This window comes from Microbacterium hydrothermale (genome assembly GCF_004854025.1).
In the GTDB taxonomy this organism is placed as follows: Bacteria; Actinomycetota; Actinomycetes; order Actinomycetales; family Microbacteriaceae; genus Microbacterium; species Microbacterium hydrothermale.
On sequence record NZ_STGM01000004.1, the window covers coordinates 227,128 to 340,283 of the forward strand.

Consider the following 113,156-nt stretch of genomic DNA (forward strand, 5'->3'; position numbering starts at 1 on the left):
CCCCGCGAGCGCTCGCGCGTGCTGCACCGCATCGCCGACCTCGTCGAGTCGCGCGACGAGCGTCTCGCAGAGCTGGAATCCTTCGACTCGGGGCTGCCGATCACGCAGGCGCTGGGCCAGGCCCGCCGGGCGGCCGAGAACTTCCGCTTCTTCGCCGACCTGATCGTCGCCCAGACCGACGACGCCTTCAAGGTTCCCGGTCGCCAGCTCAACTACGTCAACCGCAAGCCGATCGGGGTCGCCGGCCTCATCACGCCGTGGAACACCCCGTTCATGCTCGAGTCGTGGAAGCTGGGCCCCGCGCTCGCGACCGGGAACACCGTCGTGCTCAAGCCCGCGGAGTTCACACCGCTGTCGGCATCCCTGTGGGCCGGCATCTTCGAGGAGGCGGGACTGCCCGAGGGCGTGTTCAACCTCGTCAACGGCCTCGGCGAAGACGCGGGCGACGCGCTCGTGAAGCACCCCGACGTGCCGCTCATCTCGTTCACCGGCGAGAGCAGCACCGGGTCGCTGATCTTCGCGAACGCCGCGCCGTTCCTGAAGGGGCTGTCGATGGAGCTGGGCGGGAAGAGCCCCGCGATCGTCTTCGCCGACGCGGATCTGGATGCCGCGATCGACGCGACGATCTTCGGGGTGTTCTCGCTCAACGGCGAACGCTGCACCGCGGGCAGCCGCATCCTCGTCGAGCGCTCCGTGTACGACGACTTCGTCGCCCGCTACGCCGCCCAGGCCGACCGCGTGAAGGTCGGCTTCCCCGACGACCCCGCGACCGAGGTCGGCGCGCTCGTGCACCCCGAGCACTACGCGAAGGTGATGTCGTACGTCGAGCTCGGCAAGACCGAAGGGCGTCTGGTCGCCGGCGGCGGCCGGCCCGAGGAGTTCCCCGAGGGCAACTTCGTGCAGCCCACGGTGTTCGCCGACGTCGCCCCCGACGCGCGCATCTTCCAGGAGGAGATCTTCGGACCCGTCGTCGCCATCACGCCCTTCGACACCGACGAAGAGGCGCTCGCCCTGGCGAACAACACGAAGTACGGCCTCGCCGCCTACGTCTGGACGAACGACCTGAAGCGCGCGCACCTCTTCGCGCAGAACGTCGAGGCGGGGATGGTGTGGCTGAACTCCAACAACGTCCGCGACCTGCGGACCCCGTTCGGCGGAGTGAAGGCCTCGGGCCTCGGTCACGAGGGCGGCTACCGCTCGATCGACTTCTACACCGACCAACAGGCCGTGCACATCACGCTCGGCCCCGCCCACAACCCCACGTTCGGCAAGGCGTCGGCGCACTGATCCGCGCGGCGCGGCGGCCGCGTCGGCGCCCCGCCCCGGCCCCGCCTCGGCCCCGCCGCCCCGCGAGATCACACGTTCGGCTCAAGCGCACACGTCCCCCGCCCCGCAGAACGCGTGCTGTCGAGACGATCGTGTGATCTCGCACCGCCCCTCCCCCACCGACTCCCCACGCAAGGACGCGAAATGGCAAAGCACACCGAAGAACAGAAGACCTCCTCCGGGTTCTGGGTCACCCAGGAGGCCCCGATCGTCTCCGACGACCCCATCCCCACCCCCACCTCGCCGGCCCCCGACGTCCTCCGCTGCGCCTACATGGAGCTCGTGGTCACCGACCTCGCGGCATCCCGGATCTTCTACGTCGACGTGCTGGGACTGCACGTGACCGAAGAGGACGACGAGGCGATCTACCTCCGTTCGACCGAGGAGTTCATCCACCACAACCTCGTGCTGCGCAAGGGCCCTGTGGCCGCGGTCGCGGCGTTCTCGTACCGCGTGCGCTCGTCGGACGACCTCGACAGGGCCGTCGCGTTCTACGAGGAGCTCGGCTGCGACGTGCGTCGCGCCCCGAACGGCTTCACGAAGGGCATCGGCGACTCCGTCCGCGTGGTCGACCCCCTCGGCTTCCCGTACGAGTTCTTCTTCGACACCGAGCACCAGGAGCGCCTGTCGTGGCGCTACGACCTGCAGATCCCCGGCGAACTGGTGCGCCTGGACCACTTCAACCAGATCACCCCCGACGTGCCGCGCGCGGTGAACTTCATGCAGTCGCTCGGCTTCCGCGTGACCGAGGACATCCAGGACGAAGAGGGCACCGTCTACGCCGCGTGGATGCGCCGCAAGCCCACCGTGCACGACACCGCCATGACCGGCGGCGATGGCCCCCGCATGCACCACGTGTGCTTCGCGACGCATGAGAAGCACAACATCCTCGCCATCTGCGACAAGCTCGGCGCCCTCCGCCGATCGGATGCCATCGAGCGGGGCCCCGGACGCCACGGCGTCTCGAACGCGTTCTACCTGTACCTCCGCGACCCCGACGGCCACCGCGTCGAGATCTACACGCAGGACTACTACACCGGCGACCCCGACAACCCCGTCATCACGTGGGACGTGCACGACAACCAGCGCCGTGACTGGTGGGGCAACCCCGTCGTCCCCTCCTGGTACACCGAGGGCTCGCTCGTGCTGGATCTCGATGGCATCCCGCAGCCGGTCCGCGCCCGCGAGGACTCCAGCGAGATGGCGGTGACGATCGGTGCCGACGGCTTCAGCTACACGCGCGCCCCCGAGGACGCGGCATCCGGTCCCGGCGAGTTCAAGCTAGGCAACCAGCTCTAGACCGCCAGGCGGCACAACTCCTGCAGATGGGGCGGATTGCACCGGTTCCGGCGCCCTCGCATCGCCTGTGCAGGAGTTGTGCAGGCCACCCGACGCACGCGCGATCGCGCACCGGAGCGGCGGCTGGCCGCCCGGGAGCGCACAACTCCTGCATTCCGCGCTCTCTCACCGATCAAACGGCCCTACCGCCGCCTTTTGCAGGAGTTATGCTCCGCCCACGAGAGGAACCCATGCTCACCGACGCACAGATCGACGCCATCGCGGCCGAGCTCGCCGAGGCCGACCGCACCCACGCGGTCATCCCGCGCATCACGGCCAGATTCCCGGATGCCGCGGTCGAGGACTCCTACGCGATCCAGGGCCGCTGGCGCGACACGCAGATCGCCGCGGGTCGTACGCTCGTCGGCCGCAAGATCGGACTGACCTCCAAGGCCATGCAGCAGGCGACGGGGATCACCGAGCCCGACTACGGCGTGATGTTCGACGACACCGTCTACCGCTCGGGCGACGAGATCCCGGTCGCCCTGTTCTCGAACGTGCGGATCGAGGTCGAGCTCGCGTTCGTGCTCAAGACCCCGCTCGAGGGCCCCGACTGCACGCTCGACGACGCCCTCGCCGCGATCGACTACGCCGTGCCGGCGCTCGAGGTGCTGAACTCGCACATCGAGCTGGAGGGCCGCACGATCGTCGACACCATCAGCGACAACGCCGCGTACGGCGCGATGGTGCTCGGCGAGGTGCGCAAGCGCCCCGACGAGATCGACCTGCGGTGGGTGCCCGGCGTGCTGAGCCGCAACGGCGAGATCGAGGAGACCGGCGTCGCCGCCGGCGTCCTCGGACATCCCGCCACCGGTGTCGCGTGGCTTGCCAACAAGTTCCACCAGCACGGCGCGCGCCTGGAGGCGGGCGAGATCATCCTGGCAGGATCGTTCACGCGCCCGATGTGGGTGTCGCAGGGCGACGAGGTGCTCTGCGACTACGGACCGATGGGAACGATCACGTGCCGCTTCGTCTGACCCCCACCTTCCGCGACGCCCTCGCCGCATCCGATCGCGCACTGGCCGGCATGTGGGTCTGCTCGGGCAACGCCACGATCACCGAGATCGCCGCGGGGTCGGGCTTGGACTGGCTGCTGCTCGACATGGAGCACTCCGCGACGTCGCTGGAATCCGTGCTCGCGCAGCTGCAGGTCGCCGCCGCCTACCCCGTCACCCCGGTCGTGCGTGTGCCGTGGAACGACCCCGTGACGGTCAAGCGCGTGCTCGACGTCGGTGCCCAGAACCTCATCGTGCCGATGATCTCGTCGGCGGACGAGGCCCGCGCCGCGGTCGCCGCCACGCGCTACCCGCCCGCGGGCGTTCGCGGAGTGGGCAGCGCCCTCGCGCGCAGCGCGCGCTGGAACCGCGTCGACGACTACCTCGCCGACGCGTCCGCGCACGTGTCGCTCACGGTGCAGATCGAGACGACCGCCGGAGTCGCCGCCGCCGCCGAGATCGCGGCCGTCGAGGGGGTGGATGCCGTTTTCGTCGGCCCCTCCGATCTGTCGGCCTCCATGGGCCTGCTGGGCCGACAGGCGCACCCCGACGTCGTCGCCGCGGTGCACCGGGTGTTCTCCGCCGCGAAGGATGCCGGCACCCCGGTCGGCGTGAACGCCTTCGATCCCGCGGTGGCCGAGGCCTACCTCGACGCCGGGGCGGACTTCGTCGCGGTGGGGGCCGACGTGGCGCTGCTCGCCCGGGCCTCGGAGGCGTTGGCAGCGCGGTTCGTCACCGGTCGCGCGAGCGACCGGGACAGCTACTGAGCGCGAGGAGGCGCGGGCCGAACGGCTGAGACTCCGCCCGCCCCGCCGGGGGTACGCGAAGGGGGCCGGACGCGTGCGTCCGGCCCCCTTCGTCACGAGTCAGTCCTCGTCGTCGTCCTCATCGTCCTCATCGTCGCCGACGATCTCGATGTCTTCGACCTCGAGCTCCGGCGTGAGCTGCACGTGCACGAGCGCGTCGGGGAACGACGTCTGGCCCGCGAAGACCACGATGATCGCGTCGGCGAAGACGCCCACGCCGATCGCCTCGAGGTCGGTGCGCAGGTCGACCTCGGCGTCGAGCTCGTCGTCGTCGAGGGCGTCTTCGATGTCGCTCGCGACCTCTTCGACGATGGCGCGCCAGCGCTCCTCGCTGACCGAGAGGATGTCCTTCAGACCCGCCATGATCGCGTCGAGGTCGGGCTCGTCCTCTTCGTCGATCTCGGGGTCGAGGTCCACCTCGACCTCGACACCGGCGGCGTCCAGGTGACCCGACCCGATGACGCTGTCTTCGTCGATCTGGGCGTCGTCGAGAAGGCCGCTTTCGGTGACGCGGCGGAGGAGGTCGTTCAGCACGGACTCAGTCATGTACAAACTCTGACACGTCCGGAGGGCTCGCGCCTCCCCCATTGCGCGCGACGCTCCGTGTGTTCAGCCGACGGCAGACCGTGGTTCACCGAGCGGCGGTGGCGGGAGAGCGGAACGGATGCCGCTCGCACGGTCGTCATCGGAGGGCGCGGCCACGGCGGAGGGCCCACGCTCGCCGCGACGGCCCAACCTCGATCGCGCTCCCGAGGCAGGGCCCGCCGCGCCGATTCCCGCCGCGGACCCGCCCTCGGGGCGACCGTGTCAGGCCGACGCGCGCTCCGCCGCCTCGACGACGTTCGTCATCAGCAGGGCGACGGTCATCGGTCCGACCCCGCCGGGGTTCGGCGAGACGAACCCGGCGACCTCGGCCACGTCGGGGTGCACGTCTCCGTACACGCGGGACTTCCCGGTCTCGGGGTCGGTCTCCCGGGTCACGCCCACGTCGAGCACCGCGGCGCCCGGCTTGACGTCCTCCGCGCGCACGATGTGCTTGACCCCCGCGGCGGCGACGATCACGTCGGCTTCGCGCAGATGCTTCGCCAGGTCGGCGGTGCCGGTGTGGGTGAGGGTGACGGTGGCGTTGATCTCGCGACGCGTCAGGAGCAGGCCGATCGATCGCCCGATGGTGACGCCGCGCCCGACGACGACGACCTCCTTGCCCTTCAGGTCGTGTCCGTTGCGCAGCAGCAGCTCGATGACCCCGCGCGGCGTGCACGGCAGGGGGGTGTGGATCGGGGCGTTGACGTTGAGCACGAGACGCCCGAGGTTCGTGGGGTGCAGGCCGTCGGCATCCTTCGCCGGATCGATGCGCTCGAGGATCGCATCGGTGTCGATGTGCTTCGGCAGCGGGAGCTGCACGATGTAGCCGTGGCAGGCGGGGTCGGCGTTGAGGCGGTCGATGACGGCCTCGACCTCCTCCTGCGTGGCCTCCGCGGGCAGTTCGACCTGGATCGAGTTCATCCCGATCGCCTCGGACTGCTTGTGCTTCATGCCGACGTACAGCTGAGAGGCGGGGTCCGCTCCCACGAGCACGGTCGCGATGCCCGGCACGACACCGCGCTCGCGCAGCGCCGCGACGCGCTCGGTGAGCTCGGCCTTGATCGCCGCCGAGGCGGCCTTTCCGTCCAGAATCGTCGCCGTCATGGCATCCCTCGTTCTGTGTCTGTGGTTCTCGTGGTGTCGGGCGACAACCGTCCGGGCCGTCGCTGAGGCGGTGAGCGCCGGGGTCACCCGGCCGATGAACGCCGCCCCTGTCCAGACACGCGGCGTGGCAGCGTGTCTCGACAGGATCGGCGTTCATCGCGGCTCGGGACCGCGCGAAGGCGGTGCCGGGCGCCCGACGCGCCAGGGACCGGATGCCGGGGCGGGGCCGCCGCGAAGCGCCCCACCCCGGCCGGGGCTCACTGCTGCAGGTCGGGGTACAGCGGGAAGGCGTCGGCCAGCGTCGCGACGCGCGCGCGCAGGGCCTCGACGTCGGCGCCGGGGATCAGCGCGAGCGCGATGATGTCGGCCACCTCGGTGAACTCCGCGTCGCCGAAGCCGCGGGTCGCGAGCGCCGGGGTGCCGATGCGCAGGCCCGAGGTGACCATCGGCGGACGCGGGTCGTTGGGGACGGCGTTGCGGTTGACCGTGATGTGGATGTCGTGCAGGAGGTCTTCGGCCTGCTTGCCGTCGATCTCGGCCTCGCGGAGGTCCACGAGCACGAGGTGCACGTCGGTGCCGCCCGAGCGCACGGCGATACCGGCGTTCTTGACGTCGTCCTGGGTGAGGCGGTCGGCGAGGATCGCCGCTCCGCGGAGCGTGCGCTCCTGGCGTTCCGTGAACTCGGGCGTCATCGCGAGCTTGAACGCGGTCGCCTTCGCGGCGATCACGTGCATGAGCGGACCGCCCTGCTGGCCCGGGAAGACCGCGGTGTTGATCTTCTTGGCGATGTCGGCGTCGTTGGTGAGAATGAGGCCCGAGCGGGGGCCGCCGATCGTCTTGTGCACCGTGGTCGAGACGACGTGCGCGTGCGGGATGGGCGAGGGGTGCACGCCCGCGGCGACGAGACCGGCGAAGTGCGCCATGTCGACCCACAGAAGCGCGCCGACCTCGTCGGCGATCGCGCGGAAGGCGGCGAAGTCGAGCTGACGGGGGTAGGCCGACCAGCCGGCGATGATGACCTTCGGCTTGTGCTCGACGGCGAGGCGGCGCACCTCGTCCATGTCGATGACGCTGGTCTCGGGGTCGACGCCGTAGGCGACGATGTCGTAGAGACGGCCCGAGAAGTTGATCTTCATGCCGTGCGTGAGGTGACCGCCCTGGTCGAGGGCGAGGCCGAGCAGCGTGTCTCCGGGGCGCGCGATCGCGTGCAGCACGGCGGCGTTGGCCGAGGCGCCGGAGTGCGGCTGGACGTTGGCGAACTCCGCGCCGAACAGCTGCTTCGCGCGCTCGATCGCGAGCGACTCGGCGACGTCGACCTCTTCGCAGCCGCCGTAGTAGCGGCGTCCGGGGTAGCCCTCGGCGTACTTGTTGGTCAGCACCGAGCCCTGCGACTGCAGCACCGAGACGGGCACGAAGTTCTCCGACGCGATCATCTCGAGGAACCCGCGCTGGCGGTTCAGCTCGCGCTCGAGCACCTCGGCGATCTCGGGGTCGACCTCGGAGAGGGGGGCGTTGAAGTACGGATCGGTCATGCGATCTCCTTGACGATGGTTCCGGATGCCGCGGACTCGGCGAGCCCGCGAAGATACCGCATCGACCCAGGCGTGCGGTCGAATACCGTCAAGCGGTCGCTCCCCGGTGGTTCCCCACCTCAACGCCAGTCGCGACGGTGCCACTTTAGCGGCAAAAGCCGTCGCCGCCGGGCGGCTTCCGGCATCCACTGGTCCTCCCCAGGAACGACGACGGCGCTCGCCTCCGTCGGCCCCGCGCGCCCACTCGACTCGACGGCGAGCGATCCCGGACGCTGGCGCCCGGCACCCGCGTAAAATGCCCTTGTGACCGACTCCCCCCACGTCCGCGCGCAGGCGCCCCTCGCCCCCGGCATGCGTCCGCGGCCGACGGCGGTCGAGATCGGCAGCGTCCTGTGCGGCGTCTTCGCGTTCCTGACCCTCGCCCTGTGGGGCTTCACCGCGTGGTCGTTGCCGTGGAACATCGTCGCCGGCATCGGCGCCCCCGCCCTCGCCATCATCGTCTGGGCTCTGTTCGTCTCGCCCCGCGCCGTGCTCGCGGTGCACCCGTTCGTGCGCGCGATCGTCGAGCTGTTCGTCTACGCCGCCGCCACGGTGGCGTGGTGGAGCATGGGGCAGGCGCTCATCGGCCTGGTCTTCGCGATCGTCGCCGTCACCTTCGGTGCGCTGAACGGCCGTCGGCGCCTGGCGTGACCTCCGACGTCGTCGCGCTGCTCCGGGCCGAGCTCGGCGCGCGCGTCGACACCTCCCCGACCGCGCTCGAGGCCGCGCGGGCGGACAAGTCCGGGCACGCCGCGGACGGCCTCCCGCTCGCGGTCGTGCACGCGGCATCCGTCGCCGACGTCCAGGCGGTCATGCGCATCGCCACCGCCACCCGCACGCCCGTCGTGCCGCGCGGAGCGGGAACGGGCCTCGCGGGAGGGGCGAACACGGGCGGCGGCGAGATCAGCCTGTCCGTGCGTGCCATGGACCGCCTCGTCGAGGTGCGCCCCGACGACCTGCTCGCGGTGGTCGAACCCGGCGTCCTGAACGCCGACCTCAACGCGCAACTCGAACCGCACGGGGTGTGGTGGGCGCCCGACCCCGCGAGCCGCGCCATCTCGACCGTCGGCGGCAACATCGCCACGGGCGCGGGCGGCCTGCTGTGCGCGAAGTACGGCGTCGTGCGCGACGCGGTGCTGGGGGTCGACCTCGTGCTCGCCGACGGACGCCTGCTCCACCTCGGACACCGCAGCGTGAAGGGCGTGACCGGCCTCGACCTCACCTCGCTCGTGATCGGCTCCGAGGGGACGCTCGGCGTCGTCGTCGGCGCCACCCTCAAGCTCCGCCGCCTCATCGAGGGCGAGCGGGTGACCCTCACCGCCCTGTTCGACGGCGTCCGTGCCGCGGCGGTGGCGTGCGCCGCCGTCACCGCCTCCGGGGTGCAGCCCGCGATCATGGAATTGATGGATGCCACGAGCCTGGCCGCCGTGCACCGCCTGCTCTCGATGCCGGCTCCGCCCGCGGGCGCGGCGCAGGTGACCATCCAGACCGACGGGCCCGTCGCGGCCGCCGAGGCGCGGTCGATCGCCGCGGTGCTGGAGGCCGCGGGCGGGCGCGTGTCGGTCGCGGCCGACGCCGCCGAGGGCGAGGAGCTCCTCGCCGTGCGACGGTCCATGCATCCCGCGATGGAGACGCTCGGCACGACGCTGATCGAAGACGTGTCGGTGCCGCGCAGCGCCCTGCCCGACATGTTCGACGAGATCGCCCGCATCGAGCGCACCTTCGGCCTCGTCATCCCGGCGGTCGCCCACGCGGGCGACGGCAACCTGCACCCGAACTTCGTCTTCGAGGGGCCCGAGGTCCCGCCCGTGGTGTGGGAAGCGGCCGAGGAGCTGTTCCGCGCCGCCCTGGCCCTGGGCGGAACGCTCACGGGCGAGCACGGCATCGGGGTGCTCAAGCGCCGCTGGCTGGCCGACGAGCTGGGCGACGACCAGTGGCGGCTGCAGCGCGACATCGCTCGCGTGTTCGACCCGCTCGGCATCCTGAATCCGGGCAAGGTCTTCGCCGACTGAGGCCGCTTCTTCCTCGTCGCGGCCGCGTCGAACCTCGGCGTGATCAGACCGTGATATTGCTCGGGGGTGATGCGCAGCATGCGCCTTTAGCATGGGAAGACTGACTTCCGGGGGGTTTGACTATGACCGACGGCGCACCTGGCACCGACGGCGCGACGTACGCCTGGGCTCCCGCCGAGCCCGCACCGCGCAAGAACCGCTCCGGCCTGTGGATCGGCATTCCCGCCGGCGCCACGGCCGTGGCCCTCATCGCCGCGTCGCTCGTGCTCATCGCCCCCGGCGCCTCGGTCGCCGGGGTGCAGATCGGCGGTCTCACGGCCGGAGCCGCGGCCCAGGCCATCTCGAACCGCCTGGCCGAGACCTCCGTCACGGTCGAGAGCCCCGCGGGCGAGGTCGTCGTCACGGGCGCCGACCTCGGCGCGACGGTCGACGCGGCCGCGCTCGCCGACAAGGCCTTCGCCGACAACCCCATGTGGAAGCCGTCGTCGTGGTTCCCCGAGGGGACCGGCGTGTCGATCTCGGTCGACGAGGCCGAGGCGGCGGCCGCGCTGCGCGACAAGGCCCCGGGGGCGTACCGCGCGCCCGTCGACGCGACGGTGGCGTACGACGCCGGCTCCCAGGCCTACGTGACCACGCCGGCCGAGGCCGGAGAGGGCATCGACGTCGCCACGGTGACCGCGGCGCTGCAGTCGGCCTTCGACTCCGGCACCGCATCGACCACGGTCGAGGCGAGCCTCGTCCCGGTCGAGGCGCCCGTCTCCACCGACGAGGCGGCCGCGGCTGTCGGCACGCTCAACGGCATCCTCGACTCCGCCGGCTTCTACGTCGGCGATGAGCGCACGGTGACCGTCGACCGCGCCACCGCCGCATCGTGGCTCACCGTCACCCCCGACGGCAAGGGCGACTTCGCCATCTCGGCCGACCAGGCCGCGATCCAGAACGCCGTCGCGGGGCTTCCGGCCGCGGTCGACCGCGGCGCGGTCAACGCCGACGTGATCGTCGACACCGGCGGAGAGGTCATCCACACCAACACCGAGGGGCAGACCGGACGCACGCTCGGAGACACCGCCGGAGTCGCCGCGGCCTTCGCGTCGCAGCTGGCCGAGGGCAACGGACGCTACGAACTGGCCGTCACCGAGACGCCGTTCGAGACGACGAAGACCGAGCGTCGCATCGACGTCAACCTCAGCACGCAGACCACGACGCTCTGGCAGAACGGTCAGGTCTACCGCTCCTGGTCGATCTCGTCGGGAGCGGGCGACCACGCCACCCACACGGGCGAGTTCCGCATCGGCTGGAAGACGCAGATGCAGGACATGGGCTGCGTCCCCGGCTATGACTACTGCACGAAGGACGTCCCCTGGGTCGCGTACTTCAACGGCGACGAGGGCTTCCACGGCACGTACTGGCACAACAACTTCGGTACGCCGATGAGCCACGGCTGCATCAACATGACGATCTCCGCCGCGAAGGAGCTCTACGACTGGGCCTACCGCGGCACCGAGGTGTCGGTCCACTACTGAGCCCGGACCCTTCGAGGAGGGGCGGATGCCATCGGCATCCGCCCCTCCTTCCTTTTTCGCTCGGCCCGCGCGTCGTCCGCCGGTCCGCCGCCCGGCACAACTCCTGCAATCCGGCCCCACCCGGCACTCACCGGCCCCGAACACCCCGCATCTGCAGGAGTTGTGCGCGCTGCCCCGCCCCCGGGCCGAATCCCCACCGGCCCCGCGGCGACCTCACGCAGGACATCCACCCCGCAACCGCCGCCGCACCCGCCGCCCGGCACAACTCCTGCAATCCGGCCCCACCCGGCACCCACCGGCCCCGAACACCCCACTTCTGCAGGAGTTGTGCGCGCCGGTCAGGGCCGACCGCGGGGCCGAGCCGAGCACCAACGGGGCGGGGCGACGACGAAAGAGGGGCGGATGCCGCATGGCATCCGCCCCTCTCGGGATCAGGCGATCAACGCAGGGCGTCGACCACGGCGTTCAGCGTCGCGGACGGGCGCATGACCTTCTCGACCAGTTCCGTGTTCGGGCGGTAGTAGCCGCCGATCTCGGCGTGGTGGCCCTGCACGGCGTTGAGCTCGGCGACGATCGTCTGCTCCTCGGCCGCCAGCTTCTCGGCGACAGGGGCGAAGACGGCGGCGAGGTCGGCGTCCGACGTCTGCTGCGCCAGCTCCTGCGCCCAGTAGAGGGCGAGGTAGAAGTGGCTGCCGCGGTTGTCGATCGTGCCGAGCGCGCGTCCCGGCGACTTGTCGTTCTCGAGGAACGTGCCGGTCGCGGCGTCGAGCGTCTGCGCGAGCACGCGGGCGCGGTCGTTGCCCGTGGAGTCGGCGAGGTGCTCGAGCGAGGCCGCGAGCGCGAAGAACTCACCCAGCGAATCCCAACGGAGGTAGTCCTCCTCGACGAGCTGCTGCACGTGCTTGGGCGCGGAGCCGCCGGCGCCGGTCTCGAACAGGCCGCCGCCCGCGAGCAGCGGGACGATCGAGAGCATCTTGGCGCTCGTGCCCACCTCGAGGATCGGGAACAGGTCGGTGAGGTAGTCGCGCAGCACGTTGCCGGTCACCGAGATCGTGTCCTCGCCGCGGCGGATGCGCTCGAGCGAGTACGTCGTGGCCTCGGCCGGAGCGAGGATCTCGATCGTGAGGCCCTCGGTGTCGTGATCGGCGAGGTACTCGTGCACCTTGGCGATGAGGTTGCGGTCGTGCGCGCGGGTCTCGTCGAGCCAGAACACGGCCGGAACACCGGTCGCGCGGGCACGCGTGACGGCGAGCTTCACCCAGTCGCGCACGGCCACGTCCTTGGTCTGCGTCGCGCGCCAGATGTCGCCGGTGTTCACGTCGTGCTCGAGCAGCACGTCGCCGTTCGAGGCGACGACCTGCACGCGGCCCGGGGCCGGGATTTCGAAGGTCTTGTCGTGGCTGCCGTACTCCTCGGCGGCCTGGGCCATGAGGCCGACGTTCGGAACGGAGCCGATCGTGGCCGGGTCGAGCGGGCCGTTCGCGATGACGTCGTCGATCGTGGCCTGGTAGACCCCGGCGTACGAGGAGTCGGGGATGACGGCGAGCGTGTCGCCCTCTCCCCCGTCGGCGCCCCACAGCTTGCCGCCGTTGCGGATGAGCGCGGGCATCGACGCGTCGACGATGACGTCGGACGGCACGTGCAGGTTGGTGATGCCCTTGTCGCTGTTGACGTACGACAGGCGGGGGCCCGAGGCGAGCGCGTCGCGGATCTCTGCGGCGATCGCGTCGCCGCCCTCGACGTTCGACAGACCCGCGAGGATCGATCCGAGGCCGTCGTTGGGGGTCAGTCCCGCGGCGGCGAGGGCGTCGCCGTGACGGTCGAACACGTCGGCGAAGAACGCCTTCACGACGTGGCCGAAGATGATCGGGTCGCTGACCTTCATCATCGTGGCCTTGAGGTGCACCGAGTAGAGCACGTCGTCGGCCTTCGCCTGGGCGAGCGTGTCGGCCAGGAACGCGTCGAGCGCCGCGGCCGAGAGGAACGTGGCATCCACGATCTCGCCCTGGAGGACCTTCAGGCCCTCCTTGAGGGTCTTCACGGTGCCGTCGGCGGCGACGTGCTGGATGGAGAGCACGTCGTCGTCGGCGATGACGACCGACTTCTCGTTCGAGCGGAAATCGTCGTGACCGAGGGTCGCGACGCGGGTCTTCGACCCCTCGCCGAACGCCTTGTTACGGTGGGGGTGCTTCTTCGCGTAGTTCTTCACGGCCAGGGGCGCGCGACGGTCGCTGTTGCCCTCGCGCAGCACCGGGTTCACCGCGGAGCCCTTGATACGGTCGTAGCGGGCGCGCACGTCCTTGTCTTCGACGCTCGACGCCTCGTCGGGGTAGTCGGGGATGTCGTAGCCCTGCGACTGCAGCTCGGCGATCGCGGCCTTGAGCTGCGGGATGGATGCCGAGATGTTGGGCAGCTTGATGATGTTCGCCTCGGGCAGCGTGGCCAGTCCGCCGAGCTCGGCGAGGGCATCGCCCACCTGCTGCTCGGGGGTCAGGCGCTGCGGGAAGGCCGCGAGGATGCGGCCGGCGAGCGAGATGTCGCGGGTCTCGACGTCGACGCCCGCCTGCTTCGTGACGGCCTGCACGATCGGCAGGAACGACGCGGTGGCGAGAGCCGGCGCCTCGTCGGTGTACGTGTAGATGATGGTGGAATCGGGCACGTCAGATCTCTCCGTAGAGGCGGCCAGGGTTGCGATTCAGCCTATCGCACCCGGGCAAAGTCTCTTGATGTCGAGATAGTTGCGGCATCCGTCAGCCCCATCGGCATGTCGGACCGAGGAGCCCTCAGCGCGGCAGACCGTGCTCGCGCGCCGTCCGCGGGTGGCCGATGTTCTCGCGCGGGAGATCGACCGAGCGAGTCCACCCGGGCCCCGCGACAGGGATGCCCCGCGCGAGCAGGCGGTCGATGACCGCGTCGACCGCCTCAGCGATCACCGGCGCCAGCTCATTCCCGGCCAGCATCGACACGGTCACCTCGGCATCCTGCGCCGACGGCGCCGCGTGGATCACCACGATCGCCTTCACCGACAGCGGGCCGAGGCGTTTGGTGATCAGCGTGAGCCCGGTGCCGTTCAGAATCGTGTCGCCGATCAGGTTGCCGCGGCGCAGCACGACGACCCCCTCGGGAGCCTCCGCGGGGTCGAATCCCTCTGCCCGCAGGGCGTCGGAGACGTCCGCGACGGCCTGCGCGGCCACCTCGGGGGCGATGACGAACCGGCACGCCGCACGGATCTTGTGCGACCCGACGAGGGTCTCCCCCCACCGGGGCGGGGTGCGCAGGGCGGCGGTCATCCCGGCCACCCCGTCGCCAGGTCAGCTTCGAGCTGCTCCATGTCGCTCACCCAGGCATCCAGCGCCTGCCGGACGCCGTCCAGGATTCCATTCAGCCGCGCCATCCCCGCCGACCACTCCGCCTGCGCGGACGCGTACGCGGCCTGGGCATCGCCCGACCATCCCCGGGAGAGGACCTGCGCCGCCGATTCGAGGTCGGCGAGGCGCCCCGCGATGGCGGTCTGCGCCGCGGCGATGCGCGCGGCACTGTCGTGCGCGGCGCCGAAGTCCACCATGAGCCCGGTCATCGCGGCATCCCTTCGCTCGGATCGATCAGGTCGGACAGGCGGGCGCGAAGCGCCGCCCCGCGCGCGAGCAGACGCTCCCGTTCCCGCTGCAGTTCCGCGACCGGGTCGGGCTCGCCCTCCTCCTCGGCGATGGCGCGGGCGTCGTCGGCGAAGACGCCGACACCCTCGCGGGCCACCGCGCGGACGTTCTCGGCCTCGACGCTGTCGTCGCTGCCGTCGAACACCGCCGAACGGCTCGTCTCCCCGAGGTCGATGCGACCCTGGAGCACCTGCCAGTCGCGGCCGAGCTCCCCCGCGCGCGCACGGCGGCTGAAGGCTTCGTCGGCGTCGAGTTCCTCGTCGTCGTCGAGCGCGCGCGCCTGCTGAACCAGCGAGTCGATGAACGCGAGACGATCGCGGGTCTGCGCGAAGAGGTCGTCGTCGAGGTTCATGCCGCCGCCCGTCGTCCGGTGTCGACGAGGAGGCGCAGCAGGTCGTCGACGAGCAGAGCCGTCTCCACCAGCTGGGCCTTCGCCTGCACGGCGCCCTCGATGGCGTCGAAGATCGTGTCGATGATCGTGTAGATGATCTTCACCAGCGTGAAGATCTTGGTCGCCAGCAGAGCCCCCTCCGCCGCGGCGACGATCCACCCGGCGACGGGCACCGTCGCCTCCACCGCCATGCGCATGAGCTTCTGCGCGATCTGGTTCAGGATGACGCCGATCGCCAGGGCCGCGCTCTTGGACACCAGCACCAGCGTGCCGACCTTGACCGAGACCACATCGCAGGCCGAGCCGACGCCGTACATGGTCGCGCCGATCGCGGTCACGCCACCGCGGAACGCGAGCCCCGCCTCGCCGTCCCAGAACTCCCCCTGGCGCACCAGGCCCGCCGCATTGTCGGCGACCGCGCGACTGGCCTCACCCAGGTACTGCCAGGCGATCGACACCTCTTCGATCCCGGTCCAGTCGCCGGCGAAGGGCTTCATGATCACGTCTTCGAGGATGCTGAAACCGGCGATCTGCTCGAAGACCCAATCGACGCCGCCGAGGATCGGGCCCGCGCTCCAGCGCATCGACTCGATCTCGCTCTTCGTCGCGTTCGGCGCCACCAGGTAGCTCGAGGCGTCCTGGCGCTCGACGACCCCGGTCGCGCCGTGGCCCCAGTCGTCGACCGCGCCGGATACGTCGTCGAAGATCCCGCGCGCGCCCGACGCGATCGCGCCCGGGGCGTCGATGATCTGCTGGAAGACCCACGGCTCGGGATCGCCGTGACCGGCCGGAGCCCCGCCGGATGCCGCGGGAAGGGTAGGCGCATTCGACCGCGGGTCGACGAACGGCGACGCTCCCCCGCCCAGGGGCGCGAAGATGGCGGTGATCTGATCGTGGAGGGCGCGTTCCTGCGCCGCATAGGCCGCGGCGGCGTCATCGACCTTGTCGGCCGCGGTCGTCATGACCCGCGCGAGACCGTCGGCGATCCGCACGCCCGCGACCGCGATCGCGAGCGACACGGCCGTGAACGGCATGAGGATGATGCCGGTATCGGAGGGGGTCAGGATGCCTCGCTCGTGCACGTACCGCGACATCGCGGGCAGGTGCTGCTCGCCCTGTCGCCGGAGCGTCTGCGAGCACAGGGCCAACTGTCCGTAGTCCACACGCATTCCCTCACCCTATGCAGGGGGTATGCCCGCAGGGCAAGCCCTCGCGCGCACATTCGTCGTTCGCCGCACGCCGTCGGACGGGCCCACGCGCGAGATAGGGGACGCATGCGCCGACATGCGCTCTTTGGGGCGGGACGACGGTGCCGCTAGCCTGGGCGCATGGCTGACCTGCGTCTCGTCGAACTGTCCGCCGCCACGATCGTGGCCGTGAACAACCTCTCGCTCAAGCCCGGACAGGAGCAGTTCCTGGCCCCGGTCAGCTACGGCATCGCCGCAACCGTGATGAACCCGTCGACGTCGTGGCAGCGCGTGGTGCTCGACGGCGACGAGGTCGTCGGCTTCGTCAGCGCCAACTTCGACGGCGAGGCGCCGGAGGAGCACTTCCGCTCCGTGCTGTGGCGCATCAACGTGGACGCCGACGACCAGGGCCGCGGCGTCGGCAGCTTCGCGCTCGCGCAGCTCCTCGACGAGGCGCGCCGCCGCGGCATGGACCACGTCGACGTCATCTACGAACCCGGCGTCGGCGGCCCCGAGGCCTTCTTCCAGCGCGTCGGCTTCGAGCCCGTCGACGAGACGGAGTACGGCGAGGTCATCGCGCGCGTTCGCGTGTGAGGGGAACTCGCGGCCGCGGCATCCATCCTGCGCGGCGTCCTCGACCTGCGAGCTCGCCGACGCACGTCGCGTGACTGACGACGGATGCCACGCCCCGGCCGGGACGTGGCATCCGGTGCGTGCGCGGGTCAGACCAGCGACTCGCGCCACGCCGCGTGCAGTTGCGCGAACTTGCCGGTGCCGGCGATGAGGGCGGCGGGGCTGTCGTCCTCGATGATGCGACCGTGCTCCATCACGAGCACGCGGTCGGCGATCGCGACCGTCGACAGGCGGTGCGCGATGATGATGGCCGTGCGGTCGGCCAGCAGTGTCTGCAGCGCATCTTGGATCAGACGCTCGCTCGGGATGTCGAGCGAGGCCGTGGCCTCGTCGAGGATCAGCACCGCGGGGTCGGCGAGGAACGCCCGGGCGAACGAAATCAGCTGTCGCTGACCCGCCGAGACCCGACCTCCGCGCTTGTTCACGTCGGTGTCGTAACCGTCGGGCAGCTTCGAGATGAAGCCGTCGGCTCCCACCGCGCGGGCGGCGGCGCGGATCTCGTCCATCGTGGCGTCGGGCTTGCCGAGCGCGATGTTGTCGGCGACGGTCCCGCTGAACAGGTACGCCTCCTGCGTGACCATGACGATGGCGCGCCGCAGATCCTTCGGGTGGAGGCGGCGGAGGTCGACGTCGTCGAGGGTGACGGCGCCCTGCGTCGGGTCGTAGAAGCGCGAGATGAGCTTCGCGAGTGTCGTCTTGCCCGCACCCGTCGTCCCGACGAGCGCGATCGTCTGCCCGGCCGGGATGTCGAGCGTGAAGTTCGGCAGGATGACGCGGCCCTCGGTGTATCCGAAGGTGACCTCATCGAAGCGGACGTGCCCGCGGGCGCTCCACAGGTCGACGGGGTCGGTGGGGTCGGGAACCGTCGGCTCCTCCTCGAGCACGCCCGACACCTTCTCGAGGGCGGCCGTGGCGGACTGGTACGAGTTCAAGAAGAACGCGACCTCCTGCAGCGGCGAGAAGAAGTTGCGCACGTACAGCACCGCGGCGGTGAGCACACCGATCTCGAGCGGTCCGGCGATGACCCGACCCCCACCCCACAGCAGCACGACGGCGACCGAGACGGCGGCGACCGCCATGATCCCCGGCTCAAAGGTCCCGAACAGGCGGATGGAGCGCATGTTGACGTCGCGGTAGTCGGCGGCGAGCGTGCCGAACTCGGCGTCGTTGCGGGGCTCCTTGCGGAACGCCTTGACCGCGCGGATGCCGGTCATCGTCTCGACGAACTTGACGATGACTTGGGCGCTGATGACCCGCGACTCGCGGTAGATCACCTGCGAGCGCGTGTAGAACCACCGCATGAGCAGGTACATCGGGATGCCCATGAGCGTGAGGATCAAGCCCGACTGCCAGTCGATGAGGAAGAGCGCACCGAGGGTGAACAGTCCGTAGAGCACGCCCGAGACCAGCTCGTTGAGTCCACCGTCGAGCAGTTCGCGGATCGTGTCGAGGTCGCTCGTCTGGCGCGAGATGATGCGGCCCGACGTGTACGACTCGTGGAACTCCAGGCTGAGCTTCTGCGTGTGCAGGAAGATGCGCTTGCGCAGGTCGAGCATGATCGCCTGCGTCAGCCGCGCCGCGACGACCACGTACCAGCCGATCAGCACGGCACCGCCGATGCCGGCGAGAAGGTACACGCCGACCACGCCGTAGGTCGGGAGCCAGTCGCTGCGTTCGATCACGGCGGGCAGCGCGTTGTCGATGCCGTAGGCGATCAGCGCGGGGCCCGCCACGCGCAGCGCCGTCGAGACCACGAGCACGGCCGCGGCCAGCACGAGCTGCCACCGCAGCGGCGAGACGAGAGAGCCGAGCAGGCGCAGGGAGCGCTGACGGATGGCCTTGCTCTCGGCGCGGGTGTAGTCGGAGCGGTCTTCGCCGCTGGTTCCGGAGACGGTCGCGGTGGTCATCGGGTCGCCTCCTTCTGGGTAAGGGCGTCGTCGGCGGAGATGTCGCCGTCGGGTGCCGGAGCGGATGCAGCTGTCGAGCGCGCCGCGGCATCCTTCGGGTCGCGTTCGGGCATGACGACCGGGATGGCGCCCGTGCGCGCTTCGCGTTCGGCCTCTTCGAGGCTCGAGATGACGTAGCGGTAGTGCTCGCTCTCGCGCAGCAGATCGGAGTGGGTGCCGACGGCGGTGACCCGGCCGTCCTGCAGCAGGGCGACGCGGTCGGCGAGGGTGACCGTCGACGGCCGGTGGGCCACGACGAGCGCCGTGGTCTCGCTGAGCACCTCGCGCAGGGCGTCTTCGACGAGGGCCTCGGTGTCGACGTCGAGCGCCGACAGCGGGTCGTCGAGGACGAGCACGGCCGGGCGGGCCGCCACCGCGCGCGCGAGGGCGAGGCGCTGGCGCTGGCCTCCCGAGAGGCTGAGTCCCTCTTCGCCGATCACGGTGTCGAGTCCGTCGGGCAGGTCGTACACGAACTGCGCCTGGGCGACCTGCAGGGCCTCGCGCAGGATCTCGTCCGCCTCGGGCGAGCCCGGCGTGAGGTCCTCGCGGCCGAGGAGCACGTTGTCGCGCACCGACTGCGAGAACAGGGTCGCGTCTTCGAAGGCCATTCCGACGTGGCGACGCAGTTCGGCGAGCGTCAGCTCGCGCACGTCGACGCCGTCGAGGAGCACTCGTCCGCCCGTGACGTCGTAGAGCCGCCCCGGCAGGGTGGTGAGGGTGGTCTTGCCCGAGCCGGTCAGCCCGACGAGGGCCATCGTCTCGCCGGGGCGGAGCGTGAGGTCGACGCCGTCGAGCAGGTCGGGCTCGGTGTCGGCGGCATCCTGATAGCGGAAGTGGGCGTTGTCGAACGTGAGCTCTCCGCGCGGGTCCGCGATCGAACGAGGGGTCTCGGGGTCGACGATCGTGTTCTGCTCGTCGAACACCTCGAAGATGCGGTCGGTCGCGGTGCGCGCGTCGAGGAGGAACGAGAAGAGGAAGCCGATCGACTCCAGGGGCCAGCGGAGCACCGTGGCCATGGCGAAGAACGCCACGAGCTCGGCGACCTGCAGCTGACCGAGCTGCGTGAGCACGATGCCAGCGCCCAAGCACACCGCGAAGGCGATGTCGGGCAGCAGCACGAGCCAGAACCAGATCCATCCGACCGCGCGCGCTTTGTCGATCTCGGTCTCGCGGAGCGACTCGGCCTGGCGCGTGAACTTCTGCAGCGCGTGCTTCCCGCGGCCGAACGCTTTGAGCACGCGGATGCCGTGCACGCTCTCTTCGACGGATGTGGCGAGGTCGCCCGCCTGATCCTGACTCTGGCGGGTGAGGGCGCCGTAGCGCTTCTCGAAGCGGAAGCCGACGTAGATGACCGGGGCGGAGGTGACCAGGAACAGCGCACCGAGCAGCCAGTGCCACCGGAACAGCAGGACCGCGCCGATGACGATCGTCAGCATGTTGACCACGAGCAGGATGACACCGAAGGCGAGCCAGCGGCGCAGCATGCTGATGTCCTGCATCATGCGCGAGAGCAGCTGACCCGACTGCCAGCGATCGTGGAACGCGACGGGCAGTCGCTGCAGGCGCGAGTAGAACGATTGGCGCAGGTCGTACTCGACCTTGGTGGCCGGCGCGAGCACGAACCAGCGCCGCAGCCACACCATCGCCGCTTCGGCGAGGCCCAGCCCGAGCACGGCGAGGGAGCCCCACACCAGGGCGGTCGGGTCGAGAGAGGCGATGGGGCCGGCGACGATCTGCTCGAGCACAAGGGGGATGGCGAGGGCGAGCAGGCTCGCGATCAGTGCGGTGACGGCGCCCGCGATGAGGCGGGGCAGCACCGGCCGCGCGATCGGCAGGAGCCGCGCGAGGGCGCGCGGTGTGGAGAGGCGTTTCGGAGTCGTTGAGGTGGTCATGATCCTCGTGGGGTCGAAGCGGGCGCCGGGATCGGGCGCGGACAGGGAGGCCGAAGGCGCGACGAGAGTCGTCGATCGGGGCGGAGCGGGAGCGCCGGAGCGCGGACGCGGGGCCCTAGGAGCGTCGGCCGGGGCGCGCGGCGAGGAAGGACGCGGCGGCCGGGGCGACGGGGGCGTCGATCTGGTCCATGGCATCCTCCTTGATCGGTGTGAAGCCATCGCCGGGGGAACGACAGCCCTCCAGACTATCCCTGAGAGAACGCTGAGGGCAAGAGTGTCCTCGCCGCTCAGGCGGCCGCTTCGCGCGTCAGCAGACGGCGCTTGACGTCGGTGCCCCACGCGAATCCGCCCATCGTCCCGTCTCCGCGGAGCACGCGATGGCACGGGACGAAGAGGGCGACCGCGTTGCGGGCGCAGATCGATGCCGCAGCCCGCACCGCGGCGGGAGACCCGAGTGCGGCCGCGAAGCCGCTGTAGGTGAGGGGGGCGCCGGGGGCGATGTCGCGCAGGCCGCGCCACCCGGCGAGCTGCAGGGCCGTGCCCTGCTGCGCGACCTCGACGTCGTCGATCGCCGCGAGGTCGCCGTCGTAGTACGCCCGGACGGCTTCCGCGGCCCAGGTGTCGCCCTCCACCACCCGGTCGGGTCGACGGTCGGGACGCAGCCGGGCGAGGACGGCGTCGGGGTCGGCCGTCCAGCCCGACACGATGACGCGATCGGCGTCGTCGGCGAGGATCGCGAAAGCTCCGTCGGGGGTGTCGACGAACTGGAGGGTGGCCGTGGTCATGCGGGGGTCTCGCTCTCTGTTTCGGTGAGGGAAGCCGGGTGCTCGGCTGACACCTCGACGGTGAGGTCGGACGACACGACGTCGACCCGACCGCGGCCGCGCCCGGATGCGCGACGTGTCGCCGGCACCGTGGAGGCGGCCGCCGTTTCGGCGGGCGCGCGCCACGCCTGGGTCACGGGCGCGGCGTACCAGTAGTGCGCCATCGCATAGCTGCGCCAGGGCGCGAGGCGCGCCGACCATTCGGTGAAGCCGGCGGGGTCGGACGGCAGCCCCAGCGCGGCGGCTCCGGCACGCGCCGCGACGTCACCCGGCAGCAGGACATCGGGATCGCCGAGCACGCGCATGCGGACGTAATCCGCGGTCCACGGTCCGATCCCCCGCCGCGCGAGCAGCCGCTCCCGCTGATCCGCGGCATCGTCACCGAACCCGATTGTCAGGCTGCCGTCGGCCAGCGCCGCGGCCGCCTCGACGATCGCGCGCATGCGCGCGGCCGGTCCGCGCAGCACTTCGAGTCCGCGCTCGGCGATCTCGACGGGACTCGGGAACAGCGTCATCGGTTCGGGGCCGACGCCCACCCGCTCCCCCAGCGTTTCGGCGAGACGGCCCTGCATCGTGCGGGCCGACGCGACGCTGATCTGCTGGCCGATCATTGCGCGCAGCAGCATCTCGTCGGCATCCAGCGCCCCGGGTACGCGCACCCCGGGGATCGCCGCGACGGCGGGCGCGAGTTCGGGGTGGCGCGCGAGCGACTCGTCGATCGCGAGCGGATCGGCGTCGAGGTCGAACAGGCGACGCACGCGCGAGATGAGCGTGCCGAGGTCGGCGAGGGCGCCGAGGCGCGCCCGCAGGCGGAGGCGTCCGTCGTCAGCCTGGCGCACCTCGAACCACGCCGGGCCCCCGGGCAGGCGCACCACGCGGGCGAACGAGGTGTCGCCGCCCACCTCGACCCCGGGGATGGCGTGGGCGCGCATCCAGCCGAACAGCCCCACGGTGTCGATCGGCCCGCGCACCGGCAGCGCGAGGTCGATCTCACCCGCGACCGCCTCGACCCCCGACGCGTGAGGTCGACGGGCTCGCAGCGCGCTCGGCGGCATCCCGAACACCTCGCCGATGGTCTCGGTGAACTGACGGATGCTGGAGAACCCGGCGGAGAACGCCACGTCGGCCGACGACAGGTCGGTGCCGACCAGAAGAGCTCGAGCGGTGTGCGCGCGGTGCGCGCGGGCCAGGGCGAGCGGTCCCGCACCGAGCTCGGCGGCGAGCAGTCGCGTGAGGTGCCGTGAGGAATAGCCCAGGCGTCGTGCCAGTCCCGGAACCCCCTCGCGGTCGACGACTCCGTCGGCGATGAGACGCATCGCGCGGGCGACGGCGTCTCCGCGGACGTCCCACAGGGGCGACCCCGGGGCGGCCTCGGGCAGACACCGCTTGCACGCGCGGTAGCCGGCCTCGTGCGCCGCCGCCGAGGTGGCGTAGAACGTGACGTTCTGCTCTTTCGGCGTGCGCGCGGGGCAGCTCGGCCGGCAGTAGATGCCGGTCGAGCGCACGGCGGTGACGAACTGCCCGTCGAAGCGGCGATCGCGCGACTGGATCACGCGATAGTGCTCGGCGAAGCCCGGTGCGTCGGCGGTGGTGGGGGTCATGGCATCCACCCTGCCACCGACCTCCGACATCGGCTGGCGGAAATCGGACACGGGTGTGCGCCCCGCGGGGACGAGTCGAGGGTGCAGCAAGCCGGTCGCCGACACGGTCGACGATCCGCGCGTTGCGCAGGTGGCCGCCGACCGCCACGCATTCGAGGAGGAGTCGATGCGCGTTATCGAGGAGTCCGGGCAGGACGAGGCGGACGACGCGATGTTCCGGGAGGGGGAGTCCTCGCATCCGGAGGGCGAGGCCGCCCCGGCATCCGGCCGCAGCCCCGCGGAGACCTCCCGCGCCGCGGAGATCATCCGGAGGATGCCGTGGGATCTCTCCCGGCTCGGGCGCGGAGCATGGAGCTCTCCCTCGAGCGCGGGAGTCCGGGGCGTCGACGTCCTGATCCGATCCTCCGCCCCTGTGGGAGGAATCGCTGTCAAGGGATCGAGCTCGGCTCGCAACCCCTCCCCGATGTCGGAGGCCGTCGCTAGCGTGAGGGCATGAGCGAACGCGAATACGACCTCATCGTCATCGGCGCCGGCCCCGTGGGCGAGAACGTCGCCGATCGAGCCGTGCAGGCCGGACTGACCGCGGCGATCGTCGAGTCCGAGCTCGTCGGCGGCGAGTGCTCGTACTGGGCGTGCATGCCGTCGAAGGCCCTGCTCCGCAGCGCCGCCGCCCTGCGCGCGGCGCGCGACGTCGACGGGGCGAAGCAGGCCGTCACCGGCGACCTCGACGTCGCCGCGGTCCTGCGCCGCCGCGACACGATGACGAGCAACTGGGACGACTCGGGCCAGGTGCAATGGCTGGAGGGTGCCGGAATCGACCTCGTCCGCGGACACGGACGACTCACCGGCGAGAAGACCGTGCGCGTCACCGCCGCCGACGGCAGCACCACCGACCTCGTCGCGCGTCACGCCGTCGCGGTCTGCACGGGATCCGCCGCTCTTCTGCCCGACATCCCGGGCCTGGCCGATGTCTCCCCCTGGACGAGCCGCGAGGCCACCGCGGTGGAGCAGATCCCCGCCTCGCTCGCGATCATCGGCGGCGGCGTCGTCGGGGCCGAGATGGCGACCGCCTTCCGCAGCCTCGGCAGCAAGGTCACGATCATCGCCCGCTCGGGCCTGCTCGGCGGCAACGAACCGTTCGCGGGCGAGCTGGTGGCGTCCTCCCTGCGCGAGCGGGGCGCGACCGTGAAGACCGGCGCCGACACGACGGCCGCCCGCCGCGACGACGACGGTCGCGTGGTCCTCGACCTCTCCGACGGCACGACGGTGACCGCCGACGAGGTCCTCGTCGCGGTGGGGCGCACCCCGCGCACGCAGGATCTCGGATTGGAAGCCGTGGGGCTCACCCCCGGCGCGTGGCTCGACGTCGACGACACCCTGCGCGTGCGGGGCTCCGACTGGCTGTACGCCGTGGGCGACGTCAACCGCCGCGCACTGCTGACCCACCAGGGCAAGTACCAGGCGCGCGCCGCCGGCGACGTCATCGCCGCCCGCGCGAAGGGCGACGAGGTGGATGACGCCCCCTGGGGCGCCCACGTCGCCACCGCCGACCACGATGCCGTCCCCCAGGTCACCTTCACCGACCCCGAAGTGGCTTCCGTCGGTCTCACCGCGAAGAAGGCCGACGAGAAGGGCTTGAACGTCAAGGTCCTCGATTACGACCTGGCGAGCATCGCGGGGTCGAGCGAGCAGTCCGACGCCTACGTCGGCAAAGCCCGCGCGATCGTCGACCTCGACCGCGGCGTGCTCGTCGGCGCGACCTTCGTGGGGCCCGATATCGCCGAACTGCTGCACTCCGCGACGATCGCGATCGTCGGCGAGGTGCCCGTGAAGCGCCTGTGGCACGCGGTGCCGTCGTACCCGACGGTCAGCGAGGTGTGGCTGCGCCTGCTCGAGACGCTGGGCCGCGACTCGGCCTGACCCGCGAGGCGGGGGGGTGGCACAGTGCACGAGCCACGCGGTTCGGGGGCCCGACCGCCGACGATGACCGCGCCGAACGATCCGCGGGGGCTCCCCGCAGCCTGGATTCCCGCTTCGCGGGCCTGCCGTCTCGAGCGTCCCCCGCGTAGGGTCGCACCATGCCACGATCCGTCGCCCTGATCCGTGGAGTCGGTGGACCCACGGCCATGACAATGCCCGCGCTGCGCGAGGTCCTGGCATCCGCCGGTCTGGGCGAGGTCGAGACGCTGCAGGCGGCCGGCAACCTCGTTCTCGACCCTGGGCGGCGCAGCTCGGCCGCCGTGGCGAAAGCGGTGCGCGCGGCGGTGCGCGAGGGCTTCGGCTTCGACCTGCCCGTCATCGTGCGCACGCACGCCGAACTCGCCGATGCGCACGCACGGAACCCCTTCGCCGATGCCGCCGAGGGGCGGTGGGTGCAGACGGTCTTCCTCGCCGAGCCCGCCGAGACGACGGTGCTCGAGCTCCCCACCGGTGCGCCGGAGGAAGCGGTGGTCGACGGCCGGGAAGTGTTCGTGCGGTACCCCGACGGCATCGGCGGATCGAAGGTGCAGGCGGGTTACATCGAGAAGCAGCTAGGCGTCGTCGGCACCGCACGCAACGCCAACACCGTCGCGAAGCTCATCGCGATGAGCGCGTGACGGGCGCTGGCGGCGCCGCGGCCGTCCGCGCTCGCCCCGGGCGCCGGACCACCGGCATCCCCCTCCCCCACCCCCACCCCCACCGATAAACGCCATCCGTGTCGAGAAACGCGCAGCCACCGCGTTTCTCGTCACGAACAGCGTTTGTCGGCGGTCAGAGCCCCACCGCTGCACCCCGCGCACCCCGCGCCCCGCACGCCGTACGCGACGACGCCGCCGCAACCGGAGCTGCGACGGCGTCGAAAGAGCGACGGCTCAGTGGAAGAAGTGGCGCTCCCCCGTGAAGAACATCGTCACGCCTGCGGCACGCGCGGCGTCGATGACCTCGGCATCCCGCACCGATCCCCCGGGCTGGATGATCGCCGAGATCCCCGCGTCGATCAGCACCTGCGGGCCGTCGGCGAAGGGGAAGAACGCATCGGATGCCGCGATCGAGCCGTGGGCGCGGTCTCCCGCGCGCTCGACGGCGAGGCGGCACGAGTCGACGCGATTGACCTGGCCCATGCCGATGCCGACGGTGGCCGAGGCCTGCGCGAGCACGATCGCGTTGGACTTCACCGCGCGGCACGACTTCCACGCGAAGATGAGGCTCTCCATGTCGGCCTCGGCGGGGCGCTCGCCCGAGACGAGCTCCCAGTTCTTCGCGACCGACTCGATGTCGTCGGGGAAGCGGTCGGCATCCTGCAGCAGCAGGCCGCCCGACACCAGGCGCACGTCCATGCGCTCCTGCTGCCAGTCGGTGGGAAGCTGCAGCACGCGCAGGTTCTTCTTGAGCTTGAACACCTCGAGCGCTTCGGGCTCGAAGTCGGGCGCGATGATGACCTCGGTGAAGATGTCGCGCAGGTTCTCGGCCATCTTCAGCGTCACCGTGCGGTTGGCGGCGATGACCCCGCCGAACGCCGACACGGGGTCGCACTCGTGGGCGCGCAGGTGCGCCGACGCGATCGGGTCGAGGGCGTTCGGGGCGGCCACGGCGATCCCGCAGGGGTTCGCGTGCTTGATGATCGCCACCGCGGGCTTGACCATGTCGAAGGCCGCGCGAAGAGCCGCGTCGGCGTCGACGTAGTTGTTGTACGACATCTCCTTGCCCTGCAGCTGCGTGGCCTGGGCGATGCCGTGCCCGCCGACGCGCGTGTAGATCGCCGCGCGCTGGTGCGAGTTCTCGCCGTAGCGCAGGGTCGACAGGCGCTCGGCCTGGATCGTCAGGTGCGCGGGCAGGTCGATGTCGTCGCCGAGCGTGCCCTCGGCGAACCACGTCGACACGGCGGTGTCGTACGCGGCGGTGTGCGAGAACGCGCGCGCGGCGAGCTCGCGACGCTGCACGAGGGTGGTGCCGCCGTGCTCCTGCAGCGCGTCGATGATCGCGGGGTACGACTCGGGCGAGACGACGATCGCGACGTTGGCATGGTTCTTCGCCGAGGCGCGCACCATGGCCGGCCCGCCGATGTCGATCTGCTCCACGACGTCGTCGCCCTCGGCACCGGATGCCACGGTCTCGACGAACGGGTAGAGGTTGACCACGACGAGCTCGAAGGGACGGATGCCGAGGTCGTCGAGCTGCGCTTCGTGCGAGGCCAGGCGCAGGTCGGCGAGCAGGCCCGCGTGGACGTTCGGGTGCAGCGTCTTGACGCGCCCGTCGAGCGACTCCGGGAAGCCGGTCACGGCCGAGACGTCGGTGACGTCGTAGCCGGCTTCGCGCAGCAGCGTCGCGGAGCCGCCGGTCGAGACGATTTCGACGCCGGCGGCCGCGAGAGCGGCTCCGAGCTCGAGGAGCCCGGTCTTGTCGCTCACCGAGACCAGGGCGCGGCGGATCGGGACGATGTCGCGGGGACGGTAGTCGGCGGGGTCGTGGCGGGGTCCGGCCATGGCGTTCGGCTCCTGTGTCTCGAGACGGGTTCGGGAACACGACGGGCCGGCGCCCGCCGCGCGGGTCAGACGGTTCGGGATGCCGCGGCGGCGAGGTCGAGCTCGCCCTCCGCGATGCGGCGCACCACGTCGATCAGCAGGCGACGCTCGACGGGCTTGATGCGCTCGTGCAGGGTGTGCTCGTCGTCGCCGGGGAGCACGGGGATGCGCTCCTGGGCGAGGATCGGGCCGGTGTCGACGCCGGAATCGACGACGATCACGCTCGCGCCGGTCTGCGCGACGCCCGCGGCGAGAGCGTCGCGCACGCCGTGCGCACCCGGGAATTCGGGGAGGTACGCGGGGTGCGTGTTGATGATGCGCGGTTCCCACGCGGCGACGAGGTCGGCGGGCAGCAGGCGCATCATCCCGCTGAGCACGACGAGGTCGGGGTTCCACACGGCCAGCTGCGCTCCGAGCTCGGCGCCCCACTCCTCGCGCGTCGCGAACGCGCTGAAGGGAACGAGGAAGGTCGGGATGCCGAAGTGCTCGGCGTGCGCGAAGCCCTCGGCCTCGCGATCAGCACCGACCGCGACCACGCGCGCCGGGAAGTCGGGGGCGGAAGCCGCCTCGAGCAGGGCGCGGAGGTTGGAGCCGGTGCCGGAGATGAGGACGGCGACCGTGAGCACGGAGGTCAGTCTACGCAGGTGCGTCCAGCGCCGCCGAGCCGCCGGGCGCAGCGCCGAGCGTGCGGCCTCTCGTGAGCACCCCGCCGTCGACGGGGGCGGACCCGGGTCGCGACGCGCTCAGGACCGCGGGCCGGAGTCGCGCTCGTCGGTCGCCGCCCAGGCCGCGCGGATGCGCGCCTGGACCTCGTCGTCGTCGAGGATCGCACCGTCCGCGGGCGCCACGGCATCCGTGCCCGCTCGACCGCCCGGGAGGGCGACCTCGTCGGGGCCGCGGTAGGCACTCGGCCACACGTCGTGCGCGATCCCCGTGCCCGGGGCCGACACGCTCGGCGCGGGGCCGGTCGCGTGGTCGTCGCGGTCGAACGGGACGTGCGCGCGCGGCGCGAACGAGAAGGAGGGGAGCTCGTCCCCGTGGTCGGCACGCAGGTCGGTGCGCTCCTCCCGGTCGGCGTCGCCCACGCGGGGACTCAGCAGCAGGATCGCCAGACCGACGAGCACCTCGAGACCGAGCGCGAGGGCGAGCGGACCGGGCTGAGGACCCGTGTCGGCGAGGCGACCGGGGCCGATCGCACCGGTCGAGACGACGGCGGCGAGCGCTCCGACGCCACCGGTGAGCACCGCCACCGACGCCGCCACGACGAGGCGGGGCGCGAGCGGTTCGGGGTCGGCCGTCGACGGCATCCGCGACCGCAGCACCCACCCCGTGAGGGCCCCGACTCCCACCGGCAGCAGGATGAGCAGCAGCAGCCACGACGACGTCGAGTCGGGCACCGCCCCGAGCACCGGGATGCCGGGCAGCGCCCCGACCTGCGTCGCGGCGGGCGTGACGGCGGAGTCGGTCCCGAGCGCGAAGCCCGGGCCGGCGGTGAAGGCGAGGGCCCACAGAACGAGGGTCGGCAGGTACATCAGCTGGCCGAGGGCGATGACGGTCGCACCGATCCCGTCGGCGTTGCTGGCCTGGTAGAGCCCGATCACCTGGGTCGAACGGGCGACGAGACCCGCGACCACGACCACCGCGCCCACGGCCACGAGGCCCAGGGTGGTCAGCGCGAGTCCGCGCAGCACGAGTCCCGGTACGGGCGCCCAGGCCCGCGGCATCCGGTCGATCCACCCCCGTACGGCGTCGACGGGACCGTCGTCGCCGACCCGCCACGCGCCGAGCACGGCGCCGATGAACGACGGCACGAGGAATAGCAGCGAGGGGAGCAGGATCGCGAGCCAGGTCTCGGATGCCACGAGAGCGGCGTTCGAGGTGAGGGCGACGATGCTCGACAGCGCCGCGAACACCAGCGAGCCCGACAGCCAGCCGGTCAGCGCGGCCCCCGCCTCTCCGGCGCGCACGCCCGATCGGGCGGCGAACAGGGCGGTGAAGGCGGCGAACGCCAGCGGCGCGAGCGACAGGGTGAAAGTCGCGAGCGCGGGATCGATGCCGGTCGCGGCGAGGTAGGTGTCGGGGAGGGTCACCGTCACGGGGACGAGGTGCCCGAGGTGCCACACGGCGGCCGAGGCCGGCCAGAGCGCCGCCCAGTCGGGATCGCCCACGCCGAAGACCCACAGCAGCGTGAGGGGCGCGAGGACGACCGCGATGCCGCCCGCGGCGGCCAGGACGGCGTCGAGAGCGGCGAGGAGGGCGACAAGAAGGCGATGCATGGGCGTGAGGAACCCTACCCGCGCGGTCCCAGGCCGCCGCTCAGGCGCGGCGGGCGGGGTCGGATCCACACGACCCCGCCTGCATCCGGCCACCGAGGCTCGAGTCCCGGGAGCGCAAACGCGCTCCGCGTCGGACGCCCCGCGCACGCGGCACCCGTCAGGGCGCGGCGGCATCTCGTGGACGCCCGACGGCAGCGTGCGAGCTCCGCGGGACCGGCTTACTCGACCGGCTCCAGCACGAACAGCTCGATGCGGCGGTCGGTCTTCTTCTGGTACTCGTCGTAGTCGGGCCAGACCTCGGTGGCGTAGCCCCACCACTCCTCGCGCTCGGCACCCTCGGCCTGGTGCGCGTCGTACTCCTTCTTCACGTCGCCGTCCTGCAGCGCGACGCGGGGGTTCTTCACGAGGTTGAAGTACCAGGCCGGGTGATCGGGAGCACCGCCCTTGGATGCCACGACCGCATACTTGCCGTCGTGCTCGACGCGCATGAGCGCGGTCTTGCGCAGGCCGCCCGTTTTGGCGCCGACGGTGGTGAGGACGATGATGGGTACGCCCCGCATGTCGGCGGACTCCTTGCCCCCCGTGGCTTCGTACGTCTCCGCCTGCGTGCGGGCCCATTCACTGGTGCTGGGTAGATACTCTCCTGAGAGTGACATAGCTCACACGATACGTCTGCGTCTCCCCCTCCGGTCCAGACCCTCCCCCTCTTTCCTGGAGCCTTCCATGAGCGCTTCCGCTCCCGAGACCACCGCCGTCCCCGCCCCGAAGAACCGCCTCGACAAGTTCTTCGAGATCACCGCGCGCGGCTCGACCGTCAGCGCCGAGGTGCGCGGTGGCGTCGTCACGTTCGTGACGATGGCGTACATCGTCATCCTGAATCCGATCATCCTGTCGGGTACGCCCGACGTCTCGGGGAACGCCCTCGGGTTCCCGCAGGTCGCCGCGGTCACCGCCCTCACCGCGGGCGTGATGACCATGCTGTTCGGCCTGGTGACCCGGATGCCGTTCGCCTTCGCCGCGGGACTGGGCATCAACTCGTTCCTCGCCGTCGGCATCGTGGGCGAGGTCACCTGGCCCGAGGCGATGGGACTGGTCGTCATCAACGGCCTCATCATCGTGCTGCTGGCCGTCACGGGCCTGCGCCGCATGATCTTCGAGGCGGTGCCCCTCGCGCTCAAGACCGCGATCACCGTCGGCATCGGCCTGTTCATCGCCTTCATCGGCTTCGTCGACAGCGGTCTGGTCACCTCGACCGGGCTCAACTCTCCCCCGGTCGGCCTCGGCGTGGGCGGCTCGATCGCGACCATCCCGACGGCCCTGTTCGTGCTGACCCTCGTCATCACCGCGGTCCTGCTCGTACGCAAGGTGAAGGCCGCGCTGCTCATCGGGCTGCTCTCGGGCACCGTGATCGCCGTCATCGTCGAGGCCGTCATGGGCCTCGGCGCCAAGGCGGACGGCAACCCCGGAGGCTGGGGCCTGAGCGTTCCGACGCTGCCCTCGCAGTGGGTGAGCCTCCCCGACCTCTCGCTCGTGGGCCAGGTCGACCTCGCCGGCTCCTTCGGTCGCATCGGCGCCCTCGCGGCCCTCATGCTCGTCTTCACCCTGGTCTTCACGAACTTCTTCGACGCCATGGGCACGATGACCGGACTCTCGCGCGAAGCGGGCCTCGCCGCCCCCGACGGCACGTTCCCGCGCCTGCGCTCCGCACTGGTGATCGAGGGCATCGGCGCCGTGGCGGGAGGCGCGACCTCGTCGTCGTCGAACACCGTGTTCATCGAGTCGGGCTCCGGCATCGGCGAGGGAGCACGCACGGGCCTCGCGAACGTCGTCACCGGCGGTCTCTTCCTGCTCGCGATGTTCTTCACCCCGCTGACGAGCATCGTTCCCACCGAGATCGCCGCCGCCGCCCTCGTCATCGTCGGCGCGCTGATGATGGCCCAGATCCGCCACGTCGACCTCAGTGACATGTCGGTGCTCATCCCCGTGTTCCTCACGGTGACGGTCATGCCCCTGACGTACTCGATCGCCAACGGCATCGGCGCGGGATTCGTCAGCTGGGTGCTCATCCAGGCACTGTCCGGCCGCGCCCGCCGCGTGAGCCCGCTGCTGTGGATCGTCGCCGCCGGCTTCGTGATCTTCTTCGCGCGCGGCCCCGTGGAGGCGCTGCTCGGCTGAACCCGGAGTGTGGAAGGGGGCCCGGATGCCACGGCATCCGGGCCCCCTTTTCGTCGGTGCCACGGCGGCTGCGCGTGCTCCCCCACCGATCGCGGTTTCGGGCAGCGTCCGCTGAGCCGCGCGAGATCACACGTTCGGCGCGACGTCACACGTTCCGACGACGCACGTGCGTGTGACGTCGCGCCGATCGTGTGATCTCGCGCGTGGTAGCACCCGAGCGGCCACCTGGGAACACGAAAGGGGCCCGGATGCCATGGCATCCGGGCCCCGCGGAGAGTGCTGCTTACAGGCTCTCGATGATCTCGCGCATCAGGGCGGCGGTCTCGGACGGCGTCTTGCCGACCTTCACGCCGGCGGCCTCGAGGGCCTCCTTCTTCGCCTGGGCGGTACCGGCGGAGCCGGAGACGATGGCGCCGGCGTGGCCCATGGTCTTGCCCTCGGGAGCGGTGAAGCCGGCGACGTAACCCACGACGGGCTTGGTGACGTTGGCCTTGATGAAGTCGGCGGCGCGCTCTTCGGCGTCTCCACCGATCTCACCGATCATGACGATGGCCTTGGTCTCGGGGTCGGCCTCGAACGCCGCGAGGGCGTCGATGTGCGTGGTGCCGATGACCGGGTCGCCGCCGATGCCGATGGCGGTCGAGAAGCCGAGGTCGCGCAGCTCGAACATCATCTGGTAGGTCAGGGTGCCCGACTTCGACACGAGGCCGATGGGTCCCTTGCCGGTGATGTTCGCGGGAGTGATGCCCACGAGCGCCTCGCCGGGCGTGATGATGCCGGGGCAGTTCGGCCCGATGATGCGGGTCTTCTCGCCCTTCGACTTCGCGTACGCCCACGCCTCGGCGGTGTCGCCGACGGGCACGCCCTCGGTGATCACGACGAGGAGGGGGATCTCGGCGTCGATGGCCTCGACCATCGCATCCTTCGTGAAAGCCGGGGGCACGAACGCGATCGACACGTCGGCGCCGGTCTCGCGCATGGCCTCTTCGACCGACGCGTAGACGGGGAGCTCGACGTCGTTGCCCGACGCGTCCTTGTGCGAGACGGTGGTGCCGGCCTTGCGGGCGTTCACGCCGCCGACGACCTGGGTACCGGCCTTGAGCATGAGGGCGGTGTGCTTGGTGCCCTCGCCGCCGGTGATGCCCTGGACGATGACCTTGGAGTCCTTGTTGAGGTAGATCGACATTTCTCTCTGTCCCTATCCCTTACGCGTTGGCCAGTTCGGCGGCCTTGTCGGCGCCCTCGTCCATACCGGCGGCGAGGGTGACGAGCGGGTGGTTGGCGGCGGCGAGGATCTCGCGACCCTCCTCGACCTGGTTGCCGTCGAGGCGGACGACCAGCGGCTTGGTCGCGGTGTCGCCGAGGATCTCGAGGGCCTTCACGATGCCCTCGGCCACGGCGACGCACGAGGTGATCCCGCCGAAGACGTTGACGAAGACACTCTTGACCTGCTCGTCGCCGAGGATGACGTCGAGACCGGCGGCCATGACGGTCGCCGAGGCGCCGCCACCGATGTCGAGGAAGTTGGCGGGCTTGACGCCACCGTGCTTCTCACCGGCGTAGGCGACGACGTCGAGGGTCGACATGACCAGACCCGCGCCGTTGCCGATGATGCCGACCTGGCCGTCGAGCTTGACGTAGTTGAGGTCGTGCTGCTTGGCCTTGGCCTCGAGGGGGTCGGCGGCATCCTTGTCTTCGAGCTCTTCGTGCTCGGGGTGGCGGAAGCCGGCGTTCTCGTCGAGCGAGACCTTGCCGTCGAGGGCGATGATGTCGCCGTCCTCGCTCTGAATGAGCGGGTTCACCTCGACGAGCGTGGCGTCCTCGCCCTTGTAGACGTTGAAGAGCTTGACGAAGACGTCGGCCACCTTCGGGGCAAGCTCGTCGTCGAACTTCGCGGCCTTCGCGATCTCGAGGGCTTTCTCGGGGGTGATGCCCTCGAGCGGGTCGACCTCGACGCGGGCGAGCGCCTCGGGACGCTCGACAGCGAGCTCCTCGATCTCCATGCCGCCCTCGACGCTCGAGAGCGACAGGTAGGAGCGGTTGGCGCGGTCGAGGAGCACCGAGAAGTAGAACTCCTTGGCGATGCGGGCGCCGGCGGCGACCATGACGCGCTTGACGACGTGACCCTTGATGTCGAGGCCGAGGATGGCCTGCGCCGCCTCGAACGCCTCGTCGGGGTTCTTCGCGACCTTCACACCGCCGGCCTTGCCGCGGCCTCCGGTCTTGACCTGAGCCTTGACGACGACGACACCGCCGAGCTTCTCAGCGGCCGCCTTCGCCTCCTCAGGGGTGTCGGCGATGATGCCGGCGAGCACCGGCACCTCGTACTTTTCGAACAGATCACGTGCCTGGTACTCGTAGAGATCCACGGACAATCCTTCGCTGGGCGATCGGTGGTGGGAGGAGGCGAAAGTCTCTTGATATCAAGAGATCTGCGCCAATCGTCCACCCTACCGGACGGGGGTGAAACCGCCCGACCCTTGTCCCTTCGATGGGAGGGATGCCAGGCGCTGACGAGTCAGGTGCACGATATGTACCGAGTCGGACGCGCGCCCCGTTCCTTCCATCGACGGTACGAAGCGGACCGCTCACCCGATGAGAGCGGCCGAGATCCGGCGATCAGACGTCGGGCAGCCGACGTCCGGCAGCCGCATGCTCCGACAAGGTGCTCCGACCGAACCATGCGCCCGCGACGCCACCGGCGAGGCGGAGGACACCGAAGGTCCCGCTCATGTCCATGAGCAGGGGGAGGTTGTTCTGAAAGTCGGGCAGCGCGAAAGGAAATCGCGTGCCGGGTTCCGCCTCTGAGACGTGCGACAAAGGCAGGAGGGGAGGCGCTAGCGTCGCGCCGAGCTCTCTTGCGATGGCCTGCGTGATCGCGAGCCACGCCGCGATGCTGTACCGCGATGACGGTTCCCACCACGGTAGACAGCGCCGCGAAAGCACCGGCACTGTGCAGGAAGGTGACGACGAAGCTCGACAACGCCGCAAAGGCCAGGCTCGACAGGGCGACATATCCGAGCGTCTCCCCCGCCTCGCTCACGGTCATCATCGAGTCGCCCTGCGTGAAGAGGTAGACCTGCCCGACGACCAGGATGACCAGGGTCATGGCGAGCGAGATGAGAAAAATCGACAGAAGGTACCCCAGGATGAGCTCGACGCGGCGGATGGGCGACACCAGGCGGTCGCCGAAGCGTCCGCTCGCTCGGTCGTCGACGAAGACCGCCAGGGCGGCCAATGCCGTCGTCAGGGTCGTGATCATGGTGATCCCTGCGAACACCCACGCATTCACGAACCCGCGGATGTCCCCGGTCTCCGCGTTCGGAAAGCGCTCCGTCAGATTGTCGACCTGCAGATTCCCGAGGAAGAGCGCATACAGCGCGATGAGGATCAGCGCGGACAGGAGGGAGAAGAACACCCCGGCCCGGTCGCGGAAGAACAGGCGCAGATTGCGGCCCATGAGGATCGAGACCGTTCTCATGCCGCCCGCCCTCCGGTCACGTTCAGGAAGACGTCGTCCATCGTTCCGTGGCGGAACTCGAAGTCGGTGACCTGGGGTGCCTGAATGAGCTCCCTCGCCTGCTCCACCCGGTCGACGGGCACACGCACGACGTCGCCGCTGGGCTCGCCGACGACGCCCCGTGCGTCGCACTCGGCGAGGAAGGACGAGACGTCGGGCGTACGTACGGTCAGTACGCTGCGGCTGAAGGAAGACCGGAGCTGCGCCGGAGTTCCCTCGGCCACGATCTCACCGCGGGCGATGATGCACACCTGATCGGCCCGCTCGGTCTCCTCCATGTAGTGGGTCGTCAGGAAAACGGTCGTCCAATGGTCAGCGCGGAGCTGGCCGATCGCCGACCAGATCTGCTCGCGCGACTGGGGGTCGAGGCCCGCGGTGGGCTCGTCGAGGAAGATCACGCTCGGACGGTGGAGGATCGCGCGCGCGATGTCGGCTCGGCGCTTCTGACCGCCGGAGAGCACACCGTAACGACGGTCCAGGAAGTCTCCCAGGGCGACCACCTCCGCGAGCTCGCCGATCCTCGCCGAGGCCTCGCGCCGGCGCATCCGGTAGAAGCCGGCTCGGACGGCCAGGTTCTCCCGGACGGTCAGCAGAGGGTCGAGGAGCGGGTTCTGGAAGACGGCGCCGATGACGTCGCGCACGCCGTTCGGGTCGTCCATCACATCGCAGCCGTGCACACGGATCGTTCCCGACGTCGAGTTCAGGATCGTCGTGATGCAGCCGATGGTCGTGCTCTTGCCCGCACCGTTGGCGCCGAGGAACGCGAAGAGCGACCCGCCGGGACCTCGAAGGACAGGTCTCGGACGGCCTCGAACGCACCGAAGGTCTTTCGCAGATGGCGAACCTCGACGCTCATGACCACCATCTCCGCGGTCTGATCGTGGGTCCAACGATCTGCACGCGCGTCCGCCGACCTCGCGCATGTTTATCGCGGAGCGCGGAATGGAAGTGCGTCATGTCCGCATGCTATTGACCGCTCTCACACCGCCCGGGCAGTCGATCTCCCGTACTCGCGCTCCGCACGGTGGCGTCCGAACCAGCTTCACCCGTAGGTTGCGAATGGCGTCTCTTCACGTCACCTGATGCGCGGACTCTCCCCTTCAGATCCACCCCCGCTCCCGCGCATGGATCGTCGCCTGCTGCCGACTCGCGAGCCCCAGCTTGCCGAGCACCGACGACACATGGTTGCGCACCGTCCCCGCCGACAGATGCAGCGCAGACGCGATCTCTGCCACCGTCTGCCCCCGAGCCCCCGCGCGCAGCACGTCGAGCTCCCGGTCGGTCAGGGGGCTGCGCTCGTCGCTGAGCGCGTCGGCGGCGATCTCGGGATCGACGTACCGGCGGCCCGCCGCCACCTCGCGGATCACCGCGGCCACGTCGTCCGCGGGTCGGGACTTGGGCAGGAAGCCGTCGACCCCCGCACCGAGCGCGCGTCGCAGCACGCCGGGTCGCGCGTGCCGCGTGACGATCACGCACCGCGACGGCACGCGGCGGAGGATGCGCGCGGCCGTGTCGACGCCGTCGAGGCCGGGCATCTCGAGGTCGAGCAGGCACACGTCAGGGCGCAGGCGTTCGGCCTCGGCGAGCGCGCTCTCGCCGTCGCGGCACTCGGCGACGACCTCGAGGTCGTCCTCGAGGCGGAGCAGGGCGGCGAGGGCCGTGCGGATCATGTCCTCGTCGTCGGCGATGAGCACGCGGATCATGCGAGGTCCCCCTCGGGCACGCGGACGGTCAGGCGGAAACGGTCGTCGAGGCGGGTGGCATCCATCGTTCCTCCGACCGCTCCCACGCGGTCGGCGATGCCGGACAGCCCCGCCCCGTCGCCCACGGGCGAGGCCGCGCCGCGGGCGTCGTTCTCGACGACGAGCACCCACGCCCCCTCGTGTCGGGCGAGGGAGAGGGATGCTGAGACCCCGCCGCCGTGCTTGAGCACGTTCGTGGTGGACTCGCGCACGACCGGTCCGAGTACGTCGGCCGGGGCGCGGTCGGCGGCGGTGTCGACGAGCAGGTCGACCGTGAGGCCGGCGGCGCGCAGGAGGTCGGCGGCGTTGGCGAGTTCGTCGGGGAGGGGCACTCCGCGGAATCGCGCGGCGAGGTCGCGGGTGCCGCGGCGGGCGTCGTCGACGCTGGCCCGGGCGGCGCGCACCTGTTCGATCGCCGCGTCGGGGTCGCGCGGCATCATCTTCTCGGCCAGCTCGAGCTGCAGCGCGATGACCTGCAGGTGGTGGCCCTGCAGGTCGTGCAGATCGCCGGCGAGACGAAGGCGCTCCTGGGCGGCGGCGAGGCGCCCCTCGGCGCGACGGGCGCGGTCGAGTTCGCGGACGATGTCCCACCACCACAGCGACGTGGCCGTCAACGCGGGGAGCAGGGCCACGAAGAACGGCAGCGAGAAGACCGCGATGTATCCCTCCGGGTTCACACGGGTCGCCTCGACGAACCACACCACGACGATGACCGCGATCGACAGCACCGCGAGTCGCAGGCGCACCCCGCCGTGCCACCGCACGAGGCACAGCGTCTGCGCCGCGAACCCCACGCCGAGCAGCACCGATCCGGCCGAGACCCCCATCGCGACCGCCGCGACGATCCCGAGCACGACGAGCGGCCACCTGCGCCGGCGCCCGGCGTCGTCGGCGTCGTCGAGCGGCTCGCGACGGTAGCGCACAAGGAGGAGGACAGCGGATGCCGTCGACCCGGCGACCCCGAGCAGGTTCACCGCGAGCGCGGCCGGGGTGCCGCCGACGAACACCGCGAGCGTCCAGATGAGGGCCGCGAAGACGTGCAGGAAGAGGATCGACGAGGCGGTGTACCACCACGTCACGCGTACGTCGCGGGCGTAGGCGGCCGGGGGTGTGCTCACCCCGGCCACTGTACGGCCGTGACATTCGTCACGGGTGGGGCTCTCCTCCGGGCCGCGGATCCCGCTCGCGCCGCGCCCCACCCCTGACGGATGTCACCCCGGATCGTGACACCCCGACACTGCCGCGAACGGCGCCAACGGGCTGCGATGGGAGCATGTCCTCCCCCACGATTCCGCGACCGCCGCTCTGGCGTCGCCCGATCGCCGTGATCCGAGAGAACCGTCGCGCCTGGGCGGTCGTCACCGCCGCGACCTACGGTCTGCTCGCGCTCGGGTTCGTCATCGGCCTGCTGTTCCCCGCCCTCCCGGCTGCCCGCGCGGCCGCTCTCGACAGCGACGGGACCGGCGATCTCGTCACCGCGGTCGCCTCCTCCGCACCCCTGTTCGCGCTCGTGATCCTCTCCGTGAACGTGCTGCGCCTGAGCCTGGCGACGATCGTCGTCCCCTCGCTCGTCATCCCCTTCGCCGGTCTCGTCTTCTTCGGGTACTGGCTCGTCGAGACCGGGATCACGCTCGTGCCGTCCACCCCGGTCGCCTGGGTCGCGATGATCCCGCACAGTCTCACCGTGGTGATCGAGTTGCAGGCCTACGCGCTGCTGGCGCTCGGTGCCCTTCTGCTCGGACGCGATTGGCTCCGCCCGGCGCGCGTGGGCGCCCCGACCCGTCGCGCGGGGTATCGCAACGGCGTGCGCAGGCTCGGCCTCCTCGCCCTGCCCGCCCTGGCTCTGCTGGTGGTCGGCGCCCTGTGGGAGGCGTACTCCCTGCGCTACCTCGTCTTCCCGCTCAGCGAGATGCTCCTGTGAACGCGCCCGGTCATTCGCGCCGACCCCGGTCCCTGCGCGCCCGGTGGGCTGAGCGGCGGGCGCGCCGCGGGGACGGGCGTCCCCTCCCGCCCTTCCGGTGGTGGCAGGTGCTGACCCGCTCGCAGCTCTCCCTACGGATTCCGGATGCCGACGGCACCGCGCGCATATACACGGTCGACGTGCGGCACCTCGGCGACACGGAGGACGGCGAGGTGCGCGCCCGGCTGTTCCGCGACGGCGCCCTCTCGTCCGTCTCGCGTCTGCCCGCGCGCTTCGCGGTGCCCGGTGGGCACATCGAGGTCGCGACAGGGACGTTCGGCCTCAAGCGGTGCGACTTCGTCTCCGACACCGGTGAGCGGCGACAGCTCTCGCCGCACCCGCGGTCCGCGGAGGGACGACGCGCCGCTCTCGACCGCGCGCATCCGCGGGCGAGCCGGGCTCTCGGCATCCTGTCTCTGCTCGTCGTCGTGGCCGGGGTGTGCCTCACCGTCCCGCAGCTGATCGAGACACTCTCCCGCATCCCGCCGATCGCCGACACGCTCGGCACCTTCACCGCGCCGCTGCACCTCACGCCCGCCGCGAATGCGGGCGTCACCGTCGTGGTCGCGCTCGCGAGCGTGGAACGCGCACTACGACTGCGATCGTCGTGGCTCGACGACCTGGCCGGTTAGGCCCAGAAGCCGTGGTGCGGCGCGGCCGCGTCGTCTTCGAGGTGCGGACCCGACACCGCGATCACCCGCCCGCCGTGCGCGAACACCTCGCGCGAGGGCAGATCGAGCACGGCGCCGTCGTCCTCTCCGCCCGCGCTGGCGATGAGCCCCGTGCCCGAGAGGGCGTAGACGACGCGGCCGATCCCCGCCCAGAAGATCGCCCCGCAGCACATCGCGCACGGCTCGCACGAGGTGAACAGGGTGGATGCCGCGAAGTCGGCGGCATCCACCTGCTGCCACGCGCGCCGCACGAGGACGGTCTCGGCGTGGGCGGTCACGTCGCGATCGGTCAGCACCGTGTTCTCCGCTTCGATCACCCGGCCGTCGGCGGTGACCAGCAGGGCTCCGAAGGGGTGGTTGCCGTGGGCGCGCGCCGACGCCGACAGCTCGATCGCACGGCGGAGGTGGGCGAGGTCTGCGGTGTCGAGCGTGTCATCCATGGTGTCGATGATCGCGGATGCCGCCACCGACCGGGAAGGTGATCATCGCCCGCGCACGGCGGTGACGGGACGGAGCGCGCCGTCAGCTCGTCGTGCCCGAGTCGTCGGTCGTGCCGTCGGTGCCTCCGCCGGTGGAACCGTCGGTGCTCCCGCTGCCGCCCGGGCCGCCCTCGCCCCTCTGCGGAGGCGTGCCGCCGCCGACGTCGGGGCGGTCGCCGCCCATCTGCGGAGGGGTTCCTCCGCCGACGTCGGGCATCGTGCCCGAGGTCGCCGTGGCGGCGGCCGATGCGTTCCCGATCGCGAAGCCCGCGCCTCCGCCGACGAGCAGGCCGACGACGAGGGCTCCCGCGCCGATCCCGGCGACGAGACGGCGGGTGAAGGGCGGTCGGCGCGTCACCGGCGTGGTCTTCGCGTCGGCGGGTGGGGTGGACGGAACGGGGTCGATGGTGGTCATGCCGCCGAGTGTGGAACGCGCACCCTCACCCCTCCCTGCGCGTTGCCATCCATTCGCTATGACCGCGAGTCGGGCAGGTCGCGCGGACGATCGGGGTCGGGCTCGCCGGTCTGCACCGTGCCGTAGACGGCCGGCAGGTCCGTCGACGACGAGGGCGTCCAGCCGTAGGCCGTCGACTCCGCGGCTCCCGCATCGGCAACGGGACCGAACGCCGACCGCAGGGCGTCGCGGCCGCTCGAGCGACGACGGCGGAGCGCGACGATCAGGCGCACGACGATCCCGACGGCGATCGCCGCCCAGAACACCCACTCGATCCATCCAAACGTCCCCATGCGATGGCCCCCTCGTCGTCGCGCGAGTCCTCGACGATACCGGCCCGCGCGGCGCGGGAGAAGGACCCGTGACATTCGTCACCGGCGCCTCGGCGCATTCTCCCGAGCGGCCGTGACACCGCGGCACTGCCCCCGCGAGCCCGTGGCGAGTGGGATGGGATCACCACGGAACACGCCGCGACCTCACCCCAGGAGCCCGCCCCATGTCGAACCCGATCACCGACCTCGTCCTCGGCTTCCAAGGCCTCGTCGCCGACGTCCCCGACCTCGTGCAGCCCCTGATCGTCGCCCTCGCGGGGGCCGTGCCCTTCATCGAGGGAGAGGGAGCCGCCGCGATCGGCATCATCGGCGGCATCCACCCGGTCGTCGCGGCCCTCGCCGGCGCGCTCGGCAATCTCCTCTGCGTGAGCATCGTCGTGCTCGCGACCTCTCGCGTGCGCACCGCCGTCACGACCCGTCGAGGCGCCCCCGAGAAAGCCCCGACCGCGCGTCGGCAGAAGTTCGAGAAGGCGTACCACCGCTACGGCACACCCGGCGTCAGCCTGCTCGGTCCCCTGCTGCTGCCCACGCAGTTCACCGCCGCCGCGCTGACCTCGACCGGCGTCTCTCCCGCGCGGGTGATCGGTTGGCAGGCGCTCGCCATCGCGCTGTGGACCGCGGGCATCACCGCGATCGCGCTCGGGCTGATCCGGTTCGCGGCCTGAGGGGGACGGCGCGGGATGATGAGGACGTGCCCTCCCTATTCACCCTCGTCACCCGCGTCGATGCCCCTCCCCCCGCGGTGTTCGATCTCGCGCGCGACATCGGGGCGCACGTCGCATCCATGCGCGACAGCCGCGAGAGCGCCGTCGCCGGGATCACGCAGGGGGTGATGGAGCGGGGCGACACGGTCACGTTCCGCGCCCGGCACTTCGGCGTCTGGTTCACCCTCACCGCCCGCATCTCGGAGATGCACGCGCCCACCCGGTTCGTCGACGAGCAGATCAGGGGCCCCTTCCGCTCCTTCCGCCACGAGCACCGTTTCGAGGCGACGCCGGAGGGCGGCACGATGATGACCGACACGATCGAGCTGTCGTCGCCCGTGTTCGGCGTCGTGGCGGAACGCCTGCTCCTGGTGCCGTATCTGCGTCGGATCATCGCGCGCAGGAACGCGCATCTCGCGGCATCCTTCGTCGACGGCGAAGACGACGCGCCGACCTCTCGCACGACGGCCGTGCGACTCCACCCGACGGGTTTGCGCGGTCGAGCGGCCCGGCTCCTCGCGGCGACCGGTCTGCTGATCGCTGTCCCCGTGGTCTCGATCGTTCGCTTTCTCGAGGATCCTTCGCACGTCCACGTCCCCGTCGCCTTCTTGGGCGTTGCCGTTTCTTCGCTCCTCGTCGCGCTCTGGCTGCGTTTCCCCCGGACGGGGTTGTACCTGGATGACGACGGCCTGATCGTCAGGTCGTGGTGGTCGACGAAGAGGTATCCCCGCTCGACGATCCGGCGGTGCCGGTCGGAGCCCTACGGAGGAGTGTTCTTCATCTTCGGCTGGCCCGTGGCTAGCGGAATACTGCAGAGCGGCGAGATCATCCTCGAAGCGGGAGGAGTCGCGCACACGCTGGGCGGGACGGTGACATCTCTCGGTGTGACGGTCAAGCAGGCAGAGGCCATCAACCGGTGGATCGGCCTGAGCGTCGGCGCGGGAACCGGCGAGCGGAGGTCGCGACGACGCCGGAGGGAGTCGGCGGGCGAGCGGAACGCTCGACCGGCACGCAACTGACACGTCACGGGCGCCCGCGCTAGACCTCCTCTCCTCCGGTCCGGGCCTCTCGAGGCCCCCGCGACCCGCCGCCGTCAGCGACTCACCGCGTCGAGCGCCTCCGCGCGCGGGAGGGCGACGTCGCGGGTCACGGTGACGCCTCAGGACTCGAGAGGCCTGGTGATCGTGACCCCGGCACGCGACACCTCTCCGCCGACGCCGGGGTGCTTCGGGGAAAGAGCCCACCCCGCCTCGGTCGTGACGGCAGACGCGTGTACTCCGCCGCCGATGATCGGAACAGTCGCGCAGAGCAGCGCCGCCGAGAGAACGGTTACGGACGTGAGCGCGATGGCTCGGGAACGATTGACCACGAGGTCCTCCTAGCTGTGGCGTCATTCGTGACGCTCTGAACAGCCTCCTTGTGACGCACCCCCGATCGCGACGATCTGCGATGTACTTCACCCGGCGGTTCGCGACGCAAGCGCGCCCCGCGGGGCATCCCATAATCTCGAGGTACCCGGCCCACACGGGACACGAGAGCAGTCAAATGCGCAAAACAGCTGCGAAGCCCCTCCGGCGGGCCACCCGCGAAGAGCTCCGGCCGCCACAGCGCGACACGCGCAACGCCCGACCGCGCCGAAAAGAAAGGACCCCGTGACGATCGAACCCGGCATCTACGAGCACTTCAAAGGGCAGCGGTACGAGGTGTTCGGCCTTGCTCGGCACTCCGAGACCGAAGAGGTCTTCGTGTCCTATCGAAAGCTGTACGACGACTACTCGTACTGGGTGCGTCCGGTGGAGATGTTTACGGGAACGGTCGAGCGCGACGGGTATTCGGGGCCGAGGTTCCGGCGCATCGCGTAGCCCGCGGGCGCAACCTCCGCGATCCGCACAACCTCCGCCGGCATCCACCCCTCGCCACTGACAATGCGCGAATCACTGAGGTTATTCACGGCCAGCCACCGGCGCATCGCGCAACCCGCCGGCACAATCTCCGCGATCCGCACAACCTCAGCCGGCATCCGCCCCTCGCGACCGACCCTGCGCGAATCGCTGAGTTTGTGCACGGCCGACCACAGGCGCAGCGCCCTACCAGCAACCGATCAACCTGCTGCGAGCGCTGTCTCGCGACGGCGCCCCGGCGTACCATCGCCGGTACGCCGGAGTCCCTCCGCGGCATCCGGTCCCTCCGTCACAACGAGCACTCGGGAGAAGCAATGGACACGATGGCCATGATGAAGTCGATGGACATGGGCGAGATGACCATGGACATGGATGCCATGCAGGAATGCATGCAGTCCCTGAACGCGTGCGCGATGGCCGCGGCGATGTGCGCCGGCAGCGACATGATGCACGGCCCCGAGATGGCGACGTGCTGCGCCATGTGTTCGAACATGGTCGAGATGGCTCAGGCGACGATGCACATGATGATGCGGCCCGCCGGGATGAACACGGACGTGATGAGCGCCATGATGACCGCCTGCATGACCATGGGCAAGGCCTGCGCCGCCGAGTGCCGCGCCCACGCCGACATGGACGAGATGTGCCGCTACTGCGCGATGGCCTGCGACGACATGGTCATGAAGTGCGAGGCCATGATGGCCTCGATGAGCGCCTGAGTTCTCCTCTTCGCTGCGGCCGCTGACGTCTCGTCGGCGGCCGCTCGGCTATGCGGCGCGCGCGGTCGTGAGGATCGCGGACGCGCTGAGGAGTTCCGCGACCGGGTGATAGGCCACCGGCTCGCTCACCGCGATGTCGACGGCGGGGCCGACCACGCGCAGCGTCACCGTCGCGCCGGTGAGCAGTGCGACGGTCACCGTCGTGCCGTCGGCGTCGACCACGAGACCGTCCCACCATGCGGAGGGGTTCGAGGCTGCCATGCAGCGCTGGATCGGGTGGACTGTCGACGAGATCGTGCGGGACATGGCTTCACCTGCCTTCGGAGGGGTTGGTGAGATGAAGCTACGGGATGCCGTGGGAGCGGGCGATCGAGAGCGACGCGAACCGTAACACTCGGTGGTCCCCGTCACGTGGGCCGCGGATCACCGCCGTCGAGAGAGAGATCGTCGTAGATCCGCAGAGCGAGCGCCACCTGCAGGGGATCGACTCCCCGTGCTCCCACCGAGGCCTCGAACCGGTCTACGCGCTGGCGCACCGTATTGCGGTGGACGCCGAGCTGCTCCGCCGTGCGCACCGCGTTCTTGTCGGCGGCGTAGTAGGTCGCGACGGTGTCGCGCATCACGCGCGCCTGCTCTCCGGCACCGGCGTAGTCACCCAGAACCTCGCGCACCCACGTCGCCGTCGCCGTCGCATCCTTCGTCAGCAGCTGGACCAGCGCGACCTGGGGGTCGGCGTACGACACCACCGCGAGGTCGCGGTAGCGCGGCGACGACAGCGCCACGAGCCGCGCGATCGCGGCCTGCTCGTGCGTTCGGCGGAAACCCTCGACGTCGTGGCCCGGCTCGCCGAGGGCGATCCGCACGCCGGGCACCGTCGCCACGAGGTCCTCCACCCGCGCCAGCGCTCCGGCGTCGAGCCGAGCCCCGCCGAACCATGCCCAGGCCGTGGATCGATCGACCACGGTGATGAGCGGCGCGGCGGACGAGTGCACCGCCGTGGCCAGTCGGCGCAGCAGGTGGTCGATCTCGTGCTGGCGCGCCGCGTCCTCGGCATCCACGTCGGACCAGGCCATCACCCCGAGGTGCGTCTGTGCGAGCGTGTATCCGGTCTCCGAGACGAACCCGCGGATCGGCAGGGAGTCTCCGCGCAGCACCTTGAGGATGATGCTCGCGTTGAGGGTCGCTCGGGTGGTCCACCAGCGCCGACGTTCCTGCTCGTGCACGCCGGTCACGAGCTGGAGGATCCAGTCGATGTAGCGGTGCACGACGTCGGCGATGTCGCGGACGACGTCGATCTTGACGCGGTCGCTCACACCCAGGCGCTCGGCCTCGTCCATACCGAGCCGCAGGAACATGCTCTGACCCAGGTAGTAGGCGCGCGTCAGGGCCGCCAGGGGCACATCGCGCTGCGCGAGACGCGCCGCGTACTCGACGGCGGCCGTGGTCGGCTGCAGGCTCTCGAGATCGATGCCGTTCGCGAGGATGTGGCAGATCGTCGTGACGTTGCCCTCGATACTCGCCTGCAGCATCTCGACCAGCTGGGGGTCGCCGCCCAGGTCGTCGATGCGGGATGCCAACAGGTCTCGCATCTCGCGGACGATCTCGGGCATGCGCAGGTCGAGCTGCCGCGCGACGAGCGCGAGGAGCTCGGAAACGTCGCCCGTGTGCTCTTCGGCGGAACCGGATGCCGTCGTCACGCGGGCTGCGCCTCCCTGGCCCGTCTCGCGGGCGCAAGGCCCCGCAGCGCGCGCCGGGCGGCGTTCACGCCGCACAGCCCGTGGATTCCCGGCCCCGGCGGCGTCGCAGCGGAACAGAGGTAGAAGCCCGGCACCCCCGTATCGTACGGCTGCGCCGAGATTCGCGGGCCGAGCATGAACTGCAGCGGTGTCTTGGCGCCGGTGAGGATGTCTCCCCCGACGAAGTTCGGGTTCCGCTGGCTCCACTCCGTCGCGGTGATCACCCGGGTCGCCAGGATGCGATCGCGGAATCCCGGGGCGAACCGCTCGATCTGCGAAACCAGAGCGTCGGTGGCGTCCCCGGAGTATCCGGCGGGCACGTGGGCGTACGCGTACAGCGGGTGAATGTCGCCCACCGAGCGCTGCGGGTCGGCGACGTGCTGCTGACCGACGAGCACGAATGGGCGTTCCGGCATCCGCCCCTCGGCGACGGCGCGCTCGGCCGCCGCGATCTCGCGCGCCGAGCCCGCCAGATGCACGGTGCCGGCACGACCGGTCTCTTCCGCGCGCCACGGCACGCCGCCGGCGACCGCGAACTCCACCTTGAAAGCGGCGGGGCCGGGGCGGAAGCGCCGGAACGCCTCGGCCGTGCGACGGGGCATGCTCCCCCCGAGGATCTCGGAGACGGCGTGCGGGTGCACGTCGAGCAGGGCGACGTCGTGCGGGGGCAGGTCACGCCGGGACCGGATGCGCCTCCCGGTCTCGAACGTTACGCCGCGCTCGCGGAGCCGCGCGATCACCGCCGCGGTGAGCGTCCCCGTGCCGCCGGCGACGACGGGCCACCCCACGGCGTGTCCAGCGGTGATGATGCCCGCGCCGATCCCGCCGACGAGCGGCTGGTCGAGGCGTTGGAACGCGTGAGCCGCGACGCCCAGGAACAGAGCACGGGTTCGCTCCTCGGCGAAGGCACGCGCCGTCCACACCGGGGGCAGCGCGGCAGCGGCACCGAACCGCGCGAGAAGCAGGGGGTGACGAGGGATGCCGACGAGGGGGCGGAGGATGTCTTCCGACAGCGCCGCGAACGAGCGCGACGAGGGGCCGAACAGGGTCTGCCACCGCCATCCGTCGGCGCCCAAGCCGGCCGCGGTCTCGACGATCGAGCGACGGAGCAACACCACATCGCCGTCGTCGAGCGGGTGGGCGCAGTCGATCTCGGGGAGCACCCAGGGCGATTCCGGCAGGTCGAGGTCGGCGAAGTACGGCGAGCCGGCCGCCATCGGGTGGACCGCAGCGCAGTGGTCCTGGATGAGCCCGGCGAGGAGGGGCTCGCTGTTGCGCGCCCCTCCCCCGAGTTCGTCCGCCGCCTCGACGACGTGTACGTCCAGGCCCGCGTCCGACAGGGTCGCAGCAGCGGCCAGCCCGTTGGGACCGCTGCCGACGACCACTGCGCGTGTCATTTCGAGACCCGCTCTCCTCGCCTGCGCGAGACCGTGCGGACGCTGTTCGTCACGTCACTCACGGGGCCCGAGGCGTCCGCTCGCCAGGACCGCTCGAGCGGGATGGGGCCGTCCGCGAGCCACGGCTGGGCGGCCACGGCATCCGCGACGCGCCATCTTCCCCGCTCGATGACACCACGGGCCGCATCGATCACCTTGTACTCCTGGAAGTCCGCGTGGATGGCCTGGGACTCCACCCATACCACCACGAACTCCCCGGGCGCGAAGTGGCAGCGGCTCTGCAGGGCGCGGATGAGCGACTCGTCGTGCAGGTGGCCGTCGCCGAAGTTGAAGCCGATCACCGAGTTGCACGCGAATTCGCCCTCGCGGATCGTGCGGGTCTCGATGTCGGGCAGCGCCCGGTAGAGCACCGAGAAGAGTCCGCGGCCCTGGCTGTGCATCGAGCGCCACGCGAGCGTCTGCTGCATCGTGATCTCGGCGATCTCGGGGGCGTAACCCAGCTGAACGAGCTGATCGACCTGGTTCCACGTGGGCCGGATGACGGCATCCAGCTTCTTCTCCGCACCCGGCGTGAAGGTCCACAGCGCCGACGCCCAGTTGCCCGCGTACTGACGCATCGACGGCAGGAACGAGACCTTGTCGGGGCGGAGGTTGCCGAGCGCGGGGAAGAACAGCAGGGCCGCGACGATCCCGGCGAGCAGCCACCCGTTCGAGAAGTCGGTGACCGCGTACCCCGCCTGCGCGGGGAAGCCGAGGAAGAGGAACACCGCGGCGTAGCAGAACAGGGTGTTCCACTCCAGCGGGACGGCGAGCGGGAAGGTCGAGAAGATGAAGAGGTGGAAGCCCACGATGAGGACGACCGCCGCGAGCGTCACCCAGAAGTTCTGCGAGAACAGAAGCACGAGCGGAACGGCGATCTCGACCGTGGTCCCCATCGCGTGCGCCATGAAGTGCGCGAGCTTCGACGGGCGCACGTCCCGAGGGAAGTCGCGGTACAGGGCGCGCTTGAGCCACCGCGGCGGCCAGAACGGGGTGTTGCTGAGCATCGGCGGGATGACGTTGACGAAGTGCCTGCCGAACTTCGAGATGCCCGCGCACACCCACACGGCCACGATGAGCAGCTTCAGCGCGATGATCATGTCGACGAACGACAGCACCGAGAAGAACACCAGGGCCGGCAGATACTGCTCGATGCGCGAGGCGACCGCGATCGTCTTGTCGCGCACGCCCACGATCACCAGCAGCGCGATCGCGACGATCACGGGGGTGGTCTGCACCAACCCGCTCGTGTTCTCGGGAAGCGCCGCGGCGAGGGCAGGGGTCACCGTGCCGGGGAGCACGAGCGCCGTGGCGAGCGCCGCGAGGAACCCGAGGTAGACGACGACGTCGAACACGGTCCGCGTGTCACCGGCCGTTCCCGGCACCCAGGCCCACGGTCGTAGCCGGATCGTGCCCGGTCGCGCCCAGAACTGGATGCCACCGGTCATGGGCTTGAACTTGCCCGCCGTCGGCCCCCACGATCCGGCGAGGCCGATCGCTTCGAGCAGCATGGTCCAGATGATCGCCTTCTGGTAGACGATCGGCTGATTCCACCACTGGTCGACCTGCCAGAACCACCCCACACCGCTGGTGGCGGTGATGACGATGCTCCCGATGAGGAGCCACAGCACGGCGATCTTCACGAGGTAGGTCGCGGCGATCATGCGGGGCGATCCGAAGCCGTACTCCACCCAGTGCAGGGTCAGTGCTTTGATCCGCTCGCGCAGTGGCTGGTGCAGGAATGTGCTCGTGTCGACGGGCGGAAACTCCGCGGTTTTGAATCCCATGATCAACTCCTTCGGTGACGGGATGGGGGAAGCGAAGAGGTCAGGCGGTGGCCGCGGCGAGTGCGCGGCGCATCGCGGGCTTGTCGACCTTGCCGACCGGGTTGCGCGTGAGATCCGTGACGATGCGGATCTCGGCGGGCACCTTGATCTTGGTCAGGCCCTCGGCGCAGTGGGCGCGGAGCTGATCCTCGGTGACGACCTCGCCGGGGTGCAGCACGACATCGGCAATGGGGACCTCGCCGTACACGGGGTCCGGACGACCGATGACCGCGGCCTCGAGCACCGAAGGATGCGTGGCGAGGAAGGCTTCGATCTCCTTGGGGTAGAGGTTCTCGCCGCCGCGGATGATCATGTCCTTGGCCCGATCCACGAGCGTCAGGTAGGCGTCTTCGTCCAGGATGCCGATGTCGCCCGTCCGCAGCCATCCTCCGCGCATCACCTCTGCCGTGGCATCCGGTCGTCCGAGGTATCCGCGCATGACCGTGGGGCTGAGGATCGCGACCTCACCCCGCACGCCCGGGGGCACGAGACGACCCTCGTCATCGAGGATAGCGATCTGCTGCCCGGGGAGCGCGAGGCCGACGGTGCCCGGCTTGCGCTCGCCCCACAGCGGGTTGCACGCCGAGGCGCACGTGGCTTCGGTGAGGCCGTAGCCCTCGAGAATGGGGATGCCGAATCGCTTCTCGCTGAGGGCGAGGAGCTCGGGGCTGGCCGGTGCGGCGCCGCAGATAGCCAGGCGCAGCGAGGGCAGGCGCGGAATCTGTTCCCGCGGGACCTCGGCCAGTCTCGCGAAGATCGCCGGCACCGCCGAGAAGTAGGTGGGTTGATAGCGCTGGACCGCGTCGAGGAACGTGCCCGGGGCGAAACGTTCCAGGATCGACACGCTGCCGCCCGCGCTGATCGGGGCGAGGAAGCTTACGCAGAGCGAGTTGACGTGGAAGAGCGGCAGGACGAGAAGCGCCTGGTCGTCGGGTCCGAGCTCGATGTGGCGGCGGAGGGAGGCGGCCATGGCGTTGAGGTTGGCGTGATCGAGCATGACGCCCTTGGGCTGGCCCGTCGAGCCGCTCGTGTACACGAGCAGGGCCAGCGTGTCGGGGGTGATGGTCGGGTCGTCGACGGGTCGGTCGGGGTTGCGCGCGAGATCGACCGGCGCCAGCGTCTCGACCTCGACCGCGGGAGCGCCCGCGGTCACGAGCAGACGCGCTCCCGAGTCGTCGAGTTGGTAGCGCAGCTCCCGTTCCGTGAATGTGGGGTTCACCGGCGTGACTGCCGCCCCCACGCGCCAAGCGCCCAGCATCGCGGCGAGGAACGCGACCGAGTTCGGCAGCATGATCGCCACCACGTCGCCGCGTCCGATCCCGCGCGCCGCGAATTGCTCAGCGCACGCGGCGGCCCGCCGTTCGAGGCCTCGATAGCTGAGTTCTTCGGTCACGTCGCGCACAGCGGGCCGTGCGGTCCCGGCTGAGGGGCTGCGCCACGGCAGATGCGCGAGGCCGGACGCGGTGCCCCGTGCCGCGGTGCGCGTGTCGAGTTCGTCGAATGGCATCGTCGTTCACCTCCCCGCGTCGACGGCTGCGTCGGACGCGATTCGAGCGTTCTGGTGCGCGTCTTCGCGCTCCCTTCACGCTAGAAAGGTCGGCCGAGCAGCACAGTGGCGCGGGTGGCGAACTTCACACCGCGAGGTGTGCACCGTGCACGGGTTGGGCGGTTCGTGGGCCGGCGGGGGAATCCCGGCCTATCGGCTTCCCGTTGTCGGGAATGGTCGTCGTCGTTGAGCGGAACGAGCACAACCCCGTCGGGACTGTTGCAAAGCGCGTCCGGGGCCATTCCTACCCGCGCTAGCCTCGGGGCATGACAACGCGCGATGCGTCGGGGCGCACCGTCGACGCGGCCCAGGACGCCCTCCACGAAGCTATGCGACGCAGCGACACGGATGCCCTGCAGGACTTGCTCTTCGAGGGTCTGACGTTCGAGCTTCCTGATGGCTCGTTGACCGACCGCGAAGCCGACCTGAACGCCCACTCGACCGGAGCGGTTCGCTTCGAGCAGTTGGTCGAGCTGCATCGATCGACACGAGAGCACGCGGGGAGGGCTCGGGTCGACTCATTGATCGACGCACGGCTGATCGACGACGGTCACCACGTCGAAGGAAAGATGAACTACCTCCGCTATTGGTCGATCATCGATGGGCGGTGGCAGGTCGTCGCCGGCAGCGTCCAACCGGTGCAGTGAGTCGGGTGTTGTTCACACACTCACGAGTGGCCTTCCGGGTTCCCGACGAGCTTCCCTCGGTGGAGACGCCTCCCCAGTTGCGTACGACGAAGGCGGAGGCGTTCACCATCGACGTGCCGTCCGGCGCACGCATCGAGCACGGCACAGGCGGCGACGATCCCCTGCTGACGGCGCGATGGAGCGAGGCGGTCGTCCGCGTCGTCGCGCATCGTGAGATCGGCGTGATGACGGTGCGCGACTATGGCGTGGACATGATGAGTGTCGTTCACGCGAGCGAACCGCACGTGCACATCGACCATGTCGAGTACGGAACGCTGGCGGGGATCGACTGCGCCGTCGTCCGGGGCGAGGCCGACGCGTTCGCGGTCGTCGCGATGTGCGCTGCTTTGGGGGCGAATCGGGTGGTTGTTCTCGGCTCCGTTCCCATCGACGACGACCACCTCGCGGACCAGGTCGATGTCGTGCTGGGCTCGCTCAGAATGGCGTGAGAGAAGCAAGCGCGACGCCTTCGCGCAACGGGTGAGGAATCGTTCTGCTCTCGCCACGTGTTCAGGGCGAGACGCGCACGATCGATACGTTGTATGCAGCGCCTTGCCCGAGGACGCTGTCGTTCACGCTCAACGTTGGGTCCTCATGCGTGTGATTCTTTGCCTCGTCGCCTTCGCCGCGTGCGCTATCGCGCTGATCGCCGGAATCTCCCTCTTCGCGGGCACGGTTCCGGGTGGGGCGTGCGAAGGGGTGGTGTACGACGCGGCGACATGCGAGAGTCTGCGCCTTCGGCAATCGCTCCTCGCCGCGATCTTGATCGGGTCGGCGGTGATTGCCGCGTCTGTCGTCAGCGGCGCTCTGATCGTCTCGGCGGCAACGGTGCGCGGGCGCCCCACCGCCACCGAAGAGCTGCCGGCCGACTGAAGCCTGCTCATCACCTGAGACAGCCGCGTCCGCTCGGAGCGTGTGATTCTTCGATGGCGGCAGCATTCCCTGCGCGGCCCGGTCTACGGTGAAGAGCGTGCACTCGTTACGCCCTCGGACGAACGCAGACCTGCCTGTCGTCGCGAGCTGGGTTCCCGACGCCGAGGCTCTCTACGCCTTCGCCGGCCCGTGGATGACGTGGCCCTTCCTGCCCGACGAGCTCGACGATCAGCAAAGACGACCCGGCGCGACCGCCTGGATACTGGACACCGGTGATGGTGAGCCCGTCGGCCACGTGCAGCTCACCCCGGCCGATGACGCTTTGCGCATCGGCCGACTGATCGTCGATCCGACCGTGCGCGGCCATAGCTCTCGCCACCGACACCCGGGAGGCTGAGTCAGCACACCGAGGCGCACCCTCACGGTGGGCCTCGACGGCAACGCCCCTCTATGCCGATGACAGCGAACGCACCCACCGGGCAGACCGGGCCAGCGTTCCGCGAAGCGTCCTTGGCTCGCCGTAGGTACGCTCTGCGCATGCGCCAGCCCAAGCAACCGCCGGTGACGCGGACGACGGCGCAGCTCGTCATCATCGTCGGCTCGATGATCCTCTTCGTCGGCCTCGTCTTTCTGACGATCTTCCTGGCGCTGGGAGACCCGACCGTCACCAGTGCCCGAGGTGTTCCCCTGTGGTTGTCCACGTCCGTCTTGTTGGTCATCGGGAGCGCAGTGATCACGGTCGGAGTGGTGGTGTATCCGCGAGGTCGTTCGGGCACACCGCCGACGTGATTCGACCGGTCGCGGGAGGCGTACCGCTCTTCACGGCGCCAGGCAGCATCAAGGGATGCCACCTCTCTCGCCCGATCCCCCACTCCCCGACTGCGACGTCTGCACGTCGGTCGCTGAGTACCGGATGAGCTACGGCGAGCGCGAGCTGGTCATCCGTACGGCCGAGGATCGACTCGCCGAGCGGCTGGACGACGGACGCATGCATGTCCTCCGCGCCGACGTCCCCCTCCGCGACATGGTGCCACTGGCCGAATCCGACCTGAAGTACACGATCGTCCTCTTCGCGCACTGCGCCGCGTGCGGGACGACGTGGTTCTACGGGCTGTGCATCCGCGGCCGGCCGGCGTACAAGCCGGTGCAGGCGGGTGCCGAGGAGAGGTGGCCGTGGTCTCCGGTGCCGGAGCGGGAACGGTGGGCGCGATGACGGGCGACCGGATGCCGAGAAGCTGAGGGGATCCTCGCGACAGCCGCGTCCGCTCGAAGCGCGCGGCTCTCCGGTGACGACAGCGGCCCGATCTACGGTGAAGAGGTACGCAACCGCCTGGAGTCGTCGCTGCCCCGGGCCTCGGACGCTCCGATCGCACGAATGGCCTACGTCCTCTGCGCCCGCCGTCGAAAGGTCAGAACATGCCCACCGCCGTCACGCTCATCCGTGCCTCCGCCCTCTCCGACAGCGCGGAGTACGCCTACGCCGCCACCGCTCCCACCGACGCGCGGCTGATCTTCCTCGCCGGTTCCTGCCCGCTGAACCTCGACGGCACGACCGCAGGCGTCGGCGACTATGCAGCCCAGGCGGCGAAGTGCGTCGAGAACATGACGATCGCACTTCGCGAGGCCGGCGCCGGAATCACGGACGTCATCAGCACGCGCGTCCTCTTCGCCTCGACGCGCCAGGCCGACCTGGTGGCGGCGTGGGGGGTCGTTCGAGAGGCATTCGGCGAGCACGACGTGCCGAGCACTCTCCTCGGTGTGACCGTGCTCGGCTACGACGACCAGCTCGTCGAGATCGAGGCGGTTGCGGCGGTCGTCGACCACTGAGACGAGGGAGCGCCGACTCATCAGGACCTCGCACGACGGTTGAGGTCAGAACGTCGAGTCCCTCAGGAAGCGGCGTTATCTCCGGACAGACGTCGCTCTCACCACGAGGGGGATCAGGATGCCGAGCACCGCCGGCACGACAAGCATGACGAGCAGTCCCCACTCCGGGTGAACCCCGATGCGACCGTCGTTGCGGAACCCCTCGAACAGGGGCAACCCGACGAAGGAACCAGGGATGACGACAGTGGCGACTGCCGTGCGGGTTCGGAAACCTGCACGAAGACCGTCAGCGTGACGGCGACGGCGACCACCCAAAGAGCTGAAGCAACCGATAGCGGCCGAAGCACGAGAGGGCGATCCTCGCGGTTGGTCTGAGTCATGGACTGTGTCCTTTCGTGTTGTCCGCACGGACGGCCGCTGAGAGTCGCCCGCCATGCCAGCACCTGCGTGATCGGCATCCGTGGGGTTCACGCTGGGCATGCGAACATGCGCGCGGAGGAGAATTCACCGTGCCTGGCCGGAGAATTCATCCGGCGCTCGTCTCGGTTCTCGCGCGAGTGAGTCTGCGCTCAAAACGAGCGGAACGGCGTCTGGCCGCGGCGAACGGCGGTGCAGGAGCTGGATACCGAGCCCATCGACGACCGTGCCGAACTGCCCGATCTCGTCGAGTCAGCAATCAAACGGCCGCCGCAAAATCTATGATTTTCCTATGCATCTACTCAGTCCTGCCAATGCAGGGCCTCCGAAATCCCCCTCTGCACGGCAAGCTCCGCGAGATCTCTGATGCTTCTGCGGTCTGCGGCACCCTTCGCAGCCTCAACCAGGGCCCCAAGCTCATAGCTGACGTGCCAGTCGATAACGGACGTGACACGGAGACGGTCGAGGGCCGTCCTGATGAGAGCGTTCGCGTTGGCGCGGACGAACGCGCCCGAAAGGTCGCTATAGCGTGTACGAGACATGATTGGGCCCGGATCTGTTGCGGCAAGCTCAATCAACGGCAGCATCTCAATGTCGAGCCCCAGGTCGGCCCACGCCGCCTTCTCCTCCGATGTCTGCAGCGTCGTGGCCGGGTCAAGCCGACTCGCCAGAGCATCCCTCATCCATGAATCCCAAACTTCCGACTTGGCAGTCGAATCAAGGTCCCGGGCAAAGTACGCGACGGAGTGAAGAAGGGCGGGGAGGTTGTTGTCGTCCATCAAGCCTGCGAGAGTCTCGATGAGTTCGGCTCTATTTACACTCTCGGCCGTCGAATGAACCGCGACTCCGGCGAGCATCAACCAGTAGCGGTCCGCAAGCCGCCCCTCATCCGTGGCGACAGCCTTGGATCGCACGGCAATATCCCAAAAGCCAGCGTCAAGGAGATCCGGTGGCGTGCGTGCTTCGTGAAGGAAACTGTACCAAGCGTCTGAAGCGAACGTCGAATGCTCGGGATCAAAAAGTGGGAACACCCTCTCGGCCGCGAATTCTGGATCCGCGGCGAAAAGGAAATGAAGCTTCCCCGTAAAGATGCTACTCGCGGTGGATCCAGCCGCAGTTTCGGGCTCGAGCATCGCGGCAACGGCGTTCGCTTCGTTCTCACGGAGTCCGCGCCAAGCGCCCGGATCGGATTGCCAACGTGCCGATATGCGGTTGAGCCAGTATTGGGCGAGAATGCCGGGCCATGTGTTCAGTCCTCGCACCAGAGGGTCACTCCATGCCCCGATTTCGAACTCCTCGGCGTGCGCCTGCCATATCCTCAGCGCGATGGCGTCCAATGCTCCGAGTGTCCCTGCATTCTGCCCCCCCACCATCCCTGATGCCGCGTGGCTCGCCAACTCACTGATCGGCCGAGCAAGCTCTGGCTTCGGCGTCAGCGCGTCCAGGAGATCGAGAGCATGCACGTTCAGCTCGATCGGTGCCGTAGACCTCGCCCAGCCACTCACCGCCGCAGCAGTGATGTCGCTGTGCTTTTGCAAGGGTGTTAGCGCGCCCAACGCCAAGACCCTGAGCGCCACCTCAGGCTGCGCCTGCGCGGCCTCGGATACAAGGCGGCATGCGTCATCCCAAGTTGGGTCGTCAAAATTGCGTTCACTGAAGTCGCGGTTGATAAGACTCTGAATTGCGACGCTTGCGCTGTGGTCGAGCGTGAGGCCAATGAATGCCTCGACGGTCATCGGCAGTGATCCACGCCACACGCCAGTGGTCATGTAACTATCGAAGTCCGGGTGGTCACGAACTCCCATATCGGGATTATCACGACGGATATCATCGAGAGCCGAGTCGAGCTCTTCCCACGAATCTACGTACCGACCAATCCACTCGAGGCGGTCGAAAATCACTCGAGTTCGATATTCGGCTGTACTACCACCTCCTATTTGATCCTCGGAGGGTCCGGCCAGCAGGGCGTCTAGGAGCCGTCGTCGCCCTTCATCCGTCAGCTCGGCTGCGACGACGGAGAGCAGGCGAAAAATCTCATGTTTGACCTCGTTGGCATATAGCAGCTCACCTGCCACGACTGCACTCTTCGCATCAGCATCGAGATTGCGGTTCTCGGCGACAAGGTGGACTCCTAGTCGTCGAAAAAGAGCGTATGGGCTTTTCAACCAATACCGCGTTAGGTCGACACCCTCTCTAGACACAACCTCGGCCGCATCTCGGATTATGTCGATGATGGCACTCGGGTCATCATTGTGCACATCCTGAGGATGATCTTCGATCGCCGACCTACCGTAAGACCAGGAGTCAAAATTCCCATCGAACTCAAAAGACCTCGACAACTGATAAGCACTCCTCAGTGCTTGCTCAGCGATTTGAAGAACATCCCAGGCCACGGTTTCGACATCGTCGAGAAGCACCTCCCACAATTTCTTCGCGACATCTTTGGCCCTGGGCCACGTTACTTCGATGTGCGTGGAGTGCGACCGTTGAGGCGCGTCTTCGTGCTCTTCGTCCGCGAGGAACGCCCACGGACGCGCTTCCAAGAGGGTTAGCTGCGGCACGAGTGCATGGCGAAGAGCAGGAATAAGATCCGCGCCCGTCTGCGGGTTGAGGTACGGATTGAACCACGAGCGGCCGGACTCGGCATTTGTAGAGAGCGCCGAGCTCAAGATTGCAGTCCACCGCCGCGCCTCGTCCTTGGATTTCGCGTACAGCCGAGGAATTGCTACAGAAATCCTCCAATAGAGATACTCGCTGACTGTGGTGCCCAACCTTGCGAAAGTTCCTGCCGCCAGGGAACACTTGTCCGGGTCGGCGACATATTTGAGCGCGAACCACTCGCCGAGCACGCGCGAGCTCTCATCTTCGCACTCGCCCGGCCGGAATAGATCTTTGAAAACTTCCTGCTGTTCAGCCCATCGCAGCCACTCTGGACCGGACGCAGACTCAACAAATCCGCGCGAGCCAGCCGGCGTCGAAATGATCGCTTCAAGATACGCCAACTCTTCCGGGATTCGAGGCGGCGTACCCGAGGCGAGCTCCTTCGACCGAGCGAAGTGGTCGAGCTGCCCCATCGATTCGAGCTTGGCCCAAGCATCTAACGCACGCGGCAACGCGGCATGACCGTGCGAGGACGGATATTCGATAGGCGTGATCTTCAGGCTCCGCCAACGGTCGCTGTCCGGCTCGTCTGTAAGGACGTAGCGCGCTGTGCTTGGCGGGAGGCCACGCGCCAGGTACGTCATCACGACGTCTTTGTGACTGTACCCGATGAATAGAACGGTCCAGTTGGTGAATAGTTGTTGCGCAAAGCGACGAGCCCAACCCTCGGTTAGGTAAGCCCGCCCGAAGTCCTCGTCAGTAACCACAAGTTCCGATGGCGGCCTAGAAAGCGCGCCATGTAGATACACAATGCCATCGAATTTTTGGCCGAGAGGAAGAGCCGGAGCGACATATTTATCACCGAGAGCCCCTCCCTCGGCCTCCGCGGCGCGTTCCACAAGACCGTCGTAATTCGTCGATACGACCGGTGCGTGCGCAGATGCGGAGAGCCTCGCGATGGCCTGGTGAGTATCGTTTGGCTCCGCAGCAGGATTCGAGATGATGGAGTGGATGAGTTGCTTGACTGACGACCCGTGCGTCTCGGTCAGGACGCCCAGAAATTGGGATGGATCACCGCCCACGTACTGCTCTCCCAGACGTGCCGCCACTTGCTTAGCCAGGTCGTCGAACATCGGCAAGCCAGCGGGTGGCCCTACAGAGACACCTGCCCCGATGAAAAGTGCCAATTTTCTCGCACGCGCAGCCTCTAGGAGCGCGACCGGTAGATCTACATCTGAGGTGATACGCACTTTATGAAGATCTCATATCGGCGATGCGACGGGCCGCAGCCATCTTCCAGACCAAGAAGATTTGATTTCCTACTACCCGAATCGGTCAGGTACGGCTCGTCCAGATCTCGCCCACCGTGTGCTCAGGATCCCAGCTCAGCCTTAATGTAACGCCCACGTAAACTCCCCCTCTCCCCCGCCCCCTCCGCAGGTGAGCACATCGTTACTCCCCCGCCCCTCCCGACGCGGTCCCGGGTAACGCCCCGTTCCTACGCTGGCGGCACGCCCAGCCCATGCGGGGCGCTGCACCTCCCCACATCGCCCAACGGAGGACCCCGTGACCGTCACCGACCCGCGCCCCGAAGCCACCACGGCGCCGCCCGCAACAGCCAGCGCAGAGCTCAGCCACCGCCCCGGCCGCTGGATCGACAACTGGAACCCCGAGAACGCCACCCAGTGGGCCAAAGAAGGCAAGGCCATCGCCTCGCGCAACCTGCGGTGGTCGATCTTCGCCGAGTTCCTCGGGTTCGTCGTCTGGCAACTGTGGTCGGTCGTCGTCGTCTCGCTGCCCGCCGCGGGCTTTCAACTCTCGACGGGTGAGATCTTCTGGCTCATCTCCATGCCGAGCCTCGTGGGCGCGACGCTGCGCATCCCCTACACGTTCATGGTTCCGCGCTTCGGCGGTCGCAACTGGACGATCGTCTCGGCCGGCCTGCTGCTCATCCCGAGCATCGGCCTCGCCATCGCGGTGTCGAACCCCGCGACGCCGTTCGGCCTGCTGCTGCTCATCGCCGCGTTCGCCGGCTTCGGCGGCGGCAACTTCGCCAGCTCGATGTCGAACATCACGTTCTTCTACCCCGCCGCGCACAAGGGATACGCCCTCGGACTCAACGCCGCCGGCGGAAACCTCGGCGCCTCGGTCGCACAGTTCGTCGTCCCGATCGTCATCACCGTCGGCGCCGCGGCGACCCTCAACCTGCCGCTCGCGGGCCTCATCTGGGTGCCGCTGATCCTCGTCGCGATGGTCGGCGCCTACCTGCGCATGGACAACCTCTCCGCCGCGAAGGCCGACATCACGGCATCCCTCGCCGCTCTCAAAGAGCCGCACATGTGGGTGCTTTCGCTGCTCTACATCGGCACCTTCGGCTCGTTCATCGGCTTCGCGGGCGTCTTCCCGAAGCTGCTCGCCGACACGTTCCCCGACTTCAAGGGGATCGCGATCGGCACGGCGACCGTTACCCTCGCCTTCCTGGGCGCGCTCGTCGGCTCGCTCGCCCGCCCCTACGGCGGCAAGCTCGCCGACCGCTTCGGCGGCACCGTCATCACGATCGGCGCCTTCACTGTGATGGGGCTCGGCATCCTGAGTGTGATCCTCACCCTGCCGATGCAGAACTTCGCGATCTTCCTGCTCTGCTTCCTCGTGCTCTTCGCGGCGGCGGGCATCGGCAACGGCTCGACGTACCGCATGATCCCGACGATCTTCGCCCTCAAGGCCAACGGCGGAATCGGCGCGCAGCGCAAGGCCGCCGCAGCCCTCGGCCTCATCTCGGCGATCGGCGCCTACGGCGGCTTCTTCATCCCGCAGCTGCTCGGCTTCTCGAAGACGACGTTCGGCTCGTACACCCCCGCCCTCGGCTGGTTCGCCCTCGCCTACGTCGCGTTCCTCGCCCTCACTGCGGGCGTGTACCTCCGCATGTCGAAGAAGACCGGAACGCGGATCTGACCCCATGAGCTCCGCCGACACCCACTGCCCCTACTGCGCATTGCAGTGCGCCATGACCGTCAGCCACGCGGGCCACCCGACGGTCACCGGCCGCGACTTCCCCACCAACCGGGGAGGACTCTGCGCCAAGGGCTGGACGTCGGCGGAGCTCTTGGCATCCCCCCACAGACTGCGGATGCCACTCATGCGGCGCCCCGACGGCACTCTCGCCGAGACCACCTGGGATGAGGCACTGGATGCCGTCGCCGCGGTGTTCCGCGACACGAAGGCCACCCACGGACCCGACGCGAACGCCATCTTCGGCGGCGGCGGACTGACCAACGAAAAGGCGTACCAGCTCGGCAAGTTCGCCCGCGTCGCGCTCGGCACCTCGCGCATCGACTACAACGGCCGGTTCTGCATGTCGTCGGCGGCGGCGGCATCCAATCGCGCATTTGGAATGGACCGCGGCCTTCCCTTCCCCGTCACCGACCTCGACGACGCGCGGACGATCCTGCTGCTCGGCTCCAACGTCGCCGCGACCATGCCGCCGTTCCTCGCGCACCTCGCCGGGGCGCGCGCGAACGGCGGCCTGATCGTCGTCGACCCGCGCCGCTCCGCCACCGCGCGCCTCACGGAAGACGGGGCCGGCACGCACCTTCAGCCCGCGCCCGGCACCGACCTGCCGCTGCTGCTCGGCCTCACCCACATCGTCATCACCGAAGGCCTCGCCGACCGCGCCTATATAGAGGAACGCACGAGCGGCTTCGACAGCCTGCGGCGCTCGGTCGCGCAGTGGTGGCCCGAGCGCACCTCGTCCACCACCGGCATCCCCGTCGCTCAGCTTCGCGAGACCGCCCGGCGCCTCGCCGCGGGCGGCGCGTACATCCTCACCGGACGCGGCGTCGAACAGCACGTCGACGGCACCGCCACCGCGACCGCCGCGATCAACCTCGCCCTCGTGCTCGGCCTCGTCGGCCGCGAGGACTCGGGCTACGGCACCCTCACCGGCCAGGGCAACGGCCAGGGCGGACGCGAGCACGGCCAGAAAGCCGACCAACTACCCGGATACCGCTCCATCCGCGACCCCGAAGCCCGCCGGCACGTCGCCGGGGTGTGGGGCATCGATCCGGATGACCTTCCGGATGCCGGCATCCCGGCCACCGCCCTGCTCGGCGAACTCGGCGGGCCGGTGAAGACCCTGCTCGTCGCGGGGTCGAACGTCGTCGTCTCGGCCCCTGACGTCGAGGCCGTGCGTTCGCGGCTCGCGGCGCTCGACACCCTCATCGTCTGCGACTTCTTCCTCAGCGAGACCGCGGAGCTCGCCGACATCGTGCTGCCCGTGCTGCAGTGGGCCGAGGAGGAGGGCACGATGACCTCCCTCGAGGGGCGCGTGATCCGCCGTCGCCGGGCGCTGCCTGGACCCGAGGGAGCCCGCAGCGAGCTGTGGATCCTGTCGGAGCTCGCGCAGCGCCTGGGCGCGGCATCCACCTGGTCGACCGACCCGGCCGAGGTGTTCGACGAGCTCGCCCGCGCGTCGGAGGGCGGCGTCGCCGACTACTCCGGCCTCTCGCACGCGCTGCTCGACACGGGCATCGAGGCGTACTGGCCGTACCGTTCGTCGGGCACTCCCCGCCCCTTCACGGAGCGCTTCGCCCACGCCGACGGCCGCGCGCGTCTCGTGCCGGTGGATGCCACTCCCCCGACGCCCACCGACCGCGGCGCCGAGCTGACCCTCGTCACCGGCCGCTATCTGCAGCAGTACCAGTCGGGCACGCAGACCCGGCGGGTGACCGAGCTGAACGGTGCACGCCCCGAGGCGCGGCTCGAGATTCACCCCGCGACGGCGTCGAGGCTCGGCATCCGCGAAGGTGCGCTCGTGGCGGTGTCGAACGAGCGCGGCACCGTGCGGGCGCGGGCGAGCGTGACGACCGACATCCGCCACGACACCGTCTTCCTGCCGTTCCACTACGCGGGAGATGAGTGCGCGAACCGCCTGACCGAGGCGATCGTCGACCCGACATCGGCGATGCCCGAGTTCAAGCGCACGCGGGTGCGGGTGGCTCCGGATGCCACTGTCCCCGTGCCGGCGTTCGAGCACGGGCCCGTGGTGGTGTCGGAGCATCCGGGCGCTCTTCGCACCGAGGAGGGAACACATGTCTGAGCGTGTGGTGCTGGTGGGCTACGGCCCCGTCGGGGCGCGGCTCATCGACGGGCTGCTGCCCGCGGTGCGCGACGGGCGCATCGATCTCACCGTCGTGGGAGCCGAACCCCACGACGTCTACAATCGCGTCCTGCTCGCCGAGTACGCGGTCGGCCGCACCGACCGCGCGGGCCTCGACATGGACGACCGCCGCGCCGCCGAAGAAGCCGGAGTGCGGTTCCACCTCGGCACCACGGTGGTCGGTGTCGACCGTCACCGCCGGGTGGTGCGCCTGCACGATGGCATCCGTCTCGACTACGACCGGCTCGTGCTCGCGACCGGGGCTCGCGCGAACGTCCCGACGCTCGCCGGGATGGAGCGCGCGCGGCGCGACCGCGCATCGGTGTCGACGGCCCCCGCCGAGCTCGACCTCGGCGGGGCGCCGCTCCCCCGCGGAGTCGTGGCGCTCCGCGACCTCGCCGACGCGGAGCACGTGCGTGCGGCCGTCTCAGCCGGGCAGCGGATCGTCGTCCTGGGCGCGGGAGTGCTCGGCATGGAGCTCGCGCTGGCCGCGGCCGAGGCCGGGGCCGAGGTCGTCGTGGCGTATCACTCCGCAGCTCCCATGAACCGCACGCTCGACGAGAACGGCGGGCGCGTGCTCGCCGCCGCAGCCAGCGCCGTCGGGGTCGAGATGGCGCACCACGCCAGGGCCGAGAGCATCCTCCTCCGTTCCGACGACCACGGGCACGCATGGTTCGACGGCCTCGTCTGCGCCGACGGCAAGGTGTTGGCCGGAGACCTGCTCGTGCTGTCGTGCGGGGTCGCGGCGCGGACGGAGGTGGCATCCCTCGCCGGTCTCGCGACCTCGACGGGCATCCTCGTCGACGGCTCCTCGCGGTCGTGGACCGACCCGAACGTCTTCGCCATCGGCGACTGCGCGCACGTCGCCGATCCCGCGGATGCCGACGCCCACGGCCGCGTTCCTGGCGGCCCGAGCGGACTCGTCGGACCGGGTTGGCGGCAGGCCGACCGCCTCGCCGCGCTGCTGTCGTCGGGCGTCTCAGAACAGGCACCGGTCGAACGCCCCGGTGTCGTCATGCTCAAGGCCGAGGGGATCGACGTGGTGGCCGGCGGCGGGGTCGACGCCGACCCCTTCTCCCACGCTCCCGGATGCCACGGCCCCCAGGTCACCCTCTGGGCCGACCCCGCGCGCGGCGCCTACGTGAAGCTCGTCACCGTCGAGGGCGTGCTCACCGGCTTCGTCGCGGTCGGGATGCCGCGCACCGGGGCCGAGCTCACCCTGCTGTTCGAGCGGGGCTCGGAGCTTCCGGCCGATCGCTCGTCGCTCCTGCGGCTCGACGCACCCGACGCCGGCATGGCCGTGGTCGCCGACCCCTTCGTCGCGGACGCCACGGTCTGCTGGTGCAACGGCGTGAGCGCCGGGGCGATTCGCGAGGCGGTCGCCGACGGAGAGCCGACGGTCGCGTGCGTGAAAGCAGCCACACGCGCCGGTACGGGCTGCGGCGGGTGCGTGGGTCGGATCAACGAGCTGCTGGCGCGGGAGGCCGTGCCGGCCTGACGATCCGCTCTGCGGACGGGTACCGGGCAGCATACGGGCACCCCGGGGCGGCGCGCGGACACCGGGCAGGGCATGGACGCCCCGGGCATCACCCGGACGCGGGCGGACAGCGCACGGACGCCGGCGAACAGCGCAGGCACGGCCGGGCCGCGCGCGACCTCGGCGCTCAGGTTCGAACGCCGCCGCGAGCCTCGCGCCACCGCTCCCACACCACGTCGGCCACCCGCGGGTCCGCGCCGATCGGGGCCGAGGTCAGATCGGCATCCGCGCTCTCGATGACGCGCGAGAAGTGCCCGGGCGCGAGCACGTAGCTTGCCGCGACCGTCCGCTGTCCATCGGCCCGGGCCGCCGCCACGGCATCGGGGATGCGAGGATCGGATGCCGCAGCGTACGCCGCGACGACGGGGCCGCGCACCCCGGCATCCGCCATCATCGCCGCCACACCCTCGACGTCGACCACCGCTCCGGGCCGTGTGGAACCGGCGGCCGCGAGGATCACGGTGTCGTCCGGTGCGGCTCCGGCGTCGCGGACGCGGTCGGCGAGGATCTCGGCGAGCAACCGATGCGGGCCGAGCGGCGGCGCCACGGGCAGACCATCCGCCGCCTCTCGCAGATCGACCTCGGTGTGATAGCCGGTCGACAGCAGCAGCGGCACGATCACGACGTCGGACGTGCGCTCCCGCGCCGCCGCGACGACGTCGGTGACGAACGGGCCGTGCACGTCGACGTAGGCCTCGAGCACCTCGACATCGTCGGGCGCCGTGGCGCGCAGGATGTCGAGCAGTTCGCGGATGACGACGCGCCCCTCCTCGAACCGCGTCCCGTGGGCGCACGCGATGAGCACAGCGGTCACGAATCCTCCTCGTCGATCACGTCGAGCCTGTACCCGCGCTTGTAGACCGTGCGGATCAGCTCGGTACCGCCCAGCGCCTCGCGTGTGCGGGCCACCGCGACCTCCACCGCGTGCGCGGACGCGCCGGCGTTCGTCAACACCGCAACCAGGTCGGCACGCGAGACGACCGCCCCGGTCTGGATCGCCAGGGCGCGCAACAGCTCGACCCCCGTCCGGGGCAGCGCCGTGAACGTGCCATCGAGCACGATCCCCGACGAGCGGATGCCGAGGCGGCCGGCCGTCGTCGGAATGAGCGGCGCGTCGGGTCCGCCGTAGTGCGTCACCACGGCGCGGACAAGCGCGCCGAGGCGCCCCCGGTCGGGGATGAGCGGTGCGATGCCCGCCTCGATCAGGGGACCCGCGGTGATGGGGCCGACGGCGGCGACCAGAACCTGCCCGCGTGCGACCCGGGAGACCACTCCCTCGAGCGCGTCGGCGCGTTCAGCGGCGAGGATCCACTCGCGGGCTGCCGGCGCGGAGGTGAAGAGCACGGCGTCGATCTCTCCGCGCGCGACCTGCTGCGTCGACGCGGCGACGACCTCGGGGTCGGGCGGCGGGCCCCACCGGTAGATCGTCAGGCTCGTCACGCGCGCCCCGGCGGCCTCGAAGGCCTCGTCGAGTCCGTCGGCGCCCGAGCCATGATGCTGCACGGCGACGTGCAGGCCGTCGACGCCCTCCGCGACGAGGAAGTCGCGCAGCTCCGCCGACGTCTCGCTCTCGGCCACCCAGTCGGCTTCGAAACCCGCCTGCTGGATCGCCCCGCGCGCTTTCGGACCGCGGGCGACGATGCGCGCCGCGTCGAGCACGGGGGCGATCGCGTCATGGAGTCCCGCTTCGTCGGCCGTCTCCATCCAGGCGCGGAATCCCACTCCCGTGGTGGCCACGACGACGTCGGGCGGGTCGTCCACGAGCGAGCGGGTCTGGGCGATGAGCTCCTCATCGTCGACGTGAGGCACGATCGTCAGCGCGGGGGCCACCCGCACGCGCGCGCCGTGCCGTTCGAGCGCGGCCGACAGCTCTCCCGACCGTCGGTCGACGGGAAGCAGCACGGTGCATCCGAGGAGGACCGTGCTGATCGCGCGAGGCGCTGCCGTCACCCGATGCCCTGGGGGTGCGCCGCCGCGGCGGGCTCCGCGACCGTCGCCGGCAGGAGCAGATCGGGTCGGGCGACGTCGCCGAACACGAGCACCGCCGGATTGGCGAGGCCGTGCGCCGCGGCATCCTGAACCGCCGCGCCGAGTGTCGTACGGATCGTGCGCTGCGCGGGCGTGTGGCCGTTCTCGACGAAGGCGACGGGCCGCGACGCCGGCGCACCGGCGGCGAGTGCCGCGGTCGCGAATCGGGGAAGCGCGCTCACGCCCATCAGCGCGACGACGGTGGCGCGGTCGTCGCGCAGCGCCGCGAGCGTGGCCTCGCCGGGGTGCTCCTGACCGTTCACAACATGAAGGGTACCGGCGACGCCCCGGTGGGTCACCGGGACTCCGGCGGCCGCGGGCACCGCGATCGCGCTGGAGATGCCGGGCACCACTTCGACCGGGATGCCGGCCGCCCGGCACGCGATGACCTCCTCGCCGCCGCGGCCGTAGACGAAGGGATCGCCGCCCTTGAGCCGCACGACGCGCAGGCCGCGGGACGCGCGGTCGACGAGGATCTCGTTGATCTCGTCCTGCGGAACGGGATGGTGCTGCGGGCGCTTGCCCACGTCGACGAGCTCGACGTCGTCGCCGAGTTCGGCGAGCACCTCGGCGGGGCCCAGGCGATCGTGCACGACGACGTCGGCCTCGGCGAGCAGGGCGCGCGCTCGCACCGTCAGGAGGTCGACGGGGCCGGGACCGCCGCCGATGAGCGCCACGCTCCCCACGAGCGGGCGACGTCGGCGGCGGAGCGGGAGGGCGCCTTCGGCGAGGCGCTGGGCGATGGCGTCGCGCACGGCGACGGTACGGCGCGGATCGGCACCGGCGGTCGAGACGACGCCGACCATGACGTCGCCGCTCGTGGTCTCGGCAGCCAGGCGTGCGGTGCCCTTGCCGCCGTGCCCGGCGTTGACGCACCACACGCGGCGGGCCTCGGCCGCCGCGACCACGGACGCATCGACGGATGCCGAGCCCGTGGCCGTGTGGCAGAACCAGGCCTCGTCGAGATCGTGGGGAGCGAAGAGACGTTCGTGCCACTCGATGTCGCCGCTCGCGGCGAGCGCCGCGAGGCCGGCGGTCGAGACCGGCGCGATCAGACGCACCCGGGCTCCGGCTGCGCGCAGTCGCGCGATGCGCCGCTCGGCGACGGAGCCGCCGCCGACGCACACGACGAGCTTGTCGGTGAGGTCGAGTCCTGCGAGGGCGATCATCGGGGGTCCTTTCCTGCGCCGGCGGCGTCATCGGCGGGGGCGAGCTTGACGAACACGACGCCGTCGCTCACCGCGACCGGGTGCACCCGAACACCGAGCGGCTCCTTGCCCTGCGCGTCGAGACACACGCCGGTGCGCAGGTCGAAGACCTGCTTGTACATCGGGGACGCCACGGTCGGCACTCCCCCACGATCCCCGACGATCCCGCGCGACAGGATCGCCGCGCCACTGAACGGGTCGATCTGGTCGGTCGCGAAGAGGCGTCCATCGTACGTGCGGAACAGCGCGATCTGCCGACCGTCGATCAGGGCGGCGGCTCCGCGCTCGACGAGCAGGTCGTCGAGGCGGCAGATGCGGGTCCATCCCTCCGGGACGGCTTCCGCGGTCTCGCGCGCGACGGGAGCGCCACCGGGCGTCGCGGCCGGGGTCTCGGCATCCATCGTCGTCTCCACGATCGTCATGAGCGCACCGCCAGCGTCGTGCCGCCGATGAACACCGCGCCCGACGAGCGTTCCTCCGCGGTGGCGGGGCGGGGCTGGCCGCGCTCGGCGACGTACGCGAGCGTGGGGTCGGCGGCATCCGGGGCGTTGACGAAGCTCTGGAAGCGCTTCAGCTTCTCGGGGTCGGCGAGGGTGGCCGCCCATTCGTCTTCGTAGGCGTCGATGTGGGATGCCATGGCGCGGTCGAGATCGTCGGCGATGCCGAGCGAGTCGTCGAACACGACGGCCTTGAGCGCCTCGAGCCCGCCCTCGTACTCCGCGGCCCAGGGCGCCGTGCGCTGCAACCGGTCGGCGGTGCGGATGTAGAACATCAGGAAGCGGTCGATCGCCCGCAGCAGCCCCTCGTCGTCGAGTCCCTCGGCGAACAGCACCGCGTGGCGCGGGGTGAAGCCGCCGTTGCCGCCGACGTACATGTTCCAGCCGGCCTCGGTCGCGATCACGCCGATGTCTTTGCCGCGGGCCTCGGCGCACTCGCGCGCGCAGCCCGAGACGCCGAACTTGAGCTTGTGCGGCGAGCGGAGCCCCCGGTAGCGCAGCTCGAGCTGCACGGCCATGCCGACCGAGTCCTGCACGCCGTAGCGACACCACGTCTGCCCGACGCATGATTTCACCGTGCGCAGCGACTTGCCATAGGCGTGGCCCGACTCGAACCCGGCATCCACGAGGCGCTTCCAGATCGCGGGGAGCTGTTCGAGGCGGGCGCCGAACATGTCGATGCGCTGACCGCCGGTGATCTTCGTGTAGAGCCCGAAGTCGCGCGCGACCTCGCCGATCACGACGAGCCCCTCGGGCGTGATCTCGCCGCCCGCGATGCGCGGCACGACGCTGTAGGTGCCGTCGCGTTGGATGTTCGCCATCACGTGGTCGTTGGTGTCCTGCATCGTGGCGAGCTCGCCGTCGAGCACGTGCTCCGCGTACAGGCTCGCCAGGATGCTCGCGAGCGCCGGCTTGCAGATGTCGCAGCCGCGGCCGGTGCCGAAGCGCTCGACGATCGACGTGAAGGTGCGAAGACCCGAGATCCGCACGGCGTCGAAGAGCTGCGCGCGCGTGAACGCGAAGTGCTCGCATAGGCCGTTCGAGACGTCCTTCCCGGATGCCGCGAGCTCGGTCGCCACGAGCTTCTTCACGAGCGTGAAGCACGAACCGCACGCCGCTCCCGCCTTCGTGCAGGCCTTGACCGCAGCGGCATCCGCGCAATCGTGCTCGGTGACCGCACCACGGACAGTGCCCGCGGTGACGCCATTGCATGAGCAGACGATGGCGTCGTCGGGGAGGTCGCCCTGCGGAGCCGGGGCGAGGTTGGACGGCATGAGGTACGCCGCCGGGTCGCCGCCGAGCGCGCGGCCGACGAGGGGACGCAGCGACGTGTACGCCGAGGCGTCGCCGACGAGGATGCCGCCGAGCAGCGTCTGCGCGTCGTCGCTCAGCACGAGCTTCTTGTAGACGCCCGATACCGGGTCGGCGTAGGTGACGTCGAGGGCGTTCGGCGTCTCGGCGAAGGCATCGCCGAAGCTGGCGACCTCCACGCCCGACAGCTTGAGCTTGGCGGAGGTGTCGAAGCCGTCGAACACGGCTTCTCCCCCGAGCAGACGGGTCGCGGCGACCTCGGCCATGGCGTAACCGGGCGCGACGAGGCCGACGCACTGCCCCTCGAAGCTCGCGACCTCACCGATCGCGAGGATCGCGGGGTCGGACGTCTCGCAGGAGGAGTCGATGACGACGCCCCCGCGGGCGTCGACGGCGAGGCCCGCGGTGCGGGCGAGCTCGTCGCGGGGGCGGACGCCGACCGTGAAGACGACGATGTCGGCGGCCTCCCACGTGCCGTCGCGCAACTCGAGCCCGCACACGGCCCCCGACCTGTCGGCATCCACCCGGGTCGTCACCGACGAGGTGCGCACGTCGATGCCCCGCGCCTGGATCAGACGCTCCAGCGCCTTGGCGCCGCCGAGGTCGAGCTGCGCCGACATCAGACGCTCGTTCGACTGGAGGACGAATGGGGCGACACCCTCGGCCTGGAGAGCTCCCGCGGCCTCGAGCCCGAGCAGACCGCCACCGACGACCGCACCGCGCAGGGGACGACCGAGCTGCGCGCGCCGCCGCGCGACCCAGGCGCGGATGCCCTCGACATCGTCGAGGGTGCGATACACGAAGCACCCCCGGTGATCGAAGCCGTCCAACGCCAAACGGGCCGCGTACGAGCCCGTCGCCAGCACCAAACGGTCGTAGCGGTGGGTCGCACCGTCGGCGGTCGCGACCTCGCTCCTCTCGCGGTCGATCCTCGTCACCCGAGCCCCGGTGCGCACGCTCGCGCGGTCGTGCTCGAGCACCCGGGGGTCGAGAGCGAGGTCGTCGGCCGTCTTGCCGCCGAAGTACCCCGAGAGGCCGACGCGGTCGTACGGAGCGTAGGTTTCGTCGCCGAGCACCGTGATCGACCAGCGGCCCTCGGTGTCGCGGGCGGTCAGGCTCTCCACGAAGCGGTGCGCCACCATTCCCGCACCGACCACGACCAGGCGACCGGACGACGAGTTCGATGTGAGCATGCCTCGACGGTAAGCAGGTGAGGTTTCGCCGAAGTCGTCGCCCGCGTTACCTCCCGCGAACTTTTGTCTCACGGCGGGGCCGAGGCTGTGTGAGCTTTCCCCGCCGCGCAAGCCTCGGCCACCTGATGGCGGCTTGCCTCCCCGCTGACCGCGCGGCAGCTGTCCCTCCCGGGGCGACGGATCCGGGCCCTCGGGCGGCGTCCACGCCCCATCCCGATCGGCAGTACCCTTCCCCCATGCCTCCGCTCGCCAGCCTGCCCGCGTTCGTCCTGGCATCGCTCGTGCTCATCGTCATCCCGGGGCCCGGGGTCCTCTTCGTCATCGGGCGGTCGATCGCCCTCGGGCGCCGCGCGGGAGTGCTCAGCGTCGTCGGCAACGCGATCGGCAACATCCCGGCGATCCTCGCGACGGCCTTCGGGGTGGGTGCGATCGTCGCCTCATCGATCGTGGCCTTCACGGTGCTGAAGATCGTGGGGGCGATATACCTCGTGTGGCTCGGCATTCAGGCGATCCGCCACCGCCACGCGCACCTGTCGGCGGCGCCGCCCGCCGCGCGGTCGAGGTGGACGCTGCTGCGGCAGGGCTTCGTCGTGGGGGTCACCAACCCGAAGACGATCGCGTTCTTCGTGGCGGTGCTGCCGCAGTTCGTCGACCCGCACGCGGGAGCGGTGTGGTCGCAGCTGCTCGTGCTCGGTCTCATCTTCCAGGTGCTCGCGCTCATCTGCGACAGCACCTGGGCCCTCGCCGCGGGTACCGCGCGCGCCTGGTTCGCGCGGTCCCCGAAGCGGCTGTCCGCGCTGTCGGGAACCGGCGGCGTCATGATGATCGGCCTCGGCGGCGCGCTCGCGCTCACCGGCGCGAAGAGCTGATCGCCGCGGGGGCACGATTCCTGCGATTTCGACCTGAACGGCCCGGTTTCCTTCGCGCGAGTCAGTTCTGCAGGAGTTGTGCACGCTCTCCCCTGGTCACCGGCCGCACGAGCGGCCTTCGGGCCCGAACGCCCGCGCACCCCGCCCCCGCCGCACAACTCCGGCAATTCCGCACCCGAAGGCGCCGGTTCCCCTCGCACCAGCCGATCCCGCAGGAGCTGTGCACCCTCGTCACCGCCCGCGCGAGCGGCACTCGCGCCCAAAACCGCGCACCCCACCCCCGCCGCACAACTCCGGCAATTCCGCACCCGAACGCGCCGGTTCCCCTCGCGCGAGCCAGTTCTGCAGGAGTTGTGCACCGCCCGCCGGCATCACGGCCGCGGGTCGGCGCGCCTCAGCTCCGGGCGGCCACGCCCAGGTCGGCGGATGCCGCGCCCTCCACCCGCGCGCCGTCGGGTGCGTACCGCGAGCCGTCGACGGGGCTGTCCCACGTGCGCTCGGCGTCGTTCCACGTCAGCGGGGCCGGTGCGGTGACGGCGCGCGTGCGGCCGTCGATGGTCGAGACGGCGGCGGTGCGCAGCCCCTGACGGGCGACGAGCCCGGCGCCCTCGGCGGGTCTCTTCGTCGGGGCCGGTGCGGCGCCGGCGAGAGCGGTGGCCGTGACCCGCGCGCGCCGCGCGGCCTCGCCGATCCCGCGACCGAGATCGGCCGGAACGGTAAGCCGCGTGCTGATCGTCCGCATCCACTCCGGACGTTCGCTGCGCGCGACCCCGCGGATCTCCGCGCTCAACCTCATCGCCGCGGCCGGGGCGTTGGTCATGCCCCACCCGGCGTATCCGGTCGCGAATCGCAGACGGCCGAGGCCGCGCGGCATCCCGCCCACGAACGGCACGAGGTTGTGCGACTGGTAATCCTGCCCCGACCAGCGGGCGATCTCAGCGCCGACCGGCAGCGTGCGACGCGCCCAGGCGGCGAGCCCCTCGGCGAGCGCGACCTCCGACGACGCCGACCCGACCGGATGCCGCGCCCCGGTCACGATGAGAGCGGGACGCCCGAACGACGACGGTGCGGCCACGACGCTGCGTCCGTCGACGCCGACCTCGCTCCACATTCCGCCGGGGGCCTCGGCCTCCCCCTCGAGCTCGAAGGCGATCGCCCACGACCGCAGGGCGCGGGTCTTGAGGTCGTACAGGCCGCGGCGCGTGATCGGCGTGCCGGTGGCGAGCACGACCGTGTCGCCGCGAAGCAAGCCGTGATCCGTCTCGATCCGTCCGGACGGCAGCGCCTGCACGTCGGTGACGCGCACCCCGGTGTGCAGGGTGGCCCCCGCGTTGACCGCCGTGCATGCCAGAGCCCAGGCCATCAGCGCGGGGTCGAGGGCCAGTTGATCGTCGAGGGCGAGGGCGCGCACGGGGGTGCGACCGCCGAGGTCGGCGGGGGCGTCTTCGCGCAGCGGCAGGCCCGCCTCGAGCGCCGCGTCGCGCACGGCGTCGAGGGCGGGATCGGCGGCGAGCCCGCGACCGAACGTGAAGGCGGTGCGGCGGTCGGCGGAGTCCCCGGCTCGCTCGGCGAGCCAGTCGAGGCCGGCGCGGTTGGCGTCGACGTACGCCCGCACCAGACTCGCCGGGTGGTGCTTCCGCAGCATCGCGAGCGTCGTGCCCTGGAGGACGGATGCCATGCCGACCGACGCCGCGGTCGCGCCCTCTCCCACGGCGCCCGCGTCGACCACCGCGACGTCGACGCCGGCTTCGGCGAGCATGACCGCGGTGGACAGACCGGTGAGTCCCGCGCCGACGATCACGACGTCGTGTCGCGCTCCTGATTCGAACGGGGTGCCCTGCACGGGCGTCTGGTCGCGGAGCCACACGGGGATCGACATGATCCCCATCCCATCGCGCGGGCCCGGGTCTCGGCATCCGCTTGCCCCCGGCCGCGGTTTCGGTTACCCACCTTCCGGGGTGTGCGCGGGGCTCGATCCGTGACAGCGTGGGGCGATGGACCCGCTCACCTCGCTCGTCTTGCTCGTGACCGTCGCCGCGGTCTTCCTGTACGCCGTCTACGGCCTGGTCCGCAAAGCCGTGCGCGACGAGTTCGCGGCCCGCGACCATGCGTCGCGCCGCGGTGACTCCCCCGCCTAGGCTCGTCCCGTGAGCGACACCCCTGCCCCGCCCAGCCGCACCGCCGTCGTCGCCGCCGCGATCGACCTCTTCGTCGCGCACGGCTACGACCAGACGTCGGTGGAGCAGATCGCCCAGGCGGCGGGAGTGTCGCGCTCGACGTTCTTCCGGCAGTTCGGCGGCAAAGAAGACGTCGTCTTCGCCGATCACGAGGTGCTGCTCGCCGAGACGCGGGCGTACCTGTCGCAGCCGCACGACGATCCGTGGGCCGCGGTGTGCGAGGCGTCGGTGCGGGTGTTCCGGCACTTCGCCGCCGACCCCGAGCTCGCGCGGCGGCGTTACGTCGTCGTGCGCGAGATCCCCGACCTGCGCGATCGCGAGATCGTGACGGTGTTCCGCTACGAACGGCTTTTCGACGAGTACCTGCGCGAGGCGCTCCCGGGACTGGACCCCCTGGATGCCGTCGGCTTCGCCGCCCTGGTGACGGCGGTGCACAACCACGTGCTGCGTCGACTGATGCGCGGCGCCCGCGTGCCGGCATCCGTCCTCCGCCGCGCCCTCGACGACGTGCTGCGCCGGTACGGCGTGCACCCCGACGGCAGCGATGCCGCCGGAGACGACCTGATCGTGGCGGCGTTCCCCCGCCGCATGCCCGCCGCCGAGGTGACGCGGCGCCTGCGCGCGTCGCTCGGCGACTGAGACGTCGAGCGTCCGGCGCGGCCCGAGAGCGGCGTCGTCCCTCTTCCCGAGTGTCCAGAACACCCGGACGTCTCTGGAAGCCCGCCGGGTGTTCTGGACGCTCGAACGGGCTCGGAACAGCCGAGTCGCAGATCGTGCCTCTCCGGGGTGACCGGTCGCACCAACCGCCTCCGTCGCAGACCCACCCCTCGCACCCGAGCGTTCGCCCCGAGTACCGGGACCAGCGTGACACCGAGTCCCAACATGAGCGATACTCGGAACCATGACCATCGACGCCGATGCCCGCACGCTCCCCGGAGAGCGCGTCGCCCACTACGATCTGCTGGGCCGCCGCGACACCGACTACTACGCCGTCTTCGCCGACATCCCCGACGCCGACCGCGCCGTGTGGGACGCCGCGAAGGCGTTCGCCGACGAGGTCGGCACGCGTATGCAGGGCGAGTGGGATGCCGCGACGTATCCGATCGATCTCGTGCGACGCATGGGCGAGCTCGAGCTCTTCACCGACGGCATCAAGCACCCCGACCTCCCGCACACCTCTCCCCTAGCCGCGGGACTGGTCAACATGGAGATCTCGCGCCACGACGGCTCCCTGGCCACGGCGCTGGCCGTGCAGGGCGGCCTCGCGCTGCGCACGCTGGCGTTCTACGGCTCCCCCGAGCAGCAGCAGCGCTGGCTCAAGCCGCTCGCCGACGGAACCGTGCTCGGCGCCTTCGCCCTGACCGAGCCCGACCACGGCTCCGACTCGGTGTCGCTCGAGACCACCGCCACGCGCACCGCGGACGGCTGGTCGCTCAGCGGCACCAAGAAGTGGATCGGCAACGGCGCCTCCGGCGGCATCACGTTCGTCTGGGCCCGCGTCGAGGACGAGGGGGCGGACGACCACGGCACCGTGCGCTGCTTCCTGGTCGAGCAGGACACCCCGGGCTACACCGGCACCGTCATCACCGGCAAGGTGTCGCTGCGCGGCATTCACCAGGCCCACATCGCGATGGACGCCGTGCGTCTTCCCGCGGATGCCGTGCTGCCCGGCACCCACACCTTCAAGGACGCGTCCGTCGTCCTCTTCGCCACGCGTTCGGGTGTGGCCTGGTCGGCGCTCGGCCACGCGACCGCCTGCTACGAGATCGCGCGGACATATGCCACCGAGCGCATGCAGTTCGGAAGGCCCCTCGCGAAGTTCCAGATGGTGCAGGAGCGGCTCGCGCAGATGCTCGACGAACTCACCGCGATGCAGCTCTACTGCCGCCGCCTCGCCGACCTCGAGTCGTCGGGCGGACTGCGCCCCACCCAGGCATCGCTCGCGAAGTACCACAACACGCGCGCGGCGCGGCGGATCGCCGCGATCGCCCGCGACCTGCTCGGCGGCAACGGCATCCTGCTCGAGAACGGCGTCATGCAGCACATGGCCGACATCGAGGCCATCCACACCTACGAGGGCACGGAGAGCGTGCAGGCCCTCCTGCTCGGTCGCGACATCACCGGAATGAGCGCGTTCGTCTGAACCGGATGCCACGGCCCCGGCCCCGCGGGGGCGCCGGGGCCGGGTCGCGGTGGGTTCGGGGCCGGGTCTTGGCGGGCGCGGGCGCCGGGGTCGCGTGGCGGGTCTTTGCGGGCGCGGGCGCGGGGGGCGACGCAGCGGGGACGATCGGCGCGGCGGCGCCCTAACCGGCAGCCCGGGGCCGCGCAAGCGCCGCGGGCGATGTCGGACCCTCCCGCTAACGTCGTCGCATGGGCCTCTTCTCTCGCCATCCCGCCCCGCGTCGCGCGGTCGAAGCCGTCGCCGAGGCGGTGCAGCCGCCACCGCGCAGCCTGTGGGCCGACGGGTTCGGGCGTCTCGCCGTCCGCGCGGTGCAGATCATCATCGTCGTCGCGCTCGTCGCCGGCATCATCTGGGGCATCCGCCAGGTGACGCTGGTCATCATCCCGCTGATCCTGGCCCTGATCTTCGCGTCGGCGTTCGGCCCGGTCACGATGTGGATGCGCCGCAAGGGAGTACCCGCCGTCCTCGCGACCGTCCTCACCCTGCTCGCGGTGGTGCTCGTGCTCGCCGCCCTCGGTTGGCTCGTCGTCAACGCCGTGATCAACCAGTGGGACACACTCAGCGCGCAGGCCGTCGAGGGGTTCCAGAAGGCCCAGGACTGGTACCACACGCTGCCGTTCGCGATCTCTCCCGACCAGGTCGATCAGGCCGTTCAAGCCATCGGCGATTTCGTCACCAGCGCGCAGTTCGGCAACGGGGCCCTCGCCGGCGTCAGCGCGATCGCCTCCTTCGTCACCGGCTTCGTGCTCATGGTCGTCATCCTGTTCTTCTTCCTCAAAGACGGCCCGCGCATGTGGGAGTTCGTGCTGCGCCCCTTCCACGGCTCCGACTACGAGCGCGCCCGCCGCATCGGCGACAAGACCATCACCGTCCTCGGCTCGTACGTCCGCGGCACGGCCTCGGTGGCCGCCGTCGACGCGATCGGCATCGGCATCGGCCTGGCGATCCTGCAGGTTCCCCTCGCGCTGCCCCTCGCGGTCCTCGTCTTCCTGCTGGCCTTCATCCCCATCGTGGGCGCGGTGATCGCCGGCATCCTCGCGGCCCTCGTGGCGCTCGTCACGAACGGGTGGGTCGTCGCCCTCGTCGTCGTCGGCATCGTCGTTCTCGTGAACCAGCTCGAGGGCAACTTCCTGCAGCCCGTCCTCATGGGCCGCTCGATGAAGCTGCACTCCTTCGTCGTTCTGGTCGTCCTCGCCGGCGGAACCGCGATCGGCGGCATCCTGGGCACCCTCCTCGCCGTACCGCTCACCGCCGTCGTGTGGGGCATCATCACGGTGTGGAACGGCCCCGACAAGCCCGCCGAGTGGGCGCGTCGCAAGAAGCGCAAGGACCCCGTCCCGCTCGCGGGCGACGAGAGCTGACGCTCGTGCCGTACGACATCCCCGCGCCGATGCTGGCGAAGTCGGTCCCCGAGGTTCCCGACCACGCGAAGGTGGCGGGCGGGTTCAGCTACGAACCGAAGTGGGACGGTTTCCGCGCGCTCGTCTCGTGGGACGGAACGGATGTCGAGATCGGCAGTCGCGGCGCGAAGCCGCTCACGCGGTACTTCCCCGAACTGGTGGAGGCGTTCGCGCGACTCCTCCCCGAGCCATGCCTCCTCGACGGCGAGGTCGTCGTCGCCCGGGGCGAGCCGGGAGCGCAGCGACTGGACTGGGAATCGCTGTCGCAGCGCATCCACCCGGCGGCCTCCCGGGTGAACCTGCTCGCCGAGGAGACCCCGGCGATGTTCATCGCGTTCGACCTCCTCGCCCGCGGCGAGCGCGACCTGCAGGGCGAGGCGTTCGCCGAGCGCCGCGCGCAGCTCGTCGACCTGCTCGGCGACGTCCCCCACCCCGTGCACGTCACGCGCACGACCGACGATCCCGACCTCGCCCGTCGCTGGCTGGCCGAGTTCGAGGGTGCCGGTCTCGACGGGGTGATCGCCAAACCGCTCGCGCAGCCCTACGCGCCGAACAAGCGCACGATGTTCAAGATCAAGCACGCGCGCACCGCCGACGTCGTGCTGCTGGGCTACCGCATTCACAAGTCCGGCGAGGGCGCCGGCTCTCTTCTGCTCGGACTGTACGACGACGACGGTCGTCTGCACGGGGTCGGAGGGGCCTCCGCCTTCACCGACAAGCGCCGCCGCGAGCTGATCGACGAGCTCGCGCCCCTCGTCGAGCGCGACGCCGACGGCGCGGCGGTCACCGGCGAGACCGACCGCTCGCGCTTCTCGGCTTCCAAAGACGTGTCGTTCGTGCGCCTGCGCCCCGAGCGCGTGCTCGAGGTGCGCTACGACCAACTCGAGGGCATGCGCTTCCGCCACACCGTGCAGTTCGACCGCTGGCGCCCCGACCGCGACGCCCGCTCGTGCACCTTCGCGCAGCTCGACAGCGTGAGTTCCTACGACCTGGGCGACGTCCTGGACTGACGCCGCGGCGAGCCCGGGCGCGGTGCGGGCCGCTCGGCCGCGCGCCCGCGGCATCTCGGGCTCGACCGGTCCCGCGCCGCCCTCACCCGCGCACCGCCGCGCCACCAGAACAGGAGATGCGGCGAGAACAGGACGATCAGGTCGCCCGCGCCCTGTTCCCGACGAGTCCCCTGTCCTCGCGACGCCGGAGGCCGCTCAGCGCACCTCCGCGGCATCCGCCCGGCGGGCGATCAGCACGACGCCGGCCGCGGCGACGGCGAACACCGCCGCGAGGATCGCCCACCCCGCGGTGCCGAGGTCGATCGCGGTGAGTGTCACGACGGCGGGGGCGATCATCGCGCCGACCGCGTATCCGGTGCCGTATACGCCCTGGTAACTGCCCATGCGCTCCTGCGGCGCGAGGTCGAAGCTGAGGCTCCACCCGGCCGCGCTCGAGCTGATCTCGGCGAGCGAATGGACGACGGCCGCGGCGAACAGCACGACGACGACCGCCGTCGCGGGCCCCAAGCCCTCCCCGCCGATCCATCCCGCCGCGGCCCACAGCAGGCACGCGCCGACCATGAGCCATCCGGCGCGGGTCATCGCGCGTCCCGCCCCGGCGAAGGTGCCGGTCCCGCGGCTCATCCGCACCTGCAGCAGCACCACGACCACGGTGTTCACCAGCAGCAGGGGGCTCACGACGACGTCGGCGGCGATCGTGTGAGCGACGACCCACAGCGGTACTCCGATCTCGAAGACCCCGAATTGGATGCCGAAGACGCCCATGAGAGCCGTCAACCACAGGAAGCGCGGGTCGCGGTAGGGGCTGCGCACCGCGACGCTCGCGGGAGCGGCGGTGTCGGCATCCGGGGCCTGTCGACGGAGGTCGACCCGCTGCGGGTCGAGGCCGGCCACGAGCACCGCCGACAGCAGGAAGAGCGAGCCCGCGATCGACATCGTCAGGTGGAACGCGAACGGCGTGCCGAGGGCGAGCGGGATCGCGGCGACCGCGGTGCCGACGCCGATCCCCACGTTCGTCACGGTGCGCATCGTGGCGCGGATGCGCACGCGGTCCTCGCCGCGGAACGCGCGTCCGACGACAGCGGAGCGCACGCTGCCCCCGCCCTGCTGCGCCAGGAGCACGAGCGAGGCGACGATCACGAGCGTCGGCAGATCGCGCACGAAGAGATAGCCGATCAGCGCCGCCCCCTGCACGACGTGCAGGATGACGAGCATCCGCCGCGCGCTGAAGCGATCGGAGAGATGGCCGAACACGAGCGAACTGGCCACGCCCACCGCACCGGCGATGGTCAGTCCGATGCCGACCGTGACGGGCTCGAGCCCCACGATGAGCGTCAGGTACAGCGTCGTCAGGGTGAAGAACGCGCCTCGACCGAGAGTGTCGACGAGGGTGACCGTGAGCAGGCGGCGCAGTGTCCGATCCGTCTGCACGAGGATTCTGAGGGGGACGGTGGGGATCGTGCTGGTCACCCCTCCATTGATCCAGGAGCGGAACCCGCTTTCCATCGATGTAGCGTGGGGCTTCATGATCCGATACGAGCTCGAGGCCGCCGACATCTCGGCGATCCGCTTCGGCATCTCCCCCCTGTCGGAGCTCGGTCTCGGCCTGCGCGCGCTCTCCCAACCCGAGGGCTTCCCCCTGCAGCGGCCGTGGCTGGACCGCATCGCCTCGGTGCGCCCCCTGCTCGACCTCGACGTTCTGCTCGCCCTCGTGAACGACCGCAAATGGACGGCCGATTTCGTCAACCCCCGGCCGTCGTCGCCGCTCACCTCGCTCGACGACGAGCTGGTCACGCTCGGACGGATCCCCCGCGCCCGCTTCGTCGCCGACCTCGAACGCGTCCACGGCGAGGTGCCGCCGGCGCTCCGCGGACGGCACGATGTCGTCGTGGCCCGCCTTCAGCGCGCCCTCGCCACCGCTTGGGACCTCTGCTTCGCCCCGCACTGGGCGCGGATGAGCGCGGTGCTACGGGCCGACATCGCCTACCGCGGGCGCATCGCCGCGCAATCGGGGATGGGCAGCGTGCTCAACGGGCTCTCGGATGCCGCCCGCTACGACGGCCACCACCTCGACGTGCGCCTGTGGAACCCCGAGATCCGCCGCCGGCCCGTGCTCGGCGAGGGGCTCACCCTCGTGCCGTCGATGTTCACCGTGCGCGTCTCGACCCCCATCGACGACGACCTGCCGCCGACGGTGATGTACCCCGCGCGCGGACAGGGCGCGATGTGGTCGCGCAGCACCCAGCCGGAGGAGGACGCCGTCTCCGACCTGCTGGGGCGCACGCGTGCGGCGCTTCTCGCGGCGCTGGGCGAGCCGGCATCCTCGACCGATCTCGCCCTCCGATTCGGGGTCTCGACGTCCGCGATCAATCAGCACGTCCGCGTGATGGAACGCGCGGGGCTGCTGAACCGCGCCCGGTACGGCCGCGCGGTGCTGTACTACCGCAGTGCGGCGGGCGACGCGTTGGCCACCGGCGGCTGAGGCGAGGCGCGTCGACGACGGTCTGCGCGGCCCGGGCAATGCCCTCCGCCGTCAGTGCCCCGGGTTCTTCGCGCGCGAGGGCTGCACGCGCGGCGGCTCCCCCGGCATCTTCGGGAACTCCGGCGGGAACGGCATCTCCCCCAGCCCGTTCTCGACGTCGCGCTCCCACCACTGCAGCAGCGTGTCGATGCGCCCGGGCTTCTCCGCGAATCCGGCCCACGGATCGCCGACGGATGCCAACCGCTCCGGCACCGAGCGCACCGTGAACGCGAGCGGGTCGAGGCCGTCGAGCTCGTCCCAGGCGACCGGGGTCGACACGGTCGCGGTGGGCAGCGCGCGCGGCGAATACGCTCCGGCCATCGTGCGATCGCGATTGGCCTGGTTGAAGTCGACGAAGATGCGCTCGCCCCGCTCCTCCTTCCACCAGCTCGTCGTCACGGCATCCGGCATCCGTCGTTCCAGCTCGCGCGCCGCGGCGATGACCGCGTGCCGCACGTCGAGGAACTCGTGCGCCGGCTCGATCGGGCAGAACACGTGCAGACCGCGGTTGCCGCTCGTCTTGATCCACGGCTCGAGCCCCGCCTCGCGCAGCACGACGCGCAGTTCGTGGGCGGCCGTGACCGCCTCGGCGATCCCGGTGCCGGGCTGGGGATCGAGGTCGATGCGCAGTTCGACCGGGTGATCGGGATCGCTCGCGAGCGAGGCCCACGGGTGGAACACGATCGTGTTCATCTGCGCCGCCCACACCGCCGACGCGATCTCGCCGAGGAAGAGCTGCGGATGCCGCCGCCCGCTGTTGTACGTCACGGTCACGGCCTCGACGAAGTCGGGAGCCCCCTTCGGCGGGTTCTTCGAGAAGAAGGCCTCGCCGCCGACGCCCTCGGGGAAGCGCTCGAGCGACACGGGCCGGTGCCCGTTCGCGGCGATGAACGGATCGCCCACGGCGACGAGGTACTCGGCCAGCTCGCGTTTCGTGATCCCCACCTTGGGCCAGAGCACCCGGTCGGGGTTCGAGATGCCCACCTCGCGATCGCCGTCGGGTCCCGGCACGGTCAGGGTGATGCGAGGGGATGCCATGTGCCGACGCTAACGCTCCCGTGCCGTCGTGTCTGCCCGTTGCGCGACGGCGGTCGCCGCTCGCGCCGCGGGGCGTCGCACGTGGCGCCGCGGTCCGAACATGCAGGCACCCGCGACCGCGCGGGGCGTCGCGCATGGCGCCGGGGCCACCACGCACGTCCCTGTGCCCGGCGGTTCGCCGCTTCGGGCCGCCCGCGCGCACACGAGGAGTCACGCCGCGCGCCTGTCCACCCCGGGCCGACGCCTCCACCTCCGGCCTACGCTCGAGACATGACCTCCGCCGCCGCCCGCACCGCTCTCGACATCGCCGACTGGCGCCGCCGCGTGTTCGCGCTCTACGACGCCGTTCGCGAGGCCGACGACCCCGAAGACGCCCACGAGCTCTGGCGGATCGAGCGCGATGCGCTCTTCGCCGACCATCCCGCGACGCCGCTGCTTCCGGAGCAGCGAGAGGGGTTCGTGGGTCTGCCCCTCGCCCCGTACGACGCGGCGTGGCGCTTCGAGGTGCCCCTGCTCGACGCCGAGGAGGCCTCGTTCGTCGCCACCACCGGGACGGACGGCGAGGTCGGCTTCGAACGCATCGGCCGCGTCGAGCTCCCCGACACCGGATCTCTCGACGTCTGGCGCTTGACGTCGTACGGCGGCGGTCTTTTCGTGCCCGTGCGCGACGCGGCCGCCGGCCGGCCGGGCGGCACGTACGGCGGCGGACGCTACCTGCTCGACACCATCAAGGGTGCGGATCTCGGACGCGGGTCCGCCCCCGACAGCCTCGTGATCGACTTCAACTTCGCCTACAACCCGTCGTGCGCCTACGACCCCATGTGGGCGTGCCCCCTCGCTCCCGCCGGGAACGTGCTGCCCGTGGCGGTTCCCGTCGGCGAGCTCTATGGGGTGTGAGGGCTCGACCCTCCGGCATCCGGAACCCTGACGCGACAGCGGGCCGCCCCGAGAGGGACGGCCCGCTGTTCTCTTGGTTCAGGCGTCGGCGGCGGCGGCGTCCTTCTCGGCGAGATCGATCACGGGCGCGAGCTCCGCACGCGTGAGGCGGATCCAGGGGCCGGCCGGATCGATCAGGATGCCGGTGAGCGCGGGATCGCTGGCCAGAGCCTTCGACAGCTGGGCACGCGAGATGGGCAGCGGCTGGTCGCCGCGACCGAGCGCGAGGAGCTCGAGCGGGTGCGTGAACACCTCGAGGAAGCGCTCGCCCGCCGCCGAGCGCGACTCGGCGACACCGATCGGTCCGCCCTCTTCGGTGCGGTTCACCGCGATCCACATCGGCGCCTCGGCCACGATGGCGTCGACCACCGTCGAGACCGTCTCGTCGGTGCGGGTCTCGCACAGCGCGGTCTTGATGCGCAGTTCGGGGTCGACCTCGGCGACCATGCGTTCCAGCAGCGCCTTCGGCAGCACCGCGCGGTTGTCGCCCGAGGCCGGGTCGAGCACGATGCCCGCGTAGGGGCCGCCGAGCACGTGACGCAGCAGCGCCATGACCGGCTGCCCCATCGCGGAGGTGTCGTGGTCGCCGTCGGCTTCGACGCTCGCGCGCAGGGCGAGCCCGCCGCTGTACGCGAGGACGAGCTGCTCGTCGCCGCGGTTGGCGACGGCGAGCGGGATGTCCTTGCCCTCCGCGAGCAGCGCCCGCGCGTCGCCCTTCACCCGCAGGAACACGTGGCCCTGCAAGAGCTGACGAGCGACGTTGAGCAGCTGCGCCGGCTCCGGCTGGCCCGAGATCTCGGCGAGAGCGTTGCCGAGCAGCGCGTTGTCGCGCAGGCCCTGGACGGTCTCGGGAGCCTCGGGGGCCTCCATCGGCCCGGGCTGACGGGCCGAGGGGCGCGCGGCGACCGGCGGTGCGTTGGTCAGCGTCGGGGCGGGTTCCGGCGCGGCGCCGACGCCGCGGAACGACGACATCGAGATGCCGACGGCGGGCGCGGCTTCCGCGGGAGCCTCGGGAGTGGTGTCGGCGGCAGGAGCGGCGTCGCTCGGGCCGGAGGGATCGACCGGCTGTTCGCCCGGTTCGATCGCGGAGTCGGGGCGGTCGTCGGACTTCTTGCGGCGCGAGAAGAGAGCCATTGGTTCAGCCTAGCCGGGAGGGTCGGGCGCGGGCGCGCCTGACCGGATGGGTCGCGGGCACGGGTGCGGGCCTTGGGCGATGGGCGGCAGTTCAGGTCGTGCCGCGCCGCGGCGCCGGTTCGGGGTGCGGAAAATGCACCGGGGCGCACACCGACCACCCCCCTGCACGGAACACGCCCCAAAAACCCGGGGCTCGGCGCAACGCTCCGCCACAACGCCCGCACCCGACGCATCGAACCCGCGCCGTCGCCACACGCCCGGCTCGCCCGGTCCACGTTCCGGTTCATGTCGCGGCGCGCCGCCGCGCCGGTTCGGGGCGCAGAAAATGCACCGGGGCGCACACCGACCACCCCATTGCACGGAACACGCCCCAAAACCGCTCGGGCGGGCTCAGCACGCGGCCGAAGCGAGGCGGGCCGAGCGACCGCCCCGCGCCCCTGCCTCGCGTCACACCTTCGCGATGGGCGCGATCTTCACCAGGAGCTTCTTCGGACCCACCGTGTCGAAGCGCACGTGCGCCACGCGCTTCGCGCCCTCGCCGGTCACGGCATCCACGCGGCCCTCGCCGAAGTCGTCGTGCCGGATGCGATCGCCCGCGGCCAGGACCATGTCGCCGTTGTCGCGCACCTTCGCGGGGATGCGGTTCGGGAACTTGCTCGGATCCGCCGGCGCGCGCTTGGGCAGAGGCACGAGGTCGTCGCCGTACCGATTGCCACCGCCGGTCTGGCCGGGCCGACGACCGCGCGCGTTGAGGGCGCGCGACTGCGAGCCTCCGCGACCGTTGACATCGCCGGGCGACTGGCGCCAGTCGATGAGGTCGGCGGGGATCTCTTGCAGGAACCGGCTCGGCATCGCCACCGTGACCTCGCCGAACTGCGCGCGCGTCATCGCGAGCGAGATGTGCAGACGCTTGCGGGCGCGCGTGATGCCGACGTAGAACAACCGGCGCTCCTCCTGCGGTCCGCCGGGCTCGTTCGCCGAGATGCGGTGCGGAAGCAGGTCTTCTTCGACGCCGGTGAGGAAGACGGCGTCGTACTCGAGCCCCTTCGCGGTGTGCAGGGTCATGAGCGACACCGAGCCCGATGCGTCGTCGAGGTCGTCGGCATCCGCCACGAGGGTGACCTCGGTGAGGAAGTCGATGATCGTGCCCTCGGGGTTGTTGCGCGCGAATTCGCGGGTCACCGCCACGAGCTCGTCGAGGTTCTCGAGGCGCGCTTCGTCTTGCGGGTCTTTGCTCGCGCGCAGCGCGTCGAAGTACCCGCTCTTGTTGAGCAGCAGGGTGAGCCCCTCGGTGACCGAGGTGGAGGGGGCGAGCTCTCCGGATGCCGGGAGCATGACCGCCGTGGCCTCGGTGAGCACGGCGTCGAGCTGATCGATGGCCTTCTGCAGCTTGGGGCCGACGCCGAGCTGCGCGGAGTTGGCGAGGGCGTCGCGGAAGGTGATGTCGTGTTCGGCGGCGTACCGCGCGATGGCCGTCTCGGTGACGTCGCCGATACCGCGGCGCGGGCGGTTCAGGATGCGACGCAGCGCCATCGAATCGGCGGGGTTGGCGACGGCGACGAGGTAGGCGAGGGCGTCTTTGATCTCGGCGCGCTCGTAGAACTTGGTGCCGCCCATGATCTTGTAGGGCACGGCGGATCGGATGAAGATCTCTTCGAGCGCTCGGGACTGCGAGTTCGTGCGGTAGAACACGGCGACGCCGGAGTAGTCGACGCCCTTCTTGTGCAGGGCCTCGATCTCGTCGGCGACGAACTGCGCCTCGTCGTGCTGCGAGTAGCCGGTGAAGCCGATGATGGGGTCGCCCGCCCCGACGTCGGTCCAGAGCTTCTTGTCTTTGCGGTCGAAGTTGTTCGCGATGACGGCGTTGGCCGCCGACAGGATGTTCTGCGTCGAGCGGTAGTTCTGCTCGAGCAGCACGACCTTCGCGCCCGGATAGTCGCGCTCGAACTCGCTGATGTTGCGGATGTCGGCGCCGCGGAACGCATAGATCGACTGGTCGGAATCACCGACGACGGTGAGGGACGCCGCGTCTTCACCCGCAGGCTCGGCGTCGAAGATCATCATGCCGCCGGACGAGAACGGCTCGGCGTCCGACCCCGCAGGGCGCGTGAGCTCGTGGATCAGCGCGTACTGGGCGTGGTTGGTGTCTTGGTACTCGTCGACCAGGATGTGCCGGAACCGTTTGCGGTAGCGGTCGGCGACCTGCGGGAACGCCCGGAACAGGTAGACCGTCTGCGCGATGAGGTCGTCGAAGTCGAAGGCGTTGGCCCGCTGCAGCTCGCGCTGGTAGGACCCGAAGATCTCGACGAACACGCGCTCGGCGGGGTCGCTCATGTTCGCGGAGCGGGCGTAGGACTCGGCATCCGCCAGCTCGTTCTTGAGCTTCGAGATGCGGCTCTGCGTGCCCGCGGGGGTGAGACCGAACGAGTCGCCCTCGTGCTCTTTCACGAGGCGCTTGATGAGCGCACGCGAGTCGCCGGAGTCGTAGATGGTGAACGACTTGGTGAAGCCGAACTGCTCGGCCTCGCGCCGCAGGATGCGCACGCACGCCGAGTGGAACGTCGAGATCCACATGCCGTCGGCCTTCTGCCCGATCAGCTGGTGCACGCGCTCGCGCATCTCGCCGGCGGCCTTGTTGGTGAAGGTGATCGCGAGGATCTGGCTCGGATACGCCTCGCGCGTGCGCAGCAGAGAGGCGATACGGCGGGTGAGCACGCTCGTCTTGCCCGATCCCGCGCCCGCGACGATCAGCAGCGCCTGCCCGCGATAGGTGACGGCCTCGCGCTGGGGGCCGTTCAGACCCTGCAGGAGGTCGGCGTCGGGACGGGCGTCCGACGGTGCGGGACCGCCGACGATGAGGGGCGTGGAGGCATCGGTCATGGCGGGGTCAAGTCTAGGCGGGGCCTCCGACATCGGCCCCGGCCCGCGTTCAGGCCGGCGGATTCACCGCGTGCAGCCGAAGCCCCGGGGCCACGAACGACACCCCGAGACCGGCCCCCGCGCCCGGCCTCCCGGCCGCGCGGACGCCCTCAGCCCCGCGCTTCCCCCGCCGCACCCGACGACAGCAGCGACTGCGCGCGCGAGAAATGCTCGGCATCCACCGTCACGTCCCACCGCTCCGCCTCGAAACCCTGCACCGACGAGAAGTCGCGACGGCCGCCGGTGAACGCGTGCCCGGCGAAGCCGAAGACCGCTCCCCAGACCGCACCCAGGACGAGACCCAGCAGCACGAACCCGAGGAATCCGCCGACGCTCAACAGCCCGATGAGCACCCCGATCATCAGGCCGAACCACGCGCCGGACGCCGCCCCGAGCAGTGCCGCCCGCCCGCGGGTCATCCGGCCGGTGACCTGCTCGACGATCCGCACGCCGTGCCCGACGATGGCGGTGTGCTCGACGGGGAAACCGGCGTCGGAGAGGCGGTCGACGGCCGCCTGGGCGCCGGTGTAATCGCTGAAGCTCGACAGGACGCGGCGTTCGGGGGTGGCGCGGGTGACATCGGACATGGTCGGTTCCTTCCCTCGGTGGCCTCACGCTAACGGCGACGACAGTCGCGCGCGGGGCGGTTGCGCGCCGCCCGACGCCGGGTTAGCGGCCCCCTGTCAAACCCCGCGCACCGACCGGCCGCGCACGCGAGGATGGACGCATGCGCCTGATCCTCAACGTCCTGTGGCTCGTGCTGTCGGGCTTCTGGCTGTTCCTGAGCTACCTCGCCGCGGGGATCGTGCTCTGCATCCTTATCGTGACGATCCCGTGGGGCATCGCCTCGTTCCGCATCGGGTTGTACGCGCTGTGGCCGTTCGGCCGCGAGATCGTGGCGAAACCGACCGCGGGCGTGGGCTCGTTCCTCGGCAACCTCGTCTGGGTCGTCCTCGCCGGATGGTGGCTCGCCCTCGAGCACATCGTCACCGGCCTCCTGCTGTGCGTGACGATCATCGGCATCCCCCTCGGCATCGCGAACTTCAAGCTCGTGCCGGTCTCGCTCTTCCCGCTCGGCAAAGAGGTGCGCGACATCCGCCGCGGCGGGCCGTTCGACCAGACCCTCGGGCGCTGAGAGGCGATCGGTCTCAGCGCGCCGGTCGCGTGTACACGCGACGCGGAAGGGCGAGCAGGATGCCGACGACCGTGGCGACAGCGCCGATCACGGCCGTGACGGCCACGAGCTCGACCGGGAAGGCGCCGTCGCGCATGCCGGTCAGGCGTGCGAGGTCCCAGGGCAGGATGCCGACCTGCTCATTCCACGAGCGCAGGGCGTCGCGCGCCCCCATGACGGCGATCGTCGCCGCGGGCAGCGCGTAGCCGATCCCCATGCCGGCCAGGGCGATGCCCCCGGCGCGACGACGTCCGAGCTGCGCGGCGAGCGACCAGCCCGCCGCGATGAACACCCAGGCCACGAGGGCGAACGCGACCATCAGGTAGAGGATGCGCACCACCGGCGCCGACCAAAGCGCCGGCCAGATGCCGTCGGGGCCGCTGAGGGCGACCGCGAGCAGGGCGACGACGCAGCGCAGCACGAGGGCGCCCCCGACCGCCGCGATGATCGGCCACGGCGAGCGCCTCCCGAGCAGCAGCCGCACCGCCGCGGCGAACAGCAACCACCCGAGGACCGCGATCGCGACGCCGAGGAGCCCGTCGCGCGGGGTCTGCACGATGCGCGTCGTCACGAGCAGTCCGCCGGGCACGAGGATCATGAGCCAGCGGTCCAGCGGGAGCACGCCGAGGCTGGATTCGCGCGCCCGCCAGGGTCGCGTCGATGCGATCCAGGTCGCGCGGGCGGCAGCCGCGCCGGGGCGGCGCACCAGGCTGGTGCGCGCCGCGAGCATGCCGATCACGAGCCACGCGACGCCGAGGAGCAGCAGCACCCGCGCCGCCCATTCGGTCGAGGGATCGACCATCATGGGCACCCGCGCGAACGGATCGACCAGCACGGCGATGACGGCCCCGAAAGCGAGGAGGATCCCGGCGACGCCGAGGGCCAGGATGCCGCGTCCCGCCGTCGTCGCCATGCACCCACGTTACCCGTCGGCGGCTGAGCGTCCGCTCGGGGCGGAGGCGGCGGGCGGGCCGCCCGCGGGCCTCACCGGGCCCGCTGCGCTCCCCCGCGGCGCTCCTCCCCGCCCACCTCTCGGCGCCCAACCTCACGGCACCCCGCCTCGCCCGTCTCGCGGAACCGGCGACGATGCGCCGCCCCGCGGCATCCGGCACGCCGCGCGTGGCCAGCGGACTCCGCGCGACGGCAGGGGACCCCCGGGGCGACGCTTGTCAGCCGCGGTCGTGAAGGGTGATGTGGTAGCCGTCCGGATCGGCGAAGGCGAAGGTGCGGCCGAAGGGACCGTCGATCGGATCCATGACGATGCGGTGCCCGTCCGCGACGAGGGCGTCATGGATGGCCTGCACGTCCGTCGCGAGCATCCAGAGCCCGACACCGACCCCGGGCTGGGCGACACCCGTCAGATCCGTACCGGGGGCGAGATCGCGGAGGGCGAAGGCGATGGGCGCGGTGGCGAAGACGACCGCGTGCGGCGGGCCCGCGGGAGAGCGCTCGAGACCGAGGTAGCGCTCGTAGAAAGCGTGGGAGGTGGCGAGGTCGCGCACCTGCAGGGAAACGAAGTCGGGTCCGGTGACGGGCATGAGATCTCCTCGTATGTCAGTTATCTGACACAGATGCTATGTCAGAATACTGACATGACGCAAGAGCGGATCGATCTCGACACCTCCCTCGGCTACCTGTTGAAGGAGGCGGCGAGCGCCCTGCGGGCGGCGATGGAAGAGGTCCTCCGCCCCCTCGGGATGACGATCACTCATTACTCCTGCCTCGAACTGCTCGCGCAACGACCGGGACTGTCGAACTCCGACCTCGCCCGCGGAGCCTTCGTCACCCGGCAGTCGATGAACGTCCTCCTGCAGGCACTCGAGGGCGACGGCGTCGTGGAACGGCCCGCCACCGCCCCGTCGGGCAAGGCGCTGCCCACCCGCCTCACACCGAAGGGTCATCGCGCTCTCGAGGTGGCGAGCGCAGCCGTCCGCGATGTCGAGCGCCGCATGCTCGACGGGATGACGGACGCCGAACAGGCAGCCGCCTTGCGCGCTCTCCGCTCGATGGTTGCGGCCTTGAGGTCCTGACGGACGCTGGATTGTGTAACAATCCATCCATGCTTCCCGCCCTCGCCATCCTCGCCGCGGCGCTGTGCTTCTCCACGACCGGCACCGCGCAGGCCCTGGCCGGGGTCGACGCCTCGCCCATCGCGGTCGGCGCCGCGCGGATCGTGCTCGGCGGCGGCATCCTGGGTCTGCTCGCCCTCGGGCGGCGCACCCCGCCCCGCGCCACGACCGGGACGCGGGGCTCGACGGCGGCGCTCATCGCGCTCGGCGCCGTCGGCGTGCTCGCCTATCAGCCGCTGTTCTTCCTCGGGACCCGCGAGAACGGCGTCGCCATCGGCACCGTCGTCGCCCTCGGCTCCGCGCCCATCGCGACGGGGATCGCGGATGCCGTGCGCCTGCGCCGCTCCCCCACCTCGCGCTGGATGCTCGCCACCGCCGTCGCCCTCGCCGGCGTGGTGCTGGTGTCGGGGGTGACCGGCGGCACCGTCACGCTCTCCGCCGGCGGCCTGCTCGGATCGATCGGCGCCGGGATGTCGTACGCCCTCTATACGGTGTGCGCGAAGACGCTGATCGAGAGGGGGTGGGACTCCACGCGCGTCATGGGCACCGTCTTCGGCGTCGCCGCTCTCGCGAGCGTCCCCGTCCTGCTCCTCGCGGGCACGGGATGGCTGCTCACGCCGAACGGTCTGGCGCTTGCGCTCTGGTTGGGCATCGTGACGACCGCGGGCGCCTACCTGCTGTTCGGGTGGGGCCTGGCGCGCCTCACCGCGGTGACCGTGTCGACGCTCACCCTCGCCGAGCCTCTCGCCGCGACCCTGCTCGGCCTGCTCGTGCTGCGCGAACAGCTGACGCCGGTGGGCGCGGTCGGCCTCGCCCTCATCGCGGTGGGCCTCGCCGTGGTCTCCGCTCCCGCCCGTCGACGCCAGGAGGTTCCGGATGCCGCAGCCCGCGCCTGACGCCCCCACGCCGGGCCCCCGCACGGCCGACGTCGTCGCCGACGCCGTTCGCGCCGGCATCCTCTCCGGGGACCTGCCACCCGGCACTCCGCTGCGCGAGGAGGAGCTGAGCGCGACGTACGGCGTCTCGCGGCACACCGCCCGCACGGCGCTCGCGCGTCTCACCGGCGAACGACTCGCCACGGCCGAGCCTTATCGCGGCGTGCGGGTGTCCTCGCTCGACGACGACGCCCTCATCGCCCTGCAGCAGCTGCGGTGCGCCCTCGAGACCGAGGCCCTGCGGATCGTCCGCGACCGCGGCATCCGCCCTCCCGGGACCGAGGCGGCTCTCGACGAGCTGTCGGCGGCCGAGAGCTCGGGAGACTGGGCGGCGACCCTCGCGGCGCACGCGCGCGTGCACCTCGCCCTCGTCGACGCCGCCGGGAGTCCGCGAATCGCCGAGGAGTACCGCCGGCTCGACTCCGAGATGCACCTCCTGCTCACGCACGTACGCCCGGCCTACGCGCCCGGCGCCCTCACCGAAGAGCATCGCGCCTACGTCACCGAGGCGCTGCGCGATCCGGAGAGGGCCGTGCGCGCGCACCTCGATCACTCGACCCGGGCGATCCTCGACGGGCGGCGCGGGGGCTGACCGACACGCGGCGACACGTCCCGTCACGCTCCGCAACGCCCCTTAGCCAACCCGACTGGGCCGGGTTAGCGTGGGGGCACATCGCGGCGATCCGGGCGGTCCCGGGCCTCGGCTCATAACCGAAGGCGTGGCGGGTTCGACTCCCGCCGTCGCGTCCACGTCTCCCGCTCGCCGCGCCCGTCGGGCCGGCCGTCGCCGAAGATCCCGCGACGGCGCGTCCTCGACGAGACGCATCCCGGCCGGTACCGTATACCACGGAGGTATACACGTGGCAGCGCGCTTCGATCCCGACGACGCCGCGGCGCTCGTCAAGGCCGCGCGGCTCGATCGCGGAATGTCGCAGATGGAACTCGCGCGCGCCGCCGGCATGAGCCAGCCGCACGTCGCCGCGATCGAGGCCGCGCGCCGCGGCATCAGCGCGGAGGTTCTGGAACGCCTCCTGCGCGCGGCCGACTACCGCCCGAGCATCGCCGTCGAGGAGCATGCGGCGGAGATCATCGCCGTCGGCGCCCGATCGGGCATGACCGACATCCGCGTCTTCGGGTCGATCGCCCGCGGGTCCGATCACTTCACGTCCGACATCGACCTCGTGGCGAAGCTCGACGAGGGCCGGAGCTATCTCGACGTCGCGCGCTTCCAGAACGAGGTGGAGTCGCTCACCGGCTTCCCCGTGGACGTCGTGGTCGACGGCACCGGCCGGCCCGCGTTCCTCGACGATGTGACGGCGGTGCCACTGTGACGAACCCCGAGATCCCTCGGCGGTTCAGCCGTCTCCCCCGCGCCGACGCCCCGTCCGCCGACACCGCCCGAGCGAAGTTCGCGGAGAGCCTCGACGCCATAGAGGCCTTCCTCGAACACGCCACGACGAGCGGACGAGAGGCGTTCGTGCGCAACTCCCCCGCCTACGCGTCGGGATCGATGGTCATCATCCGCTGCGCCGCCCTCTTCGAGGTCGAGGAGTTCGCGCCGTTCCTGAACGATGTGCCCCACGAGGTCTCCAACGCCCTCCGCACCATGAGGAACATCGCCTCGCACGGCGGCTATCGAGCGATGAACGACACCCTCTTCTGGGCGACCCTCACGACCGACCTCCCCCCGTACCTCACCGCGTGGCGGTCGACCCTCGCGTCGAACCCCGCCCTCTGATCCGCCGACGGCCCCGACCGAGCGCGGACCGCGCACCCACCTGCCATGCTGGATCCATGGCATCCCCCGCACCCCAGGACGTTCCCGTCGGCAGCGAGATGATCCGCCTCGGGCCGTTCCTGAAGTTCGCGGGCGTGCTCGACTCCGGCGGAGACGTCAAAGAGGCGATCATCGACGGCTACGTGACGGTCAACGGCGAGGTCGAGCGCCGCCGCGGACGTCAGCTGCAGGTCGGCGATGTGATCGCCTTCGAGGGTCGGTCCTTCCGCGTGCAGGCCTGACCGCGGGGTCACCCCGGGACAACCCCGACCGAGCGAACCCGAGACGCGGCGACGAAGAAGGCCCGCCTCCCCGAACGGGAAGCGGGCCTCGGACGGTCACCCCGCGCTCGTGACACGGGACACCGTCGAACCTCAGTGCTCGTCGTAGTGGTCGCTGTGCAGCGCGTGACGGTGACCGTCGTGCACGTAGTCGGCGTGGTCGTCGTGCTCGACCTTCTCGTGCCCGCAGTCGTCGCCGTGACGGTGCTCGTCGACCGAGTGCTCGGCCTTCGACTCGTGCTCGTCGTAGTGGTCGCCGTGCAGAGCGTGGTGGTGGGTGCCGTGCACGTAGTCGATGTGATCGCCGTGCTCGATCTTCTGGTGCCCGCAGTCGTCGCCGTGCGCGTGCTCGTCGACGGTGTGCTCGGCGTGGGTCTCGGCAGTGCTCATTGTTCGTTCCCCTGGGTAGTCGGTTCGGTGACGTGGGCGATCGCGTCGAGCACGACGTGAGCGACGTGCTGGTCGGCGAGGGCATAACGGACCTCTTTCCCGTCGCGCTCCGAGGTCACCAGACCCGCCTGCCGCAGTGTACGCAGATGCTGCGACACGAGCGGTTGCGAGAGTCCGGATGACGCCGCCAGCGCGCCGACCGTGAGCGGTTCGGTGTTCAACAGCCAGACGAGCGCGAGACGCGACTCGCTGCCGAGCACCTTGAACAGCTCCGCGGCCTCGTCGAGCCCCGCGATCTTGTCCACGTGCCTACGACACCAGACACATAAACGAATTGCAATACGTTCACGAAATCGGGAACGGTTCTCGTTCGCGTTATCGCACCGTCACTCGTCGTCGCGCGGTCGGACGAGTCGCGTCCAACCCAGTTCTGCGGCATCCTCGATCTTCTTCGCTTCGCGGCGACGCCACGCCTCGCGGCCGACCGACGCCGCCTGCCAGGCCAGCGCGAACCCGATCACGATGCCCACCACCCACCCCGCAGCCTCCATGCGGGCGAGTCTACGAAGGGCGGCGGTCGGCGCCCAGCCCTACCCCTGCCGCCCCTTGAAGCGCGGATTCAGCTTGTTGATCACGAAGATCCTCCCGCGTCGGCGCACGACCTGTGCGCCGGGCTGATTCTTCAGGGACTTGATCGAAGCGCGGACCTTCACGGCATCCTCCTTGTTGATAACTGTTCTCAATAGGAGGCTAGAGTGTTCTCCGATCCGAGACAACCGAGAGGTGGATGCCATGCCCCGCACGATCGCCATCATGGGCGTCTGCGCCCCGGAACGCCGGGCTTACGCCGAACGCACCGCGATCGCCCTGGAACGACCGCTCCACCTGCTGCGGTTCGCCGACCTGCGCGCCGCGCACGCCCTTCCGACTCCGCGCCCCCGCTCGACGGACGACCACGCGGTCGTCGACCTCGGCACCGACGTCGACCTCATCCACTCCCTCGTCGCCCGGGGCGGGGCCGACGTCGAGGCGGTCTGCGTCGTCGACGCCCGTCACATGATCGGCGACCTGCTCGACGACGCCGCCCTGGTGACCTCCGCGAAGCCCGGCGACGCCCGCGGCGATGTCGGTGCCCGCGCGCGCCAGGCCGCCCTCGCCCTCGAGCTGGCCTCGCGCATCGTCTGGATCAACTGGGAGCAGGTGCCGACGCCCGCCCTCGCCGTGCAGATGGCACTGGCCTCCCACCTCAACCCCACCGCGGTGGTGCGCCTGTCGCGCGACCCGCTGAGCGACCTGCGGTCGCCGGCCGCGCAGGAGGGCGAGCTGCTCGAACGCGCGGGCTGGGTGCGCGCGCTCAACGGTGAGCACGACCCGTTCATGCGCGACAACCGTGTCGCGACCCTCGTCTACGAGCAGGTGCGACCGTTCCATCCGCAGCGCCTGTCCGCCGCGCTCGACCGGCTCGACGACGGCGCCGCGGGACGCCTCGTGCGCTCGGCGGGATTCTGCCGTCTGGCCTCGCGTCCCGGCATCCTCGCGCGGTGGGAGCACGTCGGATCGGCCATGTGGATCGAACCGCTCGGAACCGATGACGGCCGCATGGGCCTCGGCCAGGAGATCGCCTTCACCGGTCTCGATCTCTCCGCCCCGCGCCTGGCGCACATCCTCGACGAGGCCGCCCTCACCGACGACGAGCTCGCGGCGGGACCCACCGCGTGGGCCGGGTTCGCCGACCCCCTTCCGGCGTGGCCCGCGACGCAGCCCTCGATCCCGGATGCCGCCGATTGAAGCGACGAGCTCCTGTCAAGCCGGTTCGCCCGCTCGGCGCCGAGGAGCACCGTGGAGGCATGAGCACTCCTGACATCCCCTCCCGTCACTCCGACGACGCGCACGCCGACTCCGCCGCCCCGACCGACGCCGTCACCGACGAGGTGCGCGAAGACGCCGCCGAGGCGGAGGAGCACGTGCACCTCGACGACCACACCGGCGACACCGTCGAGCCCGACCCTGGCTTCCCGGCCGCCGAAGGACACGCCTGAGGCGATCCCGGTGTCCCGCGCCGTGGCGACACCGGCGCGGGGCTCGCTGACCGACCGGCGCTCACGCGATCCGTGTGCCCGGCGGCAGCCTCCTCGACGGGGTGCGCGTCCGAGCGATCCCCCACGCCATCAGACCGCCCGCGATGACGAGCTGCACGAGCAGGCCCACGAACCAACTCGGCGCGGTGCCCGCGACCTGCTGTTCGGGGGTCGTGTGGTCGGGCACCCGCTCCGACGTGTACGTTGCGCACGAGTCGCGCTCGACACGCGGCTCCGGCGCGATCTGCGCCAGCCGCACCCCGTAGGCGATCTGCGAGAAGAGATCGCTCGGTGCGCCGTACTCGGGGTCGTACGTGGGCGGCGTGGCATCGGCGAGGATGACGAACGGATTGGCCGCCAGCACCCACCAGACCCGGTCGAAGCGGGGGATCTCGGTGTAGCTCGTCGAGTCGACGCACCCGACCTCACCCGGTGACGGGCACCCGTTCTGCGGCGACGTCGCGAAAGGATCGCACCCCGAGGGGACCGCCGCGAAGTCGAAGTCGCGCGACACGACCTCTTGCGAGGTGCGCAGGGCCGTCCCCCCGAGCCCGAAGACCAGCAGGGTGCCGATCGTGAGCGCGGCGACGATGAGGTAGGTACTCGCCACCGAGAAGAGCGGACGGGCGACGACGGCGCTCAGCCCGACGCCGATGGCCGCCACGACCCCGACCTCGAGCACGAGGATCACGAGAGAGGTCAGGATGACGAGGGGGTTCAGACCGCCGGCGAACGTCGCCACGAGCAGAAACGGCACCGCCACCACGAGGAAGGCGAGCCCCGAGATCCACGCGGCGAGGAACTTGCCGATGACGATCTCGCCCGTGGTCACGAGCGTGACCTGAACGGGGGCGAGGGTCGCGGCATCCCGGTCTCCGTTGACCGCGCTCCCGCTGAGCGTCGGCGACACGAGCAGCACCAGCAGCAGCACGAGCATGATGACGATCGAGAAGAACAACTCGTTGCCGCCGTTCCAGAGCGCGAACGAGGCGAACGAGAGCAGCAGCAGACCGAGCAGGATGAGCGCGAAGACGCCCAGCAGCACGTACCAGGCGACCGAGCGCACGCGCTGACGCAGCTCGATCCCGACGATCGTTCCCAGCCGGTGGAGGTTCATGCGCGGCTCCCGTCGTCGCGTCGATCGGTCGGCGGGTCGCCCGCGGCTCCCGCCGTCCCGTCGGGCTCCTGCGCGGCATCCGTCCGCGCCGCCTCGGCATCCGGAGCCGGGGGGACGTTATCGGCAGGGCGGGCGTCGCCCCGCAGGTCGAGGAACGCGTGCTCGAGATCCCCCACGGCCGGGGCGAACTCGACGACCGGCAGACCGGCGCTCGCGAGCGCGCGGAATCCCGCGACGGCCGCGGCCTCGTCGGCGAACGGGACGAGCACGTCCCGGCGATCGACGCCCACCTCGGCCGCGGTGCGTCCCAGTGCCGCGGCGATGTCGGCTCGGGCGGCGTCGCCCGGCCGCGACGGGTCGGTCAGCAGGCGCACGCGCCACGGACGCACGCGCGTGGCGGCCGCGGCGACCCGGTCGCTTCCGACCGTGCGCCCGTCGACGAGGAAGACGGCGTCGTCGACCACCTCTTCGAGCTCCGACAGCACGTGGCTCGAGATCAGGATGGTGCGCCCCTCGGCCGCGAGCCGCCGCAGCAGCTCGCGCAGGGCGATGCGCGCTTGGGGATCGAGACCCGACGCCGGCTCGTCGAGCAGGAGTACGCGCGGATCGTGCACGAGGGCGCGGGCCAGGGCGAGGCGCTGCTTCTGCCCGCGAGAGAGCACCCGCGCGGCGGAGTGAGCGAGTCCGGAGAGATCGACGAGGGCGAGGAGCTCGTCCGCGCGGATACGGGCGTCGTCGCGCGACAGGTCGTACAGCTGCGCGGTGGCCACCAGCACCTCGCGGGCGGTCAGGCTCGGCCAGGCGCCGAGCGAATCCGGCATCCAGCCCAGGATGCGGCGCGCACCCGCCGGGTCGCCCAACGGGTCGATGCCGCCGATGCGCAGCGTTCCGTCATCGGGCCGCAGAAGCGAGGCGAGCATGAGCATGAGCGTCGTCTTGCCGGAGCCGTTCGGCCCGACCAGTCCCGTCACCCGCCCCGGCGCCGCCGAGAACGTGACGTGCTGCACCGCCTGCACCGCACCGAACGACCGTTTGACGCCCGCGACATCGATTCCGGCTTCCATGCGCCCACCCTAGGGGGAGGGTCCGACACGCCGACCGGCGGGGCCCTCGACCGCACGGCGACTCCCCCACGTCGACGGGCGGCGCCGCCGATTCCCGCCCCTCGCCGCCCGCGCGTGTCGCCCCGCTCACCACGGGACGGCCGCGCGCTGCACCCGTCGCACGCGACGGAGAGCTCAGGATGCCGCGAGCGCGCGCCCCAGCGCATCGCCCGAGGTCCACGCGGTGCGCACCGCCGCGCTCTCCCCCCAGGCGTCACCGCACGCCGAGAGGCCCGGCGAGCGGAAGAACGGCCGCCCGGTCGTCTCGGCCGGGCGAGCGAAGGTCCACCGGTGCGCGCGGGTCGCGACCGGGTCGTCGTCGATGCGCAGCAAGCGCCGGGTCGCGGAGATGACGGGCGCGATCGCCGCGTCCGGATCGTCGAGGTGGCGTGCGGCCCGCTCCGCCGTCGTGTGCACCACGAGCACGGGGGCGCCGTCGCCTCTCCTGTCGCCGTCGTCCGCGATGAACGACACGTCAGGATCGTCGGCGGCGAAGGCGCCGTGCAGGTCGGCATCCCATCTCCGCTCGTCCCACCGCAGCACCACGGCGATGACGGGCTCCCACTCCTGCGCCCCGCCGGGGGACTCCCCCGCGAGACGTGCGGCCTGCGGAGCGGGCATGGCCAGCACCACCTCGCCGGCGTCGTCGCCGTCGACGCGGAAGGGCTCGACGCTCTCGACGACGCGCTCGTTCTCCACGTCCAGCCCGTCTGCCAGATCGAGCGCGAGAGAGCGCAGGCCGAGGGGCGCCGCCCACCGCATGGGTCCGGGCTTGGGGGTCTGCGACCCGTCCGGCTGGATCACCTGGAACGTGTCGGTCCAGGGCCGCGCGAGCTGTCGCTCCTCCCATCCGGCGACGACGTGGGCGAAGCCCTCGGCCTCACCGACGACGAAGTACGACGCACCGAGGTCGACCGCGCGCCCGTCGATCGTGCGGCTCGACAGCCGTCCCCCCACGCGACGGCCGCGGTCGAGCACGCGCACCGACCGTCCGGCATCCTGAACGGCCCGCGCGCACGCGAGACCCGAGATGCCGCCACCGACCACCGTCACGTCCACCGTCATGCCGTCATCCTCGCCCGGGCGACTACGGGAGCCGACGGGGTTGCGCGCGCAGCGCTCGGCGCCCCGGCGCCCGGCGCAGCGCGCGCCGAACTCCGCCCCGGGCGCAGTACCCGCGCGAGCAGAACTCCTGAGAATCCGCACCGTGCGCGGGCCCGCTCCGCTCGATGACGCGGCCGCGAGCCACAGTCGCGCGCGAAAGTCAGGAGTTCCGCGCGGCGCCGCCGAAGAATTCCACGCCCAGATCCGGGTGATCGACGAACACGCCGTCCAGCCCGGCGTCGCGCAGCACTCCCCATTCGCGGCGGTAGTCGCCGAGCGCCGCTCTGCCGCCGCCCCGACGGTAGGCCGGAAGCAGGAAGGCGTTCTCGGGACGACACGTCCAGGTGAACACCCGCAGTCCGCGCTCCTGCGCCGCACCGACGAACCCGGCCGGCCCTTTCGACCGTCCCCACCGGTCGGGGGCGAGCACGAGGCGCTTGTCGGGACTGATCCCCTCGACCTCGTCGGCGAGCGCGTCCAAGCCGGCCGCCGTGAGCATCGACGCGTACGTCCGCGCCTCGGACCCGTCGCGTTCGCGCAGATCCCACGGCGCCCCGTCTGCCTCGATCAACTGGACCAGGGGAACGCGGATGCCGCGCTCTCGCAGCCTCGCGAGCACGAGGGGCTCGAAGGATTCGATGACGAGGGCGTCGACGGCATCCGCCCATCCGCTCTCGCGCAGTTCGGCGGCGACGAGCTCGGCCATGTCGAAGCCCCGGCGCGCGAAGGCGGCGGCGTGCTTGATCTCGAGCACGACGCCGATCCCGGCCTCCCGCGCGAGGTCGAGCACGTCGCGCAGGCGCAGCACCGGTTCGGTGTCGTCGTGCGCGGCGCTGCCGGGCCGGATGGCGGGGATCCGTTCGCGACAGCGCAGGGTCTGCAGCTCCGCCCACGTGAAGTCCTCGGTGAACCAGCCGGTCAGCTCCTCGCCGTCGACGACCCTCGACGTGCGCCGATCCGCGAAGGCGGGGCGCGTCGAGACGTCGGTGGTACCGGAGATCTCGTTCTCGTGGCGCACCACGAGCACGCCGTCCTTCGAGGGCACGACGTCGGGTTCGACGGCATCCACCCCCGCAGCGATCGCCCGCTGATAGGAGGAGCGGGAGTGCTCGGGGAGGTATCCGGGAGCTCCGCGATGACCGATGACGACAGGCACCCCGTCACGGTAGCGACGGCGGGTGAACACGAGGTCCGCTCAAAGCAGAATCCCAGTCAGCACAAGGAATCCGGCGGCCCTCTCGGCTAGTGTTGTCTGACAGCACGGTGCTGTGATCACCATCTTTGGAGTGTGAGTTCCCGTGGCCCTCAACAACCCGGCATTCAACAACCCGGCGTTCCAGGACCCTCGAGCCGGTGGCGCTCAGACGCGCTACAGCCCGCCCCCGGCCGTCGACCCCGCCGCCGCCGCGACGATCGAAGGCGCCTACGCCGCCCCGTCGGCCAGCGCCGTCGACACCGGCCGCATGACGGTGGAGGACACCGTCATGAAGACCCTGGCGCTCTTCGGCATCCTCGTCGTGACCGCCGTCGTCGGCTGGATCTGGTCGATGGCCGGCGTCAGCGCCGCCAACCCGAACCCGAGCGCTGCCCCGATGATCGTCGGTGGCCTCGTCGGCTTCGTGCTGGCCATGGTCGCGACGTTCAAGAAGAAGCCCTCCGTTCCCGTCTTCGTCGCCTACGCGGCGTTCGAGGGTCTGTTCGTCGGCGGAATCTCGGCGTTCTTCGAGTTCATCTTCCCGGGCATCGTCTTGCAGGCGACGCTCGGCACCCTGTCGGTCGTCGGCGTGACCCTCGCCCTGTTCGCGAGCGGCAAGATCCGCGCCTCGGCCCGCGCCACCAAGATCTTCCTGATCGCGATGGTCGGCTACCTCGTGTTCAGCCTGGTCAACCTCGGCCTCATGCTGTTCAACGTCCCGATCGCCGGCGGCGCGTTCGGTCTGCGCAGCGGCATCGAGATCTTCGGCATCCCGCTCGGCGTCATCATCGGCGTGTTCGTGGTCATCATGGCCGCCTACTCGCTGGTGCTCGATTTCGACCAGATCCAGCGCGGCGTCCGCAACGGCGCCGCCCGCGTCTACGGCTGGGTCGGCGCCTTCGGCATCATGGTCACCGTCGTGTGGCTGTACGTCGAGATCCTGCGCCTCATCGCCATCGTGCGCGGCAACAACTGACGCACGCGCGTCGAACGAAGGGCCGTCCCGTCCGGGGCGGCCCTTCGTCGTTCTCCGCCCCGCAGCGCCCTGCCCCGCACCGCCCCGCCCCGCGCCGCCCTGCCCCGCACCGTCCCGCGTCCCCGCCTCGCACCCCGTGCCGCACCGGCGACCCTCCGCCGCAACGGCGACCCTGCCCCGCACCCACGCCCCCGCCCGCAAGGGGCCCCCACCCCGGATGCCGCGACGCTAGCCTCCCGGCATGAGCCCCGCGAAGACTCCCCCCGAGATCCTCGACGTCGACGGCCACGAGGTGCGCGTCACCAGCCCCGACCGCGTCGTCTTCCCCGAGCCGGGCCTGACCAAGCTCGACCTCGTGCGCTACTACCTCGCCGTCGCCGACGGGGCGCTGCGCGGAGCGGGCGGTCGCCCCATGGTCCTCAAGCGCTTCTCGAAGGGCCTCGATCAGGAGCCGTTCTTCCAGAAGCGCGTGCCCGAGAACCACCCCGCCTTCATCGACACCGCGACGCTGCGCTACGCCTCCGGCACGTCGGCCGAAGAGGCGGTGATCCGGGATGCCGCGGGCCTGGCCTGGATCGTCAACCTCGGCTGCCTCGACCTCAACCCGCACCCCGTGCGCGCGGAAGACCTCGACCATCCCGATGAGCTGCGCGTCGACCTCGACCCGATGCCGGGGGTCGACTGGGCGCAGATCGTCGACGTCGCGTTCATCGCCCGCGAGGTGCTCGAGGACCACGGTCTCGTCGGGTGGCCGAAGACGTCGGGCTCGCGGGGCCTGCACATCCTCGTGCGCATCCGTCCCGAGTGGGAGTACGCCGACGTGCGCCTGGCCGCCGAGACGCTCGCGCGCGAGGTCGAGAACCGCGCCCCGGGCCTCGCGACGGCCCGCTGGTGGAAGGAGGAGCGCGGCGAGAGCGTGTTCGTCGACTTCAACCAGAACGCCAAGGACCGCACGGTCGCCTCGGCCTACTCGATCCGCGCCCTGCCCGACGCCCGCGTCTCGACCCCGCTCACGTGGGACGAGCTGCGCTCGCGCCGCCCCGCGGAGTTCACCGTGCTCACCGTGCCCGAGAGGTTCGCCTCGATCGGCGACCCGCACGTCGGGATCGACGACGCCGCGGGATCCCTCGACGCCCTCCTCGCCCTGGCGGCGGAGCTCGGACCGGCCGAGAAGCCGCCGCGGGGTTCCGACGGCTCGGGCCGCCGCGCCTCGACGATGCCCCTTATCGAGGTCGCCCGCACGAAGACGAAGCCCGAGGCCCTCGACGCCCTCGAGACATGGAAGGCGCGGCATCCCGAGGCCGCGGCCGCCCTGCATCCGGCCGACGTCCTGGTCGACGGCATGCGCGGCTCGAGTTCGCTCTGGTACCGCGTGCGCGTGAATCTGCAGCACGTCCCGGATGCCGCGCGCCCCGCGCAGGAGGAGTTGATCGCCGACTACGACCCGTGGGCGGGGCGCTCCGGCTCCTGAGCGGTCCGCAGGGATCCCACCAGGTGCGTGATCCCGTAGCTATAGGCCTCGTCGAGATCACCGCCGAGACGGAAGGCCCCGGCGAGCTCCATCGTGACGAAGCCCGTCGCCCAGGCCGTGAGCAGGCGCGCCGCGTCGAGAGCGTGGGCCGGGCCCACGACGGCCTCGGTCACGCGCAGCACCGGCGCGCTCGTGGCGGCGAGCCGGTCGGCATCCACCAGGCTCGTGAACAGCAGGCGGAAGGCCTCGGGCCGTTCGCGCCCGAAGCGTCGGAACGCGAGGAGCGCGTCGTCGAGGCGCCCGGATGCCGCCTCGAGCCGGCGCGTGAGGTCGTCGGCGGCCTGCTCGCCCACCAGGCGCAGCAGGGTGTCACGGTCGCGGACGCGCTTGTACAGCGAGGGCGCCTTGACGCCGACCGCGTTCGCCACGGCCTGCATCGTCACGGCGGCGGGCCCGCCGTCTTCGAGCAGGCGGACGGCGGCGCCGATGATCTGCGCAGTCGACGTTCTTTCCGGTGTCGGCATGATCCCTCCCCATGGCTACGTAAATAAGCTATCATGGCTAACGTTCGTAGCCATCAGTCAGGAGAATTCCATGCAACTCGGCCCCGCGCTCCACCGCATCGGCAACGACATCGTCGCCGCATATCTCATCGTCCAGCCGGAGGGCATCACGCTCGTCGACGCCGGGCTTCCCGGCATGTACGCCGATCTCCGCCGCGAACTGGATGCCATCGGCCGCTCGCTCGACGACATCCGCGGGGTGGTCCTCACCCACGGCGACAGCGATCACGTCGGTTTCGCGGAGCGCCTGCGTCGCGAGAAAGGCGTCCCCGTCTTCGTGCACGCGGCCGACGCGGACCGCGCCCGCGGCGGCGACAAGCCCAAGACGCCGATGGGACCGATGCGCCTCGGTCCCCTGCTCGGCTTCGCCGCCTTCGGCATCCGCAAGGGCATGCGGCCGCAGTGGCTGACCGAGGTCGTCGTCCTCGACGGCGACTCGACGCTCGACCTGCCCGGCGCACCCCGGGTGATCTCGATGCCCGGGCACTCCCCGGGCAGCATCGCCGTCTTCTCGCCCGCGGTGCGAGCCGTGTTCGTCGGGGATGCACTGACGACCCGGCACGTGCTCACCGGCCGCACGGGCCCCGGACCGGCGCCCTTCACCGACGACCCGTCCGCGGCGATCGCCTCGCTGGCGCACATCGCGGATCTGGATGCCGACTGGGTGCTCCCCGGCCACGGACCGGCGTTCCACGGCTCCCCCGCGGCCGCCGTCCGCGCCGTGCGGGAGGCCGCGCGCGCCTGATCTCAGCGGCGGCGCGGCCTGCTCACCGCCTCGTCGCACGCGGCGGCGAGGGTCTGCATCGCGCGCACGGGGCTGAGGGTCGCCGCCGCGCTCACCGCCTCCGCCGAGAGTCGGCGTCGCATCGCGGCATCCGTCAGCACCTGAGAGAGGGCGGCGACCAGCGCGTCCTCGTCGCCGTCGGGAACCAGGATGCCGCCCCCCGCGGCCAGCATGTCGCGCGGGCCGTAGCGGATGTCGTAAGCGACCACGGGGGTTCCGTGCGCGAGCGCTTCGGCGAGAGCGAGCCCCTGCCCCTCGAAGGCCGAGGTCGTGAGGTACACCGCGGCGCGATCGAGTACGGCGCCGGCGTCGTTCGTGAGTCCCGGGAGAGTCACGGCCTCCCCCAGCCCGAGCTGGGCGACGAGGGCCTCGAGCTCACTCCGCTGGGCGCCGGCTCCCCAGAGCTCCAGGCGGGCCGCGGGCACCTCGGCGACGAGGCGGGCGAATGCCCGCACGGCCGCGGGAAGACGCTTGCCGGGGGCCAGACGCCCGAGCACCACGACGCGGCCGGCGTCGCGGTCGTCGGCGGGGACGACCGCCGCGGGAGCGCGGACGGCGTGCGGGGCGACGACATCGTTCGCCGCGTCGCCGAAGCGCTCGCGCACGTCGTCGCGCTGCTGCGCCGTCGGCCACAGCACCGCGTCGAAGCGCGGAGCGATCTCGAACCAGCGGGTCCAGAGCGCGTTCAGGGCCGCGTCGGGACGGTACGGGGCTTCGAGGTGGATCGTATGGACGGTGTGCAGGATCCTGACGTCGTCGTCCCCCCATCCGACGATGAGCTCTCCGAGCTGCCGCGACTCGCAGATGATCACGACGGGACGCGGATTCTTCTCTCGCAGCTGCGCCGTGAGGTGCGTGAGCCACGCGCGGTAGAGCGCTCCGAACCCGTCGATCACGCCGACGGAATCGCCCGCGGCATCCCTCACCACGATGGGGGCCGTCGTCAGGTGCCAATCGGGGTCGATCACGTTCGGAAGCGAGACCGCCCCCCCGGCGACGTCACGGTACTCGAGGGCCGGGTCGGCCCGCCCCTCGTGCGCCGATGCGCGCAGCCAGTCCGCGGCTCCCCCGTCGGGGCCGAGGGCCTCGTCGAAGAGGTTGCGGAAGACCCCGGATGCCGCGGCCGCCCCCCGCTCGACGAAGGTCCGCCGGTGCGCGGCATGGGCGTCGGCGTCGCCCGGGTCGACGGTCAGCAGGAGGGGCGCCGCTCCGGCATCCGTCATCTGACGTGCCCGCGCGAGAGTGGAGATCGTATACCCGCCATCGAGATCGGGGATCAGCCTGCTCGAGAGGATGAGGTACCAGGCGTCGGGGAAGTCGGCGTCGCTCACGCCCCCATCCTCTCCCACCGGCGACCCTCGTCTCGCTGCCCCGCGCGCGCGGCCGTCTTCCGGTGTCGGGGCGCGATGCCGTGCCTTCAGCGGCTCGACCACGCAACACATACCTCTCGGCCGGGTCGGCGGAGCGCGCACGCCGCCGCGAGCGCGAGGCGAAGTGACACGCCCTCCTGAGTCGATCGGGGTAGGGGCCCCGCTATCGACTCAGGAGGGCGTGTCACGTAGCCGGGAGTCAGCAGCGACGTTCGTCGCGACCGACGGCCCGGCTCATTCCCACTCGATCGTCCCCGGCGGCTTCGACGTCACGTCGAGCACCACGCGGTTCACGTCGCGCACCTCGTTGGTGATGCGGTTCGAGATCTTCGACAGCACGTCGTAGGGCAGGCGCGTCCAGTCCGCCGTCATGGCGTCTTCCGACGACACCGGCCGCAGCACGATGGGGTGGCCGTAGGTGCGGCCGTCGCCCTGCACTCCGACGGAGCGCACGTCGGCGAGCAGCACGACGGGGCACTGCCAGATCTCGTCGTCGAGGCCCGCCTTGGTCAGTTCGGCGCGAGCGATGGCGTCGGCCTCACGCAGGATCTCGAGACGGTCAGCGGTGACCTCGCCCACGATGCGGATGCCAAGACCGGGCCCCGGAAAGGGCTGGCGGCCGACGATGGCTTCGGGCAGGCCGAGCTCGCGGCCGATCGCGCGGACCTCGTCTTTGAAGAGGGTCCGCAGCGGCTCGACGAGCTCGAACTGGAGGTCCTCCGGCAGACCGCCGACGTTGTGGTGGCTCTTGATGTTGGCCGTGCCGGCACCGCCGCCCGACTCGACGACGTCGGGGTAGAGCGTGCCCTGCACGAGGAAACGCACCTGCTCGCCCTCGGCGGCGGCCTCGGCGACGAGGTCGGCCTGCACCTTCTCGAACGCGCGGATGAACTCGCGGCCGATGATCTTGCGCTTCTGCTCGGGGTCACTGACACCGGCGAGGGCGTTGAGGAACGTCTCGCGCGCGTCGACCGTGATGAGCTTCACGCCGGTGGAGGCGACGTAGTCGTTCTCGACCTGCTCGCGCTCGCCTTTGCGGAGGAGGCCGTGGTCGACGAAGACGGCGATCAGCTGGTCGCCGACGGCCTCGTGCACGAGCGCGGTCGACACGGCGGAGTCGACGCCGCCCGACAGGGCCGAGATGACGCGACCGGTGCCGACCTGTTCGCGGATGCGGGCGACCTGCTCGGCGATCACGTTGCCGCTGTTCCAGTCGGCGGGCAGTCCCGCCGCCTTGTGCAGGAAGTTCTCGAGCACGTTCTGGCCGTGGTCGGAGTGCTTGACCTCGGGATGCCACTGCACGCCGTACATGCGACGGGTGTCGTTCGCGAAGGCGGCGACGGGGGTGTGCGCGGTGCGGGCGAGCACCTCGAAGCCCTCGGGAGCACGGGAGACCTGGTCACCGTGGCTCATCCACACGTTCTGCTCGGCGGGCTGTCCCTGCAGGAGGGTGCCCTCGGTCACGACGGTGGCATCGGTGGCGCCGTACTCACGGAGGCCGGTGTTCGCGACCTCGCCGCCCAGGGCCTTGGCCATCACCTGGAAGCCATAGCAGATGCCGAGCGTGGGGACGTCGAGGTCGAAGACGCCGTCGTCGAGGCGCGGAGCCCCCTCTTCGTACACCGAGGAGGGGCCGCCCGACAGGATGATGCCGACGGGGTTCTTGGCCGCGATCTCTTCCGCCGAGGCGGTGTGCGGCACGATCTCGCTGTACACGCCCGCCTCACGGACGCGGCGGGCGATCAGCTGCGCGTACTGGGCGCCGAAGTCGACGACGAGGACGGGACGCTGGGACGTTTCGGTCTGTTCGGTCACCGGGTGCCCTCCGGGGCGGAGACGGGAGCCGAGGCCTGGGCGGCCTCGCGCTCGGCGAGGTAGGCGCGCACGCCGCGGGCGGTGCGCACCTCGAGGATGAAGGAGAGGAACGGCACCACGCCACCGAGGGCGAGGAAGACGAACCGACGGAACGGCCACCGCATGAGGCTCCAGACGCGGAAGCACGAGATGAGGTAGACGACGTAGAACCAGCCGTGCGCGACGAGGATCGCGAGCGACACGTTCACGCCGTCGCCCGTCGACAGGATCGAGCAGCCGTTGCCGCCGGGGACGAACAACGAGAACCACTGGCAGTCGGGGCCGGGAACGGCATCCGCGAACCACAGGAAGCCGCCGGACCCGCCGAGGAACAGCTCCACGTGAATGGGCGTGTACTTCAGGATCATCTCGGCGACCAGCAGGAGCAGGCCGACACCCGTGATGATGGAGCAGATCTGGTAGAACTTCAGGGCTCCGCGGATCGCCGGGAACGAGGCGAGCTTCGGGGCGCGGGGCATGGATGCCAGTCTAGTCGCGGGATTCCGCGGCATCCGCCGCGAGAGGCCGGGTCTGCTCGCCCTCGAGCTGTTCGTCTTCGAGGTCTTCGACCTCTTTCTCCCACGCGTCGCGCGCGAGGCGGTACCAGAGGTAGAGCGCGAAGCCGGCGAAGATCGCCCACTCGGCCGCGTAGAAGATGTTGAGCCAGTTCACGCGCGAACGCTCGTCGGGCGCGGGAGAGGCGATCGCGTCGAGCGGGCCGATGGCGGTCTGCGAGGCGATGTACTGCCGGTACACGCTGAGGTCGCCGGTGTCGTGCCACCGCCCGAGGAGCATGGCCGGTGACATCTTGACCAGCGTCTGCGGGTCCGCCCCGGCGGGCGGGACGGAGGGACCCTCGTCGGAGATCAGGCGCCCCGTCACCTCGACGACGGCGGTGGGATCGGCCTCGGCCTCCGCCTGCAATCGTGCGGCGGCCGCGTCGGCCTGACCGAGATCGCTGGTCCAGCCGGTCGCCACGGCGATCGACGTCGGTTCCGTCGTGCCCGCGACCCGCAGCTGCCCCGTGACCCAGTACCCCTCGACGTCGTCGTTGAAGCGCGACGACACGACGATGAAGTCGGATGCCACCCAGGTTCCGCTCACCTCGACCCGTTGTCCGACGAGGGGCTCGGGCAGGTAGTCACCGGGCTGGACGACGTCGGCGAGCGGACGCACGACCTCGGTCTGCCCGGGCTCGGGAGGCGAGGTGTCGACGGCGCGGCCGAGCTGCCACTGTCCGAGCCACGCGAGCACTCCAGCGATGACGAGCGAGAACGCCAGGAGCGCGATCCACCGCGGTCGCAGCATGACCTCCCGCAGGGTGGGCGGGAAGATCTGCGGCGGCGCGGAATCGGTCGCGGGGGTCGACGTCATGCGGTCTCCGGCGTCAGTGACCGTAGGGGGCCACGACGACCTCGACGCGCTGGAACTCCTTCAGGTCGGAGTATCCGGTGGTCGCCATGGACTTCTTCAGCGCACCGATGAGGTTCGCGGTGCCGTCGGCGACCGGCGCGGGGCCGTACAGAATCTGCTCGAGCGGACCGACCCGATCGACCGCGACGCGACGTCCGCGCGGCAGCTTCGCGTGGTGCGCCTCGGGGCCCCAGTGGAACCCGCGTCCGGGCGCATCGGTGGCCCGGGCGAGCGCGACGCCGAGCATGACGGCATCCGCGCCCATGGCGAGGGCCTTCACGATGTCGCCGGAGGTGCCCACCCCGCCGTCGGCGATCACGTGCACGTAACGCCCGCCCGACTCGTCGAGGTAGTCGCGGCGCGCCCCGGCGACGTCGGCGACGGCGGTGGCCATCGGGGCGTGCAGTCCGAGGGTGGCGCGGGTGGTGGAGGCCGCTCCCCCGCCGAAGCCGACGAGCACGCCGGCCGCGCCCGTGCGCATGAGGTGCAGGGCGGCGGTGTAGGTGGCGGCCCCGCCCACGATGACGGGGACGTCGAGGTCGTAGATGAACTTCTTGAGGTTCAACGGCTCGGCGACGCTCGACACGTGCTCGGCCGAGACCGTGGTGCCGCGGATGACGAAGAGGTCGACGCCGGCCGCGACGACCGTCTCGTAGAGGTCGTGCGTGCGCTGCGGCGTGAGGGCACCGGCGACGGTGACGCCGGCGGCGCGCACCTCGGCGAGGCGATCGCGCACGAGCTCGGGCTTGATCGGCTCGGAGTACAGCTCCTGCATGCGCCGCGTCGCGTCGGCCTCGGGGAGCGTCGCGATCTCGGCGAGCAGCGGCTCGGGGTCGTCGTACCGCGTCCACAGCCCCTCGAGGTCGAGGACGCCGAGACCGCCCAGGCGCCCGAGTTCGATCGCCGTGCGCGGGCTGACCACGGAGTCCATGGGCGCACCCAGAACCGGGATCTCGAAGGGGAAGGCGTCGATCGTCCATGCGGTCGAGACGTCTTCGGGGTTGCGCGTGCGCCGCGACGGCACGACGGCGATGTCGTCGAAGGTGTAGGCGCGGCGGGCGCGCTTGGCGCGGCCGAGGTCGATCTCCATGGTCACCCGATCAGCCTACCCGCGCCCTCCGACATCCCCGTCGGATCCTCCACCGTCGCGAGAAGCCGCCTCCGACGTCGACGCGGGCGTCGACGTCGGAGCATCGGCGCCGCGCAGCAGGCGGGTGAGCGGGCCGTCCAGGGCGAACAGCACGAAGCCGATCGACCCCAGCCACGGGCTCAGCACCATCGCCACCCCGCTGATGATCACCGCGCTGACGCTGGCCCGTCCGAGACGACGGGCGTCGTCGACCGTCAGGTCGGCCACGGCACCGGAACGGATCGCCCACACCCACTGCAGCCAGCCCAGCACGATCGCTAGGAAGAAGTTGACCGGCAGCAGGACGCGTCCGAGGAACAAGTCGCTGTACGTCGTGTCGAGAGACGAGGTGAACGGCACCAGCACGATGAGAAGCAGGCGCATGTTGTTGATCCACATCCCGGCGTCGTCGATGCGGACGATCCACTCGAACTGGCGCACGTGCGTCATCCACATCACGCACAGGATGAGGAAGCTGATCACGAACGAGAAGAGAGGATGCGCGAGTTCGACGAGCCCCTTCGCCAACTCCTCGTCGGTGGCCGGCGACCCGAGCGACTGATCGGTCAGACCCAGCACCAGCAGCGTCGCCGCGATCGCGAAGACGCCGTCGGCGAACGCCTCCGTGCGGCGCGTCGAGAGCGAGGCCTCGGAATGGCTCCTCCGCCGTCCGATCATGGGCACAGCGTATCCGCGTCGAGGAGAACGACGAAGGGCCGGGCAGTCGCCTGCCCGGCCCTTCTCGAAACGCTGCGCTTCTGCGCGACGCCTTACTTCTTGTAGTTCGGCGCCTCGACGACGATCTGCACGTCGTGCGGGTGCGACTCCTTCAGCCCCGCGGAGGTGATGCGGACGAACTTGCCCTTGGACTTCAGCTCCTCCACGGTGCGCGCACCGACGTAGAACATCGACTGCCGCAGGCCGCCGATCAGCTGGTAGGCCACGGCCGAGACGGGCCCGCGGTACGGGACCTGACCCTCGATACCCTCGGGGATCAGCTTGTCGTCGCTGGGGACGTCGGCCTGGAAGTAGCGGTCCTTCGAGTACGAGGTCTTCTTGCCACGGGTCTGCAGCGCGCCGAGGGAGCCCATGCCGCGGTACTGCTTGAACTGCTTGCCGCCCTGGAAGACGATCTCGCCCGGCGACTCGTCGGTGCCGGCGAGCAGCGAACCGAGCATGACGGTGTCGGCTCCGGCGACGAGGGCCTTCGCGATGTCGCCCGAGTACTGCAGTCCGCCGTCGGCGATCACGGGGACGCCCGCGGGGATCGCGGCCTTCGCGGCCTCGTAGATGGCGGTGACCTGGGGCACGCCGACGCCCGCCACGACGCGCGTGGTGCAGATCGATCCCGGCCCGACGCCGACCTTCACGGCATCCACTCCGGCGTCGATGAGCGCCTGAGCGCCCTCGCGCGTGGCGACGTTGCCGCCGATGACGTCGATGTGGGCGAACGAGGGGTCGGCCTTCAGACGCGTGACGATGTCGATCACGCCGGCCGACTGCCCGTTGGCGGTGTCGACGACGAGGACGTCGACGCCCGCGTCGCGCAGGGCCTCGGCGCGCTGCCACGCGTCGCCGAAGAAGCCGATGGCCGCGCCCACGCGGAGGCGACCGTGGTCGTCCTTCGTGGCGAGGGGGTACTTCTCGCTCTTGTCGAAGTCCTTGATCGTGATGAGGCCGGCGAGCTTGCCGTTCTCGTCGACGAGGGGCAGCTTCTCGACGCGGTGCTTCGCGAAGGTCGCGATGACGTCGTTCGCGTGGATGCCGACGGGGCCGGTGATGAGACCGTCCTTGGTCATGACGTCCTTGACCTTGGTGGTCTGACGCTCGAAGCCCGAGACGAACCGCATGTCGCGGTTGGTGATGATGCCGACGAGGACGCCGTCGGGGTCGACGACCGGCAGACCCGAGATGCGGTACTGCGCGCACATCGCGTCGACCTCGGCCACGGTGGCATCCGGGTTCGTGGTGATGGGGTTGGAGACCATGCCCGACTCGCTGCGCTTGACCTGGTCGACGATGCCGGCCTGGTCCTCGATCGACAGGTTGCGGTGCACGATGCCGATTCCGCCCTGGCGCGCGATCGCGATCGCCATGCGCGCCTCGGTGACGGTGTCCATCGCCGACGACAGCAGGGGCGTCGCGACGGTGATGCGGCGGGTGAGGCGCGACGACGTGTCCGCTTCGCTCGGGATGACGTCGGTGTGCCCCGGAAGGAGGAGGACATCGTCGTAGGTCAGTCCGATGAAACCGAAGGGGTCGTGCTGCTCCATGGATCCTCCTGCGCGCGCGGCGCCTGCTCGAAAATAAGGACGACGTCGGCCGGAACCCCCGTGGGCGCTCCGCCTCAAAGTGTAAGCGTCGGAGGCGTCCGTTTTCTTCCCCGCCCGCGCGGGATAGCGCACCCGCGAGGCCTCCACTATCCCCATTCCGCACGCTCTCGGACGTCGTGATCAAGCGTTATGCGGTCAACAGGTCACCGACGGGTATCGTTCTGACATCGACTGCCGCGCTGGAAACACCGCGGCAATAATCCCGGACTACGGTGTCCGGGCGGCGACGGGCCACGTCGTCGAACGACCAGGAGGTTTCGTGACCACTCGGCAAGCATCCCCACGGATGCCTCGCCGTCGACGTTCGATCCTGACGCTGTTGTCAGGCATCTTCGCTGCCGCCCTGGTGCTCGGGTTCGCCCCGGCATCGTCGGCAGCCGTCAACGATGAGGATCTTCCCTACTCGATCAACGTCAACGTGCGTTCGGAGGGCGAACCCGTCGCCCAGGCGAAGGTGACGGCGACCGACGGTTCCTTCACCGGGGAGGCGACGACCGACGACCGCGGTCGCGCCACCATCAAGGTCCCCACCAAGGAAGGCACCTGGACGCTCGACCTCGACGAGAGCTCGCTCCCGTCCGGACTCTCGATCCCCGACGGCCAATCCTTCGAGCGCACCGTCGAGTTCGGCAGCTCGAGCACCGTGTCCAGCAACTTCACCCTCGGCGCGGCGGAGCGGCAGACGACGAGCTTCGTCGATCAGCTGCTCTCCCGCACGGTGAACGGCCTGAACTTCGGTCTCATGCTCGCCCTCGCGGCGATCGGCCTCTCGCTCGTGTTCGGCACGACGGGACTGTCGAACTTCGCGCACGGTGAGATGGTGACGTTCGGCGCCATCGCCGCGCTCTTCCTCAGTGCCGGCACCGGCTGGTCGATCTGGATCGCCATCCCGCTGGCGATCATCCTCTCGGGTCTGTTCGGACTCGCGATGGATGCCGGCATCTGGCGCCCCCTGCGGCGACGGGGCCTCGGCATCGTGCAGTTGATGATCGTGTCGATCGGTCTCTCGCTCGCGCTGCGCTACATCTTCCAGATCTTCATCGGCGGTGGCACGCAGCAGCTGCCCGGCGCGTCGAGCGAGATCATCCCGGGACTCGGGCCGGTGCGCATCAGCGTCACCGACGTCACGAGCATGGCGATCTCGATCGTCGTGAT

General features: G+C 70.7%; 108 protein-coding genes, 1 tRNA gene and 1 riboswitch (2 of these 110 only partly in view). Of the genes, 49 read left to right on the top strand and 60 right to left on the bottom strand.

Annotated elements, in window-relative coordinates; translation table 11 throughout:
- From hpaE to FB047_RS10260, 4 genes are all read left to right on the top strand, one after another.
- On the top strand, window positions 1-1,287 hold the 3' portion of the coding sequence (gene hpaE, locus FB047_RS10245; protein WP_136587091.1) for a 5-carboxymethyl-2-hydroxymuconate semialdehyde dehydrogenase. Its footprint begins 234 nt before the window's first position; only the last 1,287 of its 1,521 coding nucleotides appear in the window; its start codon lies off the left edge, out of view; its stop codon occupies window positions 1,285-1,287.
- Between the two features lie 183 nt (window positions 1,288-1,470).
- Window positions 1,471-2,625 carry a 3,4-dihydroxyphenylacetate 2,3-dioxygenase gene (gene hpaD, locus FB047_RS10250; RefSeq protein WP_136587092.1) on the top strand — a complete coding sequence of 385 codons (1,155 nt, stop codon included), beginning with the start codon at window positions 1,471-1,473 and terminating at the stop codon, window positions 2,623-2,625.
- Between the two features lie 230 nt (window positions 2,626-2,855).
- On the top strand, window positions 2,856-3,641 hold the full coding sequence (locus tag FB047_RS10255) for a fumarylacetoacetate hydrolase family protein (RefSeq protein ID WP_136587093.1): 786 nt from the start codon (window positions 2,856-2,858) through the stop codon (window positions 3,639-3,641).
- Window positions 3,626-4,426, top strand: coding sequence for an HpcH/HpaI aldolase family protein (locus FB047_RS10260; RefSeq protein WP_136587094.1), 801 nt, complete (start codon window positions 3,626-3,628; stop codon window positions 4,424-4,426). Before FB047_RS10255 ends, FB047_RS10260 begins: the two co-directional genes overlap by 16 nt.
- Before the next feature lie 99 nt (window positions 4,427-4,525).
- On the opposite strand, the gene FB047_RS10265 is transcribed toward FB047_RS10260, so the two are convergent.
- The 3 genes from FB047_RS10265 to glyA all read right to left on the bottom strand — a co-directional run bounded on the left by FB047_RS10265 (window position 4,526) and on the right by glyA (window position 7,686).
- Window positions 4,526-5,011 carry a cytochrome C5 gene (locus FB047_RS10265; protein ID WP_136587095.1) on the bottom strand — a complete coding sequence of 162 codons (486 nt, stop codon included), beginning with the start codon at window positions 5,009-5,011 and terminating at the stop codon, window positions 4,526-4,528.
- A gap of 261 nt (window positions 5,012-5,272) precedes the next feature.
- Window positions 5,273-6,154, bottom strand: a complete 882-nt coding sequence (locus tag FB047_RS10270) for a bifunctional methylenetetrahydrofolate dehydrogenase/methenyltetrahydrofolate cyclohydrolase (protein WP_136587096.1) — start codon at window positions 6,152-6,154, stop codon at window positions 5,273-5,275.
- A gap of 257 nt (window positions 6,155-6,411) precedes the next feature.
- Window positions 6,412-7,686, bottom strand: a complete 1,275-nt coding sequence (gene glyA / locus FB047_RS10275; protein WP_136587097.1) for a serine hydroxymethyltransferase — start codon at window positions 7,684-7,686, stop codon at window positions 6,412-6,414.
- 57 nt (window positions 7,687-7,743) lie between these two features.
- Window positions 7,744-7,829: riboswitch (ZMP/ZTP riboswitch) on the bottom strand.
- Window positions 7,830-7,989: 160 nt separating this feature from the next.
- Between glyA and FB047_RS10280 the strand changes: the two genes are divergently transcribed.
- From FB047_RS10280 to FB047_RS10290, 3 genes are all read left to right on the top strand, one after another.
- Window positions 7,990-8,376, top strand: a complete 387-nt coding sequence (locus tag FB047_RS10280; protein WP_205822885.1) for a YrdB family protein — start codon at window positions 7,990-7,992, stop codon at window positions 8,374-8,376.
- Window positions 8,373-9,737, top strand: a complete 1,365-nt coding sequence (locus FB047_RS10285) for an FAD-binding oxidoreductase (RefSeq protein ID WP_136587098.1) — start codon at window positions 8,373-8,375, stop codon at window positions 9,735-9,737. The genes FB047_RS10280 and FB047_RS10285 overlap by 4 nt, the downstream gene beginning before the upstream one ends.
- Before the next feature lie 122 nt (window positions 9,738-9,859).
- Window positions 9,860-11,260 carry a L,D-transpeptidase family protein gene (locus FB047_RS10290; RefSeq protein ID WP_136587099.1) on the top strand — a complete coding sequence of 467 codons (1,401 nt, stop codon included), beginning with the start codon at window positions 9,860-9,862 and terminating at the stop codon, window positions 11,258-11,260.
- A gap of 439 nt (window positions 11,261-11,699) precedes the next feature.
- Here the strand turns inward: FB047_RS10290 and FB047_RS10295 are convergent, their stop codons facing one another.
- The 5 genes from FB047_RS10295 to FB047_RS10315 form a co-directional block, all read right to left on the bottom strand.
- A complete protein-coding gene (locus FB047_RS10295) occupies window positions 11,700-13,919 on the bottom strand; it encodes an NADP-dependent isocitrate dehydrogenase (protein ID WP_136587100.1) in 2,220 nt (739 codons plus the stop codon).
- Between the two features lie 124 nt (window positions 13,920-14,043).
- Complete coding sequence (locus FB047_RS10300) at window positions 14,044-14,550, bottom strand: hypothetical protein (RefSeq protein ID WP_136587101.1); 507 nt, start codon at window positions 14,548-14,550, stop codon at window positions 14,044-14,046.
- On the bottom strand, window positions 14,547-14,837 hold the full coding sequence (locus FB047_RS10305; protein ID WP_136587102.1) for a WXG100 family type VII secretion target: 291 nt from the start codon (window positions 14,835-14,837) through the stop codon (window positions 14,547-14,549). Before FB047_RS10305 ends, FB047_RS10300 begins: the two co-directional genes overlap by 4 nt.
- Window positions 14,834-15,268 carry a hypothetical protein gene (locus FB047_RS10310; RefSeq protein ID WP_136587103.1) on the bottom strand — a complete coding sequence of 145 codons (435 nt, stop codon included), beginning with the start codon at window positions 15,266-15,268 and terminating at the stop codon, window positions 14,834-14,836. Before FB047_RS10310 ends, FB047_RS10305 begins: the two co-directional genes overlap by 4 nt.
- On the bottom strand, window positions 15,265-16,476 hold the full coding sequence (locus FB047_RS10315) for a hypothetical protein (RefSeq protein WP_136587104.1): 1,212 nt from the start codon (window positions 16,474-16,476) through the stop codon (window positions 15,265-15,267). Before FB047_RS10315 ends, FB047_RS10310 begins: the two co-directional genes overlap by 4 nt.
- Window positions 16,477-16,635: 159 nt before the next feature.
- On the opposite strand from FB047_RS10315, the gene FB047_RS10320 reads away from it, so the two are divergent.
- Window positions 16,636-17,088, top strand: a complete 453-nt coding sequence (locus tag FB047_RS10320; RefSeq protein ID WP_136587105.1) for a GNAT family N-acetyltransferase — start codon at window positions 16,636-16,638, stop codon at window positions 17,086-17,088.
- Between the two features lie 128 nt (window positions 17,089-17,216).
- Here the strand turns inward: FB047_RS10320 and FB047_RS10325 are convergent, their stop codons facing one another.
- The 4 genes from FB047_RS10325 to FB047_RS10340 form a co-directional block, all read right to left on the bottom strand.
- A complete protein-coding gene (locus tag FB047_RS10325) occupies window positions 17,217-19,034 on the bottom strand; it encodes an ABC transporter ATP-binding protein (RefSeq protein WP_136587106.1) in 1,818 nt (605 codons plus the stop codon).
- Window positions 19,031-20,965: an ABC transporter ATP-binding protein gene (locus FB047_RS10330; protein ID WP_240752726.1), complete on the bottom strand. Its 1,935-nt coding sequence runs from the start codon at window positions 20,963-20,965 to the stop codon at window positions 19,031-19,033. Before FB047_RS10330 ends, FB047_RS10325 begins: the two co-directional genes overlap by 4 nt.
- A gap of 287 nt (window positions 20,966-21,252) precedes the next feature.
- Window positions 21,253-21,750, bottom strand: coding sequence for a methylated-DNA--[protein]-cysteine S-methyltransferase (locus FB047_RS10335; protein WP_136587107.1), 498 nt, complete (start codon window positions 21,748-21,750; stop codon window positions 21,253-21,255).
- Window positions 21,747-23,390, bottom strand: coding sequence for an AlkA N-terminal domain-containing protein (locus FB047_RS10340; protein WP_136587108.1), 1,644 nt, complete (start codon window positions 23,388-23,390; stop codon window positions 21,747-21,749). Before FB047_RS10340 ends, FB047_RS10335 begins: the two co-directional genes overlap by 4 nt.
- A 492-nt stretch (window positions 23,391-23,882) precedes the next feature.
- On the opposite strand from FB047_RS10340, the gene FB047_RS10345 reads away from it, so the two are divergent.
- Together FB047_RS10345 and FB047_RS10350 are read left to right on the top strand one after the other, a co-directional pair.
- Window positions 23,883-25,310, top strand: a complete 1,428-nt coding sequence (locus FB047_RS10345; protein WP_136587109.1) for a dihydrolipoyl dehydrogenase family protein — start codon at window positions 23,883-23,885, stop codon at window positions 25,308-25,310.
- A 158-nt stretch (window positions 25,311-25,468) separates the two neighbouring features.
- Window positions 25,469-25,987 (top strand): DUF1697 domain-containing protein, encoded by a 519-nt coding sequence (locus tag FB047_RS10350; RefSeq protein ID WP_136587110.1) that lies wholly within the window; start codon window positions 25,469-25,471, stop codon window positions 25,985-25,987.
- Between the two features lie 255 nt (window positions 25,988-26,242).
- Here FB047_RS10350 and purH read toward each other — a convergent pair whose 3' ends face one another.
- From purH to FB047_RS10370, 4 genes are all read right to left on the bottom strand, one after another.
- Window positions 26,243-27,853 carry a bifunctional phosphoribosylaminoimidazolecarboxamide formyltransferase/IMP cyclohydrolase gene (purH, locus tag FB047_RS10355; RefSeq protein ID WP_136587111.1) on the bottom strand — a complete coding sequence of 537 codons (1,611 nt, stop codon included), beginning with the start codon at window positions 27,851-27,853 and terminating at the stop codon, window positions 26,243-26,245.
- 65 nt (window positions 27,854-27,918) lie between these two features.
- Complete coding sequence (purN, locus tag FB047_RS10360) at window positions 27,919-28,518, bottom strand: phosphoribosylglycinamide formyltransferase (protein ID WP_136587112.1); 600 nt, start codon at window positions 28,516-28,518, stop codon at window positions 27,919-27,921.
- A 117-nt stretch (window positions 28,519-28,635) separates the two neighbouring features.
- Window positions 28,636-30,168, bottom strand: a complete 1,533-nt coding sequence (locus tag FB047_RS10365) for a cell division protein PerM (protein ID WP_136587113.1) — start codon at window positions 30,166-30,168, stop codon at window positions 28,636-28,638.
- A gap of 218 nt (window positions 30,169-30,386) precedes the next feature.
- Window positions 30,387-30,824 carry a nitroreductase family deazaflavin-dependent oxidoreductase gene (locus FB047_RS10370; RefSeq protein ID WP_136587114.1) on the bottom strand — a complete coding sequence of 146 codons (438 nt, stop codon included), beginning with the start codon at window positions 30,822-30,824 and terminating at the stop codon, window positions 30,387-30,389.
- Between the two features lie 67 nt (window positions 30,825-30,891).
- Between FB047_RS10370 and FB047_RS10375 the strand changes: the two genes are divergently transcribed.
- Entirely contained in the window at window positions 30,892-32,343 is a 1,452-nt protein-coding gene (locus tag FB047_RS10375; RefSeq protein WP_136587115.1) for an NCS2 family permease, read from the top strand.
- 283 nt (window positions 32,344-32,626) lie between these two features.
- Here FB047_RS10375 and sucD read toward each other — a convergent pair whose 3' ends face one another.
- The 6 genes from sucD to FB047_RS10405 form a co-directional block, all read right to left on the bottom strand.
- Window positions 32,627-33,529: a succinate--CoA ligase subunit alpha gene (gene sucD, locus FB047_RS10380; protein ID WP_136587116.1), complete on the bottom strand. Its 903-nt coding sequence runs from the start codon at window positions 33,527-33,529 to the stop codon at window positions 32,627-32,629.
- A gap of 19 nt (window positions 33,530-33,548) precedes the next feature.
- A complete protein-coding gene (sucC, locus tag FB047_RS10385) occupies window positions 33,549-34,712 on the bottom strand; it encodes an ADP-forming succinate--CoA ligase subunit beta (RefSeq protein WP_076674037.1) in 1,164 nt (387 codons plus the stop codon).
- A 149-nt stretch (window positions 34,713-34,861) separates the two neighbouring features.
- Window positions 34,862-35,824 (bottom strand): ABC transporter permease, encoded by a 963-nt coding sequence (locus FB047_RS10390; protein ID WP_136587117.1) that lies wholly within the window; start codon window positions 35,822-35,824, stop codon window positions 34,862-34,864.
- Window positions 35,821-36,786: an ABC transporter ATP-binding protein gene (locus FB047_RS10395; RefSeq protein WP_240752728.1), complete on the bottom strand. Its 966-nt coding sequence runs from the start codon at window positions 36,784-36,786 to the stop codon at window positions 35,821-35,823. The genes FB047_RS10390 and FB047_RS10395 overlap by 4 nt, the downstream gene beginning before the upstream one ends.
- 177 nt (window positions 36,787-36,963) lie before the next feature.
- Window positions 36,964-37,566 carry a response regulator transcription factor gene (locus tag FB047_RS10400; protein ID WP_108317300.1) on the bottom strand — a complete coding sequence of 201 codons (603 nt, stop codon included), beginning with the start codon at window positions 37,564-37,566 and terminating at the stop codon, window positions 36,964-36,966.
- Window positions 37,563-38,723, bottom strand: a complete 1,161-nt coding sequence (locus tag FB047_RS10405) for a sensor histidine kinase (protein WP_240752730.1) — start codon at window positions 38,721-38,723, stop codon at window positions 37,563-37,565. The genes FB047_RS10400 and FB047_RS10405 overlap by 4 nt, the downstream gene beginning before the upstream one ends.
- Before the next feature lie 155 nt (window positions 38,724-38,878).
- Between FB047_RS10405 and FB047_RS10410 the strand changes: the two genes are divergently transcribed.
- Window positions 38,879-39,526 (top strand): stage II sporulation protein M, encoded by a 648-nt coding sequence (locus FB047_RS10410; RefSeq protein WP_136587119.1) that lies wholly within the window; start codon window positions 38,879-38,881, stop codon window positions 39,524-39,526.
- A gap of 107 nt (window positions 39,527-39,633) precedes the next feature.
- Window positions 39,634-40,197 (top strand): hypothetical protein, encoded by a 564-nt coding sequence (locus FB047_RS10415; protein WP_240752733.1) that lies wholly within the window; start codon window positions 39,634-39,636, stop codon window positions 40,195-40,197.
- Here the strand turns inward: FB047_RS10415 and FB047_RS10420 are convergent.
- The 3 genes from FB047_RS10420 to FB047_RS10430 all read right to left on the bottom strand — a co-directional run bounded on the left by FB047_RS10420 (window position 40,194) and on the right by FB047_RS10430 (window position 41,462).
- Window positions 40,194-40,676 (bottom strand): nucleoside deaminase, encoded by a 483-nt coding sequence (locus FB047_RS10420; RefSeq protein ID WP_136587120.1) that lies wholly within the window; start codon window positions 40,674-40,676, stop codon window positions 40,194-40,196. The genes FB047_RS10415 and FB047_RS10420 overlap by 4 nt on opposite strands.
- A gap of 82 nt (window positions 40,677-40,758) precedes the next feature.
- On the bottom strand, window positions 40,759-41,130 hold the full coding sequence (locus FB047_RS10425; RefSeq protein ID WP_136587121.1) for a hypothetical protein: 372 nt from the start codon (window positions 41,128-41,130) through the stop codon (window positions 40,759-40,761).
- Window positions 41,131-41,186: 56 nt separating this feature from the next.
- Window positions 41,187-41,462 carry a hypothetical protein gene (locus FB047_RS10430; protein WP_136587122.1) on the bottom strand — a complete coding sequence of 92 codons (276 nt, stop codon included), beginning with the start codon at window positions 41,460-41,462 and terminating at the stop codon, window positions 41,187-41,189.
- 203 nt (window positions 41,463-41,665) lie between these two features.
- Here FB047_RS10430 and FB047_RS10435 point away from each other — a divergent pair, with 203 nt between their 5' ends.
- The 4 genes from FB047_RS10435 (at window position 41,666) to FB047_RS10450 (ending at window position 44,822) form a co-directional block, all read left to right on the top strand.
- Window positions 41,666-42,166, top strand: coding sequence for a small multidrug efflux protein (locus FB047_RS10435; protein WP_136587123.1), 501 nt, complete (start codon window positions 41,666-41,668; stop codon window positions 42,164-42,166).
- A gap of 26 nt (window positions 42,167-42,192) precedes the next feature.
- On the top strand, window positions 42,193-43,224 hold the full coding sequence (locus FB047_RS17415) for an SRPBCC family protein (RefSeq protein WP_338095131.1): 1,032 nt from the start codon (window positions 42,193-42,195) through the stop codon (window positions 43,222-43,224).
- Between the two features lie 633 nt (window positions 43,225-43,857).
- On the top strand, window positions 43,858-44,067 hold the full coding sequence (locus FB047_RS10445) for a DUF1653 domain-containing protein (protein WP_136587124.1): 210 nt from the start codon (window positions 43,858-43,860) through the stop codon (window positions 44,065-44,067).
- A 353-nt stretch (window positions 44,068-44,420) separates the two neighbouring features.
- Window positions 44,421-44,822, top strand: a complete 402-nt coding sequence (locus tag FB047_RS10450; protein ID WP_240752737.1) for a four-helix bundle copper-binding protein — start codon at window positions 44,421-44,423, stop codon at window positions 44,820-44,822.
- 48 nt (window positions 44,823-44,870) lie between these two features.
- Here FB047_RS10450 and FB047_RS10455 read toward each other — a convergent pair whose 3' ends face one another.
- From FB047_RS10455 to FB047_RS10475, 5 genes are all read right to left on the bottom strand, one after another.
- Window positions 44,871-45,083: a nuclease gene (locus FB047_RS10455; RefSeq protein WP_240752739.1), complete on the bottom strand. Its 213-nt coding sequence runs from the start codon at window positions 45,081-45,083 to the stop codon at window positions 44,871-44,873.
- Window positions 45,084-45,229: 146 nt separating this feature from the next.
- On the bottom strand, window positions 45,230-46,519 hold the full coding sequence (locus FB047_RS10460) for a PucR family transcriptional regulator (protein WP_136587126.1): 1,290 nt from the start codon (window positions 46,517-46,519) through the stop codon (window positions 45,230-45,232).
- Window positions 46,516-47,955, bottom strand: a complete 1,440-nt coding sequence (locus FB047_RS10465) for a phytoene desaturase family protein (RefSeq protein ID WP_136587127.1) — start codon at window positions 47,953-47,955, stop codon at window positions 46,516-46,518. The genes FB047_RS10460 and FB047_RS10465 overlap by 4 nt, the downstream gene beginning before the upstream one ends.
- Window positions 47,952-49,781 carry a DUF3556 domain-containing protein gene (locus tag FB047_RS10470; protein WP_136587128.1) on the bottom strand — a complete coding sequence of 610 codons (1,830 nt, stop codon included), beginning with the start codon at window positions 49,779-49,781 and terminating at the stop codon, window positions 47,952-47,954. The genes FB047_RS10465 and FB047_RS10470 overlap by 4 nt, the downstream gene beginning before the upstream one ends.
- 40 nt (window positions 49,782-49,821) lie before the next feature.
- Window positions 49,822-51,327, bottom strand: coding sequence for a class I adenylate-forming enzyme family protein (locus FB047_RS10475; protein ID WP_136587129.1), 1,506 nt, complete (start codon window positions 51,325-51,327; stop codon window positions 49,822-49,824).
- A 305-nt stretch (window positions 51,328-51,632) separates the two neighbouring features.
- On the opposite strand from FB047_RS10475, the gene FB047_RS10480 reads away from it, so the two are divergent.
- The 7 genes from FB047_RS10480 to FB047_RS10510 all read left to right on the top strand — a co-directional run bounded on the left by FB047_RS10480 (window position 51,633) and on the right by FB047_RS10510 (window position 54,752).
- Entirely contained in the window at window positions 51,633-52,013 is a 381-nt protein-coding gene (locus tag FB047_RS10480; RefSeq protein ID WP_136587130.1) for a nuclear transport factor 2 family protein, read from the top strand.
- 59 nt (window positions 52,014-52,072) lie between these two features.
- A complete protein-coding gene (locus FB047_RS10485) occupies window positions 52,073-52,501 on the top strand; it encodes a hypothetical protein (RefSeq protein ID WP_153008951.1) in 429 nt (142 codons plus the stop codon).
- A gap of 103 nt (window positions 52,502-52,604) precedes the next feature.
- The gene (locus tag FB047_RS10490; RefSeq protein ID WP_240752740.1) at window positions 52,605-52,925 is read left to right on the top strand and encodes a CDP-diglyceride synthetase; all 321 of its coding nucleotides are present in this window, start codon (window positions 52,605-52,607) and stop codon (window positions 52,923-52,925) included.
- An 88-nt stretch (window positions 52,926-53,013) separates the two neighbouring features.
- Entirely contained in the window at window positions 53,014-53,322 is a 309-nt protein-coding gene (locus FB047_RS10495) for a GNAT family N-acetyltransferase (protein ID WP_136587132.1), read from the top strand.
- Between the two features lie 140 nt (window positions 53,323-53,462).
- The gene (locus FB047_RS10500; RefSeq protein ID WP_058626160.1) at window positions 53,463-53,714 is read left to right on the top strand and encodes a hypothetical protein; all 252 of its coding nucleotides are present in this window, start codon (window positions 53,463-53,465) and stop codon (window positions 53,712-53,714) included.
- A gap of 55 nt (window positions 53,715-53,769) precedes the next feature.
- Window positions 53,770-54,138: a hypothetical protein gene (locus FB047_RS10505; RefSeq protein WP_136587133.1), complete on the top strand. Its 369-nt coding sequence runs from the start codon at window positions 53,770-53,772 to the stop codon at window positions 54,136-54,138.
- 203 nt (window positions 54,139-54,341) lie between these two features.
- A complete protein-coding gene (locus FB047_RS10510; protein ID WP_136587134.1) occupies window positions 54,342-54,752 on the top strand; it encodes a RidA family protein in 411 nt (136 codons plus the stop codon).
- A 719-nt stretch (window positions 54,753-55,471) separates the two neighbouring features.
- Here the strand turns inward: FB047_RS10510 and FB047_RS10515 are convergent.
- Complete coding sequence (locus tag FB047_RS10515; RefSeq protein WP_136587135.1) at window positions 55,472-58,903, bottom strand: SIR2 family protein; 3,432 nt, start codon at window positions 58,901-58,903, stop codon at window positions 55,472-55,474.
- Window positions 58,904-59,336: 433 nt separating this feature from the next.
- Here FB047_RS10515 and FB047_RS10520 point away from each other — a divergent pair, with 433 nt between their 5' ends.
- From FB047_RS10520 to FB047_RS10530, 3 genes are read left to right on the top strand one after another with little or no spacing between them, the layout of a single operon-like run.
- Entirely contained in the window at window positions 59,337-60,722 is a 1,386-nt protein-coding gene (locus tag FB047_RS10520) for an MFS transporter (RefSeq protein WP_136587136.1), read from the top strand.
- Between the two features lie 4 nt (window positions 60,723-60,726).
- A complete protein-coding gene (locus tag FB047_RS10525; protein WP_136587137.1) occupies window positions 60,727-62,865 on the top strand; it encodes a molybdopterin oxidoreductase family protein in 2,139 nt (712 codons plus the stop codon).
- Window positions 62,858-64,423 (top strand): FAD-dependent oxidoreductase, encoded by a 1,566-nt coding sequence (locus FB047_RS10530; protein WP_136587138.1) that lies wholly within the window; start codon window positions 62,858-62,860, stop codon window positions 64,421-64,423. Before FB047_RS10525 ends, FB047_RS10530 begins: the two co-directional genes overlap by 8 nt.
- A gap of 166 nt (window positions 64,424-64,589) precedes the next feature.
- On the opposite strand, the gene FB047_RS10535 is transcribed toward FB047_RS10530, so the two are convergent.
- The 5 genes from FB047_RS10535 to nirB are packed head-to-tail and all read right to left on the bottom strand — an operon-like array spanning window position 64,590 to window position 70,699.
- Complete coding sequence (locus FB047_RS10535) at window positions 64,590-65,276, bottom strand: sirohydrochlorin chelatase (RefSeq protein ID WP_136587139.1); 687 nt, start codon at window positions 65,274-65,276, stop codon at window positions 64,590-64,592.
- Window positions 65,273-66,412, bottom strand: a complete 1,140-nt coding sequence (locus tag FB047_RS10540; RefSeq protein ID WP_136587140.1) for a uroporphyrinogen-III synthase — start codon at window positions 66,410-66,412, stop codon at window positions 65,273-65,275. Before FB047_RS10540 ends, FB047_RS10535 begins: the two co-directional genes overlap by 4 nt.
- Window positions 66,409-67,659: a uroporphyrinogen-III C-methyltransferase gene (gene cobA, locus FB047_RS10545; protein ID WP_136587141.1), complete on the bottom strand. Its 1,251-nt coding sequence runs from the start codon at window positions 67,657-67,659 to the stop codon at window positions 66,409-66,411. The genes FB047_RS10540 and cobA overlap by 4 nt, the downstream gene beginning before the upstream one ends.
- Window positions 67,656-68,120 carry a nitrite reductase small subunit NirD gene (gene nirD / locus FB047_RS10550; protein WP_136587142.1) on the bottom strand — a complete coding sequence of 155 codons (465 nt, stop codon included), beginning with the start codon at window positions 68,118-68,120 and terminating at the stop codon, window positions 67,656-67,658. The genes cobA and nirD overlap by 4 nt, the downstream gene beginning before the upstream one ends.
- Entirely contained in the window at window positions 68,117-70,699 is a 2,583-nt protein-coding gene (gene nirB / locus FB047_RS10555; RefSeq protein WP_205822887.1) for a nitrite reductase large subunit NirB, read from the bottom strand. Before nirB ends, nirD begins: the two co-directional genes overlap by 4 nt.
- A gap of 236 nt (window positions 70,700-70,935) precedes the next feature.
- Here nirB and FB047_RS10560 point away from each other — a divergent pair, with 236 nt between their 5' ends.
- Window positions 70,936-71,568: a LysE family translocator gene (locus FB047_RS10560; RefSeq protein ID WP_136587143.1), complete on the top strand. Its 633-nt coding sequence runs from the start codon at window positions 70,936-70,938 to the stop codon at window positions 71,566-71,568.
- A gap of 394 nt (window positions 71,569-71,962) precedes the next feature.
- Here the strand turns inward: FB047_RS10560 and FB047_RS10565 are convergent, their stop codons facing one another.
- Window positions 71,963-73,447, bottom strand: coding sequence for an FAD-dependent oxidoreductase (locus FB047_RS10565; RefSeq protein ID WP_136587144.1), 1,485 nt, complete (start codon window positions 73,445-73,447; stop codon window positions 71,963-71,965).
- A gap of 115 nt (window positions 73,448-73,562) precedes the next feature.
- Between FB047_RS10565 and FB047_RS16940 the strand changes: the two genes are divergently transcribed.
- The 5 genes from FB047_RS16940 to FB047_RS10585 all read left to right on the top strand — a co-directional run bounded on the left by FB047_RS16940 (window position 73,563) and on the right by FB047_RS10585 (window position 78,337).
- Window positions 73,563-73,706 carry a hypothetical protein gene (locus tag FB047_RS16940; protein WP_167494214.1) on the top strand — a complete coding sequence of 48 codons (144 nt, stop codon included), beginning with the start codon at window positions 73,563-73,565 and terminating at the stop codon, window positions 73,704-73,706.
- A gap of 9 nt (window positions 73,707-73,715) precedes the next feature.
- Window positions 73,716-74,384 carry a TetR/AcrR family transcriptional regulator gene (locus FB047_RS10570; protein WP_136587145.1) on the top strand — a complete coding sequence of 223 codons (669 nt, stop codon included), beginning with the start codon at window positions 73,716-73,718 and terminating at the stop codon, window positions 74,382-74,384.
- Between the two features lie 262 nt (window positions 74,385-74,646).
- Window positions 74,647-75,888: an acyl-CoA dehydrogenase family protein gene (locus tag FB047_RS10575; RefSeq protein WP_136587146.1), complete on the top strand. Its 1,242-nt coding sequence runs from the start codon at window positions 74,647-74,649 to the stop codon at window positions 75,886-75,888.
- Window positions 75,889-76,115: 227 nt separating this feature from the next.
- Entirely contained in the window at window positions 76,116-77,288 is a 1,173-nt protein-coding gene (locus tag FB047_RS10580) for an AI-2E family transporter (protein WP_136587147.1), read from the top strand.
- Between the two features lie 5 nt (window positions 77,289-77,293).
- Window positions 77,294-78,337, top strand: a complete 1,044-nt coding sequence (locus FB047_RS10585) for an ATP-dependent DNA ligase (protein WP_240752746.1) — start codon at window positions 77,294-77,296, stop codon at window positions 78,335-78,337.
- Between the two features lie 195 nt (window positions 78,338-78,532).
- Here FB047_RS10585 and FB047_RS10590 read toward each other — a convergent pair whose 3' ends face one another.
- Window positions 78,533-79,807: an MFS transporter gene (locus FB047_RS10590; protein ID WP_167494215.1), complete on the bottom strand. Its 1,275-nt coding sequence runs from the start codon at window positions 79,805-79,807 to the stop codon at window positions 78,533-78,535.
- Window positions 79,808-79,862: 55 nt separating this feature from the next.
- On the opposite strand from FB047_RS10590, the gene FB047_RS10595 reads away from it, so the two are divergent.
- Window positions 79,863-80,819, top strand: coding sequence for a DUF5937 family protein (locus FB047_RS10595; protein WP_136587149.1), 957 nt, complete (start codon window positions 79,863-79,865; stop codon window positions 80,817-80,819).
- 51 nt (window positions 80,820-80,870) lie between these two features.
- Here FB047_RS10595 and ligD (FB047_RS10600) read toward each other — a convergent pair whose 3' ends face one another.
- The gene (ligD, locus tag FB047_RS10600; protein WP_136587150.1) at window positions 80,871-81,896 is read right to left on the bottom strand and encodes a non-homologous end-joining DNA ligase; all 1,026 of its coding nucleotides are present in this window, start codon (window positions 81,894-81,896) and stop codon (window positions 80,871-80,873) included.
- 270 nt (window positions 81,897-82,166) lie between these two features.
- Here ligD (FB047_RS10600) and FB047_RS10605 point away from each other — a divergent pair, with 270 nt between their 5' ends.
- Window positions 82,167-82,793, top strand: coding sequence for a DUF1684 domain-containing protein (locus tag FB047_RS10605; protein ID WP_136587151.1), 627 nt, complete (start codon window positions 82,167-82,169; stop codon window positions 82,791-82,793).
- 78 nt (window positions 82,794-82,871) lie between these two features.
- Here the strand turns inward: FB047_RS10605 and FB047_RS10610 are convergent, their stop codons facing one another.
- The 3 genes from FB047_RS10610 to FB047_RS10620 all read right to left on the bottom strand — a co-directional run bounded on the left by FB047_RS10610 (window position 82,872) and on the right by FB047_RS10620 (window position 87,472).
- Entirely contained in the window at window positions 82,872-83,966 is a 1,095-nt protein-coding gene (locus tag FB047_RS10610) for an SseB family protein (protein WP_136587152.1), read from the bottom strand.
- Window positions 83,967-84,413: 447 nt separating this feature from the next.
- A complete protein-coding gene (locus tag FB047_RS10615; RefSeq protein WP_136587153.1) occupies window positions 84,414-86,846 on the bottom strand; it encodes an ATP-dependent helicase in 2,433 nt (810 codons plus the stop codon).
- A 149-nt stretch (window positions 86,847-86,995) separates the two neighbouring features.
- Window positions 86,996-87,472, bottom strand: a complete 477-nt coding sequence (locus FB047_RS10620) for a YflT domain-containing protein (protein WP_136587154.1) — start codon at window positions 87,470-87,472, stop codon at window positions 86,996-86,998.
- A 140-nt stretch (window positions 87,473-87,612) separates the two neighbouring features.
- On the opposite strand from FB047_RS10620, the gene FB047_RS10625 reads away from it, so the two are divergent.
- Window positions 87,613-88,020: a YccF domain-containing protein gene (locus FB047_RS10625; protein WP_136587155.1), complete on the top strand. Its 408-nt coding sequence runs from the start codon at window positions 87,613-87,615 to the stop codon at window positions 88,018-88,020.
- A 13-nt stretch (window positions 88,021-88,033) separates the two neighbouring features.
- Here the strand turns inward: FB047_RS10625 and FB047_RS10630 are convergent, their stop codons facing one another.
- Window positions 88,034-88,972: a hypothetical protein gene (locus FB047_RS10630; RefSeq protein WP_136587156.1), complete on the bottom strand. Its 939-nt coding sequence runs from the start codon at window positions 88,970-88,972 to the stop codon at window positions 88,034-88,036.
- A 256-nt stretch (window positions 88,973-89,228) separates the two neighbouring features.
- Window positions 89,229-89,597: a VOC family protein gene (locus FB047_RS10635; RefSeq protein WP_136587157.1), complete on the bottom strand. Its 369-nt coding sequence runs from the start codon at window positions 89,595-89,597 to the stop codon at window positions 89,229-89,231.
- Between the two features lie 54 nt (window positions 89,598-89,651).
- Between FB047_RS10635 and FB047_RS10640 the strand changes: the two genes are divergently transcribed.
- From FB047_RS10640 to FB047_RS10665, 7 genes are all read left to right on the top strand, one after another.
- Entirely contained in the window at window positions 89,652-90,089 is a 438-nt protein-coding gene (locus FB047_RS10640; RefSeq protein WP_136587158.1) for a MarR family winged helix-turn-helix transcriptional regulator, read from the top strand.
- A gap of 29 nt (window positions 90,090-90,118) precedes the next feature.
- Complete coding sequence (locus FB047_RS10645; RefSeq protein WP_136587159.1) at window positions 90,119-91,024, top strand: DMT family transporter; 906 nt, start codon at window positions 90,119-90,121, stop codon at window positions 91,022-91,024.
- Window positions 91,005-91,655: a GntR family transcriptional regulator gene (locus FB047_RS10650; RefSeq protein ID WP_136587160.1), complete on the top strand. Its 651-nt coding sequence runs from the start codon at window positions 91,005-91,007 to the stop codon at window positions 91,653-91,655. Before FB047_RS10645 ends, FB047_RS10650 begins: the two co-directional genes overlap by 20 nt.
- 82 nt (window positions 91,656-91,737) lie before the next feature.
- Window positions 91,738-91,813 (top strand) — tRNA-Met (locus tag FB047_RS16945).
- Window positions 91,814-91,923: 110 nt separating this feature from the next.
- On the top strand, window positions 91,924-92,394 hold the full coding sequence (locus FB047_RS10655; protein ID WP_205822889.1) for a helix-turn-helix domain-containing protein: 471 nt from the start codon (window positions 91,924-91,926) through the stop codon (window positions 92,392-92,394).
- Window positions 92,391-92,801 (top strand): ribonuclease HepT family protein, encoded by a 411-nt coding sequence (locus tag FB047_RS17085; RefSeq protein WP_205822891.1) that lies wholly within the window; start codon window positions 92,391-92,393, stop codon window positions 92,799-92,801. The genes FB047_RS10655 and FB047_RS17085 overlap by 4 nt, the downstream gene beginning before the upstream one ends.
- Before the next feature lie 56 nt (window positions 92,802-92,857).
- Complete coding sequence (locus tag FB047_RS10665; protein WP_136587161.1) at window positions 92,858-93,082, top strand: RNA-binding S4 domain-containing protein; 225 nt, start codon at window positions 92,858-92,860, stop codon at window positions 93,080-93,082.
- A gap of 132 nt (window positions 93,083-93,214) precedes the next feature.
- Here FB047_RS10665 and FB047_RS10670 read toward each other — a convergent pair whose 3' ends face one another.
- From FB047_RS10670 to ykgO, 4 genes are all read right to left on the bottom strand, one after another.
- The gene (locus FB047_RS10670) at window positions 93,215-93,511 is read right to left on the bottom strand and encodes a hypothetical protein (RefSeq protein ID WP_136587162.1); all 297 of its coding nucleotides are present in this window, start codon (window positions 93,509-93,511) and stop codon (window positions 93,215-93,217) included.
- A complete protein-coding gene (locus tag FB047_RS10675; protein ID WP_136587163.1) occupies window positions 93,508-93,816 on the bottom strand; it encodes an ArsR/SmtB family transcription factor in 309 nt (102 codons plus the stop codon). The genes FB047_RS10670 and FB047_RS10675 overlap by 4 nt, the downstream gene beginning before the upstream one ends.
- 81 nt (window positions 93,817-93,897) lie before the next feature.
- Window positions 93,898-94,062 (bottom strand): hypothetical protein, encoded by a 165-nt coding sequence (locus tag FB047_RS16950; protein WP_167494216.1) that lies wholly within the window; start codon window positions 94,060-94,062, stop codon window positions 93,898-93,900.
- Window positions 94,063-94,101: 39 nt separating this feature from the next.
- Complete coding sequence (ykgO, locus tag FB047_RS10680; protein WP_136587164.1) at window positions 94,102-94,224, bottom strand: type B 50S ribosomal protein L36; 123 nt, start codon at window positions 94,222-94,224, stop codon at window positions 94,102-94,104.
- Window positions 94,225-94,303: 79 nt separating this feature from the next.
- Here ykgO and FB047_RS10685 point away from each other — a divergent pair, with 79 nt between their 5' ends.
- Window positions 94,304-95,299 (top strand): GTP-binding protein, encoded by a 996-nt coding sequence (locus tag FB047_RS10685; protein WP_136587165.1) that lies wholly within the window; start codon window positions 94,304-94,306, stop codon window positions 95,297-95,299.
- A 59-nt stretch (window positions 95,300-95,358) separates the two neighbouring features.
- Window positions 95,359-95,550: a hypothetical protein gene (locus tag FB047_RS10690; RefSeq protein ID WP_136587166.1), complete on the top strand. Its 192-nt coding sequence runs from the start codon at window positions 95,359-95,361 to the stop codon at window positions 95,548-95,550.
- Between the two features lie 61 nt (window positions 95,551-95,611).
- Here the strand turns inward: FB047_RS10690 and FB047_RS10695 are convergent, their stop codons facing one another.
- The 4 genes from FB047_RS10695 to FB047_RS10710 form a co-directional block, all read right to left on the bottom strand.
- The gene (locus FB047_RS10695) at window positions 95,612-96,706 is read right to left on the bottom strand and encodes an ABC transporter permease (RefSeq protein WP_136587167.1); all 1,095 of its coding nucleotides are present in this window, start codon (window positions 96,704-96,706) and stop codon (window positions 95,612-95,614) included.
- Window positions 96,703-97,770, bottom strand: coding sequence for an ABC transporter ATP-binding protein (locus FB047_RS10700; protein WP_136587168.1), 1,068 nt, complete (start codon window positions 97,768-97,770; stop codon window positions 96,703-96,705). Before FB047_RS10700 ends, FB047_RS10695 begins: the two co-directional genes overlap by 4 nt.
- Window positions 97,771-97,944: 174 nt before the next feature.
- Entirely contained in the window at window positions 97,945-98,874 is a 930-nt protein-coding gene (locus FB047_RS10705) for an NAD(P)/FAD-dependent oxidoreductase (RefSeq protein WP_136587169.1), read from the bottom strand.
- 199 nt (window positions 98,875-99,073) lie between these two features.
- Complete coding sequence (locus FB047_RS10710) at window positions 99,074-100,069, bottom strand: glycerophosphodiester phosphodiesterase family protein (protein ID WP_136587170.1); 996 nt, start codon at window positions 100,067-100,069, stop codon at window positions 99,074-99,076.
- Window positions 100,070-100,211: 142 nt separating this feature from the next.
- On the opposite strand from FB047_RS10710, the gene FB047_RS10715 reads away from it, so the two are divergent.
- Both FB047_RS10715 and ligD (FB047_RS10720) read left to right on the top strand, forming a co-directional pair.
- The gene (locus tag FB047_RS10715) at window positions 100,212-101,084 is read left to right on the top strand and encodes a Bax inhibitor-1/YccA family protein (RefSeq protein WP_136587171.1); all 873 of its coding nucleotides are present in this window, start codon (window positions 100,212-100,214) and stop codon (window positions 101,082-101,084) included.
- A gap of 241 nt (window positions 101,085-101,325) precedes the next feature.
- On the top strand, window positions 101,326-102,555 hold the full coding sequence (gene ligD / locus FB047_RS10720; RefSeq protein ID WP_136587172.1) for a non-homologous end-joining DNA ligase: 1,230 nt from the start codon (window positions 101,326-101,328) through the stop codon (window positions 102,553-102,555).
- On the opposite strand, the gene FB047_RS10725 is transcribed toward ligD (FB047_RS10720), so the two are convergent.
- On the bottom strand, window positions 102,522-103,079 hold the full coding sequence (locus FB047_RS10725) for a TetR/AcrR family transcriptional regulator (RefSeq protein WP_136587173.1): 558 nt from the start codon (window positions 103,077-103,079) through the stop codon (window positions 102,522-102,524). The genes ligD (FB047_RS10720) and FB047_RS10725 overlap by 34 nt on opposite strands.
- A 70-nt stretch (window positions 103,080-103,149) precedes the next feature.
- On the opposite strand from FB047_RS10725, the gene FB047_RS10730 reads away from it, so the two are divergent.
- Complete coding sequence (locus tag FB047_RS10730) at window positions 103,150-103,863, top strand: MBL fold metallo-hydrolase (protein ID WP_136587174.1); 714 nt, start codon at window positions 103,150-103,152, stop codon at window positions 103,861-103,863.
- Window positions 103,864-103,865: 2 nt separating this feature from the next.
- Here the strand turns inward: FB047_RS10730 and FB047_RS10735 are convergent, their stop codons facing one another.
- The 7 genes from FB047_RS10735 to guaB all read right to left on the bottom strand — a co-directional run bounded on the left by FB047_RS10735 (window position 103,866) and on the right by guaB (window position 111,941).
- Window positions 103,866-105,233: a glycosyltransferase gene (locus FB047_RS10735; RefSeq protein ID WP_240752747.1), complete on the bottom strand. Its 1,368-nt coding sequence runs from the start codon at window positions 105,231-105,233 to the stop codon at window positions 103,866-103,868.
- Between the two features lie 273 nt (window positions 105,234-105,506).
- Entirely contained in the window at window positions 105,507-107,087 is a 1,581-nt protein-coding gene (gene guaA, locus FB047_RS10740) for a glutamine-hydrolyzing GMP synthase (protein ID WP_136587176.1), read from the bottom strand.
- A complete protein-coding gene (locus tag FB047_RS10745; protein ID WP_136587177.1) occupies window positions 107,084-107,605 on the bottom strand; it encodes a DUF3817 domain-containing protein in 522 nt (173 codons plus the stop codon). Before FB047_RS10745 ends, guaA begins: the two co-directional genes overlap by 4 nt.
- 10 nt (window positions 107,606-107,615) lie before the next feature.
- Window positions 107,616-108,500 (bottom strand): SURF1 family protein, encoded by an 885-nt coding sequence (locus tag FB047_RS10750; RefSeq protein ID WP_136587178.1) that lies wholly within the window; start codon window positions 108,498-108,500, stop codon window positions 107,616-107,618.
- Window positions 108,501-108,513: 13 nt separating this feature from the next.
- Window positions 108,514-109,629, bottom strand: a complete 1,116-nt coding sequence (locus tag FB047_RS10755) for a GuaB3 family IMP dehydrogenase-related protein (RefSeq protein WP_136587223.1) — start codon at window positions 109,627-109,629, stop codon at window positions 108,514-108,516.
- A gap of 15 nt (window positions 109,630-109,644) precedes the next feature.
- Window positions 109,645-110,346 (bottom strand): TMEM175 family protein, encoded by a 702-nt coding sequence (locus tag FB047_RS10760; RefSeq protein ID WP_136587179.1) that lies wholly within the window; start codon window positions 110,344-110,346, stop codon window positions 109,645-109,647.
- Window positions 110,347-110,438: 92 nt separating this feature from the next.
- A complete protein-coding gene (gene guaB, locus FB047_RS10765) occupies window positions 110,439-111,941 on the bottom strand; it encodes an IMP dehydrogenase (RefSeq protein WP_136587180.1) in 1,503 nt (500 codons plus the stop codon).
- Window positions 111,942-112,287: 346 nt separating this feature from the next.
- Here guaB and FB047_RS10770 point away from each other — a divergent pair, with 346 nt between their 5' ends.
- Window positions 112,288-113,156: the 5' portion of a branched-chain amino acid ABC transporter permease gene (locus tag FB047_RS10770; RefSeq protein WP_136587181.1), read on the top strand. It continues 421 nt past the right edge of the window; the window shows 869 of its 1,290 coding nt (coding positions 1-869); it begins with the start codon at window positions 112,288-112,290; the stop codon falls past the right edge of the window.

Excerpts from the sequence above, each read along its gene's own strand:
- hpaD (WP_136587092.1), top strand. The coding sequence starts at position 1,471 with ATGGCAAAGCACACCGAAGAACAGAAGACCTCCTCCGGGTTCTGGGTC.
- FB047_RS10255 (WP_136587093.1), top strand. The coding sequence starts at position 2,856 with ATGCTCACCGACGCACAGATCGACGCCATCGCGGCCGAGCTCGCCGAG.
- FB047_RS10265 (WP_136587095.1), bottom strand. The coding sequence starts at position 5,011 with ATGACTGAGTCCGTGCTGAACGACCTCCTCCGCCGCGTCACCGAAAGC.
- FB047_RS10270 (WP_136587096.1), bottom strand. The coding sequence starts at position 6,154 with ATGACGGCGACGATTCTGGACGGAAAGGCCGCCTCGGCGGCGATCAAG.
- glyA (WP_136587097.1), bottom strand. The coding sequence starts at position 7,686 with ATGACCGATCCGTACTTCAACGCCCCCCTCTCCGAGGTCGACCCCGAG.
- FB047_RS10290 (WP_136587099.1), top strand. The coding sequence starts at position 9,860 with ATGACCGACGGCGCACCTGGCACCGACGGCGCGACGTACGCCTGGGCT.
- FB047_RS10300 (WP_136587101.1), bottom strand. The coding sequence starts at position 14,550 with ATGACCGCCGCCCTGCGCACCCCGCCCCGGTGGGGGGAGACCCTCGTC.
- FB047_RS10305 (WP_136587102.1), bottom strand. The coding sequence starts at position 14,837 with ATGACCGGGCTCATGGTGGACTTCGGCGCCGCGCACGACAGTGCCGCG.
- FB047_RS10310 (WP_136587103.1), bottom strand. The coding sequence starts at position 15,268 with ATGAACCTCGACGACGACCTCTTCGCGCAGACCCGCGATCGTCTCGCG.
- FB047_RS10315 (WP_136587104.1), bottom strand. The coding sequence starts at position 16,476 with ATGCGTGTGGACTACGGACAGTTGGCCCTGTGCTCGCAGACGCTCCGG.
- FB047_RS10320 (WP_136587105.1), top strand. The coding sequence starts at position 16,636 with ATGGCTGACCTGCGTCTCGTCGAACTGTCCGCCGCCACGATCGTGGCC.
- FB047_RS10325 (WP_136587106.1), bottom strand. The coding sequence starts at position 19,034 with ATGACCACCGCGACCGTCTCCGGAACCAGCGGCGAAGACCGCTCCGAC.
- FB047_RS10330 (WP_240752726.1), bottom strand. The coding sequence starts at position 20,965 with ATGACCACCTCAACGACTCCGAAACGCCTCTCCACACCGCGCGCCCTC.
- FB047_RS10335 (WP_136587107.1), bottom strand. The coding sequence starts at position 21,750 with ATGACCACGGCCACCCTCCAGTTCGTCGACACCCCCGACGGAGCTTTC.
- FB047_RS10340 (WP_136587108.1), bottom strand. The coding sequence starts at position 23,390 with ATGACCCCCACCACCGCCGACGCACCGGGCTTCGCCGAGCACTATCGC.
- FB047_RS10345 (WP_136587109.1), top strand. The coding sequence starts at position 23,883 with ATGAGCGAACGCGAATACGACCTCATCGTCATCGGCGCCGGCCCCGTG.
- FB047_RS10350 (WP_136587110.1), top strand. The coding sequence starts at position 25,469 with ATGCCACGATCCGTCGCCCTGATCCGTGGAGTCGGTGGACCCACGGCC.
- purH (WP_136587111.1), bottom strand. The coding sequence starts at position 27,853 with ATGGCCGGACCCCGCCACGACCCCGCCGACTACCGTCCCCGCGACATC.
- FB047_RS10365 (WP_136587113.1), bottom strand. The coding sequence starts at position 30,168 with ATGCATCGCCTTCTTGTCGCCCTCCTCGCCGCTCTCGACGCCGTCCTG.
- FB047_RS10370 (WP_136587114.1), bottom strand. The coding sequence starts at position 30,824 with ATGTCACTCTCAGGAGAGTATCTACCCAGCACCAGTGAATGGGCCCGC.
- FB047_RS10375 (WP_136587115.1), top strand. The coding sequence starts at position 30,892 with ATGAGCGCTTCCGCTCCCGAGACCACCGCCGTCCCCGCCCCGAAGAAC.
- sucD (WP_136587116.1), bottom strand. The coding sequence starts at position 33,529 with ATGTCGATCTACCTCAACAAGGACTCCAAGGTCATCGTCCAGGGCATC.
- FB047_RS10390 (WP_136587117.1), bottom strand. The coding sequence starts at position 35,824 with ATGAGAACGGTCTCGATCCTCATGGGCCGCAATCTGCGCCTGTTCTTC.
- FB047_RS10395 (WP_240752728.1), bottom strand. The coding sequence starts at position 36,786 with ATGCGCGAGGTCGGCGGACGCGCGTGCAGATCGTTGGACCCACGATCA.
- FB047_RS10400 (WP_108317300.1), bottom strand. The coding sequence starts at position 37,566 with ATGATCCGCGTGCTCATCGCCGACGACGAGGACATGATCCGCACGGCC.
- FB047_RS10410 (WP_136587119.1), top strand. The coding sequence starts at position 38,879 with ATGTCCTCCCCCACGATTCCGCGACCGCCGCTCTGGCGTCGCCCGATC.
- FB047_RS10420 (WP_136587120.1), bottom strand. The coding sequence starts at position 40,676 with ATGGATGACACGCTCGACACCGCAGACCTCGCCCACCTCCGCCGTGCG.
- FB047_RS10425 (WP_136587121.1), bottom strand. The coding sequence starts at position 41,130 with ATGACCACCATCGACCCCGTTCCGTCCACCCCACCCGCCGACGCGAAG.
- FB047_RS10430 (WP_136587122.1), bottom strand. The coding sequence starts at position 41,462 with ATGGGGACGTTTGGATGGATCGAGTGGGTGTTCTGGGCGGCGATCGCC.
- FB047_RS10435 (WP_136587123.1), top strand. The coding sequence starts at position 41,666 with ATGTCGAACCCGATCACCGACCTCGTCCTCGGCTTCCAAGGCCTCGTC.
- FB047_RS10450 (WP_240752737.1), top strand. The coding sequence starts at position 44,421 with ATGGACACGATGGCCATGATGAAGTCGATGGACATGGGCGAGATGACC.
- FB047_RS10455 (WP_240752739.1), bottom strand. The coding sequence starts at position 45,083 with ATGGCAGCCTCGAACCCCTCCGCATGGTGGGACGGTCTCGTGGTCGAC.
- FB047_RS10465 (WP_136587127.1), bottom strand. The coding sequence starts at position 47,955 with ATGACACGCGCAGTGGTCGTCGGCAGCGGTCCCAACGGGCTGGCCGCT.
- FB047_RS10470 (WP_136587128.1), bottom strand. The coding sequence starts at position 49,781 with ATGGGATTCAAAACCGCGGAGTTTCCGCCCGTCGACACGAGCACATTC.
- FB047_RS10475 (WP_136587129.1), bottom strand. The coding sequence starts at position 51,327 with ATGCCATTCGACGAACTCGACACGCGCACCGCGGCACGGGGCACCGCG.
- FB047_RS10480 (WP_136587130.1), top strand. The coding sequence starts at position 51,633 with ATGACAACGCGCGATGCGTCGGGGCGCACCGTCGACGCGGCCCAGGAC.
- FB047_RS10500 (WP_058626160.1), top strand. The coding sequence starts at position 53,463 with ATGCGCCAGCCCAAGCAACCGCCGGTGACGCGGACGACGGCGCAGCTC.
- FB047_RS10505 (WP_136587133.1), top strand. The coding sequence starts at position 53,770 with ATGCCACCTCTCTCGCCCGATCCCCCACTCCCCGACTGCGACGTCTGC.
- FB047_RS10510 (WP_136587134.1), top strand. The coding sequence starts at position 54,342 with ATGCCCACCGCCGTCACGCTCATCCGTGCCTCCGCCCTCTCCGACAGC.
- FB047_RS10515 (WP_136587135.1), bottom strand. The coding sequence starts at position 58,903 with ATGTTCGACGACCTGGCTAAGCAAGTGGCGGCACGTCTGGGAGAGCAG.
- FB047_RS10525 (WP_136587137.1), top strand. The coding sequence starts at position 60,727 with ATGAGCTCCGCCGACACCCACTGCCCCTACTGCGCATTGCAGTGCGCC.
- FB047_RS10530 (WP_136587138.1), top strand. The coding sequence starts at position 62,858 with ATGTCTGAGCGTGTGGTGCTGGTGGGCTACGGCCCCGTCGGGGCGCGG.
- cobA (WP_136587141.1), bottom strand. The coding sequence starts at position 67,659 with ATGATCGCCCTCGCAGGACTCGACCTCACCGACAAGCTCGTCGTGTGC.
- nirD (WP_136587142.1), bottom strand. The coding sequence starts at position 68,120 with ATGACGATCGTGGAGACGACGATGGATGCCGAGACCCCGGCCGCGACG.
- nirB (WP_205822887.1), bottom strand. The coding sequence starts at position 70,699 with ATGCTCACATCGAACTCGTCGTCCGGTCGCCTGGTCGTGGTCGGTGCG.
- FB047_RS10560 (WP_136587143.1), top strand. The coding sequence starts at position 70,936 with ATGCCTCCGCTCGCCAGCCTGCCCGCGTTCGTCCTGGCATCGCTCGTG.
- FB047_RS10565 (WP_136587144.1), bottom strand. The coding sequence starts at position 73,447 with ATGTCGATCCCCGTGTGGCTCCGCGACCAGACGCCCGTGCAGGGCACC.
- FB047_RS16940 (WP_167494214.1), top strand. The coding sequence starts at position 73,563 with ATGGACCCGCTCACCTCGCTCGTCTTGCTCGTGACCGTCGCCGCGGTC.
- FB047_RS10575 (WP_136587146.1), top strand. The coding sequence starts at position 74,647 with ATGACCATCGACGCCGATGCCCGCACGCTCCCCGGAGAGCGCGTCGCC.
- FB047_RS10580 (WP_136587147.1), top strand. The coding sequence starts at position 76,116 with ATGGGCCTCTTCTCTCGCCATCCCGCCCCGCGTCGCGCGGTCGAAGCC.
- FB047_RS10595 (WP_136587149.1), top strand. The coding sequence starts at position 79,863 with ATGATCCGATACGAGCTCGAGGCCGCCGACATCTCGGCGATCCGCTTC.
- ligD (WP_136587150.1), bottom strand. The coding sequence starts at position 81,896 with ATGGCATCCCCTCGCATCACCCTGACCGTGCCGGGACCCGACGGCGAT.
- FB047_RS10605 (WP_136587151.1), top strand. The coding sequence starts at position 82,167 with ATGACCTCCGCCGCCGCCCGCACCGCTCTCGACATCGCCGACTGGCGC.
- FB047_RS10610 (WP_136587152.1), bottom strand. The coding sequence starts at position 83,966 with ATGGCTCTCTTCTCGCGCCGCAAGAAGTCCGACGACCGCCCCGACTCC.
- FB047_RS10615 (WP_136587153.1), bottom strand. The coding sequence starts at position 86,846 with ATGACCGATGCCTCCACGCCCCTCATCGTCGGCGGTCCCGCACCGTCG.
- FB047_RS10620 (WP_136587154.1), bottom strand. The coding sequence starts at position 87,472 with ATGTCCGATGTCACCCGCGCCACCCCCGAACGCCGCGTCCTGTCGAGC.
- FB047_RS10625 (WP_136587155.1), top strand. The coding sequence starts at position 87,613 with ATGCGCCTGATCCTCAACGTCCTGTGGCTCGTGCTGTCGGGCTTCTGG.
- FB047_RS10630 (WP_136587156.1), bottom strand. The coding sequence starts at position 88,972 with ATGGCGACGACGGCGGGACGCGGCATCCTGGCCCTCGGCGTCGCCGGG.
- FB047_RS10635 (WP_136587157.1), bottom strand. The coding sequence starts at position 89,597 with ATGCCCGTCACCGGACCCGACTTCGTTTCCCTGCAGGTGCGCGACCTC.
- FB047_RS10640 (WP_136587158.1), top strand. The coding sequence starts at position 89,652 with ATGACGCAAGAGCGGATCGATCTCGACACCTCCCTCGGCTACCTGTTG.
- FB047_RS10645 (WP_136587159.1), top strand. The coding sequence starts at position 90,119 with ATGCTTCCCGCCCTCGCCATCCTCGCCGCGGCGCTGTGCTTCTCCACG.
- FB047_RS10650 (WP_136587160.1), top strand. The coding sequence starts at position 91,005 with ATGCCGCAGCCCGCGCCTGACGCCCCCACGCCGGGCCCCCGCACGGCC.
- FB047_RS10665 (WP_136587161.1), top strand. The coding sequence starts at position 92,858 with ATGGCATCCCCCGCACCCCAGGACGTTCCCGTCGGCAGCGAGATGATC.
- FB047_RS10670 (WP_136587162.1), bottom strand. The coding sequence starts at position 93,511 with ATGAGCACTGCCGAGACCCACGCCGAGCACACCGTCGACGAGCACGCG.
- FB047_RS16950 (WP_167494216.1), bottom strand. The coding sequence starts at position 94,062 with ATGGAGGCTGCGGGGTGGGTGGTGGGCATCGTGATCGGGTTCGCGCTG.
- FB047_RS10685 (WP_136587165.1), top strand. The coding sequence starts at position 94,304 with ATGCCCCGCACGATCGCCATCATGGGCGTCTGCGCCCCGGAACGCCGG.
- FB047_RS10690 (WP_136587166.1), top strand. The coding sequence starts at position 95,359 with ATGAGCACTCCTGACATCCCCTCCCGTCACTCCGACGACGCGCACGCC.
- FB047_RS10695 (WP_136587167.1), bottom strand. The coding sequence starts at position 96,706 with ATGAACCTCCACCGGCTGGGAACGATCGTCGGGATCGAGCTGCGTCAG.
- FB047_RS10700 (WP_136587168.1), bottom strand. The coding sequence starts at position 97,770 with ATGGAAGCCGGAATCGATGTCGCGGGCGTCAAACGGTCGTTCGGTGCG.
- FB047_RS10705 (WP_136587169.1), bottom strand. The coding sequence starts at position 98,874 with ATGACGGTGGACGTGACGGTGGTCGGTGGCGGCATCTCGGGTCTCGCG.
- ligD (WP_136587172.1), top strand. The coding sequence starts at position 101,326 with ATGAGCCCCGCGAAGACTCCCCCCGAGATCCTCGACGTCGACGGCCAC.
- FB047_RS10725 (WP_136587173.1), bottom strand. The coding sequence starts at position 103,079 with ATGCCGACACCGGAAAGAACGTCGACTGCGCAGATCATCGGCGCCGCC.
- FB047_RS10730 (WP_136587174.1), top strand. The coding sequence starts at position 103,150 with ATGCAACTCGGCCCCGCGCTCCACCGCATCGGCAACGACATCGTCGCC.
- FB047_RS10745 (WP_136587177.1), bottom strand. The coding sequence starts at position 107,605 with ATGCCCCGCGCCCCGAAGCTCGCCTCGTTCCCGGCGATCCGCGGAGCC.
- FB047_RS10750 (WP_136587178.1), bottom strand. The coding sequence starts at position 108,500 with ATGACGTCGACCCCCGCGACCGATTCCGCGCCGCCGCAGATCTTCCCG.
- FB047_RS10755 (WP_136587223.1), bottom strand. The coding sequence starts at position 109,629 with ATGGAGATCGACCTCGGCCGCGCCAAGCGCGCCCGCCGCGCCTACACC.
- FB047_RS10760 (WP_136587179.1), bottom strand. The coding sequence starts at position 110,346 with ATGATCGGACGGCGGAGGAGCCATTCCGAGGCCTCGCTCTCGACGCGC.
- guaB (WP_136587180.1), bottom strand. The coding sequence starts at position 111,941 with ATGGAGCAGCACGACCCCTTCGGTTTCATCGGACTGACCTACGACGAT.